At 64.1% G+C, this 113,723-nt stretch carries 108 protein-coding genes, 3 tRNA genes and 1 pseudogene (2 of these 112 only partly in view); 74 read left to right on the forward strand and 38 right to left on the reverse strand.

The genetic code is table 11. From position 1 onward, the window contains the following. The 3 genes from gcvPB to gcvH form a co-directional block, all read right to left on the reverse strand. Positions 1–392: the start of an aminomethyl-transferring glycine dehydrogenase subunit GcvPB gene (gene gcvPB, locus V8V93_RS09545; protein WP_338670110.1), read on the reverse strand. 1,051 nt of this gene lie to the left of the window's left edge; only the first 392 of its 1,443 coding nucleotides appear in the window; the start codon lies at positions 390–392; the stop codon falls past the left edge of the window. After that, on the reverse strand, positions 389–1,723 hold the full coding sequence (gene gcvPA / locus V8V93_RS09550) for an aminomethyl-transferring glycine dehydrogenase subunit GcvPA (RefSeq protein WP_338670111.1): 1,335 nt from the start codon (positions 1,721–1,723) through the stop codon (positions 389–391). Before gcvPA ends, gcvPB begins: the two co-directional genes overlap by 4 nt. A gap of 72 nt (positions 1,724–1,795) precedes the next feature. Next, positions 1,796–2,176, reverse strand: coding sequence for a glycine cleavage system protein GcvH (gcvH, locus tag V8V93_RS09555; protein ID WP_338670112.1), 381 nt, complete (start codon positions 2,174–2,176; stop codon positions 1,796–1,798). Between the two features lie 313 nt (positions 2,177–2,489). On the opposite strand from gcvH, the gene V8V93_RS09560 reads away from it, so the two are divergent. The 9 genes from V8V93_RS09560 (at position 2,490) to amrB (ending at position 12,494) form a co-directional block, all read left to right on the forward strand. After that, on the forward strand, positions 2,490–3,185 hold the full coding sequence (locus V8V93_RS09560; RefSeq protein WP_338670113.1) for a class I SAM-dependent methyltransferase: 696 nt from the start codon (positions 2,490–2,492) through the stop codon (positions 3,183–3,185). Positions 3,186–3,199: 14 nt separating this feature from the next. Beyond that, complete coding sequence (gene nikR / locus V8V93_RS09565; RefSeq protein WP_319583866.1) at positions 3,200–3,619, forward strand: nickel-responsive transcriptional regulator NikR; 420 nt, start codon at positions 3,200–3,202, stop codon at positions 3,617–3,619. Positions 3,620–3,798: 179 nt separating this feature from the next. Further along, entirely contained in the window at positions 3,799–4,569 is a 771-nt protein-coding gene (gene folE2, locus V8V93_RS09570; RefSeq protein WP_338670114.1) for a GTP cyclohydrolase FolE2, read from the forward strand. Positions 4,570–4,657: 88 nt separating this feature from the next. Next, the gene (locus V8V93_RS09575; RefSeq protein WP_338670115.1) at positions 4,658–4,984 is read left to right on the forward strand and encodes a flagellar basal body rod protein FlgC; all 327 of its coding nucleotides are present in this window, start codon (positions 4,658–4,660) and stop codon (positions 4,982–4,984) included. Positions 4,985–5,136: 152 nt separating this feature from the next. Further along, entirely contained in the window at positions 5,137–6,531 is a 1,395-nt protein-coding gene (locus tag V8V93_RS09580; protein WP_338670116.1) for an NAD(P)/FAD-dependent oxidoreductase, read from the forward strand. A 492-nt stretch (positions 6,532–7,023) separates the two neighbouring features. Beyond that, positions 7,024–8,040, forward strand: a complete 1,017-nt coding sequence (locus V8V93_RS09585; RefSeq protein ID WP_338670117.1) for a sigma-54 interaction domain-containing protein — start codon at positions 7,024–7,026, stop codon at positions 8,038–8,040. Between the two features lie 64 nt (positions 8,041–8,104). After that, the gene (locus tag V8V93_RS09590) at positions 8,105–9,565 is read left to right on the forward strand and encodes a hypothetical protein (RefSeq protein WP_338670118.1); all 1,461 of its coding nucleotides are present in this window, start codon (positions 8,105–8,107) and stop codon (positions 9,563–9,565) included. 248 nt (positions 9,566–9,813) lie between these two features. Further along, on the forward strand, positions 9,814–11,559 hold the full coding sequence (locus tag V8V93_RS09595) for a tetratricopeptide repeat protein (RefSeq protein ID WP_338670179.1): 1,746 nt from the start codon (positions 9,814–9,816) through the stop codon (positions 11,557–11,559). A 125-nt stretch (positions 11,560–11,684) separates the two neighbouring features. Beyond that, positions 11,685–12,494 (forward strand): AmmeMemoRadiSam system protein B, encoded by an 810-nt coding sequence (amrB, locus tag V8V93_RS09600; RefSeq protein WP_338670119.1) that lies wholly within the window; start codon positions 11,685–11,687, stop codon positions 12,492–12,494. A 96-nt stretch (positions 12,495–12,590) separates the two neighbouring features. Here the strand turns inward: amrB and uxx1 are convergent, their stop codons facing one another. The 12 genes and pseudogenes from uxx1 to V8V93_RS09660 all read right to left on the reverse strand — a co-directional run bounded on the left by uxx1 (position 12,591) and on the right by V8V93_RS09660 (position 23,698). Further along, entirely contained in the window at positions 12,591–12,794 is a 204-nt protein-coding gene (uxx1, locus tag V8V93_RS09605; RefSeq protein WP_338670180.1) for a UXX-star selenoprotein family 1, read from the reverse strand. A gap of 178 nt (positions 12,795–12,972) precedes the next feature. Continuing rightward, positions 12,973–15,204, reverse strand: a pseudogene (gene pnp / locus V8V93_RS09610) (polyribonucleotide nucleotidyltransferase); the annotation flags it as partial. A 254-nt stretch (positions 15,205–15,458) separates the two neighbouring features. After that, the gene (gene rpsO / locus V8V93_RS09615; protein ID WP_338670120.1) at positions 15,459–15,728 is read right to left on the reverse strand and encodes a 30S ribosomal protein S15; all 270 of its coding nucleotides are present in this window, start codon (positions 15,726–15,728) and stop codon (positions 15,459–15,461) included. A 65-nt stretch (positions 15,729–15,793) separates the two neighbouring features. Next, positions 15,794–16,735 carry a tRNA pseudouridine(55) synthase TruB gene (gene truB, locus V8V93_RS09620; RefSeq protein ID WP_338670121.1) on the reverse strand — a complete coding sequence of 314 codons (942 nt, stop codon included), beginning with the start codon at positions 16,733–16,735 and terminating at the stop codon, positions 15,794–15,796. Then, on the reverse strand, positions 16,736–17,704 hold the full coding sequence (locus V8V93_RS09625) for a DHH family phosphoesterase (protein ID WP_338670122.1): 969 nt from the start codon (positions 17,702–17,704) through the stop codon (positions 16,736–16,738). Beyond that, complete coding sequence (gene rbfA, locus V8V93_RS09630; RefSeq protein ID WP_338670123.1) at positions 17,679–18,020, reverse strand: 30S ribosome-binding factor RbfA; 342 nt, start codon at positions 18,018–18,020, stop codon at positions 17,679–17,681. The genes V8V93_RS09625 and rbfA overlap by 26 nt, the downstream gene beginning before the upstream one ends. An 11-nt stretch (positions 18,021–18,031) precedes the next feature. Continuing rightward, entirely contained in the window at positions 18,032–18,325 is a 294-nt protein-coding gene (locus V8V93_RS09635) for a DUF503 domain-containing protein (protein ID WP_071546836.1), read from the reverse strand. Between the two features lie 70 nt (positions 18,326–18,395). Then, positions 18,396–21,305 (reverse strand): translation initiation factor IF-2, encoded by a 2,910-nt coding sequence (gene infB, locus V8V93_RS09640; RefSeq protein ID WP_338670124.1) that lies wholly within the window; start codon positions 21,303–21,305, stop codon positions 18,396–18,398. Between the two features lie 4 nt (positions 21,306–21,309). Continuing rightward, the gene (locus tag V8V93_RS09645) at positions 21,310–21,546 is read right to left on the reverse strand and encodes a YlxR family protein (protein WP_338670125.1); all 237 of its coding nucleotides are present in this window, start codon (positions 21,544–21,546) and stop codon (positions 21,310–21,312) included. 20 nt (positions 21,547–21,566) lie between these two features. Further along, on the reverse strand, positions 21,567–22,997 hold the full coding sequence (gene nusA, locus V8V93_RS09650) for a transcription termination factor NusA (RefSeq protein ID WP_338670126.1): 1,431 nt from the start codon (positions 22,995–22,997) through the stop codon (positions 21,567–21,569). A gap of 54 nt (positions 22,998–23,051) precedes the next feature. After that, positions 23,052–23,510 (reverse strand): ribosome maturation factor RimP, encoded by a 459-nt coding sequence (rimP, locus tag V8V93_RS09655; protein ID WP_338670127.1) that lies wholly within the window; start codon positions 23,508–23,510, stop codon positions 23,052–23,054. Positions 23,511–23,622: 112 nt separating this feature from the next. Further along, positions 23,623–23,698 (reverse strand) — tRNA-Gly (locus V8V93_RS09660). A gap of 190 nt (positions 23,699–23,888) precedes the next feature. Between V8V93_RS09660 and V8V93_RS09665 the strand changes: the two genes are divergently transcribed. From V8V93_RS09665 to fliW, 11 genes are all read left to right on the forward strand, one after another. Continuing rightward, positions 23,889–24,611 carry a flagellar hook-basal body protein gene (locus V8V93_RS09665; RefSeq protein WP_338670128.1) on the forward strand — a complete coding sequence of 241 codons (723 nt, stop codon included), beginning with the start codon at positions 23,889–23,891 and terminating at the stop codon, positions 24,609–24,611. A gap of 17 nt (positions 24,612–24,628) precedes the next feature. Continuing rightward, positions 24,629–25,411, forward strand: coding sequence for a flagellar basal-body rod protein FlgG (gene flgG, locus V8V93_RS09670; protein WP_338670129.1), 783 nt, complete (start codon positions 24,629–24,631; stop codon positions 25,409–25,411). A gap of 36 nt (positions 25,412–25,447) precedes the next feature. Then, positions 25,448–26,461, forward strand: a complete 1,014-nt coding sequence (gene flgA, locus V8V93_RS09675) for a flagellar basal body P-ring formation chaperone FlgA (RefSeq protein WP_338670130.1) — start codon at positions 25,448–25,450, stop codon at positions 26,459–26,461. A 15-nt stretch (positions 26,462–26,476) separates the two neighbouring features. After that, positions 26,477–27,172, forward strand: a complete 696-nt coding sequence (locus V8V93_RS09680) for a flagellar basal body L-ring protein FlgH (RefSeq protein ID WP_338670131.1) — start codon at positions 26,477–26,479, stop codon at positions 27,170–27,172. 58 nt (positions 27,173–27,230) lie between these two features. Beyond that, positions 27,231–28,388 carry a flagellar basal body P-ring protein FlgI gene (locus V8V93_RS09685; RefSeq protein ID WP_338670132.1) on the forward strand — a complete coding sequence of 386 codons (1,158 nt, stop codon included), beginning with the start codon at positions 27,231–27,233 and terminating at the stop codon, positions 28,386–28,388. A 1-nt stretch (position 28,389) separates the two neighbouring features. After that, a complete protein-coding gene (locus V8V93_RS09690; RefSeq protein WP_338670133.1) occupies positions 28,390–29,133 on the forward strand; it encodes a rod-binding protein in 744 nt (247 codons plus the stop codon). A gap of 77 nt (positions 29,134–29,210) precedes the next feature. Next, complete coding sequence (gene flgN, locus V8V93_RS09695) at positions 29,211–29,690, forward strand: flagellar export chaperone FlgN (RefSeq protein ID WP_338670134.1); 480 nt, start codon at positions 29,211–29,213, stop codon at positions 29,688–29,690. Next, a complete protein-coding gene (flgK, locus tag V8V93_RS09700; RefSeq protein WP_338670135.1) occupies positions 29,690–31,825 on the forward strand; it encodes a flagellar hook-associated protein FlgK in 2,136 nt (711 codons plus the stop codon). The genes flgN and flgK overlap by 1 nt, the downstream gene beginning before the upstream one ends. Before the next feature lie 15 nt (positions 31,826–31,840). Further along, positions 31,841–33,508: a flagellar hook-associated protein FlgL gene (gene flgL / locus V8V93_RS09705; protein WP_338670136.1), complete on the forward strand. Its 1,668-nt coding sequence runs from the start codon at positions 31,841–31,843 to the stop codon at positions 33,506–33,508. 104 nt (positions 33,509–33,612) lie between these two features. Then, entirely contained in the window at positions 33,613–33,855 is a 243-nt protein-coding gene (gene csrA / locus V8V93_RS09710) for a carbon storage regulator CsrA (protein ID WP_071546860.1), read from the forward strand. After that, on the forward strand, positions 33,855–34,274 hold the full coding sequence (gene fliW / locus V8V93_RS09715) for a flagellar assembly protein FliW (RefSeq protein ID WP_338670181.1): 420 nt from the start codon (positions 33,855–33,857) through the stop codon (positions 34,272–34,274). Before csrA ends, fliW begins: the two co-directional genes overlap by 1 nt. Positions 34,275–34,297: 23 nt before the next feature. On the opposite strand, the gene flgM is transcribed toward fliW, so the two are convergent. Next, positions 34,298–34,606, reverse strand: coding sequence for a flagellar biosynthesis anti-sigma factor FlgM (gene flgM, locus V8V93_RS09720; protein ID WP_338670137.1), 309 nt, complete (start codon positions 34,604–34,606; stop codon positions 34,298–34,300). Positions 34,607–34,634: 28 nt separating this feature from the next. Beyond that, a complete protein-coding gene (locus tag V8V93_RS09725) occupies positions 34,635–35,045 on the reverse strand; it encodes a DVU0524 family FlgM-associated protein (protein ID WP_338670138.1) in 411 nt (136 codons plus the stop codon). Positions 35,046–35,210: 165 nt separating this feature from the next. Here V8V93_RS09725 and V8V93_RS09730 point away from each other — a divergent pair, with 165 nt between their 5' ends. The 10 genes from V8V93_RS09730 to V8V93_RS09775 all read left to right on the forward strand — a co-directional run bounded on the left by V8V93_RS09730 (position 35,211) and on the right by V8V93_RS09775 (position 47,550). Beyond that, the gene (locus V8V93_RS09730; RefSeq protein ID WP_338670139.1) at positions 35,211–36,074 is read left to right on the forward strand and encodes an NAD(+)/NADH kinase; all 864 of its coding nucleotides are present in this window, start codon (positions 35,211–35,213) and stop codon (positions 36,072–36,074) included. Positions 36,075–36,076: 2 nt separating this feature from the next. Beyond that, positions 36,077–37,840: an ARMT1-like domain-containing protein gene (locus V8V93_RS09735; protein ID WP_338670140.1), complete on the forward strand. Its 1,764-nt coding sequence runs from the start codon at positions 36,077–36,079 to the stop codon at positions 37,838–37,840. Positions 37,841–37,864: 24 nt separating this feature from the next. Next, positions 37,865–39,334: an MltA domain-containing protein gene (locus V8V93_RS09740; protein WP_338670141.1), complete on the forward strand. Its 1,470-nt coding sequence runs from the start codon at positions 37,865–37,867 to the stop codon at positions 39,332–39,334. Continuing rightward, a complete protein-coding gene (locus V8V93_RS09745) occupies positions 39,327–39,971 on the forward strand; it encodes a DUF4254 domain-containing protein (protein WP_338670142.1) in 645 nt (214 codons plus the stop codon). Before V8V93_RS09740 ends, V8V93_RS09745 begins: the two co-directional genes overlap by 8 nt. Before the next feature lie 10 nt (positions 39,972–39,981). Then, positions 39,982–41,415: an Asp-tRNA(Asn)/Glu-tRNA(Gln) amidotransferase subunit GatB gene (gatB, locus tag V8V93_RS09750; protein WP_338670143.1), complete on the forward strand. Its 1,434-nt coding sequence runs from the start codon at positions 39,982–39,984 to the stop codon at positions 41,413–41,415. 295 nt (positions 41,416–41,710) lie between these two features. After that, positions 41,711–42,748 carry an S-methyl-5-thioribose-1-phosphate isomerase gene (gene mtnA / locus V8V93_RS09755; RefSeq protein WP_338670144.1) on the forward strand — a complete coding sequence of 346 codons (1,038 nt, stop codon included), beginning with the start codon at positions 41,711–41,713 and terminating at the stop codon, positions 42,746–42,748. Between the two features lie 155 nt (positions 42,749–42,903). After that, positions 42,904–45,228 carry a methyl-accepting chemotaxis protein gene (locus V8V93_RS09760; protein ID WP_338670145.1) on the forward strand — a complete coding sequence of 775 codons (2,325 nt, stop codon included), beginning with the start codon at positions 42,904–42,906 and terminating at the stop codon, positions 45,226–45,228. Between the two features lie 120 nt (positions 45,229–45,348). After that, positions 45,349–46,869, forward strand: coding sequence for a ribosome biogenesis GTPase Der (der, locus tag V8V93_RS09765; protein WP_338670146.1), 1,521 nt, complete (start codon positions 45,349–45,351; stop codon positions 46,867–46,869). An 87-nt stretch (positions 46,870–46,956) separates the two neighbouring features. Then, positions 46,957–47,050, forward strand: a tRNA-Ser gene (locus V8V93_RS09770). A gap of 158 nt (positions 47,051–47,208) precedes the next feature. Then, positions 47,209–47,550, forward strand: coding sequence for a DsrE family protein (locus V8V93_RS09775; protein WP_338670147.1), 342 nt, complete (start codon positions 47,209–47,211; stop codon positions 47,548–47,550). 41 nt (positions 47,551–47,591) lie between these two features. On the opposite strand, the gene V8V93_RS09780 is transcribed toward V8V93_RS09775, so the two are convergent. Beyond that, positions 47,592–48,752, reverse strand: a complete 1,161-nt coding sequence (locus tag V8V93_RS09780) for an alpha-D-ribose 1-methylphosphonate 5-triphosphate diphosphatase (protein ID WP_338670148.1) — start codon at positions 48,750–48,752, stop codon at positions 47,592–47,594. Positions 48,753–49,056: 304 nt separating this feature from the next. Between V8V93_RS09780 and V8V93_RS09785 the strand changes: the two genes are divergently transcribed. From V8V93_RS09785 to phnE, 3 genes are read left to right on the forward strand one after another with little or no spacing between them, the layout of a single operon-like run. Then, on the forward strand, positions 49,057–49,938 hold the full coding sequence (locus V8V93_RS09785) for a phosphate/phosphite/phosphonate ABC transporter substrate-binding protein (RefSeq protein ID WP_338670149.1): 882 nt from the start codon (positions 49,057–49,059) through the stop codon (positions 49,936–49,938). Continuing rightward, positions 49,938–50,732, forward strand: coding sequence for a phosphonate ABC transporter ATP-binding protein (locus tag V8V93_RS09790; protein WP_338670150.1), 795 nt, complete (start codon positions 49,938–49,940; stop codon positions 50,730–50,732). Before V8V93_RS09785 ends, V8V93_RS09790 begins: the two co-directional genes overlap by 1 nt. Further along, entirely contained in the window at positions 50,725–51,564 is an 840-nt protein-coding gene (phnE, locus tag V8V93_RS09795) for a phosphonate ABC transporter, permease protein PhnE (protein ID WP_338670151.1), read from the forward strand. The genes V8V93_RS09790 and phnE overlap by 8 nt, the downstream gene beginning before the upstream one ends. On the opposite strand, the gene phnF is transcribed toward phnE, so the two are convergent. Continuing rightward, positions 51,565–52,338 carry a phosphonate metabolism transcriptional regulator PhnF gene (gene phnF / locus V8V93_RS09800; RefSeq protein ID WP_338670152.1) on the reverse strand — a complete coding sequence of 258 codons (774 nt, stop codon included), beginning with the start codon at positions 52,336–52,338 and terminating at the stop codon, positions 51,565–51,567. 868 nt (positions 52,339–53,206) lie between these two features. Between phnF and cysC the strand changes: the two genes are divergently transcribed. Both cysC and V8V93_RS09810 read left to right on the forward strand, forming a co-directional pair. Next, the gene (gene cysC / locus V8V93_RS09805; protein ID WP_338670153.1) at positions 53,207–54,892 is read left to right on the forward strand and encodes an adenylyl-sulfate kinase; all 1,686 of its coding nucleotides are present in this window, start codon (positions 53,207–53,209) and stop codon (positions 54,890–54,892) included. Positions 54,893–55,106: 214 nt separating this feature from the next. Continuing rightward, complete coding sequence (locus V8V93_RS09810) at positions 55,107–56,093, forward strand: hypothetical protein (RefSeq protein WP_338670154.1); 987 nt, start codon at positions 55,107–55,109, stop codon at positions 56,091–56,093. Here V8V93_RS09810 and V8V93_RS09815 read toward each other — a convergent pair whose 3' ends face one another. Then, on the reverse strand, positions 56,094–56,525 hold the full coding sequence (locus tag V8V93_RS09815) for a Fur family transcriptional regulator (protein ID WP_338670155.1): 432 nt from the start codon (positions 56,523–56,525) through the stop codon (positions 56,094–56,096). Between the two features lie 198 nt (positions 56,526–56,723). On the opposite strand from V8V93_RS09815, the gene V8V93_RS09820 reads away from it, so the two are divergent. After that, positions 56,724–56,815, forward strand: a tRNA-Ser gene (locus tag V8V93_RS09820). Between the two features lie 84 nt (positions 56,816–56,899). Here the strand turns inward: V8V93_RS09820 and V8V93_RS09825 are convergent. From V8V93_RS09825 to V8V93_RS09860, 8 genes are all read right to left on the reverse strand, one after another. After that, complete coding sequence (locus tag V8V93_RS09825; protein ID WP_338670156.1) at positions 56,900–57,121, reverse strand: hypothetical protein; 222 nt, start codon at positions 57,119–57,121, stop codon at positions 56,900–56,902. Positions 57,122–57,510: 389 nt separating this feature from the next. Further along, positions 57,511–57,687 (reverse strand): ATP-binding protein, encoded by a 177-nt coding sequence (locus V8V93_RS09830; protein ID WP_338670157.1) that lies wholly within the window; start codon positions 57,685–57,687, stop codon positions 57,511–57,513. A gap of 311 nt (positions 57,688–57,998) precedes the next feature. Further along, complete coding sequence (locus V8V93_RS09835) at positions 57,999–58,277, reverse strand: hypothetical protein (RefSeq protein WP_338670158.1); 279 nt, start codon at positions 58,275–58,277, stop codon at positions 57,999–58,001. Positions 58,278–58,375: 98 nt separating this feature from the next. Further along, positions 58,376–59,623, reverse strand: coding sequence for an alpha/beta hydrolase family protein (locus V8V93_RS09840; RefSeq protein ID WP_338670159.1), 1,248 nt, complete (start codon positions 59,621–59,623; stop codon positions 58,376–58,378). Positions 59,624–59,688: 65 nt separating this feature from the next. Continuing rightward, on the reverse strand, positions 59,689–60,387 hold the full coding sequence (locus V8V93_RS09845) for a molybdopterin-dependent oxidoreductase (RefSeq protein WP_338670160.1): 699 nt from the start codon (positions 60,385–60,387) through the stop codon (positions 59,689–59,691). A gap of 114 nt (positions 60,388–60,501) precedes the next feature. Next, positions 60,502–62,349, reverse strand: a complete 1,848-nt coding sequence (locus tag V8V93_RS09850) for an ATP-binding cassette domain-containing protein (protein ID WP_338670161.1) — start codon at positions 62,347–62,349, stop codon at positions 60,502–60,504. Between the two features lie 16 nt (positions 62,350–62,365). Then, positions 62,366–63,154: an ABC transporter permease gene (locus tag V8V93_RS09855; RefSeq protein ID WP_338670162.1), complete on the reverse strand. Its 789-nt coding sequence runs from the start codon at positions 63,152–63,154 to the stop codon at positions 62,366–62,368. Positions 63,155–63,166: 12 nt separating this feature from the next. Beyond that, a complete protein-coding gene (locus tag V8V93_RS09860) occupies positions 63,167–64,150 on the reverse strand; it encodes an ABC transporter substrate-binding protein (protein WP_338666507.1) in 984 nt (327 codons plus the stop codon). Positions 64,151–64,712: 562 nt separating this feature from the next. On the opposite strand from V8V93_RS09860, the gene V8V93_RS09865 reads away from it, so the two are divergent. Beyond that, the gene (locus V8V93_RS09865; protein WP_338666508.1) at positions 64,713–65,090 is read left to right on the forward strand and encodes a hypothetical protein; all 378 of its coding nucleotides are present in this window, start codon (positions 64,713–64,715) and stop codon (positions 65,088–65,090) included. A gap of 3 nt (positions 65,091–65,093) precedes the next feature. Next, complete coding sequence (locus tag V8V93_RS09870) at positions 65,094–67,775, forward strand: molybdopterin-dependent oxidoreductase (protein WP_338666509.1); 2,682 nt, start codon at positions 65,094–65,096, stop codon at positions 67,773–67,775. Between the two features lie 115 nt (positions 67,776–67,890). Here V8V93_RS09870 and V8V93_RS09875 read toward each other — a convergent pair whose 3' ends face one another. The 3 genes from V8V93_RS09875 to V8V93_RS09885 all read right to left on the reverse strand — a co-directional run bounded on the left by V8V93_RS09875 (position 67,891) and on the right by V8V93_RS09885 (position 70,260). Next, positions 67,891–68,709, reverse strand: a complete 819-nt coding sequence (locus V8V93_RS09875) for a DODA-type extradiol aromatic ring-opening family dioxygenase (RefSeq protein ID WP_338666510.1) — start codon at positions 68,707–68,709, stop codon at positions 67,891–67,893. A gap of 9 nt (positions 68,710–68,718) precedes the next feature. After that, positions 68,719–69,810: an ADP-ribosylglycohydrolase family protein gene (locus V8V93_RS09880; protein WP_338666511.1), complete on the reverse strand. Its 1,092-nt coding sequence runs from the start codon at positions 69,808–69,810 to the stop codon at positions 68,719–68,721. A 165-nt stretch (positions 69,811–69,975) separates the two neighbouring features. Continuing rightward, the gene (locus V8V93_RS09885) at positions 69,976–70,260 is read right to left on the reverse strand and encodes a hypothetical protein (protein ID WP_338666512.1); all 285 of its coding nucleotides are present in this window, start codon (positions 70,258–70,260) and stop codon (positions 69,976–69,978) included. A gap of 137 nt (positions 70,261–70,397) precedes the next feature. Between V8V93_RS09885 and V8V93_RS09890 the strand changes: the two genes are divergently transcribed. Then, a complete protein-coding gene (locus V8V93_RS09890) occupies positions 70,398–70,586 on the forward strand; it encodes a hypothetical protein (protein ID WP_338666513.1) in 189 nt (62 codons plus the stop codon). Between the two features lie 180 nt (positions 70,587–70,766). Here the strand turns inward: V8V93_RS09890 and mazG are convergent, their stop codons facing one another. Together mazG and V8V93_RS09900 are read right to left on the reverse strand one after the other, a co-directional pair. Further along, positions 70,767–71,573, reverse strand: coding sequence for a nucleoside triphosphate pyrophosphohydrolase (gene mazG, locus V8V93_RS09895; RefSeq protein ID WP_338666514.1), 807 nt, complete (start codon positions 71,571–71,573; stop codon positions 70,767–70,769). A gap of 46 nt (positions 71,574–71,619) precedes the next feature. Next, positions 71,620–72,141 (reverse strand): CvpA family protein, encoded by a 522-nt coding sequence (locus V8V93_RS09900; RefSeq protein WP_338666515.1) that lies wholly within the window; start codon positions 72,139–72,141, stop codon positions 71,620–71,622. 189 nt (positions 72,142–72,330) lie between these two features. On the opposite strand from V8V93_RS09900, the gene rfbC reads away from it, so the two are divergent. The 16 genes from rfbC (at position 72,331) to V8V93_RS09980 (ending at position 88,036) form a co-directional block, all read left to right on the forward strand. Continuing rightward, positions 72,331–72,900 (forward strand): dTDP-4-dehydrorhamnose 3,5-epimerase, encoded by a 570-nt coding sequence (rfbC, locus tag V8V93_RS09905; RefSeq protein ID WP_338666516.1) that lies wholly within the window; start codon positions 72,331–72,333, stop codon positions 72,898–72,900. 3 nt (positions 72,901–72,903) lie between these two features. Next, positions 72,904–74,334 carry a mannose-1-phosphate guanylyltransferase/mannose-6-phosphate isomerase gene (locus tag V8V93_RS09910; protein WP_338666517.1) on the forward strand — a complete coding sequence of 477 codons (1,431 nt, stop codon included), beginning with the start codon at positions 72,904–72,906 and terminating at the stop codon, positions 74,332–74,334. A gap of 170 nt (positions 74,335–74,504) precedes the next feature. After that, positions 74,505–75,254 carry a cytochrome c3 family protein gene (locus V8V93_RS09915; protein WP_338666518.1) on the forward strand — a complete coding sequence of 250 codons (750 nt, stop codon included), beginning with the start codon at positions 74,505–74,507 and terminating at the stop codon, positions 75,252–75,254. Between the two features lie 13 nt (positions 75,255–75,267). Beyond that, on the forward strand, positions 75,268–77,214 hold the full coding sequence (qrcB, locus tag V8V93_RS09920) for a menaquinone reductase molybdopterin-binding-like subunit QrcB (RefSeq protein WP_338666519.1): 1,947 nt from the start codon (positions 75,268–75,270) through the stop codon (positions 77,212–77,214). Between the two features lie 12 nt (positions 77,215–77,226). Next, positions 77,227–78,039 (forward strand): menaquinone reductase iron-sulfur cluster-binding subunit QrcC, encoded by an 813-nt coding sequence (qrcC, locus tag V8V93_RS09925; protein ID WP_338666520.1) that lies wholly within the window; start codon positions 77,227–77,229, stop codon positions 78,037–78,039. A gap of 11 nt (positions 78,040–78,050) precedes the next feature. Next, positions 78,051–79,277, forward strand: a complete 1,227-nt coding sequence (gene qrcD, locus V8V93_RS09930) for a menaquinone reductase integral membrane subunit QrcD (protein WP_338666521.1) — start codon at positions 78,051–78,053, stop codon at positions 79,275–79,277. Between the two features lie 322 nt (positions 79,278–79,599). Then, the gene (locus V8V93_RS09935) at positions 79,600–80,661 is read left to right on the forward strand and encodes a TAXI family TRAP transporter solute-binding subunit (protein ID WP_338666522.1); all 1,062 of its coding nucleotides are present in this window, start codon (positions 79,600–79,602) and stop codon (positions 80,659–80,661) included. A gap of 306 nt (positions 80,662–80,967) precedes the next feature. Beyond that, positions 80,968–81,696, forward strand: a complete 729-nt coding sequence (locus V8V93_RS09940) for an amino acid ABC transporter ATP-binding protein (protein WP_338666523.1) — start codon at positions 80,968–80,970, stop codon at positions 81,694–81,696. A gap of 38 nt (positions 81,697–81,734) precedes the next feature. Beyond that, positions 81,735–82,541 (forward strand): ABC transporter substrate-binding protein, encoded by an 807-nt coding sequence (locus V8V93_RS09945; protein WP_338666524.1) that lies wholly within the window; start codon positions 81,735–81,737, stop codon positions 82,539–82,541. A 78-nt stretch (positions 82,542–82,619) separates the two neighbouring features. After that, on the forward strand, positions 82,620–83,387 hold the full coding sequence (locus tag V8V93_RS09950) for an amino acid ABC transporter permease (protein WP_338666525.1): 768 nt from the start codon (positions 82,620–82,622) through the stop codon (positions 83,385–83,387). Between the two features lie 12 nt (positions 83,388–83,399). Next, complete coding sequence (locus tag V8V93_RS09955; protein WP_338666526.1) at positions 83,400–84,116, forward strand: amino acid ABC transporter permease; 717 nt, start codon at positions 83,400–83,402, stop codon at positions 84,114–84,116. 146 nt (positions 84,117–84,262) lie between these two features. Continuing rightward, a complete protein-coding gene (locus V8V93_RS09960; protein WP_338666527.1) occupies positions 84,263–84,901 on the forward strand; it encodes a precorrin-8X methylmutase in 639 nt (212 codons plus the stop codon). A 234-nt stretch (positions 84,902–85,135) separates the two neighbouring features. Then, positions 85,136–85,423, forward strand: a complete 288-nt coding sequence (locus V8V93_RS09965; RefSeq protein WP_338666528.1) for a 4Fe-4S dicluster domain-containing protein — start codon at positions 85,136–85,138, stop codon at positions 85,421–85,423. Positions 85,424–85,428: 5 nt separating this feature from the next. Next, a complete protein-coding gene (locus V8V93_RS09970) occupies positions 85,429–86,574 on the forward strand; it encodes a 2-oxoacid:acceptor oxidoreductase subunit alpha (protein WP_338666529.1) in 1,146 nt (381 codons plus the stop codon). A gap of 4 nt (positions 86,575–86,578) precedes the next feature. Further along, a complete protein-coding gene (locus V8V93_RS09975; protein WP_338666530.1) occupies positions 86,579–87,430 on the forward strand; it encodes a 2-oxoacid:ferredoxin oxidoreductase subunit beta in 852 nt (283 codons plus the stop codon). Further along, positions 87,431–88,036, forward strand: a complete 606-nt coding sequence (locus V8V93_RS09980) for a 2-oxoacid:acceptor oxidoreductase family protein (protein WP_338666531.1) — start codon at positions 87,431–87,433, stop codon at positions 88,034–88,036. It abuts the gene before it with no gap. Between the two features lie 328 nt (positions 88,037–88,364). Here V8V93_RS09980 and V8V93_RS09985 read toward each other — a convergent pair whose 3' ends face one another. Together V8V93_RS09985 and V8V93_RS09990 are read right to left on the reverse strand one after the other, a co-directional pair. After that, the gene (locus V8V93_RS09985) at positions 88,365–89,036 is read right to left on the reverse strand and encodes a FlgO family outer membrane protein (RefSeq protein WP_338666532.1); all 672 of its coding nucleotides are present in this window, start codon (positions 89,034–89,036) and stop codon (positions 88,365–88,367) included. A gap of 57 nt (positions 89,037–89,093) precedes the next feature. Further along, complete coding sequence (locus tag V8V93_RS09990) at positions 89,094–89,933, reverse strand: purine-nucleoside phosphorylase (protein WP_338666533.1); 840 nt, start codon at positions 89,931–89,933, stop codon at positions 89,094–89,096. Between the two features lie 91 nt (positions 89,934–90,024). Between V8V93_RS09990 and V8V93_RS09995 the strand changes: the two genes are divergently transcribed. The 8 genes from V8V93_RS09995 to V8V93_RS10030 all read left to right on the forward strand — a co-directional run bounded on the left by V8V93_RS09995 (position 90,025) and on the right by V8V93_RS10030 (position 97,312). Further along, positions 90,025–90,780, forward strand: a complete 756-nt coding sequence (locus V8V93_RS09995) for a motility protein A (protein ID WP_338666534.1) — start codon at positions 90,025–90,027, stop codon at positions 90,778–90,780. Next, on the forward strand, positions 90,777–91,523 hold the full coding sequence (locus V8V93_RS10000) for an OmpA/MotB family protein (RefSeq protein WP_338666535.1): 747 nt from the start codon (positions 90,777–90,779) through the stop codon (positions 91,521–91,523). The genes V8V93_RS09995 and V8V93_RS10000 overlap by 4 nt, the downstream gene beginning before the upstream one ends. A 36-nt stretch (positions 91,524–91,559) precedes the next feature. Then, positions 91,560–91,940 (forward strand): PilZ domain-containing protein, encoded by a 381-nt coding sequence (locus tag V8V93_RS10005; protein WP_338666536.1) that lies wholly within the window; start codon positions 91,560–91,562, stop codon positions 91,938–91,940. 62 nt (positions 91,941–92,002) lie between these two features. Further along, complete coding sequence (locus V8V93_RS10010; RefSeq protein WP_422394416.1) at positions 92,003–93,370, forward strand: biotin carboxylase N-terminal domain-containing protein; 1,368 nt, start codon at positions 92,003–92,005, stop codon at positions 93,368–93,370. Positions 93,371–93,372: 2 nt separating this feature from the next. Then, positions 93,373–95,640: an acetyl-CoA carboxylase carboxyl transferase subunit alpha/beta gene (locus V8V93_RS10015; RefSeq protein ID WP_338666538.1), complete on the forward strand. Its 2,268-nt coding sequence runs from the start codon at positions 93,373–93,375 to the stop codon at positions 95,638–95,640. Between the two features lie 73 nt (positions 95,641–95,713). Next, the gene (locus V8V93_RS10020; RefSeq protein ID WP_071546932.1) at positions 95,714–96,364 is read left to right on the forward strand and encodes a biotin/lipoyl-containing protein; all 651 of its coding nucleotides are present in this window, start codon (positions 95,714–95,716) and stop codon (positions 96,362–96,364) included. A 21-nt stretch (positions 96,365–96,385) separates the two neighbouring features. Next, positions 96,386–96,727, forward strand: a complete 342-nt coding sequence (locus tag V8V93_RS10025; protein WP_338666539.1) for a hypothetical protein — start codon at positions 96,386–96,388, stop codon at positions 96,725–96,727. Positions 96,728–96,772: 45 nt separating this feature from the next. Next, positions 96,773–97,312 (forward strand): single-stranded DNA-binding protein, encoded by a 540-nt coding sequence (locus tag V8V93_RS10030; RefSeq protein WP_338666540.1) that lies wholly within the window; start codon positions 96,773–96,775, stop codon positions 97,310–97,312. Between the two features lie 185 nt (positions 97,313–97,497). On the opposite strand, the gene V8V93_RS10035 is transcribed toward V8V93_RS10030, so the two are convergent. Then, positions 97,498–98,034: a helix-turn-helix domain-containing protein gene (locus V8V93_RS10035; protein ID WP_338666541.1), complete on the reverse strand. Its 537-nt coding sequence runs from the start codon at positions 98,032–98,034 to the stop codon at positions 97,498–97,500. 1,121 nt (positions 98,035–99,155) lie between these two features. Here V8V93_RS10035 and V8V93_RS10040 point away from each other — a divergent pair. The 11 genes from V8V93_RS10040 to V8V93_RS10090 all read left to right on the forward strand — a co-directional run bounded on the left by V8V93_RS10040 (position 99,156) and on the right by V8V93_RS10090 (position 111,974). Continuing rightward, entirely contained in the window at positions 99,156–100,172 is a 1,017-nt protein-coding gene (locus tag V8V93_RS10040; RefSeq protein WP_338666542.1) for a molybdopterin-binding protein, read from the forward strand. Positions 100,173–100,238: 66 nt separating this feature from the next. After that, positions 100,239–102,956, forward strand: coding sequence for a molybdopterin-dependent aldehyde oxidoreductase (locus V8V93_RS10045; RefSeq protein ID WP_338666543.1), 2,718 nt, complete (start codon positions 100,239–100,241; stop codon positions 102,954–102,956). Between the two features lie 68 nt (positions 102,957–103,024). Next, positions 103,025–105,271 carry a pyridine nucleotide-disulfide oxidoreductase/dicluster-binding protein gene (locus tag V8V93_RS10050; RefSeq protein ID WP_338666544.1) on the forward strand — a complete coding sequence of 749 codons (2,247 nt, stop codon included), beginning with the start codon at positions 103,025–103,027 and terminating at the stop codon, positions 105,269–105,271. Beyond that, the gene (locus V8V93_RS10055; RefSeq protein WP_338666545.1) at positions 105,268–105,486 is read left to right on the forward strand and encodes a DVU_1557 family redox protein; all 219 of its coding nucleotides are present in this window, start codon (positions 105,268–105,270) and stop codon (positions 105,484–105,486) included. Before V8V93_RS10050 ends, V8V93_RS10055 begins: the two co-directional genes overlap by 4 nt. A 2-nt stretch (positions 105,487–105,488) precedes the next feature. Continuing rightward, positions 105,489–106,139, forward strand: coding sequence for a DVU_1556 family methyltransferase (trsM, locus tag V8V93_RS10060; RefSeq protein ID WP_338666546.1), 651 nt, complete (start codon positions 105,489–105,491; stop codon positions 106,137–106,139). Positions 106,140–106,141: 2 nt separating this feature from the next. Beyond that, positions 106,142–106,597 (forward strand): DVU_1555 family C-GCAxxG-C-C protein, encoded by a 456-nt coding sequence (locus tag V8V93_RS10065; RefSeq protein WP_338666547.1) that lies wholly within the window; start codon positions 106,142–106,144, stop codon positions 106,595–106,597. Continuing rightward, positions 106,594–107,976 carry a radical SAM (seleno)protein TrsS gene (gene trsS, locus V8V93_RS10070; protein ID WP_338666548.1) on the forward strand — a complete coding sequence of 461 codons (1,383 nt, stop codon included), beginning with the start codon at positions 106,594–106,596 and terminating at the stop codon, positions 107,974–107,976. The genes V8V93_RS10065 and trsS overlap by 4 nt, the downstream gene beginning before the upstream one ends. Next, positions 107,957–109,246: a DVU_1553 family AMP-dependent CoA ligase gene (locus tag V8V93_RS10075; RefSeq protein WP_338666549.1), complete on the forward strand. Its 1,290-nt coding sequence runs from the start codon at positions 107,957–107,959 to the stop codon at positions 109,244–109,246. Before trsS ends, V8V93_RS10075 begins: the two co-directional genes overlap by 20 nt. A 3-nt stretch (positions 109,247–109,249) precedes the next feature. Beyond that, on the forward strand, positions 109,250–110,242 hold the full coding sequence (locus tag V8V93_RS10080) for an XdhC family protein (RefSeq protein WP_338666550.1): 993 nt from the start codon (positions 109,250–109,252) through the stop codon (positions 110,240–110,242). Then, positions 110,239–111,378: a DVU_1551 family NTP transferase gene (locus V8V93_RS10085; protein ID WP_338666551.1), complete on the forward strand. Its 1,140-nt coding sequence runs from the start codon at positions 110,239–110,241 to the stop codon at positions 111,376–111,378. The genes V8V93_RS10080 and V8V93_RS10085 overlap by 4 nt, the downstream gene beginning before the upstream one ends. Beyond that, positions 111,375–111,974, forward strand: coding sequence for a histidine phosphatase family protein (locus V8V93_RS10090; protein WP_338666552.1), 600 nt, complete (start codon positions 111,375–111,377; stop codon positions 111,972–111,974). The genes V8V93_RS10085 and V8V93_RS10090 overlap by 4 nt, the downstream gene beginning before the upstream one ends. Before the next feature lie 18 nt (positions 111,975–111,992). Here V8V93_RS10090 and V8V93_RS10095 read toward each other — a convergent pair whose 3' ends face one another. Further along, entirely contained in the window at positions 111,993–112,865 is an 873-nt protein-coding gene (locus V8V93_RS10095) for a hypothetical protein (RefSeq protein WP_338666553.1), read from the reverse strand. Between the two features lie 116 nt (positions 112,866–112,981). After that, positions 112,982–113,723, reverse strand: the end of a protein-coding gene (locus V8V93_RS10100) for an SNF2-related protein (protein WP_338666554.1). The gene runs 2,468 nt beyond the window's last position; only the last 742 of its 3,210 coding nucleotides appear in the window; its start codon lies off the right edge, out of view — the gene reads right to left on this strand; its stop codon occupies positions 112,982–112,984.

Genomic DNA, 113,723 nt, shown 5'->3' on the forward strand with positions numbered 1-113,723 from the left:
AGGGTGAAGGCGGCCATGCCGGTGATCTCGCTCAAAAGGGACTCGGTCTCGTACATGACCTCCAACGCGCCCTGGCACAGCCCGCCCGCGCCCCGAAGCTGGGGCAGAACCGGGTGCAGCCGGGTGAAGCCGGGCATGGCCGCGACCACTTCGGTGAACTTGGGGTTGTACTTCATGGTGCACGACCCCAGCGGGTAGAAGTTGCCGTCCACGCCGTAGTTGCGCTGGGAGAGTCTGGTGAAGTGGCGGACCACGTCGAGCTCGGAGGCCGAGGGCAGGCCGATCTCGCCGTCGCGCAGCAGTTCCTTGGGGATGTAGGCCTCTTCGGCCATGCCTTCGCAGGGCCAGCAGCCTTCGCGCCCGGCTACGGATTTTTCGAATATGGTCTTCATTTCAGCGCACCTCGCAGCATCTCGGCGAATATGCCGATCTGTTCTTCGCTGGTCTTTTCCGTGCAGGCCACCAGCAGGCCGTTTTCCAGTCCATCGAAGTACCGGCCCAGCGGGAAGCCCGGCACGTAGCCGCGCTCGCTCAGCTTGGCGATGGCCTCGAAGGCGTTCACCGGCAGGGTCACGGCGAACTCGTTGCCGAAGGCCCCCTTGGTCAGCATGGTCACGCCGGGGATGGCGGTCAGTTTCTCGGCGCAGATGTGGGCGCGTTCCACCGACACCCTGGCCGCGCGCTTGAGGCCGAGTTCGCCGAGCGCGCACATGTGGACCAAAGCGCGCAGGGCGCACAGGGACTGGTTGGAGCAGATGTTGGACGTGGCCTTCTGGCGGCGGATGTGCTGCTCTCTGGCCTGGAGGGTGAGCACGTAGCCGGTGCGGCCCTCGGTGTCCGTGGTCCGGCCCACGATGCGGCCGGGCATCTGGCGGATCATGCCCTTGGTGCAGGTCATGATGCCGAGATACGGGCCGCCGAAGGACAGGGGCAGGCCCAGGGACTGGCCCTCGGCCACGGCGATGTCCGCGCCCATGGCGCCCGGCGTCTTGAGCAGGGTCTGGAGCACGGGGTAGGCGGACACGATGGACACGGCCTTGACCGCCTTGGCCGCGGCGAACAGCTCTGTGAAGTCGTTGATGGAGCCGAAGAAGTTCGGATTCTGGACCAGCACGGCGGCGATGGAGTCGTCCAGCGCGGCCTTGAGGCCCTCGATGTCGGTCAGACCGTCCTTGTGGGGCACGGTGACGAATTCGAGGTCCAGGTTGGAAGTGTAGGAGCCGAGCATGACCCGGTAGATGGGGTTGAGGGCCTCGGAGACCACGATCTTGCGGCGCTTGGTCTTGCGCACGGCCATCATCAGGGCCTCGTACAGGGCGGTGCCGCCGTCGTAGACCGAGGCGTTGGCGCACTCCATGCCCAACAGCCGGGTCACGGCGGTCTGGTACTCGAAGATGGCCTGGAGGGTGCCCTGGGAGGCCTCGGGCTGGTACGGGGTGTAGGCGGTGTAGAACTCGCCGCGCATGGTCAGGGCGTCCACGGCGGCCGGGATGTAGTGGTCATAGAAGCCCGCGCCCAGGAAACTGACGCTGTTGGTCGCGTTCTTGGCGGCCAGCCCCTCGAGCCTGGACAGGACGTCCATCTCGCTCAGTCCCTCGGGGATGTCGAAACTTTTGGGGCGCATGTCCCGGGTGATCTCGGCAAAGAGATCCTCCACGGAGTCCACGCCGATGGTGGCGAGCATCTCGCGCACTTCGTCTTCGGTATGCGGTACAAACGGCATGATGAAACCTGCTGGTTTATGGGGAAAAGAAAAAGGGCCGAGACATGCGCCCCGGCCCCGTCAGCGTCGTTGCTAGTGGGCCTCGGAGTCGACCACCGCGGCGTAGGCTTCGGCGTCGAGCAGCCCTTCGGGGTCGCCCTTGATCCGGAACTTGAGCAGCCAGCCCGAGCCGTACGGCTCCTCGTTGACCTTTTCCGGCGCGTCCTCCAGCTCGGTGTTGACCTCGATGACCTCGCCGGTCACCGGGGCGTAGATCTCGCTGGCCGCCTTGACGGATTCGACGGAACCCATCTCCGCGCCGGCCTCGAAGGTGTCGCCTACCTCGGGCAGCTCCACAAAGGTCAGGTCGCCCAATTGCTCCTGGGCGAAGTGGGTGATGCCCACCGTGGCGACGTCGCCTTCGACCATGACCCATTCGTGGGTTTTCGCATACAACAGATCTTCGGGAATCATATCTCTCTCCTTGATTCGAAAAGGGTATTTCCGGGTGTGTGATCGTCAGACTATTAGCATGGGATTATTTTGTTGGAAACAGTAAAAATAATGACACTTTCAGGATTCCCCTCCGTATTTTCCGATGAATGCGCTAATCCGCCAAAAAGCTGACGAAGGATGCTCGGCGGCCGAAAGAATACCCTCATGTTTTCGGACAATTGGGCGAGAAGGTGTATTCCATATAGTCATACTTGTTTTATTAGTGTGGTGTAAAAGGTATTACGATGGTGGTTGACCATGGCACAGAGCAGGGGTAAACTGACCGATGCGTATGAGCGATGCACCGTCCAAATCCGGCCTGTCCGAGCCCTTTGCCGCACCCGATCCAGGCTCCCGCGTGGAGGTCGAGGTCGAAGGCCGCGTCTGGCTGCTCGACCGCGCCGCGGACATGGAGGCCCTGTGGGACGCCATGGACGGCGATGACCTGGACGAGGACGAGCGGCTGCCGTACTGGGCCGAGGTCTGGCCCGCCAGCGTGCTGCTTGGGCGGCACATCCTGCGCAACGCGGACCGGCTCAACGGCAAAACCTGCCTGGATATCGGCTGCGGGCTCGGCCTGACCGGCATGATCGCGGCCTCGGTGGGCGCGAACGTGGCCGCCTTCGACTACGAGTGGCCCGCCGTGCGCTTCGCCCGGCACAACGCCGCGCTGAACGACGTCCCCCAACCCCTGTGGCTGCTCATGGACTGGCGGAACCCCGCCGTCCGGGCCAGCGCGTTCGACTTCATCTGGGGCGGGGACGTGCTCTATGAAAAACGATTTTTCGACCCCCTGATCCGGCTCTTCCGCCACGCGCTCGCGCCAAACGGGCGCATCTGGATCGGCGAGCCCGTGCGCACCGTGTCCCGGCCCGTCTGGGAACGGCTTGGGGACGAGGGGTTCGAGACAAGGAAATTGACCGTGGAGAAGGTCGCCCTGTGCGGCCAGAACGCCACGGTAAACCTGTGGGAAATCACCATCCCCTGAGAGTGGAGGACATTATGGGCAAGACCATCCGATTCGGCGTGTCGCTGGATTCCGACCTGTTGGAGAAGTTCGACCAGCACTGCGAGGAGCGCAGCTACCAGACCCGCTCCGAGGCCATCCGCGATCTCATCCGCAACACCCTGGTCCAGCGCGAGTGGGAGCAGGCCGAGGGCGACCTGGCCGGGACCCTGACCCTGGTCTACGACCACCACAAGTCCGGGCTGTCCCAGCGGCTGACCGAGATCCAGCACGATTCCCACGAGGTCATCCAGTCCTCGCTGCACGTCCACCTCGACCATTTCAACTGCCTTGAGGTCATCATCCTCAAGGGCGACGCCGAGGTCATCAAGGAACTCGGCCAGAAGCTCATCTCGACCAAAGGCGTCAAACACGGCAACCTCGCCTTGACAACCACCGGCAAAGACTTGATTTAAGAGGGCCTCCGGCGGCCGGGGGAAGGGAGGGAAAAACCCTTTGAAAAGGGTCCTTTCCCTCCCTCCCCCCGGACCCCCATCCCTCCCTTTTCCTAAACTTTTTGTGCCGCTTTGCGGGGCAGGGGGGCGAGGGTGCGTGGCTTACGCACGGGGGGACGGAGAAAGGAAGGGATAGATTTATGGAAGACGTACAGAAGAGTCAGGCGTCCATCGCCATGCCCATCGACCGGGTGGGCGTCAAGGGGCTGCGGCTGCCGATCATCGTCCGGGACCGCGAGTCCGGGGTGCAGCACACCGTGGCCCAGGTGTCCATGTCCGTGGACCTGCCCGCCGAGTTCAAGGGTACGCACATGAGCCGCTTCGTCGAGGCCCTGGAGCACTGGGAGGGGACGCTGGACTACCACTCCTTCCTGACCCTGCTCGACGACATCGTGGACCGGCTCCAGGCCCGCAGCGCACACCTGCGCTTCGTGTTCCCCTATTTCCTGCGCCGCAAGTCGCCGGTCTCCAAGGCAGGCGGCATGATGGACTATACCTGCCGGGTGGACGGCTATCTCAAGGACGGCAAGCTGACCTTCACCCTGGGGGCGGACGTGCCGGTCATGACCGTCTGCCCGTGCTCCAAGGCCATCTCGGACGAGGGCGCGCACTCCCAGCGGGCCGAGGTCCGCATCCGGACCCGGTTCGACGGCTTCCTCTGGCTCGAGGACCTCATCGAGATCGGCGAGCGCGCCGGGTCCTGCCAGGTCTACTCCCTGCTCAAGCGGGAGGACGAGAAGTACGTCACCGAGACCGCCTTCGCCAACCCGACCTTTGTCGAGGACGTGGTCCGCGAGGCCGCCAAGGGGCTGGACGAGCACCCCAAGGTCACCTGGTATCAGGTCGAGGTCGAGTCCTTCGAGTCCATCCACAACCACTCGGCCTTCGCGGTCATCGAGAGCGACGGGTAGCCGCTTCCGGCCCGATTTGCGTCCCGCGCCCGGAGCGGCTATACTTGTTCCCGGCTGCTTCCCCAACCCCGCGAGGGAGTGATCACCCATGTCCGACGCCAACATCTCGGCCTTGTCCGCCCTGTCCACCGTACAGGAGGTCACGGCCAACAACATCGCCAACATGAACACCGACGGCTTCAAGGCCTCGGCGGTGTCGCTCGAATCCGGCCCCGGCGACCAGGGCGTGGACGTGGCCTCCATCACCGAGTCCACCACGCCCGGCTCCATGCTGCACGGCGTGGAGACCTCCAACACCGACATCGGCCGCGAGACGGTCGATATGATCACCACCAGCCGCGCCTTCGAGGCCAACACCACCTTCATCCGCGCGGATGAGGAGATGACCGGCCATATTCTGAACATGATCGCCTGATATCGCGGTCCGCCGTGCCCTCCCGGCCCGGCGGCCCCCGCCTTGACATCTCTTCGATTCATGTCATACGGTCTATCATGGCCCGTCTGCGCGCGTTCCCTTTTCGGGGAGCGGCTGGAACGGGCCATACTTGCGACAGACGAGGATACCACATGACCAAGACCGTGAAGACCGATTACGACGTCATCATCGTGGGCGGCGGCCCGGCCGGGCTGTTCGCCGCCTACTACCTGGGCGAGCATTCCGACCTGGACGTGCTGCTCATCGACAAGGGCAAACGCTCGCTCAAGCGCAACTGTCCCATCTCCGGGGACCAGGAGTGCATCAAATGCCGTCCGTGCAACATCCTGTGCGGCGTGGGCGGAGCCGGGCTGTTCTCCGACGGCAAGCTCAACTACATCCACAAGCTCGGCAAGACCGACCTGACCCAGTTCGTGGGCACGTCCGAGGCCATCAAGCTCATCGACGAGACCGAGGACATCTTCAACAAGTTCGGCATGGACGGCAAAGTCTTTCCGACCGACATGGATGAGGCCAAGCAGATCCGCAAAGAGGCCCGCAAGCACGGCATCGACCTGCTGGTCATCAAGCAGAAGCACCTGGGCAGCGACAACCTGCCCGGCCACATTGCGGCCATGGCCGACCATATTCAGGACTCGGGCGTTGTCTTCCACACCTCGGAGACCGTCACCGACGTGGTCGTGAACAAGGGCAAGGTCGCGGGCGTGGTCACCAACCGCCACGAGTATACCGCCAAGAACGTCATCCTCGCCCCGGGCCGCGTGGGCGCGGAATGGGTCGCCCACGAGGTGCGCAAGCACGGCATCCAGGTCTCCCAGCGGGGCATAGAGGTCGGCGTGCGCGTGGAGGTCCACAACGAGATCATGCAGGACCTCTGCTCGGTCATCTACGATCCGACCTTCTTCGTGCGCACCAACAAGTACGATGACCAGAACCGTACCTTCTGCACCAATTACGGCGGCTACGTGGCCCTTGAAAACTACCAGGATTTCGTCTGCGTCAACGGCCACGCGCTGATGAACAAGAAGTCCGACAACACCAACTTCGCCTTCCTGTCCAAGGTCATCCTGACCGACCCGGTGGAGGACAACCAGGCCTACGGCGAGTCCATCGGCCGGTTGGCCACCCTCATCGGCGGGGGCAAGCCCATCCTCCAGCGGTTCGGCGACCTGCGCCGGGGCCGCCGGTCCACCTGGGACCGCATCGGCAACGGCTACATCGAGCCCACGCTCAAGAACGTGGTCCCCGGCGACATCGCCATGGCCCTGCCCGAGCGTATCCTGACCAACCTTATGGACGGCCTGGAACAGCTCAACAACGTGGTCCCCGGCGTGGCCAACGACGAGACCCTGCTCTACGCCCCGGAGATCAAGTTCTTCGCCACCCAGGTGGACACCCGCAAGCACCTGGAAACCAGCGTGGACGGCCTGTTCGTGGCCGGAGACGGACCCGGCGTGGCTGGCAACATCGTCGGCGCCGCCGCCACCGCCCTCATCCCGGCCAAGGAAATCATCCGCCGCTCGTAGGCGGCGGGGGGGACCCGCAGCCGTTGGCGAGTCTTCGAGCCTTACGGATGAGGACAGCAACGATCCCCCTTCCCCCGGACCCTCATCCCCCTTTTCTTCCTAAACTTTTATTTGCGCTTCCGCGCGTGCGGAGAGGGCGGAAAAGCCAATTCCTTGGCCGACGTCCAGCCGAATGAGATAGATTGGTCGGGCAACAAGACGGATGATCGTAAACGCACGACCCCCGCGAAGCGGCACCAAAAAGTTCTGGAGATTCTTAAGAACCTCTTTCAAGAGGTTCTTGAGCGGGGTTCGGGGCGGCGCCCCGGCCGCCGGAGGCTTCCTTTCGGGCACGGCCGGGACAGGGGGGCGATTTTCCAGAATTTCTTTCTGTGAAGGAGTTATAGTCGTTGACATGCCGTCAGTAAATTGACAGAGAAGATGTATAGTAAAGATATGGCTGCGGGGCAGAGGGCCTTGTCGGCTGCGTATCCATGTGAATTCGGAGGGGAAATGTCGCTCAATCTGGACGGCATCATCGGGAACAGTCCGGCCTTGGCCAAGGTGTTCAAGGTGTTGGGCAAGGTCGCGCCCACGGACAGCACGGTGTTGGTCACGGGCGAGTCCGGGACCGGCAAGGAATTGCTGGTCCGGGCGCTGCACCGCAACAGCGCGCGCTGCGGCATGCCCTTCGTGCCCATCAACTGCGGAGCGATCCCGAGGGAGTTGCTCGAATCCGAGCTGTTCGGGCACGAGAAGGGCGCGTTCACCCACGCCATCCGCTCCCGGCCGGGCCGGTTCGAGCTGGCCGACGGCGGGACAATCTTCCTGGACGAGATCGGGGAGATGGACCTCTCGCTGCAGGTCAAGATCCTGCGCGCCCTCCAGGAGAAGGAGATCGAGCGGGGCGGCGGCACCTCCATCAAGAAGGTCGACGTACGCGTGGTGGCGGCCACCAACCGGGACCTGGAGGGCGAAGTGGCCTCGGGCCGGTTCCGCGAGGACCTCTTCTATCGTCTCAACGTCATCCCCCTGAAGCTGCCTCCTCTGCGCAGCCGGGGCATGGACATCCTGCTCCTGGCCGAGCATTTCCTGAACCGCCACTGTGGAAGCAAGGCCCGCAAGCCGCTGACCCTGTCCGAAAAGGCGCGGGAGATGCTCCTGACCTATTCCTGGCCCGGCAACGTGCGCGAGCTGGAGAATTTCATGGAGCGGCTGACCATCCTGTGCGATGAATGCGAAGTCCAGCCCGAGGACCTGCCGGAGAAGATCTTCACCGATATCGGGGAGAAGCCGCTCAGGCGGGAGGAAAAGGTCGTGCCCATGCGTCCGGCCGGATTCGCCTGGCCTTCGCTCAAGGACATGCAGGACAAGGATCTCAAGCTCAAGGAATTTCTGGAGGCCATCGAGGGCCGCTTGTTGGCCGAGGCCCTGGAACAGGCCGAGGGGGTCAAGAACAAGGCCGCCGAACTGGTCGGCATCAAGCGGACCACCCTCATCGAGAAGCTGAAAAAGAGAGATTTGCTGTAACCAGCGGGGTAGTGCAAGAGCTGCCCGTTTCACGGGTAGCACGACAATTGCATAACTGCTTGCCGTGACTGTGAAATATGTCAAAAGTATAGCCTGGCCCCTGGCGGCCGCCCTTGTTCTGGGGTTGATCCTGGTCGATCCCGCCCTGGCTCTGCGGGTGGGCTATTCCTCACAGGGCGGCTCGGAGCGAATGACTTTCGCTTTTGATTCCGATACATTGCCACAGTCGTCCGTAGCCCGCACCGGCAAGCGGACCCTGAAGGTCCTGCTGCCCGTGGGCATCTGGAACCGGGAGACCCGGCCCAACGCGCAGGACTTCCCCGGCAACCTGGTCAAATCCATCGCCACCACGGACAACGGGGTGGAGATCACCACCTCCACCGACGCCTTCGGCTATATTCGCGTTCCCGAGCAGGGCAAGCCCGAGTTCGTGCTCCAGGTCTACGCCGACCCCATCGGCGCGCGCTGGCAGTCGCCCTCCGCGCCTCCGGCCCCGGCCCGGCAGGCCGCCGCACCCGCCCCGGCACCAGCGGCTCCGGCCGCGCCCGCCCCGGCTGCCCAACCCGAGCCCAAGGCGCCCACGGCCGCCGACGTGGCCCGCAACCTTTCCACGGTCCGGCCCGACCAGCCCGCTCCGGCCGGGGGAGCGGACCTGCCGCCCGAGACTCCGTCGGCCGACCGCAAGCCCTTTTTCGCCGTGCCCTATTCGGTGCGGAACGAGGTCCAGGCCCCCGGCGGCCAGGCGGCCGTCCCGGATACACAGGCGCCCGCCGCGCCCGGCGAGACTGTGACCGGGGACTATCCGCCCGCCAGCGAGTTGCGCTTCAAGGCGGTGAACAAGTCGGCCGAGCAGGTGAAGTTCGCCGAGTTGGCCGGTGCCGCCGGAGGGAGCGCTCCGGTGGTCGCCCCGTCCGGGCAGACGGCCGCGCCCGTTGCCGAGCCTGTGGCCGAACCGGCCCTGCGCCAGGCGGTCACGCCCGCGCCGCAACCCGTGGCCGAGGCCCCGGCCCCGGTCCAGGTATCCCCGGCTTCCGGCGAAGTCGTCGGCAGCGTGAGCCCGCCTCCGGCAGCACAGGCCGGGCAGGGCGAGACGCGCGCAGCCGTGGCCCCGCCCCCGGCCGAAACGACCGTCCCGGCGGACGGCACGGCGGCGCAGCAATCTCCCGAAGTGACTGGCCAGGGCCAGGTGAGCGGTACGGTCGCGCCGCCTCCGCCGCCGGTGTTCGGCCAGGGCCAGGCGGGCGGCACGGTGTCGCCGCCACCCGCCGCGACCCCGCCCGTACCCCGGCCCGAGACGCAACCCGTGACGCCGCCCGCCGGCGAAACCGTTCAGGAAGCCGCTCCCGCCCCGAGGCGGCCCCAACCCCGGTGCAGCCCGCGCCGACCACCGAGGTCCCGTTGCCCGCGCCCGACGCCGCACAGCCCGACGCCGCACAGCCCGCCGCCGATCAGCCCGCCGCCGATCAGCCCGCCGCCAACCAGGGGGCCGCGCCCGGAGCCGATGGGCAGGCGGAGAAGAAGCTGACGCCCGAAGAGCAGGAAAAGGCGCGCCTGCAGGCCCTCCAGGACAAGCTCTACGAGGCGCAGTCCATGATGTTCAACGGGGCGCTGAGCGATGCGCTGCCGCTCTACGAGGACCTGCTCAAGCAGCCCAAGCTGCCGGACGACGTGCGCGAGGAGACCTTGTACGCCATCGCCGACATCAAGAAGCAGCTAGACTCGGGCGACCTGACGAACAAGTTCGACGAGGTGGCCCAGGCCTACATCCAGGCCATGAACGCGAACCTGCGTTCCAACAGGGTGCCGCGCGCCCTGCTCAACCTCGGCCTGCTCAACCTCCAGGTGGGCAACTTCCCCGAGGCCCGCGCCTATTTCAAGATTCTCCAGGACAAATACCCGGACAACGAGAACATCCCGGCCATCAGCTATTATTGGGGCGAATACTGGTACCGCAAGGGCGACTACAAGAAGGCCGCCGACCAGTTTCAGTATCTCATCCAGACCTATCCCGAGCACCAACTGGCCAAGCAGGCCGCCTACTACCTGGCCGACTCCCTGAAACGCATGGGCTATTTGGACCAGGCGTACCAGATTGTGGACTACATCGATAAACGCTGGCCCGACTACTACATGGAGAATATGGACTTCCTGCGCCTGGCGGGCGGCGTGGAGATGCAGCTCAAGAAGTGGGACCAGGCCAAGAACCACTATTTCACCTATTACAACCTCAACCCCGAGGCCGACGGCGCGGACGTGGTCCTGGCCCGCATCGGCGACATCTATCTGCGCAAGAACGAGAAGGACGCGGCCAAGCAGGTCTACGAGAAGGCGGTCAAGGACTACCCCGACAAGGAGGGCGGGCTGATCGCCAAGATGCGTCTGGCCGAGGAGGGCATCTACGACAATCCGGGCATGAGCGAGATGGTCGACGTCTTCAACCGCCCGTACAACCTCAATCCCCAGCGGGTCTACACCGAGATCGTCAGCCGGCATCCGGACAGCCCGCTTGCGCCCATCGCCCAGCTCAAGCTGGCCATGTGGTACGCCTTCAACAAGAAGTACCCCGAGGCCCTGACCGCGGCCCAGGACCTTATTGAGAAATATCCGGACAGCCCGTTGGTGGACAAGGCCCGCACTCTCGGAGATTCGGTCTTTGTCCGGGCCGTGCCCGGCATGCTCGACGAAGGGCGCTTTGGCCGCATCGTCCGCTACTGGGAGACTTACGATTTCATCGGCAAGAAGGGTTCCAAGGTCGACGACAACACCAAGCTCGCCATCGCCACCAGCTATTGGAAGATCGGTCAGCCCGACAAGGCGTTGGAGATGCTCAAGCCGTATCTGACAAAGAAACAGATTCCCGGCGTTTCGGACCAGGCCCTGGGACTGGCCGTGAACATCTACCTGGATCAGCTTGCCTGGCAGGACATCAACGACCTGGTCGACATGGCCACCAAGAATTGGAAGCTCAAGCCCGAGCAAAAGCGCCAGGTCGACTACGCCCGGGCCATGGCCCTGCAGAACCTGGGCGACGGCAAGCGGGCCGTGACCCTGTGGGCCGACCTGGCCAAGGACATGACCGTGGACCCGGCCTTCCGCGCCTACGCCATGTACTACATGGCCAAGGACGCCATGGAGCGCCAGGACCTGCGCCGCGTCTTCGTCTACGCCCAGGAGGCCCTATCCCTGCTGTTGCAGACCAACGGCGACCCCGAGAAGATCAAGGACGCCGTGCTCATGTCCATCTACGCGACCGAACGGTCCGGGCGCTACGAAGAGGCCCTCAAGTGGGCCAAGGAGTACGACAAGTACATCTCCCCGGACAATCCCGAGTGGGCCTCTACCCGGTTCAAGCTGGCCCGCATCTACCGCAAGGCCGGGGCCATGGACGAGTGGAAGCAGCTCCTCCAGGACATCATCGACAAGAAGCCCGACTCCCTCCAGGCTCAGCTTGCCAAGTCCGCACTCGATACCTACGACCTCGAACAGAAGGCCAGCCAGTACGCCCCCAATCCCGGCTAGGCCCGGTTCCCCCGCCTCTTTTGCCTCCCGAACGAAATATTTTCGTTTGTGGGTTTGGCTGCGCGCGATAATGTGGTAGGCAGTGTGTGAGGCTGATTGAAACGACTGTTTGTTGAGGTGGAGATATGGACAGACATCCCATTGTTGCCGGACGGTTTTATGATGCGCAGCCCGAGCAGTTGCACGCCACGGTGGACGGGTACCTCGCCCAGGCCGGGGAGAGGCAGGCGGACCGGACCCTGCTGGCCATGGTGCCCCATGCCGGATACGTCTACTCCGGGGCGGTTTGCGGCAAGACTCTGGGCGCGGCCAACCTCGCGCCCACCGTGCTCCTGCTCGGCCCCAACCACACCGGGCGGGGCGAGCGGTTCGCCCTGTGGCCCGACGGGGTCTGGATCATTCCGGGCGGCTCTCTGCCCGTCGACACAGGGCTGGCCCAGGCCCTGCTCGACGCGGACCCGGCCATCAAGGAAGACACCTCGGCCCACATGGGCGAGCATTCCCTCGAAGTGACCCTGCCGTTTCTGCACCGGCTGAATCCGGCGACGACCATCGTACCCATCTGCATCTCCGCGCCCACCCTGGAGTCCCTGGAGCGGGTGGGCAACGCCATTGGCCGGGCTCTGGTCGACTTCGGGGCGCCCGTGTCCATCGTGGTCAGTTCGGATATGAGCCACTATATCTCCAGCGAGGACGCCCGCAAGATGGACGGCATGGCGCTGGAGCCGATGATGACCCTGAACCCGGCCGTGCTCTACGATACCGTGCGTTCCCGGCACATCTCCATGTGCGGGGTGCTGCCCATGACCACCGGGCTGTTCGCGGCCAAGGTCATGGGCGCGACCCACGCCGAGCTCGTGGCCTACGCCTCCTCGGGCGAGGTCTCCGGCGACTTCGAACAGGTGGTGGGCTACGCGGGCGTACTGGTCGGCTAGCCCGGGCCGCCCGTTCCGTCCTGCGCGGTAAAGAAAAAAGGCCATCGTTCGGATGGCCTTTTTCATGCCCCGGCAGCCCGCCGGGGATCAGACGTGTCAGGACCCCCGCCTGAAGCCGACGCAGGCCTTTCCGTCCTCGACGATGACCGGGATGCGCCGCTGCCCGTCCGAGAGCCTGAGCATCTCCTCCAGGTTGGTCTCCGAGGCCAGGATGTCCACGAAGCGCGCCCCGGGGTAGGCGGCCAGAGCCCGCTTGGTGTGCGGGCAGGTGGGTTTGCCGTAAATCACGATCTCGCTCATGGGGCTCTCCTGTTCGCCGATGAGGATACCACCCAACCTCGTCCCGGCACAACCCCCGCGAGGTGGCGGACCGTGCCGGGAAGGAAGACCGGAAGGACCGGAGGCGACAAAAAAAGCCCTGCCCGGCGTGAGCCGGGCAGGGCGCTTCAGTATCGTTGACGGATCGGGCCTGGCGGCGGTCGCGGCCGCGGCCGCCCCGGCTGTCGCGGCGTCCGCCGCGGTCGTTCCGGCCGCCCCGATCGTCCCGGTCGCCGCCGCGCGGCGCGGGACGCTTGAAGTCGTCCAGGTTGACTTCCTGGCCGGCCTCTTCCATGAGCCAGGCCTTGCGGGACAGGCGGATGCGTCCGCCGGGCTCCAGCGAGATGCACTTGACCATGACTTCCTGGCCGAGCTGGACCACGTCCTCCACGCGCTCGACGCGGTCGAAGTCCAACTGGGAGATGTGCAGCATGCCTTCCTGGCCGGGCAGGATCTCGACCAGCGCGCCGACCTCGAGGATCTTGCGCACCACGCCCTTGTAGTTCTTGCCGGGCTCGGGCTTCTGGTCGTAGTACAGGACCATTTCCTTGGCCTTTTCCATGGACGCCAGGGTCGGGGCGAAGATCGAGATCTTGCCGGAATCCTCGATGTCGATGTCGGCTTCGGTCTCGGCGGTGATGGCCTTGATATTCTTGCCGCCGGGTCCGATGACCGAGCGGATCTTTTCGGGATCGATGTACACCACGGCCATCTGCGGGGCCAGGTCGGACAGTTCGGCGCGCGGCTTTTCCAGCACCTCGGCCATGTGGTCGAGGATGTGGGTGCGGGCTTCCTTGGCCTGGTACAGGGCCTTCTTGAGGACCTCCTGCGGGATGCCGGCGATCTTGATGTCCATCTGGATGGCGGTGATGCCGTCACGGGTGCCCGCGACCTTGAAGTCCATGTCGCCGAGCGCGTCCTCGTCGCCGAGGATGTCGGTCAGGACGAAGTATTCGTCGCCTTCTTTGCACAGGCCCATGGCGATACCGGCCACCGGCTCGGAGATGGGCACGCCCGCGTCCATCAGGGACAGGGTTGCGCCGCACACGCTCGCCATGGACGAGGAGCCGTTGGACTCCATGATCTCGGAGACCACGCGGATGGTGAACGGGAACTCGTCGGGGCTGGGCAGCACCGGGGAGATGGCGCGTTCGGCCAGGGCGCCGTGGCCCACTTCGCGGCGGGAGGTGCCGCGCAGCATGCGGGCTTCACCGACGCAGTAGGGCGGGAAGTTGTAGTGCAGCATGAACCGCTTGGTGGCGTCGCCGAGCAGGGAGTCGTAGCGCTGCTCGTCGCGGGTGGAGCCCAGGGTGGCAACGGCCAGGGAGCAGGTCTCGCCGCGGCGGAACAGGACCGAGCCGTGGGTCTGCTGGAGCAGGCCGACCTCGATGGACAGCGGGCGCACCGTGGTGGTGTCGCGGCCGTCGATGCGCAGCCCTTCCTTGACGATGCGCTCGCGCACGATCTTTTTGGTCATGTCGCCGACGATGTCGCCGACGGCGGCCAGCTTGGCCTCGTCGTCCGGGAACTTCTCGGCCACGGCCTCCTTGGCCTTCTGCTTGGCCGCGTCCTTGGCGGCGTAGCGGACCATCTTCTCGGGGGTGGTCAGGGCCTTTTCGAGATCGGCGGTGATGACCTCGCCGAGGTACTCGGCCACTTCCTCGTCGCGCTCGGGGGCGGAAACCTCGATCTTGGGCACGCCGACCCGTTTGCGCAGCTCGTCCTGGATGTCGAAGAGCGGGCGGACCTGCTCGTGGCCCCAGGCCAGGGCGTCGGCGACCAGGTCTTCGGAGACGAAGTTGCCGCCGCCTTCGACCATGACCATGGCCTCGCGGGTGGCCGCGAAGACGAGGTTCAGGGAGGAGCGCTCCTCGATGCCCCGGTAGGAGGGGTAGAGGACGAACTCGCCGTCCACGTAACCCACGCGGGCGCCCACGATGGGGCCGAGGAAGGGCATCTTGGAGATGTGGCAGGCGGCGGAGGCGCCGGTCAGGGCCAGGACGTCCGGGTTGACGCGCTTGTCGGCGGACAGGACCGTGGCGATGATCTGGACTTCGTCGGCGAAGCCCTTGGCGAACAGGGGCCGGATGGGGCGGTCAATGAGCCGCGAGACCAGGGTCTCGTGCTCGGAGGGACGGCCCTCGCGGCGGAAATAGTTGCCCGGCACGCGGCCGGCGGCGTAGGCCATTTCCTGGTAGTTGCAGGTCAGCGGGAAGAAGCCCCGGTCGATTTCCAGGGGCTGGGTCACGGCCGTGACCAGAACCGTGGTCGCGCCGGAGGAAATGGTCACCGCGCCGGAGGCTTGGCGAGCAAATTTCCCGGTTTCGATGGAGATGTCGATGTCGCCGACGGTCGCGGTGACCTTGGTGGCATCGAAAGGAATCATCGTCATAGAGATTCTCCTGCCTTGGTTTAAGGCAATAAAGGTGAATCACTTTCTGCGATACTCCCTCTGGTGGGGTTAGCCGGCTTGGGGAGGAGCTTTTGGGGCAATCGGGAAGGGTATTCCCAAAAACGCCTTCCGCAGCCAACTAAACAGGGCGTGGGGATTGCGGAGCGGTGTCCGGAAAGACGGCTCCGACGCAGAAAGTGACGTACGTAACGGGGGAGGTTTGACCCTCCCCCGAACATCAATTCTTCAAAGAACTACTTGCGCAGGCCAAGGCGGCCGATGAGCTCGCGGTAGCGCGTGATGTCCTTGTTTTGCAGATACTTGAGAAGTTTCCTGCGCTGCCCGACCAGTTTCAACAGGCCGGTGCGGGAGTGGTGATCCTTCTTGTGGGTCTTGAAGTGTTCGGCCAGGTAGGTGATGCGCGCGGTCAGCAGCGCGACCTGGACCTCGGGGGACCCGGTGTCGCCTTCGCAGGTCTTGTACTCGTCAATAATCTTCTGTTTGTCTTCAGCAGTCATCACCACAGCGATATCCTCCTAAGTTGGATGTTGCTTGTTATATTGTGCCGGACCGTGCGCTCTTGAGCGGATCAGTCCCGGTTCCAGAGTCCCCGGAGAATGGCCCATCTGGGCTTGCCGTCCTGGAGTTTGGCCTCCACCAGGGCCAGCGGTTCGTCGTCGGGACCGAGCAGCATGGCCTGGTCGCCGACTTCGCCCGCGAGCAGGGTGCCCGGCTGATCGGCAACCGGCAGCCAGGACCCGTTCATGACGAGCCCGGCCAGCGGTTCGGTCAACCGGAACCTGGGCCAGTGGGGCAGGGTGTCCCGCAGGGGAATCACCCGTTCCGGAAACAGTTCCGGATTCTCCAGGACGTCCTCCAGGGTATATGCCTGTTCGAGCCGGAAAGGCTCGCTGGCTTCCCTGACCAGGCTGGTCAGCGCCGCACCGCACCCCATTCGAGTCCCCAAGCTGTGGACCAGGGATCGTATGTAGGTGCCCGCGGAACAACTGACCCTGAATGCCGCTTCGGGCAAATTCACGTCCAGCGCTTCCACATGAGAAATAACAATGGGCTTGGTCTTGACCGGTGTTTCCCGGCCCTCGCGGGCCAGGGCGTACAACGGCGTGCCCTTGTATTTGGCAGCCGAATAGGCAGGAACCTCCTGCTCTGTCAACTCTTTCCAATACAAAATTTCACGTTCGACATCGCCGGGCGCCGCCTCCACCGGGCTTTCCTTGACCACTTCTCCTTGAATATCAAGAGTGTCGGTGGTTATTCCGAGCCGAAACGTGCCGGAATAGGTTTTGGTCCCGCCGGTCAGGTACGGCGCGAGCTTGGTGGCGTTCCCGAGCAGAACCAGGAGCACGCCCCGGGCCATGGGGTCCAGGGTCCCGCCGTGGCCGATCTTGTACTGCTTGAGGCGGTGCTTGATGTCGTTCAGGCAGGCGGCCGAGGTGGGGCCGGACGGCTTGTTCAGGATGAGCAGGCCGTCGAGCTGTTCGGCGCTACGCTTGTTGCGTCTGCGTCCCATCTAGGCGATCCCCAATTGGTCGGCCACGGCCTGCACCAGCCGAGCCTTGGCCTCGGCCAGGGGGGCCTTGATGGACCCGCCCGCTGCGTTCCTGTGCCCGCCGCCGCCGAATTTCGCGGCCACCTTCTGCACATTGTCCTCGCCGAAGGAGCGCAGGCTGAACTTGTAGAAATCCGGCCCCTCCTCGCGCAGGACGGCGGCCACGCGCACGGTCTTCAGGCGGCGCAGGAAATTGATCAGGTTCTCGGTGTCCGCGTTGGTGGTCCCGGTGCGGGCGAACATCTCCCTGGTGATCACCGTGGCGCTGACCCGTTTGTCCAGGAAGAGCTCCATGGCCCCCATGGCTTCGGTCCACAGCTTCATGCGGTTCTCGGACCACTGCTTGGTGATGCGCTCGTTCATCAGCGCGATGTCGAGCCCGTCGCGAAGCATGCGCGCGGCCAGCTCCAGGGACTCCGGGGTGGTGTTGCCGTAGGTGAAGAAGCCGGTGTCCGTGGCCACGGCCAGGTAGACGCACTCGGCCAGGGGGCCGGTCAGGGGGACGCCGAGGGCTTCGGCGAGCAGGGCGACCATTCCGCCCACGGCGGGCTGGGTGGCGTCCACCCAGTTGATCTCGCCGAACTCGTCGTTGCCCAGGTGGTGGTCGATGTTGACGAACCGGGTCTCGTCCGAGCGGGCGGCCAGGGTCTCGCCCATGCGCTCGCCGCTGCCGCAGTCCAGAACCAGGGTCCAGGCGGGCAGGGTTTCGGGCAGCTCGCGCTCGATGGGCGCGGGCATGTCGATGAAGGCGTATCGCGAGGGCAGGCCGGACGGATTGTACAGGCGGACCTTCTTGCCCATGGCGGCCAGGACGTGGCCCAGGGCGCAGATGGACCCGATGGCGTCGCCGTCGGGGCTGTAGTGCGAGGCGACCAGAAACTCGTCGTGGCCGCGGATGATCTCGCTAATCCGTCGGATGGGATTTTCCATAGACCACGTCCTCAAGGAATTCGTCGAACTGGAACCGCAGTTCCGGAGTGTATTGCAGCTTCAGGATGCGTCCGAGCCGGGAGCGGAGAAAGCCGGTGGCCCGCTCCAGGCCCTCCTGGACCTCCTTGCGGTGTTCGGCGTCGCCGGACACGGTGTAGAAAATTTCGGCGATGCGCAGGTTGGCGTTCATGCGCACGCCGGACAGGGTGACGAGGTTCAGGCGCGGGTCGGCCGCCTCCTCCACGAGCAGGGTGCCGATCTCACGCATGATCTGGTCGCCCATGCGGACGGCTCGTCTCGAACCGGATGCTTTCATTGCCTTGTCCTCTACTCGGTATCCGAGAAAATTTCCGTGTTGCAGCGGGTCAGTTCCGCCGGGGAGATGGCTTCCACCATGGCCAGGGCCTTGGACAGGGTGCTCTCCACCCGGGCCGATTCATTGGCCGTGGTGACCACGGCCAGGACCAGCTTGTCATGGACGTCGAGCGCGTCCACCTCGGCCACGGAAACGTTGAACTTGTTCCTGAGCTTCTGTTTCAGGCTCAGGGACACCTTGCGCTTGCCCTTGAGGGAGCGGTTGCCGTGGAGCCTGAACTCGAGGTGGAGAACGCCGATGATCATGCCGGTCTCCTAAAATAAACACGGGCGGCCCATTGTGCAATGAGCCGCCCGCAATTTTTCGTCCGTTATGCTAGTCGATGGTGCGGGCGACTTCCTTGGTCTCGAAGACCTCGATGGTGTCGCCGACCTTGACGTCGTTGAACTTCTCCAGGCCGATGCCGCACTCGTAGCCCTTGGCCACTTCGCGGACGTCGTCCTTCTCACGGCGCAGGGACGCGACCTCGCCGGTGTAGATGACCACGCCGCCGCGCAGCAGCCGGGCCTTGCCTCCCCTGGTGATTTTGCCGTCGGCCACGAAGCAGCCGGCGATCATGCCGACCTTGGGCACGCTGAAGGTGGCGCGCACCTCGGCCTGGCCCAGGTAGACCTCCTCGATGTCCGGGGTGAGCATGCCGCTCATGGCGTCCTTCACTTCCTGCACCAGCTTGTAGATGATGTCGTAGAAGCGGATTTCCACGCCTTCCTGTTCGGCGATCTGCTTGACCTTCAGGTTCGGGCGCACGTTGAAGCCGATGATGATGGCCTCGGAGGCACCCGCCAGAAGGATGTCGGACTCGGTGATGGCGCCTGCGCCGCCGTGGACGACGCTGATCTTGACCTCGTCCGTGGACAGCTTGTTCAGGGCCTCGGTCACGGCCTCCAGCGAACCCTGCACGTCGGCCTTGAGCACCAGGTTCAGGGTCTGGGCCTCGTCGTTGGGCTTGGAGGCCAGGAAGGACTCCAGGGTGACCTTGGTCTTGGCGGACAGGATCTTCTCGCGCTGCTTCATGGCGCGGGACTGCGCGATGCGGCGGGCGACCTTTTCGTCGTCCACCACGAAGAGCTCGTCACCGGCCTCGGGCAGGCCGTCGAAGCCCTGGATTTCCACGGGCATGGCCGGTCCGGCGGATTTGATTTTCTTGCCCTGGTCGTTGAACATGGCCCGGACCTTGCCGAAGTGGATGCCGGACACGAAGCTGTCGCCCTGGTTCAGGGTGCCTTCGCTGATGAGCATGGTGCCCACCGGGCCGCGACCCTTGTCCAGGCGCGCTTCGACGATGTGGCCACTGGCGTGCTTGTCCGGGTTGGCCTTGAGCTCCATGACCTCGGCCTGGAGCAGGACCATCTCGAGCAGCTCGTCGATGCCTTCCTTCTTTTTGGCCGAGACGTGGGCGAAGATGGTGTCGCCGCCCCATTCCTCGGGCGCCAGGCCGAGTTCGGCCAACTCGCGCTTGACGTTGTCCGGGTTGGCCCCTTCCTTGTCCATCTTGTTCACGGCCACCACGATGGGCACGCCGGCCGCCTTGGAGTGGGAAATGGCCTCGCGGGTCTGGTCCATGACGCCGTCATCGGCGGCGACCACCAGGATGACGATGTCGGTCACCTGGGCACCGCGCATGCGCATGGTCGTGAAGGCCTCGTGGCCGGGGGTGTCCAGAAAGACGATCTCGCCCCGGTTGGTCTGGACGTGGTAGGCGCCGATGTGCTGGGTGATGCCGCCCGCCTCGCCGTCCGTCACGTTGGACATGCGGATGGCGTCGAGCAGGGAGGTCTTGCCGTGGTCGACGTGGCCCATGATGGTCACCACGGGCGGACGCGGCTTGAGATCTTCATCCTTGTCCGCCTCGGTGGGGGCCAGGAATTCCTGCTCGTCGAAGGAGACGTTCTCCACCTCGTAGCCGAACTCGCCGGCCAGCAGGGAGGCGGTATCCAGATCGAGCGACTGGTTGATGGTCGCCATGACGCCCATGCCGAACAGGGCCTTGATCAGGTCCTGGGCCTTGGTGCCCATCTGGTGAGCCATGTCGGCCAGGCGGATGGCCTCGTCGAACTTGATCTTGCGCTTGGCGGCCTTCATGGGCTGCGCCTGGCTCTGCTCCGGCTGCATAACCTGTTGTCCGCGACGGCCCTTTTTCTTGCGGCCCTTGCGGCCCTGCGGGAAATTGGTGTCGTTGTACAGCTTGTTGGTATGATCCTGGCCGCCGTCGGTGGCGAATTCCACCACGCGACGGTCCTTCTTGCCTTTTTTCTTCTTGCTGCGGCCGTCGGACACGGCCGGATCCGGGACCGGACTCGGTGCGCCGCCGGGACCGGGGCGTCCACCGGGACGGGCACCGGCGGGGCGGCCGGCGCCGGGACCGGGACGTCCGCCGGGACGTCCGCCGGGACGTCCGCCGGGACGGCGTTCGGGCTGGGTCATCTTGGCCGCCTCGCGGGCCTGCACCTCGGCCTCGGTGGGCATGGAGATGATCTTGACCTTGGGGGCTTCGGGTTCCCGTTTCTTCTTTTTCTTCTTCTTGGGTTCGCCCTTTTCCGCCTTCTGCTCCTCGGGAGCGGCTTCGGCGTCCTGGGGAGTGGCCTTCTCGGGGGCCGCCTCTTCGGAGACCGGCGCTTCGGGTTCGGCAACGGCCTCCGGCTCGGGAGCGGCTTCGGGCTCAGGCTGGGCTTCGGCAGGCGCGGGTTCGGGAGCGGCCTCCGCTACCACAGCTTCACCGGCCGGGGCCTGTGCGGCCTCGGCGGCTTCCGTTTCGGGGGCCTCTTCGGGCTCCTCCACGGCGGGCTTGATGATCTTGACCTGGGGGGCTGCCTTGCGCGGGGCCTTCTTGGGGGCGGGCTCCTGCGCGGGTTCCGCGACGGTCTCCTCGGTCACCTTTTCGGCGGGTGCGGCCTCGACGGCTTCGGGCGCAACTGTCTCCGGGACGGACTCCTCCGGCTCCTCGGGCGATTCCTCGACCTCGGGCACGGCTTCCTCCCCCCTGGGAGCTTTCGCTTTTTTGCGCCTGCGCCGGATGATGACGCCGGACTCGCCCACACGGCGGACTTCCTTCTTGCCGGAGCCGCCTTTCTTCAATTCCGCCTTGAGGCGGTCCACATCTTCGTCTTCCACGACGGTCTTCTGGCTTTTCGCCTGAACGCCGATCTCACGAAGCTGCTGAATGATCTCCTTGTTGCTGAGACCAAGCTCAGCAGCCAAGTCTTCTACCCGAACCTTCGCCGTCATCTAATCACCTCGCACGTTTCTTCATCAGACCCAGGAGCATCTTGGGAAATCGCTCCCTGCACCGGGCCTGGCCGCATACGTAATATCCACGTCCCGGCCTGTTCATGGCCGGGTCCGGCACCGGGCTTGCGTCCGGTACGCTCAAGTCCTCCGGGCGTACGTACCGCGTCAGTTCCGCTTTCGGGAACCGTTTGCGGCAGACGACGCACATGCGCTCGGGACTGTGCCCCTTGTTGGCCATGCGCCGTCCCCGTCCGGAGTCTATTGTTTCTCCGCGCCTTCGGCGGGAGTCTCGGTTTCCGTTTCCTCGGTCTCGTCCTCGGTCTCGTCCTCGGTCTCGTCCTCGGTCTCTTCTTCGGCCGTTTCCTCGGTCTCGTCCTCGGTCTCTTCTTCGGCCGTTTCCTCGGTCTCGACCACCTCTTCCTCGACGGTTTCCGTCTCGGGCTCGTCCGCCTCGGCTTCAAGGCCGGGGGCAAGCATGTTGATGGCCAGGCGTATGTCGCCGATCTTGGACTCGGTCATGCCGCGGATGTCCAGGAGCTCTTCGTCCGTGGCCTGGACGATGGAGTCTATGGACTCGAAGCCCGCATTGAAGAAGTTCTCCATGGAGACCTCGGCCACGCTGGCGATCTGGTCCATGCCCTTTCGGGCGGCGTTGAGCTCGCCGTACCGGGATTCCGTGAAAATGTCTATTTTCCAGCCGAGGAGCTTGGCGGCCAGCTTGACGTTTTGTCCCTTGCGGCCGATGGCCAGGGTCAGCTGATCGTCGGGGCAGACCACTTCCAATGCCTCTTCCTCGTCGTCCACGGTGATCCGGGAGATCATGGCCGGGGACAGGGCGTGCTGGGCGTACATGGCGATGTCCGGAGACCAGACCACGATGTCGATGCGTTCGCCCTTGAGCTCCTGGACCACGTTCTGGATGCGGGAGCCGCGGATGCCGACGCAGGCGCCCACCGGGTCCACGTCGCGGTCGCGGGACATGACGGCCACTTTGGCGCGCAGGCCCGGATCGCGGGCCACACCCATTATTTTGACCGTGCCGTCGGCCACTTCGGGAACCTCGCGCTTGAACAGCTCGATCATGTAGTCCGGGTGGGACCGGGACACGACGACCTGCGGTCCGCGCGACTCCTTCAATACATCTATGATATAAGCCTGCACCCGGTCGCCGCGCTTGTAGCGCTCCCTGGGGATCTGCTCCTCCTTGGGCAGGAGCGCCTCGGTCCGGCCGAGGTTGATGATCCAGCCGGTGCGGTCGCGGCGCTGGATGATGCCGCTGGCGATCTCGGACACGCGGTCCTTGTACTCTTCGTAAATGATTTCCTGCTCGGCATCGCGCATGCGCTGGATGATGACCTGCTTGGCCGACTGCGCGGCGATGCGGCCGAGATCCTCGACCTTGACCGGGAAGCCCATCTCGTCGTCCAGCTGGGCGTTGGGGTCGTGGGCCACGGCGTCCTCGAGCGAAATTTCGCTGACGGGGTCGTGCACCTCGTCCACGACCACCTTGAACTCGAAGACCTCGATCTCGCCGAGCTCTTCGTTGAAGGCCACCTCGATGTCCATGGTTTCGCCGTACTTCCGGGCCACGGCCGACCGGACGGCCTCCTCAAGGGTGTCGATCAGCAGGTCGCGGTCGATACCCCTGTCCTTGCTAATCTGGTCGATGGCTCTTTTCAGCTCCGACATGATAAACCTCCGCTTGTGCCGGTCGGGGCCTGTCCCCTCCGGCAGTGATATCTGCTAAAATTCGTGGACCAGGGTGATCTTCTTGATGGCGGTCCAGTCGAAGTTCATGGTCCGGTCGTCGACGTTCACGGTGACAGTGTCGCCCGCGACCCCGGCCAACTCGCCCTTGAATTTGCGCCGGTCGTCCATGGGCTCGAAGAGCAGGACGTCGACCTTGCGGCCGACATAGTCGGCCAGTTGGGCCGGGGCGAAGAAGATACGCTCCAGTCCGGGCGAGGAGACCTCGAGCACGAAGGCACCGGGAATGACGTCCTCGACCTCGAGCATGAGCCCCACCTGGCGGCTGACTTCGGCGCATTGGTCGATGTTCACCCCGCCGGGGGCGTCGATGTATATGCGAACGACGCGCTTCTTGCCCGAAGACGGGGAACTCAGTCCCCAAAAGACATAGCCGAGGTTTTCCACCTCGGGCCGGATCATGTCCGACAACATTTCTTCGAACGTCTGACGCATCGCTCCGATTCTCCCGCCGGACCGGGACCCGGTCCGGCAAATAAAAAAGGTGAGCCCGAGCTCACCTACGCGAACCCCGCAGGGTTCTTTTATTGAACCCTGCGAAAGGCTTTGGAGCGGGTGACGGGGGTCGAACCCGCGACACCAAGCTTGGGAAGCTTGTACTCTACCAACTGAGCTACACCCGCTTGGAAACGAGCCTATTTATACATATATACCCAGGTTGTCAACAACCATCGTGAAGGTTCTCGCCGGGCCCCGAAAATGGTCTCCGCCCGTTGGCATGCATAGTGCAATTCCTCCGTCGAACAGGAGGATCGCCCTATGCGGGACAGTACACAAAGCGCCATTTTCGGGGCTTTATCCAATGAATTGAGGATGTCATCCATCGCCAATAATTTGGCGAACGTGAACACGTCGGCCTTCAAGAAAGACAAGCTGGCCTTCCACGACACCTTTATTCGCTTTGCCCATGATTATCTGGTGGATGAGAAAACCTACATCCGTGGCGAGAAGCTGTTCCCCGAGGGGCACATCATGGCCAAGGCGCGCCTTTCCGCCCAGCAGGTCGACCTGTCCCAGGGCAGCCTGGAGCGTACGGGCAACCAGCTCGATTTCGCCCTGTCCGGACCGGGGTTCTTCACCATCCAGGGCGACGGGGAGATGCTCTACACCAGGGCCGGGAATTTCATCACCGACGCGGACGGGATGCTTCGGACCATGGACGGGAATCCGGTCATGGTCGGCGGCGGACCTCTGCTTGTTCCGCAGGGCGGCGACGTCCAGGTGGACTCCAGCGGCAACATCACCGTCAACGGTGCGCCGGCCGGGGCCTTCGACCTGGTGGATTTACCCGACCCGGCCCAACTCGAGCGGGTGGGCTCCAACAGCTACCGTGCGCTCGACGGGGGGGGCGGAGTGCCGCCCGAGGACGTGACCGTGGCCCAGGGCTTCATCGAGAAATCCAATGTGGAGGTGGTCACGGAGATGGTCTCCATGATCGAAACACAGCGGGCTTTCACCATGTATACCAAGATGATCCAGGCAGACAACGAGCTGGATACCAAACTGATCACCCAGGTGGGACGCCCCACCGTCTAGCATAGGAGGCTTGTACCATGATGCGTTCCCTGTGGACTTCCGCCACCGGCATGATCGCCATGCAGACCCAAATCGACACCCTGTCGAACAACCTGGCCAACGTCTCCACCACCGGCTTCAAGAAGAGCCGGGCGGAGTTCGAGGACCTCATGTACCAGACGCTGAAGGTGGCCGGCACCCAGAATCCGGACGGCACCCGGACCCCCGTGGGCATGCAGGTCGGCATGGGCGTGCGCCCCGTGTCCGTGCACAAGTTCTTTACCCAGGGCGATTTTCAGAACACCGGCAACCCGCTGGACATGGCCATCGAGGGCAAGGGCTTCTTTCAGGTCATGATCAACGGCGATCCGGTCTACACCCGCGACGGTTCCTTCGAGTTGGACGACCAGGGCCGCGTGGTCACGGCCGGGGGGTATCCGTTGCAGCCGGAGTTCACCGTCCCCCCCGAGACGTCCAGCGTGTCCATTTCCGAGACCGGAACTATCTCCGCTCTGGACAAGGACGGCACCGTGCTGGCCACTGCGGACATCGACCTCTACCGGTTCCAGAACCCGGCCGGGCTCATCTCCACCGGGCGGAATTTCTACCGCGAGAGCGAGGCCTCGGGCGTGGCCGTGGCCGGAACGCCGGGCGACGAGAACTACGGGACCATCGCCCAGGGATTCCTGGAGGGGTCCAACGTGGAGATGGTCGACGAGATGGTCGGCCTGATCGTGGGCCAGCGCGCCTTCGAGATCAACTCCAAGGCCATCACCACCTCGGACGGCATGTTGCAGACGGCCATCAACATCAAGCGATAGCGGCGGGTCGGGGAGATCACGCCGCAAGGCAGGTTCATGTCTATGTGGAGCAAGCAGAATCAGCGCAGCAACCAACCCGGTGCGGTCCGGTACGTCCTCGCGGCGTGCCTGGCCCTCCTCCTGTTGTCCGTGCCCGCCCTGACCGGCGCGGCCAAGGGGAACCGGTGGAAGGGGCTGGTCCGGAACGTGGCCTGCGTCAAGGGACCGGACGTCCTGCTGGGCGAGATCGCGGACCCGGTGGACGACGCGGCCCGACGCCAGTGGCCGACCCTCTCGGCCATCAAGCTCTGGAAAGCCTCGGACCGGAAAGGCCACGTGGTCACCGTACCCAGGGACAAGCTCGCGAAGGTCCTCAAGTACTACATGGGCGACGTGGCGGACAACCTGGCCCTGCCGAGCCAGTTGACCGTGCAGACCGGCGGCCGGGTGATCGACGAGGCCGAGTTGAAGGCGCGGATAGTCGCCTTTTTGACGCCGCGGTCCAAGGACCTGGGCGGCGATGTGAAATTCAAGATGCTCCAGATGCCACACTACGTTTTTTTCCCCAATGATTACGACAAGCTGGTCGTCAGTATGCGCGACGATATCGCGCCCGGACGCAACGAGATCGCCCTCAGCGGGATGACCCCGGACGGCAAGGTGGTTTCGCGGCGTTCCGCCGTGGTCTTCGCCGACGTATGGAAGGCCGTGCCCGTGGCCGCCCGGCCCATGAACCGCATGGAGCGGGTGACCCGGGACAAGGTCACCTTCCGGCGCATGAACATGGCCTACAACCGCGACGTCTGGGACGGCACGGGCGGGCCGTGGCGCATGGCCCGGACCCTGGGGCGGGGTCAGGTCTTCACCATGTCCAACCTGGAGCCGGTGCCGCTCATCGAACGGGGCGAAATGGTCAACCTGGTCTACAACGGGCGCAAGGTCCGGCTGTCGGTCAAGGCCGAGGCCTTGGCCGAGGCCGGGGTGGGGCAGCAGGTGGAAGTCCGCAACACGCAGAGCAACAAGATCATCCTGGCGACCGTCGTGGACGGCGAGACCGTGGTCGTCAGGTAGACAAGGAGCATCGTCATGAGACGCTATTTTCTGATAGTCATGGCCGCCATCCTGCTGGCTTCGGGCTGCGCCCGGAAGTATGAGAACGAGCCCATGCCCGTGCTCACGCCGCCCGTCTACGAGGAGCAGGACCCGGCGTCCAATCCCGGTTCCTTGTATGACTCGAACCGCTCCGAGTTCCTGTACGACGACAACCGCGCCAGCCGCGTGGGCGACATCGTCCTGGTCCAGGTGGCCGAGACCGCGACCACCAAGATCAAGTCCGAGACCACGGCCGACAAGTCCAACGACATCAACACCTCGGTCTCGGCCATGCCGTCCACCGGGCTGATCGGGAACGTGCCCCTGGCCGGGACCCTGGGGGCCAAGGCGGGCGTCGGCATCGTGGCCAACCAGTCCTCGAAGCTGTCGGGCACCGGCGAGACCAAGCAGGAGTCCAATTTCGAGGCCACGGTGGCCACGCGCATCGTGCGCAGGCTGCCGGGCAACATCCTGCAGGTGGAGGGCGCGCGCCGCATCCGGGTCAACAACGAGACCCAGTTCCTGGTGGTCCGCGGCCTGATCCGCCAACGCGACATCTCGTCAGGCAACACCATCCCGTCCACCAGCCTGGCCGAGGCCCAGATCGAGATCTACGGCCAGGGCGTGCTGGCGGACAAGCAAAAGCCCGGTTGGCTGTCGCGCATCCTGGACAACGTGTTTCCGTTCTAGCCTGACGGCCCGAACGCGCATCGAAGTAATTGAAGAAGAGGTTCGAGGAGTGAACGCCATGACCCTGAATGAACGCATCAACCCCGTAGACTCCGGCGAAGCGGCCAGGACGCTGGTTCTGGCGGCGCTGTTCGTGGCGCTGGTCCTGTACCTGGCCTTCGTGTTCGCCCCGGCCGAGGCCCGGGCGGCCCGGCTCAAGGATATCGCCAGCTTCAGCGGGGTGCGCAACAACGAACTGGTGGGCTACGGCCTGGTGGTCGGCCTGGCCGGCACGGGCGACGGCACGTCGAGCACGTTCACCATGCGCTCCATGGCCAACATGCTGGAGAAGATGGGCGTGGAAACCAATCCCAACGACCTCAAGCCCAAGAACGTGGCCGCGGTCATGGTCACGGCCAAGATGCCGGTCTCGGCCAAGCCGGGTTCCAACCTGGACGTCACGGTCTCGTCGCTCGGCGACGCCAAGTCCCTGCTCGGCGGGGTCCTGCTGGTCACGCCCCTCAAGGGACTGGACGGACAGGTCTACGCCGTGGGCCAGGGTGCCCTGACCATCGGCGGCTTCAACGTGGCCGGCGCGGCTGCCAACGCCCAGCAGAACATCCCCACCGTGGGCCGTATCCCCAACGGCGCGGTGGTGGAGCGCGGCGTGCCCTTCAAGTTCAACAACCAGGATCACATGACCGTGAACCTGGACGTGCGCGATTTCGGCACGACCATGCAGGTGGTCAACAAGATCAACGCCAGTATGGGCGGTCAGTTCGCCAAGGCCAAAGACATCGCCACCATCGACCTGGAGCTGCCCGACCGGTTCCGCGGCAACATGGTCCCGCTGATGGCCTCCCTCGAGGACCTGGATATTTCGCCGGACGGCAAGGCCAAGGTGGTGGTGGACGAGAAGACCGGCACCGTGGTGCTCGGCCAGGACGTCCGTCTGAGCCGCGTGGCCGTGGCCCACGGCAACCTGCAGATCGTGGTCTCCGAGACCCAGCAGGTCAGCCAGCCCGGCCCGTTCTCGGACGGCACCACCGTGGTCACGCCCCAGACCGACATCCAGGTCCAGCAGCAGAACAAGCAGTTGATGCTCATGGAGGGCGCCACCCTGCAGGAGCTGGTCGACGGCCTGAATTCCATCGGCGCGACCCCGCGCGACCTGATTTCCATCATCCGCACCCTCAAGGCGGCGGGCTCCCTGCATGCCGAAGTGGAGGTTATCTAGCATGATCAACGCCACCCTCGACCCCCGACTGGCCGCGAGCACGGCCGAGACCAAGGACCTTGCCCGGTTCAAGTCCGAAATGGACGGGCTCAGGAAGAACCTGTCCGGCGGGGACCCGGACAAGCTGGCCAAGCTCAAGAAGGCCTGCCAGAACTTCGAGGCGGTCTTCATCGGCAAGCTCTGGGACCAGATGAAGCAGACCGTGCCCAAGGAGGGCTACCTGCACTCCAAGCAGGAGGACTCCTACATGTCCATGTTCAACCGCGAGTTTTCGGAAAAGATGGCCCAGGCGGGCGGCATCGGACTGGCGGACATGATTTACGCCCAGCTCAGCCAAAAGCTCAAGCAGGCCAGCCGGGAGACCCTGGCCGGCGGGGTGGAGATCAACCCGGTCAAGGAAGAGGGCATCGCCCTGAAGCGGGGCACGCAGCCCATCCCCCTGGACCGCTCCCAGGGCATGACCCTGGAGGACTGGGGCGGCAACTCGGTGGCGGACGATTCCAAAGGCACGGCCCCCATGGAGGCGCCCGCCGAGGATGGGCGCAAGAGCGGCGTGCCCGGCGTGTTGAGCGACGTGGAGGTCAAGGCCCGGCTTGAGACCCTGACCCGCAAGCTTGAGGCCCGGCGCATTCGCGACGGGCTAGCCGGGGCAACGCCGGTGGGCAGGCACAGCGGCGGCTACGCGGCCGAAGGCGCCGGGGAAGACGATGGCAAGGTTGGCCGGAAACTTGCAGAAATTGGATGAGCTCCTGGGAGCGATTATTGGTAAAGATTAATTTTTGTTAAGAAAGTATAACAAGTTAGACATGACGAGGTAGCAGGATGATCCGTCTGATAGAGGAAAATTTGGTCCGCCAGAACAAGGCCATGCTGCTCATGTATTTCCTGCTTGAGGAAGAATTTTCCCGCCTTACTCAACTCAAGCCCCAATCCGTTTCCCAGGTGGAGCTGTCCATCCAGGAACTGATGCGCCAGGTGGCGGGCGAGCGGGCCTCCCTGCGCCGTCTGGTCGCCCGCGTGCAGCCCTCGGCCCAGCGGGTTCGGGAGATCATGCCCGGCCTGAGCGAGGAAGAGGCCGGTTCCATCACCGAGCTCCTGGCGCGCCTCGACGAGACCGAGCAGAAGTGCGGGGTCCAGGCCGCCAAGAACCAGCAGATGGCCATGGCCCTCTTTGATCAGTCCAAGGGACTGCTCAATTTCATGCACAACCAGATCAAGCCCAAGTCCACCACGGCCTACGCACGGACCGGCCGGTTCGCCAAGGGCATCAATGATGCGCGCCTGTTGAGCGGGAGACTGTAATGTCCTTCGGCGCCAACTCCATCCTGGACATGGGCCGGTGGGCCCTGTTCGCCTCGCAGGTCCAACTGCAGGTCACGGGCGAGAACATCTCGAACGTGAACACCGACGGCTATTCGCGCCGTTCGGTGAATCTGGAGGAGGGGCCCTACATTGATTACTCGCCCGGCCAGCTCGGCACGGGCGTCAAGGCCACGGAGGTGGCCCGGCATTTCGACGAGATGGTCGAGGCCATGTACCTGGGGCAGTCCTCCCTGAGCAACATGTGGGGCAATCTCTTCGAGCAGCTCAAGGGCGTGGAGAACCTGCTCAACGAGTCCAGCGGCAGCGGCGTGAGCGACGCCCTGTCCCAGTATTTCAATTCCTGGAACGAGGTCTCCCAGCGGCCCGACAACTACGGGGCGCGGCAGACCGTGGTCAACGACGCGGCCACCCTGATCACCACCCTCAAGGCCGTGGACACCAACCTCTCGCTCATGCAGGAGCGGATCAACGGCGAGGTCTCGGCCCAGGTGGCCAAGGCCAACGGCCTGATGCAGGATATCGCGGACCTCAACCGGGAGATCCAGGTCCACGACGTGCCCGGCCAGAACAACGCCAACGCCCAGTACGACGAGCGCGCGCGCAAGGTCCGCGCCCTGGCCGAACTGGTGGACATCAAGACCATCGACAACGGCGGCGGCAACTACACGGTCCTGACCCAGTCCGGGCAGACCCTGGTGGACGCGGAGAGCGCCTTTTCCCTGGATTTCCGGGCCCCGGCCAAGGTCAAGGATCTGCGTCCCGACTCTACCTTCGACGGCAACGTCTATTTCGACGGCAACGACGACTACGAGTACACCATCGAGTTCCTCTCCTCCAACGCGGGGGACCCGGTGGGGCAGGTCGGCTCGGGCGCCGGCGCGGCGCAGTTCCGCGTCTCCTTGGACGGCGGCGTGACCTGGCTGGCCAACGAGGACGGCTCCGAACGGCGTTTTTACGCCCGTGAATACGATGACCGGGTCAACGTCGAGGGCTTGCAGCTCTGGTTCGGCTCCAACGCCGGGGCCCAGGGCTCGCCCTCGGGCACCTTCGTGGACGGCGACCGGTTCGTCATCAGTCCGCACCAGGGGCTGTACTGGGTGCAGAACACCTCCCACGCCGAGGAGATCACCCCACAACTGCACTTCAACGGTGAGGAGAACACCCAGCGGCTCACCGGCGGGTCCATCGCCGCGCTGCTCTCCTTCCGCGACAACTATGTGGGCAAGTACCGGTCCAAGCTGGACGAGCTGGCCGGGGCGGTCATCTGGGAGACCAACCGCAGGCACAGCCAGGGCGCGGGGCTCCAGGCCTTCACCGTGGTCGACGGCACCTACCAGGTGGACTACACCGACAAGGCGCTGGGCAGCGATTCCACCGGCTTGGCCTTCGGCGACAAGCTCCAGTCCGGCAGCTCCTTCATGTACGTGTACAACGAGTCCACCGGGCTGCTGGCGTCGAGCGCGGCGCTGGACTTCGACGGCAGCGGCGGGACCTTCAACCCGGAAATCCACTCCCTGGAGGACGTGCGCGACGCCTTCAACCGGACCTATGCGGGCGCCATCAACGCCACCATCGTCAACAACAAGCTGCGCCTGGAGGCCGAGGACGGCTACACCTTCGCCTTCGGCACGGATTCGGCCGGAATCTATGCGGCCTTGGGGCTGAACACCTTTTTCAAGGGGAAGGACGCCAACACCATGGCCGTCAACGAGAAGATTTCGGGCGACCTGGACTATCTGGCCACGGGCCACGTGAACGGGGCGGGCGAGATGAACGCCGGCGACAACACCACGGCCCTGTCCATGTACGCCATGCGCGAGGCCAACGTGACAACCACCACGGCCTTCGAGGGGACCACGTCGCAGACCATCCTCGATTATTACAACGGCATCGTGGGCAACGTGGGCACGGACACCAACCGGGCCAAGTTCAACCAGAATTTCTACCAGACCCTGGCCAACGACCTGAATGACCGCCAGCAGGAGATCTCGGGCGTGAACCTGGACGAGGAAATGAGCGACCTGATCAAGTACCAGGCGTCCTACACGGCGGCGGCCAAGCTCATCACAACGGCCGACCAGATGCTCCAGACCATCCTGTCGCTCAAACCGTAGGCGGGAGACAAGGCTATGCGCGTAACGCAACAGATGCTCTTCGACCGATACGTGTTCAACCTGAACACGTCCCTGACTTCGCTCATGGACCTGAACGTCAAGGCCCAGACGCAGAAGGACATCAACAAGCCCAGCGACGATCCCACGGGCATGACCCGCATCCTGGACCACCGCGACACCCTGCGTTCGTTGGACCAGTACGGGGAGAACATCTCCACGGCCAAGGGCTGGCTGGGCAGCGCGGACGAGGCCCTCATGCAGGTCTCGACCATCCTGACCCGGGCCAAGGAATTGGCCACCCAAGTGGCCACCGGCACCGTGGACGCGGACAACCGCGAGCAGGTCAGCTACGAGATGCGCTCTCTGTTCGAGCAGCTCATCAGCCTGTCCAACTCCGACTTCGAGGACAAGTCCATCTTCGCCGGGCACAAGACCGATGGCTCGGCCTTCAAGCAGATCATGTGGCTGACCACCAACGACGAGGACTTCGGCCGCAACGCCGAGTTCACGGTCAACGGCTCCTCGGACACCACGGTCCTGGTCCAGTATTACGATACCACCGGGGCCACGCCCGTGGGCGGCAACATGAACCTGGCCGATCCCAACTTGGGTGTGCGCTACTCCATCGACGGCGGGCGCACCTGGAAGACGGACGCGACCATGAATTTCACGGGCAGCGAAGGGATCCTGAATCTGCCCCAGAGCGGCACCAGCGTGAGCTTCCACGGGGATACCGCCATCAAGGTCAACGACCGCAACGATGTGTCCGTTTCCGACGGTACCTGGATGTGGATCCGGCCATCGGCCCAGTACATCGGCGACGACGAGGACGCGCCGCCCCTGGTGGACTCCCTGGGGCCGGGCGTGGATTTGGTTTCGGCCGCAGCCTCGGGCTCCTTCCTGGACTCCAACGTGACCATCCGCATCGACAACCAGTCGAGTGTGCGCATGGACGAGGCTATCCAGTATTCCTACAGCCTGGACGGCGGCATCAACTGGGTGACCGGCAACGTGGCCCAGGCCGACACCTCGGCCAACGAGGCCGTGCTTTCCGTGGCCAACGGCGGCATCCTGACCCTGACCTCCAACGGCTCCAACCAGTTGCAGCCGGGCCAGCAATTCGTCATCCGCCCGCACGTGGCGGCCATCAACCTGGACGTCTCGGCCAGCGAGCAGATCCAGGTCAACAACGTGGGCAAGGACGTCTTCGGCGGCATCTACATGGACCCGGATACCATCCTGTCGTCCAACGGCTCCATCCTGACGCTCGGCAGCCTGAACGCCGGCCGGGTGTTCCAATCCAACGGCGCGCCGAATATGGCCCTGTCCATCCAGGGCCAGGACGAGGACTCCATGAACCTGTTCGAGGTCATGGGAAACCTGGTGGCCTTTGCCGAGACCAACAACCAGACAGGCTGCCAGCAGTCTCTGTCCAACCTGGTCAAGGTCCAGGCGCATATCGTGAACTCCATCGCCGTGGTGGGCGGGAGGCAGAACAGGTTGGCCATCAGCGAGAACATCGTGGACGGGCTCACGCTCAACGAGAAGACCCTGCTCAGTTCCATTGAGGACGCGGACGTGTCCGAGCTGATGACCGAGCTGGCCCAGCAGCAGATCGTCTACGAGTCCGTGCTGCGCTCGACCTCCATGATCATGCAGCTCAATCTTGCAAAATTTATATAACTTAAAGAAAATAATGCACTTTACTTGCGCGTGAACCTCATGTAGTCGGCAAGGCGTATTCCGCGAGCAAAGCGGACAAGCCGAAGGAAAGACTTGGTAACGACATGTTGATTTTAACCCGGAGACCGGGAGAAAGCCTCTACCTGGGCGACAATATCAAGCTGAAGATCCTGAGCGTTCAGGGGAAGCAGATAAAGATCGGCCTGGATGTGCCCGAAGACATGACCGTCTATCGGGAGGAGGTCTATTTGAAGATCAAGGAACAGAACCGGCAGGCGCTGGAAGTCAACCAGCAGGACCTGCTCGCGGCGGCGGCGCTATGGCAAAAGAAAGAACGCAAAAAATAATGACCCGGCTGGGCGAGCGGGAGATCAATCCCGACGCCATCCTCTATTTTCCGCGCGGACTGGTGGGGCTCGAGGACAAGCGCGAGTTCACGCTGCTTCCGGTCAGGGAAGGGGACTCGCCGTTTTTGCTGTTGCAGTGCATCACCGACCCGGGCCTCGGGCTCCTGGTGGCCGATCCCTACAGCTTTATCGACGACTATGACGTGAAGATCGAGAATCCGGACCGCAAGGCCCTGAAAGTGGAGAACATCCGGCAACTGGCCATCCTGGTGACCGTGACCATTCCACCGGACAAACCCGAAGACACCACCCTCAATCTCCAGGGGCCGATTGTCATCAACACGGAGACGAAGATAGGTCTTCAGATTCCACAGACGGAAGCGGGCTATCCCACGCACTTCCGGCCGATAGGGTCCTGATCGCCCGGTCGTTCCCTCTCAGGCTAAACCAGAAGATCGAGGTCGTCGCGAATCAGGTTCGCGGCGGCCTTCTTGATGTTGGGCTGGTAGGTCCCGTCCTTGACCTTGCGCTTGAGTTCGTCCACCTTTTCGCGGCGGACGTCGGGCGCCTCCTTGGCGGTCTGCAGGGCGGCGCCCCGCAGCCGGGCCTCGGAAGAGAGAACCACGCGATCGGCGGCCTCTCCGGAAGTCTTTACGCTTTCCTGCGCGTTGCGGACATCCTTGGCCTCCGGCCGTTCGATCTTCTTGTTTGCGTAAGGATTTTGATCCCCTACAATGTTTCGAATAACCATGTTGTACCTCCCGTTGGGGACGGGGCTATCAAAGCATGGTGCCATCCACCTTTGACAATGCTATTTCCCACAATCTCCGCAAGACCTTGTTCCTCTCGGAACCCTCGACGTCCTGCGGACCCTGTGGCGTCTCCCTGATTATCTGAACGTCGCCTCCGTCGAGCGGGTACTCGAACACGTACCGGCTGCCGAACTCGTTCTCCAGTTGGTCCAGAACCGCCTGGACCACCGGCGAACGATCGGAATTGACGATCAGGTTTTCAATGACCTCGTGGGCGATGCGCTGCACCAGTTCCCGGCGCTTGGCCTGCCGGGCGATGTCGTCCTGGGGCTCCGCACCGCCCATCGCCTGCCGGAAGCGTGCAAGTCGCTTCGCGCTCGTAAGCTGCTTTCCATAGGTGCGCAGCATGTTGCGAACATTGGCGGACGATGTATTCACGGTATTAACCCTTTCCTTGAATGATACGATCGTCCGCCTGTTGAAAAACTTTAGGGGTAAAACGAAAAAAAATCCAGAAAAGCCGGTCGGCAAAAGGGCGCACCGGCACTCTTGAAATGGAAAAAGGTTGAATGTTTCTCAAAATTTAAATAAAAAATATCCACTATGAAACGGACCGTTGGAAAAATGCTCATCGTGACCAAGCCGGGCGACAAGGCCGCCGAGGCCGTACGCACGGCCATGACCGGGTTCCTGACGGAACGGGGGGTGCCCTTCGAGACCTGTGAACACCACGCGGACTCCCGTCCGGAGTCCTGCAGGAACGAGGAGCGCATCCGCGGCCCCTTCGACCTGGCCGTGGTCCTGGGCGGCGACGGCACCTTCATCGGCGCGGCCCGGCGGCTGCTGCACTTCGGGGCTCCGCTCATGGGCGTCAACCTCGGCCGGGTGGGCTTCCTGACCCAGCTTGAGCGCGACCATTGGCGCCCGTGGCTGGCGAAGGTCCTGGACGAGGGGTTCCGGGCGGCCCACCGGCTGGTCCTCAAGTATGCCGTGGTGCGCGGCGGCGAAGCGGTCGCCAAGGGGCTGGTGATCAACGAACTGGTCGTCAGCCGGGGGGAACTGGCCCGGCTCGTCCGCCTGTCCGTGGCCTTTGATGACATCGACATTTCCAGCCTGCGGGCGGACGGACTCATCATCTCCACACCCACCGGGTCCTCGGCCTATGGGGCGTCGGCGGGCGGCCCCCTGGTTCACGCCGGGCTGGCGGCCTGCTGCGTGACCCCGGTCTGCCCCTTTCTGAACGGCTTCAAGCCCATGGTCTTTCCGGCGGACGGGGTGCTCACCGTGCGCGTGGAGGAGCAGGCGGGCGAGGTCAACCTGACCGAGGACGGCCAGGCCGGAGTGCGCCTCGAACCGGGCGACGAGGTGGTCGTGGAGAAGTCTCCCGCCGACCTGCTGGTGGTGGACCTGGGGCCGGGCGCCTATTTCGAGAAATTGAAGAAACACGGTTTTCTGAGCGAGAGGTGAACATGGGATTGGCCAAAGAGTATGATTCGGTCCTGGACATCAAATACGGGCTGGACCCTTCCTTGGACGCGTTGCTGCTCCACTTCATGTCGGAAAATCACCTGGAATACACCATCGATCCCCTGAAGAACGCCTCGGGCGAGCAGATGCGCTTCATGATCGCGCTCAAGGAGGGGGAGTTCTACGCCCCGTGCTCGGACTGGATGTTCCTCATGCTCCTGGACCAGCGGCTGCCGGACCGGCTGCTCGAAAAATACCTGGAGCAATGGAAGCTGTTCCTCCACCTGTCCCGTGATTTCTGCACGGACCGTCGGATGGCCCGGCGGTTCATCCAACTGGCCCGGCACAAGTTCCGCATGGTCCTGGCCTCGCCCATCCTCATGCCCTCGCGGCTGATGAAGTGGTTCATCACCATTTTCATGACCCAGTCCGGCATCGACGACCCCTACCTGCACATCCGCCGGGGGCTCAACCGGCGGGCCGCCGAGATGGTCGAAAGCCCGGATTTCGACGAGATGGTCCACGCCAGCCCCGCCCGCATCGATGCGGGCGGTCGGACCGACGACCTGCGCTTCATGCTCGACCGGCTTGAGATCGAGCGGCTCATGCGCATCGCCACCTTCACGGATCACTGGAACCCGGAGATGTTCTCCCTGGACGGCTTGCGCGCCTCGGGGCTGGCCGAGGAGGTGCGCGAGGGCACGGACCTTCTGAACCCCATGTTCGAGCGCCTGGGCAAGGACGGGGAGCAGCGCCGCCGCATCCTGTACCTGCCCAACCGGGCGGGCGGCATCCTGTTCGACCTCAAGGTGATCAAGGCCCTGCTTCGCCTGGGGCACCGTGTGGTCATCGCCCTGAAGGAGGGCTTCTTTTTCGATCACGTGACCTTCTGGGATCGGGACACGGACCTGGAGTTGGCCAAGGCCTTCGAAGGGGCGCACTTCGTCAGCGAGGACAAATTGTCCAAGAACGATCTGCTGGCCGTCATGGCCCGCCATCCTTTCCTGGTCATCTCCGACGGCACGCGCGAGAAGTTCAACCCCTACCGGACCTCGGTGACCTTCGCCCGGGCCTGGAAGGAGTGCGACCTGATCCTGGCCAAGGGCGAGGACACGTACGACCGGCTGATCCTCAACTCCCACGAGTTCACCCGCGACATCCTCAATTTCCGCCGGGACGAACAGGGCGCGTTCCACGTCCATTTCCGGCCAAAGCCCGAACGGGTGCTGATCTTCTCCGAACAGTACATCACCGCCAAGGCAGAGGAGATCATCCGGGAGATGCGCCGGGCTCGCTCCCAGGGCAAGACGGTCATGTTCTACTCCGGGATCATCGGCTCGGTGCCGGGCCAGACCAAGGAGGCCATCGAGGTCATCTCGACCTACGTCGAGCACCTGCGCGGCCAGTTGGACGACGTGTACATCATCAATCCCGGCGAGCACTTCGAGGAGGGCATGGACGCCGACGACCTGATGTTCATGTGGGAAAAGGTCCAGCGCAGCGGGTACATCAATGTCTGGCGTTTCCAGACGTATTTCGATATTGAAAAGAGCTTCGAGTTGATGGGGCGCAAGGTGCCCCCGGTCTGGGCCGGCAAGGACTCCACCTATTCCACGGGCTGCACCAAGGAAATGCACATCGCCCTGGACGTGCAGCGGGCCCATCCCGAGTTGCAGATTATCGGCCCGAACCCCGAGAAATTCTTCCGCAGGCGGGAGTACGGGGTGGGCAAGTTCTGCGACGTGGCCATCGACTCGTGCGGATAGGAACATCGAACGGCGCGGTACCCCATGCGGCATGATTTCAACGACATACGGCCCACCCTGTGGCGGGCGTTTAAGCTCCTGCTGGCCGTGGCCTGCCTGGCCGCGCTGTTGTCGTGCGTGCGCTCCGGGCCGCTCTTCCGGTCCGGAAAGACTGCACCGACCGTCCCGAAGGCCGCCGAAGCCGACACGGCGGAAGCCCGCGAAGCCGGGGGCGCAAGGGATGCGGAGGCCGCGGACATCCCTGAGATGGCGGATATCGCCGAGATGGCGGGAAACGCGGAGGAGGGCGCCGGTCTGTCGGCCGCGCTGTCCGTCGGCGAGGGTTGCCTGTACCGTGACGAGGCGGTCAGGCGGCTGACCCTGCGGCCCGTGCGCGAGCCCTTGTCCATCCCGGCCTGCGACATGTTCTTCCCCCTGTCCAACGTGGAGGGCGCGCGGAACATGGCCCGGCTGGACATCAGGAGCCAGGGGCTCGACTCCTGGCGCGCCCTGGAGAGCCCGGTGCAGCGCAGCCTGGAATACGCCCTGAACATGCCCGCGGACGAGCCCGCCCTGGCCCGGCCCGGCATGTCCCTGACCTGGGGCCAGGTGGTCCGCTCGCTCACGGAATTTCTCGACCTGCTGCCGCACCTGGACGCGGACCCGGACCTGCTGGCCCAGCGGTTCGTCTGGTACGGCATGCGCCAGAAGCCGCTCATGACCGGCTACTACACCCCGGAGATCGAGGCCAGCCTGACCCGGCGGCCCGGCTACGAGTACCCCATCTACGGCGTGCCCGAGGACCTGCGCTACGGTCCGGTGCGCGGGCGCTACCGGTTCTACCGCGTGGACAAGGGGCGGGTGCTGTCGTACTACAAGCGCGGGGACGTGGACCTGCGCAAGGTCCTGTCCGGGCGCGGGCTCGAGATCGCCTGGGCCAAGGACCCGGTAGACGTCTTCTACATGCAGGTGGAAGGCTGCGGCCGGCTTCGGCTGCCCGACGGGACCACCCGCAACGTGCTTTACGGGGCCAAGAACGGCCACGGCTTCCGCTCGCTGGGCCGCATCCTCCACGCCAAGGGGTTGCTCCCGGACGGGCATCTGGCCAAGGAGGACGTGAAACGATATTTCGCCAAGCATCCCGAACGGATGTTTCAGCTCATGGCCGAAAATCGAAGCTACGTGTTCTTCCGTCTGGAGAACTCGCCGCCCGAGGGAACCATCGGAAAGCCGTTGACGCCGATGGTTTCACTGGCTACAGACCGAAAGCTCCTGCCGCTCGGCAGCCTGCTGGCCTTTGAGGCTGAGATTCCGGAGGCCCGCGACGGCCGCCCGGCGGGAAAGCGCAAGGTCGCGGGTATCGGCCTGGCCCAGGACACGGGCACGGCCATCCGGGGCCCCCATGTCGATTATTACATAGGCGAGGGCAACGCGGTGGCGCCCATCGCCAGCAACATCAAGACCGAGGCCACCGTGTACCTCCTCATAAGCAAAGAAGCATTGATCAATGGCTGACATCACACAAGATTCCATCAAGAGTACCATTCGTGACGCCGTGGCCCACCAGATCCGGTCCGTCATGGACTGGCATTACGGCGAGCCCGTGTACGAGGGCGACCCCGCCGACGACCTGAGCGGATTGCAGGGGCTGCGCGAACTGGTGGCCCGCCAGCACTGGGCCAATTTCCAGCTCTGGCACGTCGAGGACCGCGCTCGGCGCAAGGACGTGGATGCCCGCGTCATCGCGGACTGCAAGTACGCCATCGACAAGCTCAACCAGAAGCGCAACGACCTCATCGAGCGGGTGGACGAGTGCCTCATTTCCATGATGGAGCCGCTCCTGCCCAGTGAGGCCCCGGAGCGGTACAACACCGAGACCGCGGGCGCGGCCCTGGACCGGCTGTCTATCCAGGCGCTCAAGATATATCATATGAAAGAGCAGTGTTCGCGCAAGGATGTGGATGAAGACCACATCCGGCAGTGCGACAACAAGGTCGGCGTGCTCAAACGCCAGCACAACGATCTGGAACGGGCCATCCTGGAGCTGATCGACGAGTATTTCGCCGGGACCAAGAAGCCCAAGGTCTATTTCCAATTCAAGATGTACAACGACCCCAAGCTCAACCCGGAACTCTACGGAAACAAGAAATAGGGGAGCCCCCATGTCCCGGTACGAAACCGTCATCGGTCTGGAAGTCCATGCCCAACTGAAAACCGAGAGCAAGATCTTCTGCTCCTGCTCCACCAAGTTCGGAAACGAGCCCAACGAGAACGTCTGTGCAGTCTGCTCCGGCATGCCCGGCGTGCTGCCCGTGCTCAACGAAAAGGTCGCCGAATACGCGACCAAGGCCGGCCTGGCCACGGACTGCGAGATCAACCTCAAGTCCGTGTTCGCGCGCAAGAACTACTTCTATCCCGACCTGCCCAAGGGGTACCAGATTTCCCAGTTCGAGCTGCCCATCTGCGAGCACGGCCACGTCGACATCGAGGTGGACGGCGAGAAGAAGCGCGTGGGCCTGACCCGCATCCACATGGAAGAGGACGCGGGCAAGAACATCCACTCCGCGGCCGACAACGCCAGCTTCGTGGACCTGAACCGGACCGGCGTGCCGCTCATCGAGATCGTGTCCGAGCCGGACATGCGCTCGGCCGAGGAGGCCGTGGCCTACCTCAAGGAGCTGCGTTCGGTGCTGCTGTATCTCGGTATCTGCGACGGCAACATGGAGGAGGGCTCTTTCCGCTGCGACGCCAACGTGTCCATCCGGCCCTACGGGCAGGAGGAGTTCGGCACCCGCGCGGAGCTGAAGAACCTCAACTCCTTCAAGCACATCCAAAAGGCCATCGAGTACGAGGTGGAGCGCCAGATCGACCTGGTCGAGGACGGCGACAAGGTCATCCAGGAGACCCGGCTGTACAACGTGGACAAGGGTACGACCCACTCCATGCGCGGCAAGGAGGAGGCCCACGATTACCGCTATTTCCCGGACCCCGACCTGGTGCCGCTGGTCCTGGACCAGGCCTGGGTGGACAAGTGGAAGTCCGAGCTGCCCGAGCTGCCCGCGGCCAAGCGCGAGCGGTTCATGGCCGAATACACCCTGGCCGACTACGACGCTGCCCTGATCACCAACGACCTCGCCGTGGCCGACTATTTCGAGGCCGCGGTCAAGGCCTATGCGGGCGACCCCAAGAAGGTCACCAACTGGGTGGTCGGCGAACTGCTGCCGTTCTGCCACGAGAGCGGGGCCGAGGCGTGCGGGGTCAAGCTGACCCCGGAGAAACTGGCCGGGCTGCTCGCCCTGGTGGACGACGGGACCATCTCGGTCAAGATCGGCAAGGACATCTTCCGCGACCTGTGCGCGTCCGGCGACGACCCGGCCGAATACGTCAAGGCCAAGGGACTGGTCCAGGTGTCCGACACCTCCGAGCTCGAAGCCATGGTCGACCAGGTCATCGCCGACAACCCGTCCGAGGTCGAGGCCTTCAAGGGCGGCAAGAAAAAGCTCATGGGCTTCTTCATGGGCCAGGTCATGCGTCTGTCCAAAGGCCAGGCCAACCCCGGCGTGGTCACGCAGTTGTTCAACAAGAAACTTTCGTAAGGAAGACCGGGGGGGAACTTTTGAAAAAGTTTCCCCCCGGCCCCCCCTTTCAAAACTTTTTGTCGCCACGCCGCCAGGGAGTTTACAGGGGAAAGTCCATTCCTCTAGGCGGCGTGGGGGTGCGTTCTCCGTACTCTGTATATTGGACGGAAGGGTGGTGCCCGCACCGCCCGGCGCATACGAGGAGTTTCGTTGACCCCGATACTACCTGCGCCGCGATAAAAAGTTTTGAAGGGGAGTCCAGAGGGGAAACTTTTCCAAAAGTTTCCCCTCTGGCCGCCGGAGGCAACCAAAAATGACCGAACACATTCAGTATTCTCCCGAGAAAGACGCCCTGATCCTGCTTGACCAGCGGTACCTGCCCAACCGGGAGGACTGGTTCGAGTGCAAGACCACGGACGACATCTGCTACGCCCTGGTGGTCATGGTCGTGCGCGGCGCGCCTGCCATCGGCGTGACCGCCGCCTACGGCTGCTACCTGGCCGGGCGCGAGGTGCAGGGCATGGACGGCGACTGGAAGGCGAACCTGTCGGCCAAGCTGGACCAGATCCACGAAGCCCGGCCCACGGCGGTGAACCTGCGCTGGGCCGTGCGCGAGATGCGCCGTATCTGGGAAGAGGCGGGCGACGTCTCCCTGGATGCATTGCTGGACATCTGGCTCGATCGGGCCAAGGAGATCCACGCGGGCGACATCGAAATGTGCGAGTTGATCGGCAAGTTCGGCGGCGAGCTCATCGACGACGGGGACACCGTGATGACCCACTGCAACGCGGGTGCGCTGGCCACGGCCGGATACGGCACGGCGCTGGGCGTGATCCGGGGGGCCATCGACCAGGGCAAGAAGGTTTCGGTCATCGCCAACGAGACCCGGCCGTTTCTGCAGGGCGCGCGGCTGACCGCATACGAGCTGCACAAGGACGGCATCCCGGTCAAGGTGGCCTGCGACAATGCCTGCGCCCTGCTGATGAAGCGCGGCCTGGTGGACAAGGTCGTGGTCGGCGCGGACCGGATCACGGCCAACGGCGACGCGGTCAACAAAATCGGGACGTTCGGGGTAGCCATCATCGCGAAACGGTTCAACATCCCGTTCTACGTGGCCGCGCCGGTATACACCATCGACCCGGAGACGCCGACCGGCGACGACGTGCCCATAGAGGACCGCGATCCGCGCGAAGTGACGCACATAGGCGACCACCGCATCCCGCCCGAGGGGGTGGAGGTCTACAACCTGGCTTTCGACCCCACGCCCAACGAACTCATCGCGGGCATCATCACCGAAAAGGGGGTGCTGTATCCCCCCTATGACCTTGCCATCAAGAAATTGTTCATGTAACAGACCAATTCAAGGTATGGGTTAACATCGGGGCAGAACTGCATTGCGGTTTTGCCCTTTTTTGTTTCCGGGGGAGCCGTGTTCTAATGGACACTCCCGCCCGTGGCCTTGTAGTACTATGGGGCACAACCTACAGCTTCAAGGATGGGTCCATCATGAAGATGAAGAGCGTCAATACTGCCATAGCCCTGCTGATCGCGACCAGCATGGCCGTTTCGATCCTGGTCGCCGTGCTCTGGGTCAGCTACGACACGCGGCAGACCGTGTTCGACGAGGGCAAGGTGGCCATGAACAACATGGTCGCCCAGACCATGGCCGCATTGGACAACTATATCGCTCAGACCGACGAGATGGTGCGCATGCTCGCCTCGCAGCAGGCCGTGGCCGACGCCCTGGCCGGGCGGGACGCTCTGCCCGCGTCCTGGCTGTTCAAGGACCTTCTGTCCACATCCAACGGCTACTGGGCGGCGTTCGCCTTCGACAGGAACGGCAAGGTGGTGGCCGGATACAACGCCAAGGAGCAGAACCTGGCCGGAGCGGACCGCAGTTCGCGCGAGTACGTCAAGGCCATCCTGTCCGGCAAGTCGGACCATTATCTGTCCAACGACATCCTTATTTCCAAGAGTGGCGGCGGGATTCTCATCTTTGCCGCGGCCGCAGTGGTCCGCGACCACACGGGCGAGATCGTCGGCGGGGTCGGGCTGTTTCCCAAGTGGGACAATTTTACCTCCAAGTTCATCGACCCCTTCCGCGTGGCGGGCAGCGGGTATGCCTACATGCTCGACGACAAGGGGCGGATAATCGCCCATGCAGTGAACAAGGATCTGTACCTCAAGGACATGTCTGATCAGGAGTTCGCCAAGGTCGCCATGAGCGCGAAAAAGGGCGAGACCACCTACATGTGGGAGGGCCGTGAGAAGTACATGGTCTTCGACACCGCGTCCAAGACCGGCTGGAAGGTGGTCATGAGTGCCTATGAGGACGACCTGGCCGCGGCGGCCCACAACCAGCGCGACGAGCTGGCCACGGGCGGGGCGATCCTGGGCATCCTCCTGGTGGGGGTGCTGATCTTCGCCGTGCGGCGGACCATCACCAACCCGGTGAAGAACATTCTGGGGTTCGCCTCCGAGGTGGCCGCCGGCGACCTGCAGGCCCGCCTGGAGGGAAAATACAAATTCGAGTTCAAGACTCTGGCCGCGCAGATCGAGACCATGGTGCACGAGCTCAAGGTCAAGCTCGGTTTTTCCGAGGGCGTGCTCCAGGGCATCGCCCTGCCGTGCGCCCTGGTGGGGGAGGACCATACGCTGCTGTGGGTCAATCCGCAGATGTGCGACCTGCTTCAGCGGTCCGATCCGCCCGAGAGCTACGTGGGGCTGGCGCCCGGCGAGTTCTTCTACGGTGAGCCGGACCGGAAGACCCTGTCCGACCGCGCCGTGGAACAGCAGCAGCGGCTGGACAACGAGACCGCGTACACCCGCGTGGACGGCTCGGTCATTAACGTCCAGGTAACCTCCACGCCGTTTTACGACATGGACGGCCAACTGCTCGGCTCCCTGACCATATGGGTCGACGTGACCGAGATCCGCGGGCAGCAGAAGCTCATCGAAGAGCAGAACGAACGCATCTCCGTGGCCGCCGGACAGGCGCGGGAGATTTCCCTGTCCCTGTCCAGTGCGGCCGAGGAACTGTCCGCGCAGATGGAGGAGGGCAAGCGCGGGTCCGAGGACCAGCGGGCCAGGGCGGCCGAGACCGCCTCGGCCATGGAGCAGATGAACGCTTCGGTGCTCGACGTGGCCCGCAACGCCAGCCAGGCTTCCGAGGACGCGGACCAGGCCAAAAGCCACGCCCAGCGCGGTGAGGAGATGGTCAACCAGGTCATCGAATCCGTGGGCGAGGTCCAGGCGCAGACCGAGGAACTCAGGCTGTCCATGGAGGCCCTCGGTTCCGAGGCCAAGGACATCGGCAACGTGCTCGAAGTGATCACGGACATAGCGGACCAGACCAACCTGCTGGCCCTGAACGCGGCCATCGAGGCGGCCCGCGCCGGAGACGCCGGGCGAGGTTTCGCGGTGGTGGCCGACGAGGTGCGCAAGCTGGCCGAGAAGACCATGGCCGCCACCAGCGAAGTGGGCGAGGCCATCCGCCACATCCAGGAGATGACCGGGCGCAACGTCGGGGCGACCGAACAGGCGGCCCAGGCCGTGGAGCGCAGCACCGATCTGGCCCGCGAGTCGGGCAAGGCGCTGCTTGAGATCGTCGGCCGGGTGGAGACCGCCTCGGACCAGGTGCGGATCATCGCAGCGGCCGCCGAGGAGCAGTCCGCCACCAGCGACGAGATCAACCAGGCCACGGACGACATCAACCACATCTCCATGGACACCTACCAGGTCATGCAGAGCGCCAACGAGGCCATCCAGGAGGTGGCCGCCATGGCCACGCGGCTGAACGAGGTCATCGAGGACATGGCAGGCCAGGGGTGATCCCGCCGTCAACAATGGACTCGACTTTCAAATGCGGATAGGGTAACCCCGCGCTTCCCGCTCAAGGAAAGCGCGGGGTTCACGCATTATCGCGCCATCAAACACCATCCGGAGCCAAACATGCTGCCGATCGTCGCCCTGGTGGGCCGCCCCAACGTGGGCAAATCCACCCTCTTCAACCGACTTCTGAGGAAGTCGCGGTCCATCACCCACGACCTGCCCGGGGTGACGCGCGACCGCATCTATGGCGAGTGCATCATGGGCGAGACCCGGTTCGACCTCATCGATACCGGGGGCATGGTCCTCGAATCCGAAGCAACGCCCGAACTGTCCAAGGACTTCGAGGATGAGATCTTCGAGCAGGCCCGGGAGGCCATCAACGAGGCCAACGCCATCCTCTTCGTGGTCGACGGCAAGGAGGGGCTGACCCCGTTGGATCAGCAGGCGGCCGAGTACGTGCGCCGCTCCGGCAAGCCGGTGCTCATGCTGGTCAACAAGGTGGACGGTTCCGAGTTCGAGGCGCACATGACCGCCGAGTTCCACTCTTTGGGCATCGAGTTCCTGCCCGTGTCCGCGGCCCACGGCTACAACCTGCACGGGGTGCGCGACCGGGTCCGCAAATTCGTCAAGGGGTTGGGGCTGCCCGAGGATGTGGACGACGGCGTGGAAAAGGGGCTCAGGCTGACCCTGCTCGGCCGTCCCAACGCGGGCAAGTCCTCGATCATCAACGCGCTCATCGGCAAGGACCGGCTGATCGTCTCGGACGTGGCCGGGACCACCCGCGACTCCATCGACGTGACCTTCGAGAAGCAGGGCAAGCGGTACACCTTCGTGGACACGGCGGGCGTGCGCAAGCGGGCCAACATCCAGGACCACCTGGAGAAGATCAGCGTCATCCGGGCGCTCAAGAACTCCAAGCGGTCCGACGTGACCATCCTGGCCATCGACATCACCCTGGGCGTGGGGCGGCAGGACAAGCGGCTGATCGAATTTTTGGCCAAGGAGAAGACCCCGTTCATCGTGGTCGTCAACAAGGCCGACCTCATTCCCCGTAGCGAGACCAACCGGGCGCTTGAGGCGTTCCGGGAGGAGTTGCGACTGGTCCCGCACGTGCCCGTGGTCATGACCAGCGCGGTCAAGGGGCTGGGCATCGGCAAGCTCCTGCCCATGGCCGAGGCCATGCGCCGGGAGTGCGAAATCCGCGTGGGCACCGGCGAGTTGAACCGGGCCATGCAGGCCGTGGTGGAGAAATTGCAGCCCCCGGTGGTCAAGCGCAGGCGGCCCAAGTTCTACTACGTCACCCAGGCGGACGAGCCCATCCCGACTTTCGTCTTTTTCTGCAACGACCACACCATCGTCAAGACGTCCTACGTGCGTTATCTGGAGAATCAGTTCCGCAAGCTGCTCGGCATCAAGTCCGCGCCGGTGAACATCGTGTTCCGCTCCAGCCACGATAAGAAGGAATGGGAAAAGGCGCGCGGCATCTCGGCGCTGGGCAAGCGCGGCCCGGGCCGCGAGCGCATCGGCGGGGCCAAGACGCGCCGACACGAGGAGAAGTACAAGGCGCTCAAGAGCAAGCGCCGCCGCGAGGAGCGAGAGGCCCAGGACGCGAAGGGCGGCAAGGGGAAAAAAGGCAAATAGGGGTCATCTTTATTGACAATCCGCGCGGGAAAAGTGTAGACGGACTTTCCTCAATGCGAACAGCGTCTTTTCGCGCGCAAAGAGTTTGGAGAAGTGGCCGAGCTGGCTGAAGGCGCACGCCTGCTAAGCGTGTTATGGGTGTAAAGCTCATACGAGGGTTCAAATCCCTCCTTCTCCGCCAGACAGTAAAGGGGTTACGTGAAATTCACGTAACCCCCTTTTTGTGTCCTGCAAACGGCGGTGCGTCTTTGCAAGGGCATCCCTTTGGGATAGAATAGACGCACGATCGGCATTTCCCCATCAAACATTGCGGCCGACAGGCGGCAAGAGGCAACAGATATGAATTACGACGTATTGTTCCATTTCGACCATGATCCACAGGCCCTGGATATCGCCATCAGCAACATCAAGAATTACCGGAACGCTTTTTCCGAAGACCGGCCCGCCGTGGTGCTGGTGGTCAACGGGCCGGGGGTGCGCTTCCTGGACCGGGACGGCGAACACGCGGCGCAGCTAAACGAGGTGCTCGCCCTCGGCGTGGCGGTCAAGGTGTGCAACAATGCCCTGACGCACTTCAACATCGACCCCGCGCGGCTTTGCGCCGGCTGTGAGGTGGTCCCCGCCGGGGTGGTGGAGATCGTGGAATTGCAGCGCCGGGGCTTCGCCTACGTGAAGCCCTAGGGGGCGCGGGATTCTCCGCGTCGTGCATTCGGGCTGCCGGGCTACATGCCCAGGCCGCACGCGCTGAAGACCGGGGTGCCCTGGCGCAGGGTCAGGACCGCGAAGGGCAGGGACGGGTCCGAGTCGTCCACGACCACCAGGTCGGCCCGCTTGCCCGGCTCGATCTCGCCGCGGTCGGCAAGTCCGGCGGCGCGGGCCGGACCGGCCGAGACCAGCCGCCAGGCGTCCGGGAAGGGGCAGACCTTGTCCCTGGCCAGGGCGAAGGCGGCCTGGAGCAGGGAGGGGTAGAAATAGTCCGAAGTCAGGGCGTCGCACAGGTCCATGCGGATGGCGTCGCGGGCCATGAGCCGGTCGATGTGGCTCTTGCCCCTGAGCGCGTTGGGCGCGCCCAGGACGACCGCGTCGCCGAGCTCGCGCGCGGTGCGGGCCGTGGCCTCGTCCAGGGGAAATTCACAGATGGCGCAACGCAGTCCGTCGTACCAGGTCCGCGTGGCCGGGTCCGGGTCGTCGTGGGAGGCCATGGGGATGCCCCGTTCGGCCGCCGCCCCGGCCAACCGACGGATGCCCTCGGGCACGGCCGCGGCGCGTTCCTTGATCTCGGTGATCAACTGGATGAACCGGTCGCGGTTCAGACCGGTGCGGTCCAGATAGCCGGACATTTTGGAATAGCGGTCCAGATTGGCGAACATGGCGTCGATGTGGTCGTTGAAGGCGAGCATGTCCACATATCCATCGCGTATCCAGGACTCGACCTCATCCAAGGCCGGGAGGTTGTAGGTCTCGAAGCGCAGGTGCAGGCGGGTGTCGCAGCCGAGCCTGCCGCGCACGGCCTGGAAGTCGGCCAGGAAGGCGTGGGCGGCCTCGCGGCTCCGCAGTCCTGGCTCCCAGGAGCAGGTCAGCCCGTGGAAGGCGGTGGTGATGCCGTTGGCCGTCATGGTTCGGTCCGTGTCCAGGAGCCCCAGGGCCCGGCTGAAGGAGACGCCCGCGCGCGGCATGATGTGCCGCTCGAAGCCGTCGCCGTGCAGGTCCACGATGCCGGGCAGGACGAGCTTGCCCCGTGCGTCGATGGTCCGGGTCCCGTTGCGGCTCCCGTGTCCGGGGCCACGGACCTCCTGAACGGCCCCCTCGGCCACGATGATGTCCGTCTGCCGCACGTCCCCGTCCGGGAGCAGCGCGCGTCCGTTTCGTATGAGCATATCCATGTATCGCTACCTCTCTGTCGGCTTGACTGCATGAAGGTTGCGCGGCCGTTTGGTGACGGGCGCGCGGCGGTTCCCGCTTGATGCGCTATCCTGCCGAAATGGCGCACCAAGTCTTTCCGATCCGGGGCCATGTTCGGCGAGGTGGGAGGGAAAAGTAAAGCAGTAGACAGGTCGCTGATTTGTCTATGGGAAGTTCGTCTTATGTAGGTTCAACCGCAATCTGCGCGTAACCGAATGGCCATACTCTGTGACCCAATCGATCGTCGGCGCGGGCCGGCGCAACCGGAAATCATGGAGAGAAGCAATGAAACGTTCGATCGTCACCCTGATGGCGGCCCTGCTCATGGTCTGCGCCATGGGCGCCTGGGCCCTGGCCGCCGACACCGTTCGGCTGGCCGTTACGGATTTGGAAGGCATGGAGGAACTCCAGCGGGAGTTCGGCGTGTTCAAGGAGAAGCTGGGCAGCCTGACCGGCTATGATTTCGAATTCTTCCCCGTCAACAACCGCACCGCCGCCGTGGAGGCGCTCAAGTCCAAGCGGGTGGACTTCGTCCTGACCGGCCCGGCCGAGTATGTGGTCTTCAAGAAGCGGGTCAACGCCGAGCCGGTGGTCGGCTTCTCCCGGCCCGACTACTTCGGCTCGATCATCGTCCTGGCCTCCAGCGGAATCAACTCCGTGCCTGAGCTCAAGGGCGGGAAGGTGGCCATGGGCGACGTCGGCTCCACCTCCAAGCACCTGGCCCCCATGCAGATCATCAAGGACAACGGGCTCGATCCCCTCAAGGACGTCAAGACCCTGCATGTGGACTACAAGGTCGGCTTCGAGGCCCTCAAGCGCGGCGACGTGGCCGCCTTCGCCACCACCAACGACAAGTTCCTGAAGATGCGCGACAGGGACAAGCAGCTTTCGGCCGGGGCCTTCAAGGTCATCGCACGCGGCCCGGACCTGCCCAACGACGTGCTCTTGGTGGGCCCCCACGTGGACAAGGACGTGGTCGCCAAGGTGCGCGCCGCCTTTGCCGATCACGCCGACGAGATGGTCGCCGCCATTCTGACCGGCGAGGACAACAAGAAGTACAAGGGCATGGTCTTTCTGCCGAAGGTCAAGGACGCGGACTACAACTACGTGCGCTCCATGTACGCGACCATCGGCTATCCCCAGTACTCGGGCTTCGTGGGTGACTGATGCTGAAATTCAATACGTCCGCCGGGGAGATCTCCCCGGCGGTGTTCCCCGGTGACCAAAGGGAGATCCGCGTCGAGGGGCTGGCCAAGTCCTTCGGCCGGACCACCATCCTGAACGGCGTGGACCTGACGGTCGACAGGGGCGAGGCCGTGGCACTGGTCGGGTCCAACGGCGCGGGCAAATCCACCTTCCTGCGCTGCCTCCTCCGGCTCATCGAGCCGAGCGGCGGGGCCGTGGAGATGGGCGGGGCGGACGTCATGTCCCTGAACCGACAAGGCCTGCGCCGGTTGCGCAGCCAGGTCGGCTTCGTCTTCCAGAAGCACAACCTGGTGCCGCGCCTGACCGCCCTGACCAACGTCCTGCACGGGGCCCAGAGCCGCAAGCGCGGCCCGCGGGTCTGGTGGCACATGCTGGCCAGTTCCGGCGAGCGCCAGGAGGCAATGCGCTGCCTGCAACTGGTCGGCCTGTCCCACGTGGCCGAGCAGCGGGTGGACCAGCTATCGGGCGGCCAGTCCCAGCGGGTGGCCATCGCCCGCGCACTGATGCAGCGGCCCCGGATCATGTTCGCGGACGAGCCCGTGGCCAGCCTCGACCCCAACGCGGGCGAGGAGGTCATGCGCCTCTTCGTGGAGCTCATCCGCAGCCGGGGGCTGACCCTGGTGTACACCTCCCATTCGGTGCGCCACGCTCTGGAATACTCGGACCGGGTCATCGGCCTGCGGGACGGGCGCATCGAGATGGACAGGGCCTCCACGGGCCTGAACGAGGAAACCCTGCGGAGGATTTATGGCTGACCGAACCCGGCAAGGAACCCAATTCGTTTTCGACGGCCAGGCCACGGACCCGGCGCTGCTGCCCATCCGCTTTCCCCGGCCGAGCGCGCTGTCGTTCGCTCTCTACGCGGCGGGGCTGGCCTTCTTCATTGTCTCCATGCGGAGCATCAATTTCTCCTTGAGTGAGTTCGTGCGCGGCTTCCCGTACATCGTGGACCTGGTCTCCGAGATGTTTCCGCCGTCCCTGCGGCGAGTGGACGCTGTGGCCCTGTCCCTGCTCGAGACGTTGCAGATGGCCCTGGTGGGCACGGTCTTCGGGGTGGTCTTCAGCCTGGTGCTGGGCATCCTGGCGTGCAAGAGCCAGACGCCGAACAGGGGCCTGTACTATCTGTCCAGGAACCTCATCGCCCTGTTTCGGACCGTGCCCGACCTGATCTGGGCCCTGTTCTTCGTGGTCATGGTCGGGCTGGGGCCGTTCGCGGGCACCCTGGCGATCATGGTCGACACCATGGGGTTCTGCGGCCGGTTCTTCGCCGAGGCCATGGAAGAGGTGGACAAGGGGCCGCAGGAGGCGCTGGAGGCGTTGGGGGCAAGCCGGTTGGGCACCGTCGTCTGCGCCGTGATTCCGGCCGCGTTGCCGTCGTTCGTGAACACGGCCCTGTTCAGTCTGGAAAAGGCCACGCGCTCCTCGGTGGTGCTCGGCTTGGTCGGCGCCGGGGGCATCGGTATCGAGCTCAAGGTCTCCATGGACATGTTCATGTATTCCGAGGCCTCGACCATCATCCTGCTGATCTTCTGCCTGGTCCTGCTGGTGGAGCAGCTCTCGTCCCGCCTGCGCAAGCGGATCCTCTGATCAGTTCAGGAAGGTCTTGATGACCAGCTCGATCTTGTCGCCGCCGTAGCGGGTGATGCCGTAGTCCACGGGCACGCCGAGCTCGTCCACGTTGACCGAGCGGGTCTCCAGGACCGGCCGGTAGCGGGGCAGGCCGAGGAAACGGGCCTCTTCCGTGGTCGGCTGCCGGGTTAGGATGCGGGTCTCTTCGCGGAAGTAGTCGGCCACCCCGTGGCTGATGAGGCACTGGGTGATGGAGCCGGTCTTGCGAAAGGTCTCGTGCAGCCCGGCGAACCGCGGCCGGGGAAAGTAGTGGGTGGTCAGGGACAGGGGACGACCTTCGGCCTTGCGCAGGATGTCGAGCATGGAGACCTGCGCGGTGGGCTGGATCTGGAGCGCCCGGGACACCGCGTCGCCCGCCTCAACCACCTTGTGGTCGATGAGCACCCCGTCGTGGGAGCGGTTCTGCCGGTTCAGGTTGTCGCTGAAGCGGGTGCGCCGCGAGACCATGTATTCCACCACGTGTTCGCTGACGAAGGTCCCCCGGCCCTTTTCCGAGCGGACCAGGGCCCGCTCCTGGAGATGGGACAGGGCGCGGCGCACGGTGTGCCGGTTGACGCTGTACCACTTGGCCAGCGTGCTCTCGGCGGGCAGCCTCTCACCCTGGGCGAAGTGCCCCCGGACGATCTCGTCCTCCAGGGCCGATGCGATCTGCCGCCAGAGCGGGGAGCGGTGGCTCCTGTCCAGCAGGAACCGCCTGTCCGAGTCGTCGGCATGGGGGTTCAATCCACTCATGGGGTGGCAATGCCACCAAACGCCGGACTTGTCTGTATCGGGGAGGTTAAGATTTTCCTCGCGGCGGATGCAGGCGTTTTCCCTGCCGCCGGTCCGCTGCCGCCGTAGCGGCCCGGAACCCATGCGGACGCGCTCGCCGTCCTGTCGGAATGATGTACCCCAACTCCCTTCCCATTTCCCGGTTCCCGTCACGTGTACGTATAGGCCGTAATTTTGTAATTTTGGGCAATTCTTGCGCCGGGTATGGTGGTATGGATACTTATTGTTTCTTGTGTGCAGGGCCGGTCTCACCGGAGGCGGTGCCGATGTCGCGCTGCCCGCAACCGTGATTCAGGCAGGGAAGATCCCCCCCGCATGGAGAGAGCGTCGTGTGCGAATTGTGCAAGGATAAAAAACAGATTGCGCAAGAAAATGTTTCCGGTCCCGAGGACCCGAGTCGTCGGGAATTCATCGCAACCGGTGCCAGAATCGCCGCAGGCCTGACCCTGCCCCCCCGCCTTTGGGGCGGGATTGGCATTCGGCGCAACCAAGGCCCAAGCAAAGGAGAACGCCATGAAGGAATCAATCGTTCACGCCTAGATCGGACGACAGTCTCTCTCGGCCCCGCGCCCGCTTGCCGGGCCGGGGCCGTTTTGCGTGAAGACGGGCCGGGAGCAGGGGCGTTGAGCGGCGTGCCCGCTCCGGCTCTCCATCCGGACACTCGCCGGGATCTCCCGCTCGCGCTTGCGAATGAAGATAAACGATAGTAAGCGGTTGATCGGGTACGTTTGTTCAGGCTGGCTTCCGCCGCCGGGATGTGGCCCCTGCCCCGCGGCCGTTCGAAACGGCGTCGAGCGGGGCATCGAACAACATGCGAGGCACCAAGACGATGCAATATTCCGATTCCCTTCCCGCACACAATGCGGAGAGCCTACTGGTCCATTTTCGCCGGGCGGAGCTGCTCAAGGAGCGGGCCGTAGAGTTCAAGTCCGTGAACCTGAACCCCAGCCAGCTCTGCAATCTGGAGATGCTCCTCAATCGCGCCTTTTATCCTCTTGAGGGCTACCTGGGGCGCGAGGATTACAAGTCCGTGCTCTCCGACATGCGCCTGCGCGATGGGACCCTGTGGCCCCTACCCATCTGCCTGGCCGTGAGCGAGGAGTTCGCCGCCGGCCTGTCCGAGGGCGAATGCGTGGCCGTGCGCGACGCCGAAGGGTTCATGTTGGCCGTGCTGACCGTGTCCGACATCTGGAAGCCGGACCTCAAGGCCGAGGCCCGGGCCATCCGCGATCCCTTCCCCGAAGGTGCGGACGGCTGCCACGGGGGTCTCGTTGAGCCGTGGTACCTCGGCGGCCGGGTGGAAGGCGTGTCCTATCCCCAGCGGTACGATTTCACCGACTTCCGTCTCACCCCGGCCGAGGTCCAGCGGTTTTTCGTCCAGAAGGGGTGGCGCAAAATCGTGGCCGTACAGGCGGGCAGGCCGCTGCACAAGGCGGACCGGGCCATGCTCGAGGAGATCGCCCACGACCAGGGGGCCAGCCTGCTCCTATCGCCCCAACTCAAGCCATCCATGTATTTCAGCGTGGACCATTTCAGCCTGGTTCGCAGCTTCCAGCAATTCGTCGAGACTTTTCCCCGGAGCATGGCCAAGCTGAACCTGACCCCGTGGTTCGAGCGGCGCATGGGCCCGCGCGGCGCGCTGCTGCGGGCCATCGTGAACAAAAATTACGGCTGTACCCACATGCTCGTCTGGGACGGGGCCAAGGCCGAGCCGAGGCAAAACGCTTTTTCCGAGGAGTATGAAGCTCACATCCGTTGGCTGGCGGACCGCCAGGAAGAGACTGGCATTATTCCGGTGGCAGAGCACTGCATGGCTCTGGACCAGGCATCGTGCAGGTACGTGCGCTCTGACGGGGGCGGCCGGTGCGTCAACGACCACAACGCCGTGGTGAAACGGCTCACGCTCGGCGAGCCCGTGCCCGAGTGGATGTCCTTCCCCGGCGTGCTCAAGGAGTTGTCGCGTACCTACAAGCCGCGCTGGAAGCAGGGGATCACCCTGTTTTTTACAGGCCTGTCCGGGGCGGGCAAGTCCACCCTGGCCAAGATCTTGTTCGTCAAGCTTCTGGAATTGAACAGCCGTCCGGTAACCCTGCTCGACGGCGACATCGTACGCACCAACCTGTCGAGCGAGCTGTCCTTCAGCAAGGAGCACCGCAACCTGAACGTGATCCGCATCGGGTTCGTGGCCAGCGAGATCGTCAAGAACGGCGGGGTGGCCATCTGCGCGCCCATCGCGCCCTATGCGGAGTCCCGGCGCCACGCCCGTGGGGCCGTGGAGCACTACGGCGGCTTCGTCGAAATCCACGTCTGCACGCCGCTGTCCGTCTGCGAGCAGCGCGACCGCAAGGGCATCTACGCCAAGGCGCGAGCGGGCATCATCAAGGGGCTGACCGGCGTGGACGATCCGTACATCGAACCGGAGAATCCGGAGTTGCGCATCGACACCTCTGAGTTGAGCCCCAACGAGGCGGCCCACGAGATCCTGCTCTACCTGAGCGAGCACAGGTTCATCTGACCACGGCCAGGGCAGCCGGGGATAATTTCGCTTAAGTCCGGGATATATTTTATATTCATGGGTGTTATTGGGCACATTTCTTGGCCTGGAGCGGTTGCACGATTGCGCGGCGCGTCCGCCTCGAATTCTGGTTGTGCCTGAAGGTATTGAAATTGCAATGGGTTCGGAATAGAAGCAACGAGCGTCAACCTCTTGAACCGCAACCGGTGGGAAGATGGTCCGATTCCTTGCCCAGTCCAATTATCTGCGCGAGGTGCAGCGCACCTTCGGCGGCAGCGGCCATCTCAACGTCATGGAACTGTTGTCCCGGACGCTGTCCGTGGCCGTTCCCATGGTCGTGGTCTACGTGCTGTGGCGCTACCGGCTGCTCATCCTGCACGTGGCCGGACGCTGGGCGTCACGTCTGTTGCGTCGGCGCAAGCGCCGCGCCGTGGAGAACTACCTGGTCTCCAGGGGCGTGGTCATCGAGGTCTGCCTGTACTCCGGGGGCGTGGTCGGGCGGAAGCTCTGCGACGCGCGCGTGGTCAGCGTGGCCGGAGGGAAAATGCAGCTCCAGTTGCTCAACGCCAACTCCACGTTCACCCATCTCAAGCACCAGCAGGTCATCTGTTTTACCCGGCCGTTCGCCTATTCCGGCAAGCGCATCAACGCCTTCACCACCCTGGTGGCCCACGTGCGCAAGCGGGGCGTTGTCCTCAAGGAGCTAAGCCTGCTTACGCCGGTGCGCTATCGGTTCATCCTGCGGCGGCGGCACTCCCGACAGCGCGTCGCCCGCGAGGGAGCGGTCCGGGTCAAGGCGTGGAGCGGCCGCAAGGCGCGGACCTTCTGGATGTTCCGGCCGGAGTTGCAGACCGTGAACAACCCGGCCCGCTACGACGCCCGCACCCGTCTGGCCGTGGAGAATATCTCGGCGGGAGGTCTGCGCCTGTTCGTCGTCAACCCCAGGGTGGCCATGCCCCCGCTGGACCCCGGCAGCCAACTGGTCCTGCGGGTCAGCATCTGGAACCCCAAGACGCGCAAGTACTCGTTCTTCACGGCGCTGGGCGTCGTCCGCAGCCGTTTTTCGGGCCGCGGCGGGGCCATAGGGCTGGGCATCCAGTTCATGGCCGAAGGCGAAAAGGTGAAAAACCGGTACACGTGGCATTCCGTGCACGGCGAGATTCCGGCTCTGGCGCAGTTCCTGGCCGGTATCGAGGAGTAGCTACTTCTTGCGGCACTCCGGGCACAGGCCGTAGAGATACATCTTGTGGCGGATGAGGGTGAAGCCGTGCTCCCTGGCCAGTTGCTCCTGGCGGCGCTCGATGACTTCGTCCACGATCTCGATGTTCTTGCCGCACTTCTCGCAGATGAGGTGGTCGTGATGGTCCTTGCCGTAGCAGGGCTCGTAGCGGGTCACCCCGTCCGCGAAGTCCAGGGGCTCGATCAGCCCGGAGTCGCTGAGAAGCTTGAGGGTTCTGTAGACCGTGGCCTGGCCGATGGAGGCATCCCGCTTCTTGACCAGCGCGTAGAGCTCCTCGGAGGAGAGGTGGTCGTTTTTCTTGAGCAGCGTATCGAGGATGATCCGCCGTTGGGGGGTCATCTTCAGGTTCTCGTTGGCCAGATATTCGGCAAAGACTTCTTGCGGGGCTTTCATAGGATATCCCGTCGTTTTGTTTGAATTTCAGTCAATTCTTCTCATACGGGAAGCAAAAGAAGGTGTCAAATAGGAATGAAAATGGCGGGGAATACGCGCCGTCCCCGCCGATCCCCTTTTGTTTCTTGACATTCCGGGGTACGGTTCCTACAAACGTTTTCCTGCAAATCGGCGCCGGAATCCACGCCGAACCCCACAGGAGAGGTGGCAGAGCTCGGTTTAATGCGCTGGTCTTGAAAACCAGAGACGGGGCAACTCGTCCGGGGGTTCGAATCCCTCCCTCTCCGCCAGAAGACAGTCCGGAGGCGTCAGGCCTCGTTGAAATGGCCCTTGTGTAGCAAGGGCTTTTTCATGTTTGCGTCTTGTCCAGCCGTCTAGGGATTGTTTTTCATCGGGCCGAGCAAATCCACGATCTTGTCCGCATCTATGCTTTCAAATTTCTGATTGAATTCTTCCTGTTCCCGGCAGAACAGCCTTTCGCTTTTGACCGGACGATAGAGGACCATCTCCTGATCGTCCTGGGCGTTGGTCGCGTTGGTCACGGTGCTAAGGACGAAATATAGATTGCCGTTCTTCCTGTTCCTGAAAAGAGCCATACCAAGCCTCCGATTATTGCTGACGGTTTGACGAGAGTGTTTTGAATCGTGACTCTCCGTGGTCCGTGGTCCGTGGTCCGTGGTCCGTGGTCCGTGGTCCGTGGTCCGTGGATGTAATTCATTGTCCGGGAATGTCCAGCACGAGTGGGCAACACGGTGCATCCGCCACCGAGCAAGGGGCGGGAAGCGTATCGCCGACGAGGCGTCCCGTTAACCCCAACCTGTTTCGGGTATCCCCAACGGAAGGGGAAGAGTGCATTTTGCCAATGTACACAACTGCAATATACTGTAGGAGCGAATCCTTTATGTAAAACGGCACCTGAAAGGATACAGGTGCCGTTGTCAATCCGACCGGCCATCTTAAAAATTGCCGGATCGGTCAATTAAATCTATTCGTCGGAGCTGATCGCATTAAAGCCGCATTCATCTTCACATGCGCCGCAATCAATGCAGTTTTCATTTATTTCGTAGTAATTTTCCCCGGCGGGGTGGACTATTGCGTCATTGGGACAGGCGCTTTGGCATGCACCGCAAAACTGACATTCCTCAGGGTCGATCTTATGCATTTTCTCTCCTTTGAGTAACGATACTAACCGTATGTATTTATAAGAAAAAAAGATATTAATCGTTGCAATGGGATGTCAATGAAAAGTTGCGCAGCAACTGTTGTCTGCGGCAATGTGGCAAGGAGTACAAAAGGAGGCGATTCGGTTTGGATTTGATGGAAAATATCCGGTCTCCCGCCTGTTGAGAGGGGGCATGCGGATTTTGAGCGGGTATTTCTTTCGAAAATTCGGATCATGGTCCGGAACGGCAACGGCGTGTTTCGATCGGGATAGGCCGTTTTTTGGGTCCCGTCGGTTCCGGCGGGAAGCGTTTATTTTTGTGTGTACACGAATAAAACGGTCGGTTGCGCGCCGTATTCGTCGTCGGCCTGGAGGCCCAGGTCGAGCAGCAGGGACATGGCGGACTTGGCTTCGTCCTCGGAGAGCAGTTCATAGTGCACGGGATGGCGGTTGCTCCGGGCGTCGCGGTCCGAACCTTTTTCTTCGATGCCGACATACCAGGCATCGAGCCTGCCGCCATGGTGGTTGATGTGGCGGACCGCCTGCTCGACCACGGCTTCCTTGGATTTTGTCTCATGTAGGTGGGTCATGGGAACGCTTCTATAATGTTATCCCGGCGGAGGCAATCGGCGGATCGGACTTCCCGCCGGGCGGCAGGCCAAATACGCGGAGCGGGGGTACGGCCGGATCAGAAGATCCCGTCCAGCCAGTCGAACACGACCTGGCCGACCAGGCTGCGGTTCTCCATGATGCAGTGGTTGGTCGCGCCCTCGTCCGCCGGGGTGACCACCAGCCTGCTGCGCTTGTCCGGGAAACCGGAGAGGGCAGCCTGCTGCTGGGCCTGGACCTCCGCGCTGTGGTATTCGCCCTCGCCCACGACGATCAGGGCGGGAGCCGCTATCCTGGCCGCATCGAAGGTGTTGCCCCGGTTGGCCTCGATGAGGCCCTCGGGTTTTTCCACGCCGTAGCGCTCGCAGATGGACTTGACGATCCCGGCGTGGAAGGAGGTCCAGGCGGCCTCCTCCTCTCTGGAAGCCACGGCAGCCGGCATGGTTGCGAACAGCCGGTGAGCGTCGGTCACGGCGGCGCTCATGGCGATGGCTTTGATGCGCGGATCGTGCATGGCGGCCTGGGGAACGAACAGCCCGCCGCCGCTGATGCCGAAGGCCGCGAGCTTGTCCGGGGCCACGTCAGGGCGGCTCAATGCGTAGTCGACCACCTTTTTCATGGGCACGAAGGTGTCCGTGCGGAACACGTGGCCCGAAGCCGGGAGCATGCCCTGGCCGGGCAGATCCACGGTCATGAAGTTGTAGCCGCGCGTATGGGCCTGGGGTTCGAGGTAGAAGAACAGGTCCTCGATGAAAGTCTCGCCGCCGCCGATCATCAGCAGGGTCTTGGTCGGCTTGCCGGAATTGTCGGCCTTGCGGAAATACCCGGGCAGCACGGTGTCCTCGAAGGGGATTTCGACATATTCGAGAGGCGGGTCGAACAGCGGCCCGGCCTTGCGCATGAGCGCGCGGCTCTTCTCCCCCCGCACCGTGAACTCCGGGTCCGACGGCAGCATGGCCAGCAGGGAGAGGCGGTAGTAATAGGCCGCCCGCAGCAACTGGTCGCGCGCGCTGACAGTGTGCCCCGCCGCAAGTGACTTCAGGCCCCGCGTCTCCACGCGCCCGGCCAGTTCGAACCATTCCTTCTGCCAGTCGGCCGCGTCGCCGTCCTTGATCCGCGAGGCCGCGTAGAACGCCTCGCCGATCTCCGCGCCGCCGTTGTGGGTGGCGCCGAGGACCAGGTTCCCGAAGTGGAAATCCATGTCCGTGTCCTTGAAGAAATAGCTGAACGAGGTGGCGTGGGCGTCGAACGCCTTTTCCTGTTCGGCAGGGGCGCTGGTTGCCGCCGTCAACACGATGAACGCCAGACAGAATATGTATTTTTTCATTCCAACACGCTAACGGCGGTACCGTCATCCCGTCAAGCCGCTTCCGGCGCGGTCCGGTTGACCGTCTAGCGCGAGTACCGCTCCTCCTTCCAGGGGTCGGCGGAGTTGCTGTAGCCGCGCGTCTCCCAGAAGCCCAACTCGTCCTTGGAGACGATCTTCAGGCCCTTCACCCATTTGGCGCTCTTGTAGAAGTAGCGGTCCGGGACCACCGCGCGCACCGGGCCGCCGTTGGGGCCGGGCAGAGGGCTGCCGAACAGGGTGTGGGCCAGGAACACGTCCGGCTTCCGGGCCTCGTCGAGCGGGATGCTCGTGGTGTAGCCGTGGGCGGCCTCGATGACGACGAATTTCGCGTGCTTGGTGGGCTTGGCACGGTCCAGGAGGGCGGCCATGGGGACGCCGCGCCAGGTTGAATCCAGCAGGGTCCATCCCGTGACGCAGTGGACGTCGCAGGTAAAGTTCTGCTGCTTGAAGGCCATGAGCGCCTCGAAGTCGAGAGCAAGCGGGTTCTCCACCTCGCCGTGGACGCGCAGCCGGAAGTCCTCGGGCCGGGGCGAGCCGGGCCTGCCGCCCATGTCCTCAATCTGTTCGATGGCGGTCTGGCCCGGAGGGACGCGAGGCCGCCCGTCGGGCCGCAGGGCCTTGGCCAGCTCCTCCTGCCGCGCCTCGCCGACCGTGGCGAACAGGCCGGGCAGGCCGATGCTGACCACGGTACCGGCCGCGACGGCCAGAAAGACACGTCTGGACAACTGGTTCTCTTCCCTCATGACGGCTCCTTGCGGTTGATGTCGCATGGCCGGGCCGGACCCGAGCGGGCCCGGCACTTCGCCACTTCTACATGGTCGCAAAGAGCGGCGCAAAGGACAAGGGGAAATCGGAGACTAGTTGGCCAGCCCCCTCAGGCTCGGGCCGAGCAGGGTCTCCACCTGCTTGGGGCCGAGGTCCATGCGGTAGAACAGTCTGTAGAACTCGCGGGTCTCCCGGATCAGGTCCCAGCCGAACCACTCGGGGTAGAGCAGGTTGGTCAGCCATATCAGCCCCATGAGCCGGTTCACGGACGGTGGCCGGTCGAACCAGTTGTACATGGCCGCAGGGGGTTCGAACACGGCGTTGCCGCGGACCGCCTTGAGCCTGGACCAGAACGGGTCGGTCCGCAGTCGGTTGTACAGCCGCTGTGGGGACTTGCCCTCGTCCGAGAGCATGATGACCACGTCCGGGTCCCAGCAAGCCAGGTCCGCGGCGCAGACCGGCGTGCGGCCGCAGCCGCGCTGTTCGAAGACCTCGGCCGCGTTCACCCCGCCCGCGTATTCGATGATCTCGCCGTGGCGGGACCGCCGGGGCTCGGTGAGCAGGCCGGTGGGCGACTGGGCGTAGTAGACCGTGCGCCGCTCGCCCGGCGGGATTGCGGCAGCCGTCTTGGCGATGTGGTGGAATTTTTCGTCGAAGTAATCGGCCAGGAGGTTGCCCCTGTCCGGCACGCCGACGAGCGCGCCCACGCGCCGCAGGACCTCGCCGGTGCGGTCCAGGCCGCCGTCGTAGACGAGCACCGGGATGCCCAGCTCCTGTTGCAGCCGGTCGGCCGCGCCCGCTTCGACCTCGTCCAGGGCGAACAGGGTCAGGGAGAGGATCAGGTCCACGCCGCGCTGCCGGACCGCGTCCTTGTCGAAGGTGGCCTTGCCGCCGCCGAAATTGCCGCCCATGACCCCGAGGACCGGCAGGGAGAGGTACGCCGGGTCCGCCAGCATGCGTTCGGGCGGCATGGGCGGCATGCCCAGCCCCGCGATCTTGCCGGGGGCCAGGGCGAAGAGCAGGGACGTGACCATGGGATTGTAGCCGAAGACCCGCTCGACCTGGGTCTTGACCAGGACCTTGCGGCCGGCCATGTCCGTGGCCAGGGTCGTCTCGGGAAGGTGCACGGGCTTGAATTCCACCATATTCACCTCGTTGGTTGCGGCGTGTGTGCCGGTTGGTCCCGTCGGAATGCTGGATCCGGCCGGGGTGGCCACGGTCGGGCCGAACGCCGCCCGAACGGCAGGGGCGGCCAGGAGTCCGTCCGTGGTCCGCCGGACAAAGTCCGCGTCGCGGGCCGCAAAGGGCTCGATGATGCGCTGCTCGTGGACCACGCGGCCGGGGGCCGGGGCCAGGATGACGATGCGGTCGCTCAACCGGACCGCCTCTGCCGGGTCGTGGGTCACGAAGACGGCGGCCAGGCCGCGCTCGTCGATGAGGGACCGGACCAGGTCCTGGAGTTCGCGCTTGAGGCCCACGTCCAGGGCGCTGAACGGCTCGTCCAGGAGGAGCAGGTCCGGCTCCACGGCCAGGGCCCGGGCCAGGGAGGCCCGCTGACGCATGCCGCCGCTCAATGCGCCGGGATATTTCTCCAGGTCGCCGGGGGCGAGGCCCATGCGTTCGGCCAGGCGGCGCGCCGCGGCCAGCCGTTCCGCCTCGGGCATACCCATGGCCTTGAGCCCGAAGGCGATGTTCTCCCCGGTGCGCCGCCAGGGGAGCAGGCGGGGGTCCTGGAACACGCAGGCGGTGTGCGAAAAGGTGTTGGTCACCCGGCCGGTTGTCGGCGCGAGCAGCCCGGCGGCCATGTTCAGCAGGGAGGTCTTGCCGCAGCCGGAACGGCCCGCCAGGGCGAGAACCTCGCCGGGCGGCACGCGCAGTCCGACGTCGGCCAGCACCGGGCCGGTCCCGTAGTCGTGCGCGATGGTTTCCCAGGTCAGCATGGTTTACCGGAGGCCGTCATGCGGACGCGGCGCCGTTGCGCCACGGTTCCATGCGCCGTTGCAGCGGTTCGAGCACGAGCAGTTCCACGGCCAGGAGCATGATGAGCAGGACGATGATCCAGGCCAGGGCGTCGGCGGTGTCCAGGTTGACCCGGGCCAGGGCCATGTTCGCGCCGATACCGTCGGCGGAGGCAAGCAGTTCGGCCATGACCGCGACTTTCCAGGACAGGGCCAGGGCCGTCACCCAGCCGGGGAAAAGATAGGACAGCAGGTGCGGCAGGCGCACATCCAGGAAGAGCATCAAGGGCGGGGTGGCAAAGGCGCGGGCCATGTCCTCCAGCCCCCTGTCTCTGGTGCGCGCACCCTCAACCGCCACGGCAAAGACGATGGGCAGGGCGGTGACCACCACGGTGAAGACCGGGGTCAGCCCGGTGGTGCCGAACCAGAGCATGGCCAGGACGATCCAGGCGATGGGCGGGATGCCCAGGAGCATGGCGGTCACCGGCTTCAGGGTCTGGGCCAGGGCGGGACGCAGCCCGGCCAGGATGCCGATTCCGCTGCCGAGCAGGGCCGCTACCGCGAACCCGCCAAGGGCGCGCCCGGCCGTGATCAGCGCCGCCTTGCCCACCGCGCCCGTGAGGATCAGCCTCCACAGGGCCGCACAGGTCTCCCGTGGGGAGGGCAGGATGAAGGCGCCGTAGCGCAGGCTCCCCGCCCACCACAGGGCGAGGAAGAGCCCCACGCCCACGGCGGGGTAGCGGAAGCCCCACAGTCTGGGCCAGATCGCACCGGCTACGCGCTCCATCCTTCCTCCGGCCTAGGCCAGGTAGAAACCCGAGTCGGGCAGCTTGCCGCCCACCAGTTTGGGCGACATCCCCATGAGGGCCGAATAGTAGAATTCCAGGTCCTCCCTGGCCGTGGCCGCCGGGGTGCGGCGGATGGGAAAGGCCTCCAGGGATTTTTGCAGGACCATCGGCTTGAGCCCGAAGAAGTCGGCGCATTGCCGGGCGGCGTCGGCCGGGTGTGCGTTGATCCAGTCCACGGCCTCGCCGATACCGGTCTGCAAGGCGGCCACGGTCTCGGGGGAGTCCGCCGCCAGGGAGGCCTGGCACATGATCCCGCCGAGCGGCATGAGCGACGTGTTGCCGGTCACCGCTTCCCAGACGTCCTGGAGGACGATGCGTCGGAACTCCACCCCGGCTCCCTTGCCCTTGAGGATCGCCGCGGTCGCGGCGGGCTCGGGCAGCAGGGCCGTGTCGGTCCGTTTGGAGAGCAGCATCTGCAAGGCCTCGAAGGGCGAGTCCACATAGGAGGCGGTCAGGTCCGCATCCGGGTTGATGCCGGTTTTCGAGGCCAGGTAGCGGACGATGATGTCCGGGGTGTCCCCGCGGAAGAACAGGAGCAGGCGCTTGCCCTTGATGTCCGTGAATTGCTTGATGTCCGGGTTGCTGGTGACGATGCTCAGGCTTCCGCCGTTGTTGGTGTCCAGAAGCCGGACCGGGAGCCCCTTGTTGTAGAGAATGGCCGCCGCGTTGGCCGGAGCGGCCGAGACCTGGACCTCGCCCGAGACCATCCAGGCGCGCATGATGTCCGGGTTGCGCCACTGCTTCATTTCCATGGGGGGCAACGCGGCAGACGGTTCCCTCTGGGCCAGGCGGACAAGGGGGAGGCTGAGCGGTGCGGGCGGGCCCGCCAGCGCGAGTGCGGCCGGGGGGGCGGCCAGGGCCCGCGAAGCGGTCATAAAGGGAAACAGGGCCAGGGCCCGGGCGCTCATGGTCAGAAAGTTTCGGCGTGTGATCATCGGTGGATTTCCTTGTGGGGCGGCATGCGACCCCCTCAAGACGGAGGGCGTGGAGCGCCTGCGCCGGGGGCCGCCGTTGGGTGACGCGGCGCCCGATGGCGTCGTGCACGGGGTGGATACGGAACGGGAACACCGGGCGGTATGCGCCGGTGAACAAATTTCAGTATGTAGTTCCGGGTGCGGAAACCGGCAATGTCGTCACGGAAATATGAATATGCGTGACATAGGACCCGTGCGGCCGGGAGGGGCTTGGCCCGGCCTTGTCCGGGAGGAGATGCGGATGTGACTGGGCTGGTGCTTGGTGTGAGTGACCGGCTCCCGTCCCGCGTTGATAACCGCGGCCTCCATGACGTTGTCCGGTTCGCGACCCTTGGCGGCCCCGAGGTGCATGTCCGGGAGCGGGTCAGGTGGCCTTCGCCGAGCTGCCCGGCATGCCGGACGAGCTCGACGTCGGCGTGCGCGAGTCGGGGGCTCGGCGGGCAACGACCACTTCACCAACGACGACATCCGGCGGATCATCTCGCACATCGTCCATTTCGTGAAAGCCTGCGAGGAGCGGGGCGTGCGCACAGGACTTGATTGCATCGTCCGATTGTGCGACCTCAGGATCGAGGATCGGAACTACCTCGAAGGGGTGTCCATGAACTTTTCCGGGGTCCGCCATCCGTCCATCGACGTGCATCCTGACCTGTCCGCGTTCCATTGCCTGTCCATGCGGGACATCTCGGTGCCGGACGTGACGGTCTTTCCCAACCAGGACACCGTCATGTGGCATTTCGCCGAACGGGTGCGCTCCATCCGCAAGGCCAACGTGTCCACGGATTGCCTGACATGCAGGGGCTTCATGCGCCGCTGCCAGGGGGGATGCATGGCCCTGCGCCGTGCCGCGGGCCCGGCCTGCCATGAACCGGACTCCGGCGACGGAGCCAAGGAAGCGTAAAGAATGAGCCAACGGAAGATCGTCACCACCTGTACGCGCGACTGCCCCAACTCCTGCGGGCTCATCGCCACCGTGGAGGACGGGCGGCTGGTCAAGCTTTCGGGCGACCCGGACCACCCCCTGACCGGCGGCGTGGCCTGCCACAAGACCGCCAAATACATCAAGCGCGTGTACAGCGCCGAGCGGATCACCCACCCCCTGCGCAAGGTGGACGGGCAGTGGCAACGGGCCACCTGGGACGAGGTCCTGGATCTGGTGGCCGACAAGCTCAAGTCGGTGGTGGCCGAATCCGGCCCCGAGGCGGTCCTCTATTACCAGGGGTACGGCGAGCGCACGGCCCTCAAGCTCCTGAACAAGTATTTCTTCAACCTGCTCGGCGGGGCCACGACCATGCGCGGCTCCCTGTGCGGCGGCGCGGGGCAGGGGGCCCAGAACCTCGATTTCGGCGAGCGCGTGTCCCACGACCCGCTGGACCACTTCAACTCCGAATCGATGATCCTGTGGGCGCGCAACCCGGTGTCCACCAACATCTCCCTGGTCAAGATCGTCAAGGACATCAAGAAGCGCGGCGGCCGCGTGGTGGTCGTTGACCCGGCGCGCAGCCTGTCCGTGAACATCGCCACCCACCACGTGCGGCCCAAACCGGGGCGCGATGGGTGTCTGGCCATGGCAGCGGCCAAGCTCATCCTCGAGGCCGGGGCCGAGGACCGCGATTTCCTCGAGAACCGGGCCGAGGGCTGGGCCGAATACAAGGCCATCCTGGATTCCCTTTCCGTGCCCGAACTCTGCTCCCTCGCCGGGGTTCCGGTCACGGACGCCGAACTGCTGGCCGACACGCTCATGAACCAGTTCCCGACCTCCATCCTGCTCGGCTGGGGGCTGCACCGCCACGAGTACGCCCACTATGCCATCCGGCCCATCGACGCGCTCGGCGGCATCGCGGGCATCCTCGGTGTGCCCGGCGGCGGGGTCAGCCAGGGGTTCGAGGAGTACGGCCCCTACGACCAGGCATACTGGGGCGACCACCTGCACCCCGACCACCGGACCCTGCTCATCCCCAAAGTGGGCGAGGAGATTCTGAACGCCCGCGCCCCGGAGATCCGCATGATCGTGGTCACGGCGGGCAACCCGGTGTGTATGGCCCCCAACGCGGACAAGATCGTCAGGGCGTTCAAAAAGGCCGAGATGGTCGTCTATTCCGGCCATTTCCTGGACGATACCGCCGAACTGGCCGACGTTTTCTGGCCCGCCACGACCTTTCTCGAAGAGGATGACCTCATGGCCAGCTACGGCCACAATTTCGTGGGCCCGGTCAACCCGGCCATCGAGCCGGTGGGCGAGACCAAGTCCGAATTCCGGATGTTCCAGGAACTGGCCTCGCGCTTTCCGTTCGCCGTTCAATACCAACGGCCCGTGGACGACTGGCTGAAGGCCATCTGCACCCCGCTCTGGCAGCAGGGCACGGACCTCGAGAGCATGCGCAAGGGCCCGTTCCGCCTGGAGGCGCCCATGGTCCCCTATGTGGACGGCGTGTTCCCCACCGAGTCCGGCAGGTTCCGCTTCATGACCGAGTTCGATCCGGCCGTGCTCCAGGACGAGGACCCGGAATATCCCTACAAGCTACTGACCATCGCGCCCCACGGCTACATCTGCTCCGAGCGCACCTTGGCCGAGCACGACGCCTTGCCGGAGGTCGTCCTGAACACGTCCGAGGCCCGCAAGCGGGGGGTGGCGGACGGCGGCCACGTGGTCGTGCGCAGCCCGCACGGCAGGCTCATGGCCCTGCTCAAGGTGGACGAAGCCATGCGCAGCGACGTGCTCATCACCGAGCGCGGGGGCTGGAACAAGGCGGGCCACGGGGTCAATTTCCTGACCAGGGACATCCCGTCCGTCGTGGGCCAGGGCACACCGTTCTACGAGACCCGGGTCACGGTGGAGCCGTGCCCGAAGGACAGGGTCGTCGGTTCCACGGTGCTGGTGGTCCAGCATTCGGACGAATCGCCCGGCGGCAACTTCACCAAGGAACTGGCGCGGCAGGGCTGCATCCTGACCACGGTCATGCCCGCGCAGGGGGACCCGCTCCCGGATACGCCCGGCGGCTTCGACCGGCTGGTGGTCCTGGGCGGCCCGCAGCACGCCTCCGACGACGGGAAGACGCCGCACTTCCCGGCGCTGATGCGCTTGATGCGCGATTTCGACGCGGCCGGAAAGCCCGTGGCGGGCATCTGCCTGGGCTGCCAGCTTCTGGCCCGCGCCCACGGCGCCGAGACCTGGACCATGCCCGCGCTGGAGTTCGGCTACGTGCCGCTCTCCCTGACCGAGGCGGGTCGGGCCGATCCCGTTCTGGGCCAGGCCGGGCCGGTGCCGCCGCTCATGGAATTCCACGAGGACTCCTTTGACCTGCCCGAGGGGGCCGAACTGCTGGTCACGGGCGCGGCCTGCGCCAACCAGTGCTTCCGGATCGGCAAGGCGTCCTACGGCTTCCAGTTCCACCTGGAGCTGGACTCCATCGGCGCAGAGGCCTGGTTCGACGAGTTCGAGCGCGGCGACATCGACACCTACGCCAAATACCGCACCCAGTTCAGCGGGGAGTTTTTCGCCGAGATGCGCAGCCGCTTCCCGCTGCTCGTTCCGCAGTCCGGGGATTTCTGCCGGAACGTGGCCAGGAACTGGCTCAAGCTCTAGGCCCCGTACCCGAAAGGGAAAGGGGAGTCTCCTCCGGGAGGCTCCCCCTTTTTTTGTCGCTTTGTCGGCATCCCCCCCCCCGGAGGGGTTGGAGGCCCGTTTTTCCTTACCTCGTTCAGGCCGGTTGCCAGAGGTGGGTGCTCGCCGCCTTGCCGATGATGATCAGCCGGAAGTGTTCGTCGCACGGGCGGCCCGCCGCGCCGCAGCAGACGTGCAGGGGCAGCAGGTGCTCCTCGCGCGGGTGGCAGTAGCGGGCGTGCGGGGCGTCCTCCCAATGGACCAGCCGCGTCGCCCGTTCCTCCGGGGTCAGGGCCGGGTCGGCGCAGGTCCCGACGAGCCATTGCTGGAACTCGCCGTTGGCCAGGGCTGTCTCCGCCGTGTCCTGCGCGAAAAAGGCGCGCATGTTGTGGAAGGAGAACCCCGAGCCGAGGATGAGCAGGTTCTCGCGGTCGAGCCCGGCCAGGGCTTCGCCCAGAGCCAGGTGCGCGGCCGGGTCCAATCCCTTGATCAGCGATAGCTGGACGCAGGGGATGTCCGCCTCGGGGTACATGATCTTCAGCGGGACGAACAGGCCGTGGTCGAAGCCGCGCGCCTCCTCCGTGCCGCAGGGCAGACCGTGCGCCGCGAGGGTCCCGCGCACGGCCTCGGACAGCGCATTGTCGCCGGGGGCGGGGTAGGCGATCTCGTAGGACTCCGGCGGGAAGCCGTAGTAGTCGTAATAGAGCGGCGGCTGGTTGCCGGCGGTCACGGTCGGCACGGTCTCCTCCCAGTGGGCGCTGACCACCAGGATGGCGGACGGCCTTTCAATGCGCGTGGCGAGGACCTTGAGGTTTTCGATCATCTCCGCATGGCCTGCGTCGCCCAGCAGGGGCAGCGGCCCCGCCCCGTGGGAGAGGTAGATGACGGCCGGGGAGCCTTGCTTGATTTCATTCATGGACGTTCCTTATAGTTCGGTCGGCTCGGCCGCCTGTGCGGCCAGTTCGAGGGCCAGGGTGCGTAGCTCCCCGCCCCGCTCCAGGCCGTCGATGAAGCGTTGGGGGATGCCGGACAGCCCCACCTGGGCGCCCACGAGGGTTCCGGCCAGGATGGCCCGGACCTGGTTCTGGCCGCCGCCGTTGAGCGCGTGCAGCACGGCCGACTCGAAGTCGTCGCGGAAGCGGGCCGCCAGGTAGTAGGCCGCCGGGAGCATGTGATATATGGCGCAGGGCATGCCGTAGACCAGGGAGACTTTCCAGGCGGGCTCGATGCGGATGTCCGGATCGGCCGCCGCCCGGGCTATGTAGCTCGGCGAGAGCAGGGCGTCGGGCGAGGCGAAGCGGCCCGCGCGCGGTGGGTCCGGGTCGCCGGGGCGCGGGGGCTTGAGCCCGTCGCGGGTCACGGCGTGGAAGGGCAGGACGTTTTTTTTGACGAGGTCCATGAGCGTGTCGGACAGGTGCGCGTCGAGCGCGCTTCCCCGAACGAGCTGGGCGAGCACCGCGCAGTAGGCCACGGTCAGGGACAGGACCAGGTCGTCGGACTGGGTCAGGGCCGCGTTGCGGCTGACCGTCTCGGCCAGGCGGCCCGGATCGAGGGCGTAGCGCACGGCGATGGCCAGGGTGCGCTCGATGGCCTCGGTGGTGTCGGCGTGCCCGGCGGTCTCGCCCCAAGGGCGCTTTTGCTCCACCCGCCTGCGCCAGGCCTCGCGGATGGACTGGCTGGTGTAGCCGCCCGGCCCGTTGGCAGGCTGGCCGTTGAGCAGGGGAAAGAGCTCCTCGTCCATGCGGCGGCAGAAGTCCGCTTCGTCGTAGTCGCCGCGTTCCGCCAGGGAGCGGGCGGTCAGTTCGAGGATGAACCCGGACTGCGACGACTGCCCGGCCTTCATGCCGTCGTGGTAGCGCCCCGGACGGGGGGCGGTGTAGCCGGTTATCCACGGGCCGTAGTCGCGGCGTAGCTCGTCCAGATCGTAATACCAGTGCGGTCCCAGGCCCAGTGCGTCGCCTATCCAGGCGCCCATCAACGCGCCCGCGGCGCGGTCCCGTATGCCTTCGTTCGTCATGTCGCCTCCTATGCTGCCGGTCGGCGAGGGCGGTTCGCTGCCCCATGCACAGCCTACGGCGGATGGATGTCTTTCGGAAGGTTTTTTCCGCGATGCGGCAAAGAGTAGCCCCGCCCCTCCATCGAGGAAGGGCGGGGGTCCTTTCGGGGCGTTATCTCCGGGCCGTCAGATGATGGTGTTGATGACCGCGCCCTTGGCGTAGGAGCCGAGGACATCGGTCTGGAAGTTGTAGCTTTGGGCCAGGCCGGCCTTGTCCGCCGTCGAGGTCCCGGGGTTCATGTAATCCAGGGTTTTCGAAACAAGCGACGCCTCGGAGGAGACTTTGTCCACCGGAGCGGGGCTCGGGCCGCTGTCGTTCATGTAGTCCAGGGTCTCGGAAACCACGGCAGCGCCGAACGTTTGTTGGTCGAACGGCGAGTAGCTTCCGAGTCCGCCGATTGCCATGGTCATACGCACCCTCCTGCCTTCAGGGCGGAAATAACGCCTATCCGCCTTTTCGGCATTCCTCCGTATATCTTTAGGGCAAGGTTGGAAAAAATATAGCCAATGAATACAAATGAGTGTATGGAGATGATTGGGAGAGGCCCATGAACATCGATTATATCTGGCTCATCGTCGCCTTTGCGATCACCGCCGTGGTCGGCGTGGTGCTGCACCGCTGGCAGCGGCCCGTGCTGCCCAGACTCTACGTCTGGATCACCCTGGCCGGGACGCTGTTCTCCACGTATTACATTCTAAACGTGTTCTTCGGGACCGGCCGCACGGGGTGGCCGTGATGCCGTTGGGGAGGAACCGATGGACAAGACATTGGTGTTGATTGCCGCCGTGGCGGCGGGAGCGGGCGTGGCGGCCCTGGCCATCTGGAGGCTCAGGTCGCGCTGCGTGCCGTGAGTGCTGATGTACGCAGCCGTCGGCGCGGGTATCGTCGTATTCTATGTTCTCGAGTATCTGTTCGGCTAGGCCTGTTCCCAGTCCTTGACCTCGTCCCACAGGGTGTTCATCTCGTCCAGGCCCAGGTCGGCCAGGGCGAGGCCGCGCATTTCGGCCAACTCCTCCATCTTGGCGAACCGGGTCAGGAACTTCTGGTTGGCGAAATCGAGCGCCGCGTTGGCCTTGATGCCCTTGCGCCTGCCCAGCTCCACCAGGGTGAAGAGGTAGTCGCCGAACTCACGCTCCGAGTCCTCGGCGTGGCCTGAGGTCATGGCTTCCTGCCACTCGGCCCATTCTTCCTTCAATTGGGCCTCCACGTCCCGGTCGGACTCCCAGGTGAACCCGTTGCGGGCGGCCTTGGAGTTGATACGGTACGCCTTGAGCATGGGCGGCAGGCCGGAGGGCAGGGAGTCGAAGACCCGCTTGCGGTTGGTGCCCTTGTTCTCCTCGCGCTTGGTCTTTTCCCAGTTGTCCCACAGCTCGTCGATGTTGTCGAAGTGCTTGTCGCCGAACACGTGCGGGTGGCGCCGGATCATCTTGGCCGCGCTGTAGTTGAGGGAATCGGCCAGGGTGTGGGAGCCGTTGCGCTCGTACAGGGTGGCCATGAACAGGAGGATGAACATGACGTCGCCCAGTTCCTCCATGGCTTCGCGGGCGTCCCCGGAGCGGATGCCCTCGATCAGCTCGAAGGCCTCCTCGGCCAGGTAGTCGCACAGGGTCAACGGGGTCTGTTCCTTGTCCCAGGGGCAGCCGTCGGGCGCGATCAGGGCCTCGATGACCCCGAGCAACTCACGCATGGCCAGAGCCGGGGCGTCATGTCTTGTTTCGCTCATGGCGAATCTCCTTCGGAAATGGGAAAATCGGGTTGTGCAAACGGGGCTACTCGGCGTCGTCGTCGTGCCTGATGCCCAAGGCGCTCTTGGCCGAGTCCAGGGCCTGGGGCAGGTCGACGTATTCGCCCATCTTGTCCACCATGTGCCGCGCCCTGGGCGCGAGGTAGGACTCGTTGAGAATGTCGGACCGGGGGGCGAAGGTCTGGAGGAACATCAGGCCGACCAGGCAGATGAGCACGCCTTCGAGCAGGCCGAAGACACCGCCCAGAGTGCGGTCGATCCAGCCGAGCAGGGATATCTCCAGCACGCTGCGGATCAGCTTGGTCACCAGCCAGACCACCACCAGGGTGCCGATGAAGATCAGCGAGTAGGACAGGGCGCTGACCGTGATGTCGCTCGAGATGTAGAGTTTCAGATGCGGGGCGAGGACATCGTCGAAGCGCGACGCCAGGAAAATGGCCAGGACCACGGCGATCAGCGACAGGACTTCCTGCACCAGGCCGCGGAAGAAACCGCGCAGGACGAAGAGGGCGACAATGCAGATGAGAATGATATCCAGAAAATTCATATAAATGCACCCATGGTCGGCTGAAGTGAACTTCCTCACAGAGCCCTAGCAAACTGAGACCGAAATGTGAACCGCATTCGAAAGATATTTTGTGATGGGCCCTGCCGGGAAATCCGGGGCAGGGTTGTGTCCCTGGCTGAACTCGGCTACATGAACACCAATCGCCTGTCTTTTTGCAAGGAGTCGTGAATGCAGGTCCATGAGACGGAATTTCCCGGTCTGCTCGTCCTGGTTCCCAAGGTATTTCAGGATGAGCGGGGCTTTTTTCTGGAAAGCTACAACGCCGATCACTTCCGGGAGATCGGCATAGACTGCGGGTTCGTCCAGGACAATCACGCCTACTCCAAGGACGTCGGCGTGTTGCGCGGTTTCCATTTCCAGGTGCCGCCCGCGGCTCAGGCCAAGCTGGTCTGGGTGACGCGGGGCGCGGTCCTGGACGTGGTCGTGGACCTGCGACGGGGGTCTCCCACCTATGGCCGGGTGGAGCACGTGATCCTGAGCGCCGCCAACTTCAAGCGCATTTTCATTCCCAAGGGGTTCGGCCACGCCTATGTGACCATCATGCCGGACACGGAGTTCCAGTACAAGGTGGACGCGCCGTATTCGCCGGGGCACGAAAGCGGCCTGGCCTGGGACGACCCGGCCATCGGCATGGACTGGGAACCGGCCCTCCGGGGCAGGGAGCCCATTCTCTCTGAAAAGGACCGGCGTCTGCCCGGACTGGCCTCTTTCGAATCTCCCTTTACCTTCGAGGATTGAACCATGACTCGAAACGATCCGGTTGCAACGCCGTTCGCCGAGGACTGCCACGCCATCATCCTGGCGGGCGGGTCCGGTACCCGGCTCTGGCCGCTCTCCCGGAACCTGCTGCCCAAGCAGTTGCTGGTCCTGGGGGGCACGTCCACCCTGTTGCAGCAGACCGTGGCCCGCGTCCTTGAGGTCTTCCCCCCGGACCACGTCTGGGTGGTGACCAACGAGGAGCACGTCTTTGAAGTACGCAAGCAGGTGGCGGGCCTGGACCAGACCCTGGAAGGGCAGGTCCTGGCCGAGCCGATGGGCCGCAACACCCTGCCGGCCATCATGCTCGGCCTGGACAAGGTGGTGGAGGCCAATCCCAAGGCCCTGGCCGCCGTGTTCCCGTCCGACCACCTCATCAGCGACGGCGGGGCGTGGGCCCATGACCTGGCGCGCGCCTCGGAACTGGCCGTGCGAAAACGGTTCGTGACCTTCGGGGTGCAGCCGGACAAGCCCGAGACCGGCTACGGGTACATCGCGCTGGGCGAGGACCTCGGGGGCAACGCCTTTGCCGTGGAAGGGTTCGTGGAGAAGCCGGACTTCCTGACCGCGGACCGGTTTCTGCGCGAGGGCACCCACCTGTGGAACAGCGGCATGTTCCTGTTCTCGGCCAAGCATTTCCTGACCCAGGTGGCCCGTTGCGAGCCGGTCCTGTGGGCCTGGTGGATGGGCCGCGACGAGGCCCCGCTGGTTCAGGGATACCGAGATATCCCCGATATTTCGGTGGACTACGGCGTGGTCGAGAAGATCGACAACATCGTTGTGGTCAAGGCCGGGTTCGAATGGGACGACCTGGGCAGTTGGGAGGCCATGTACCGGCTGGGCGACAAGGATGCTGACGGCAACGTGGTCCGGGGCGACGTCCTGGCCATGAACTGCACGGACTGCCTGCTCATCAGCGAGGGCGGAAAGCTGGCCGTGTCCGGGCTCGCCCATATGATTATGGTCCAGACGCGGGACGCCACCCTGGCCTGTCCCATGGACCGCGTGCAGACCGTGCGCGACGTGGTCGGCGCCCTCAAGGCCCAGGGCAGCCGGCTGGTGGAGAGCCACACCACCGTGTACCGCCCGTGGGGCAACTACACGGTGCTGGAGGAGGGGCCGCAGTACAAGATCAAGCGCATCCAGGTCACGCCCGGCGCGCGCTTGAGCTCGCAGATGCACCATCACCGCAGCGAGCACTGGGTGGTGGTGGACGGAACGGCCGAGGTGGAGGTGGACAACGAGCCGCGCATCCTGGTGGAGAACCAGTCCGTGGACATTCCCAAGGCCTCCCAGCACCGGCTGGCCAACCCGGGCAAGGTCCCGCTGAACATCATCGAGATACAGAGCGGGCCGTATCTGGAGGAAGACGACATCGTCCGGTTCGACGATGTCTACGGCCGGGCGCAGAAATAGGTTCCCGGTCTATCGTTGTGGTTTACCAGTTGGAATAGCTACGTTTCTACCCATTCTAGAGTTCGTGAAAATTTTCATATTCTCTTGACACCAAAACGATTGGTGCCTTATGGAAACGTAGTTCAATTGGTGTGATTTTCACATTAACTTTAGAGTGATGGGGCGAGGTTATGGAGGAAAGAAAAGCATCAAAACGGTGTGGAGGGGTGTTCCCCTTTATCATCGGCTTCCTGGCTACCTGCGTCTTGGGGTGGGCTGTTATCCCCGGTCTGTTCTTCCAAAAGGAGGAACAACCCGTCTGGTTCAGCCACGCCGTGCACGTGGACGGTCAGGGAATGGATTGCGAAAGCTGTCACTATTTCCGGGATGACGGCACCTACGCCGGTTTCCCGACCAACGAAGTCTGCGCCGAATGTCACGCGGTCGATCCCGAAGAGGCCCAGGCGGCCATTGCGGAGGAAGGCATCGACCCGAACGACTACGACGCCATCATGAAGGCCGGCATCGGCGCCATCGAGGACAATCTGGCTTCCTCGGACGAGGACAAGATGCAGGCCGAACGCGAGTACGTGGTCAAGTATCTGATCCAGGGCAAGGAAGTTCCCTGGCTGAATTACCAGTACCAGCCGGACAACGTCTATTTTTCGCATGCCTCGCACAAGAGCCTCTCCATCGAGGACCTGGCGAGTCTGAAGAAGGAATTGTCCGATGTGGTCGATCCCTCGGTCTTCGAGGGCGAGGCCCCCGAGCAGAACTGCAACCTCTGCCATCTGAAGGATATTCAGACGAACGATGTGCCGCCGGCCCTCGAGCGCAATGTCCTGTCCGGGTACAGCAAGACGACTATGAAGATGTGGAAGTGCGAACGGTGCCACGCCCTCAAGGGCCAGCCCAACGCCTGCTACACCTGTCACAAGTAAAGGGGTACTGAGAATGAGCGTAGCACGCAGAACTTTTATTCAGTTGGGTGCGGGCGCCACCGTCGGTATTCTTTTTACCCCGACGGTGTGGAAAGCCCTTGATGATGTTTCCATCTGGACACAGAACTGGCCCTGGATCCCCAAGTTGAAATACGGGGCGGTCGAGAACAAGCCCACCGTGTCCAAGATGTGCGAGTCCGGTTGCGCCGTGAAAGTCCGGACCGTTGCCGGTGAACCCTTCGGGACCATGGGCAACGAAGACAACCCGATCTCGGGCGGCGGCATCTGCCCCCTGTGCGCCAACGGCGTCCAGGTCAAGAACAGCCCCAACCGGATCAAGGCCCCCATGCTGAACGGCGAGGAGATCACCTGGGAGAAAGCCCAGGAGGTCGTGGCCGAAAAGCTGGCCGCCGCCGGTTCCAAGGTCGCGGTCATCTCCGGCGATCAGACGGGCACGGCCAATGAGGTCTTCTCCGCGCTGCTGGCCGACAAGGGCAGCGACGCCTTTTATGTCATGCCCTGCGACATGCAGGCGGCCGACAAGGCCTGGACCGGCCTGATGGGCGGTTCCGGCCAGATCGGCTACGACCTGGAAGGAGCCGACCTGGTCCTCCTGGCCGGAGCCGACGCCCTGGAATCCTGGGGCCCGACGGTCGCCAACCTCAAGTCGTTCGCGGCCAACGAGTCCGGCAAGTTCATCTTCGCCGGTCCCATGCAGACCAAGACCGCTTCCGTGACCTCCGAGTGGGTCCCGGTTCCGGCCGAGGGCATGGCTGCCTTCACCCTGGGCATCGCCTACTATGTCCTGCAGGCCGGAAAGTCCGTCGACACGGGCGACTTCGGACAGTTCAAGGCCATGGTCATGAGCGAGTACACCCCGGCCAAGGTCGAGGCCGCCACCGGCGTCAAGGCCGACCGCATGGCCGCCGTGGCCAAGCAGTTGCTGACCGCCTCCAACCCGGTGGTCGTTCCCGCGGGTCCGGTTGCGGCCCACGGCGCGGCGTTCGCGCTGAACCTGCTGCTCGGCGGCGCCATGAAGGCTCTGCCCGAGTTCGCCAAGGCCATCCCCACCGCCATGAGCCGCTCCGAGATGCTCAAGGCGGACATCCTGGATGGCGTGGATACCGACCTGTTGTTCGTCTACGAGGCCAACCCCGCTTACGCCCTGCCCGAAAAGGTCAAGGCCGGCTTCACCGTTGCCTTCGACATGGTCCAGACGGAAACCACGGCCACGGCCAACCTGGTTCTGCCGAGCCTGCATCCCTACGAGCGGTTCGACGACCTGGCCAGCCCCTACGGCCTGGCCGCCGCCACCTATTCCCTGGGTGCGCCGGTCTGCAAACCGGCCGTGGACGCCTCTTCCGCCGCCACCTTCATCCTCGGACTGGCCGATCTCGGCTTCGCGTCCTTTGAAGAGGTCCTCGGCGCCAAGGTGGAAGCCATCGGCGCGGACATGGACGCCCTCCAGGGCGGCGAAGCCTACGTGGTCGAGGGCGAAGCCCCGATGGCCGCCTCGCTTGCCGCCAACGTGCTGGGCAAGGCCGCGGTTCCCGTCAAGGGCACCGGTGCAGTGGGGCTGGTTCCCTACACCCTGCTCAACGTCGGCACCGCCAATCAGGCCACCACGCCCAACGCGCCGTGCACCATCAGCAACAACCAGTTGCTCGGCGACTACATGGTCGTGATGATGGGATCGGCCACCGCCAAACAACTCGGCGTGTCCGTCGGGTCCAAGGTCAAGCTCTCCGGTGGGAAGGGCGAATGCGAAGCCCTGGTGCAGATCTTCGAAGGCGTCATGCCCGGCGTCGTGGCCGCTCCCCTGGGGCTGGGCCACACCGTGGGCGACGAGTTCTCGAAGGGCAAGGGCGATAATGTCTACAAGATCCTCACGGTGAGCTCGGAGGCTGCCGCCGGCGCCTCCACATGGGCCGGTTCCACTGTGAACGTCGCCAAAATCTAGGGGGAACCGTCAATGCATTATAAAGAATTCAAAATCAAATGGGGCATGGTCATTGATATTGACAAGTGCACCGGCTGCGGGGCCTGCATGGTCGGCTGCCAGGTGGAGAACAATATCGCTCCTATGACCAAAAGCGACCCCTATAACTATGTTCAGGCTCTGACCAAGCCGCGCGACGACGCGTCGAACAAGCTCAGGACCCTGACCTGGATGAACGTCTACGAGCTGTCCAACGGCAAGGCCTTCCCGGAACACGAGACCGCCTACCTGCCGCGTCCCTGCATGCAGTGCGGCAACCCGGCCTGCGTGCCCGTTTGCCCGGTCGTGGCCACGGAAAAGAACGAGGAGGGCGGCATCGTCTCCCAGATCTACCCCCGTTGCATCGGGTGTAGGTACTGCATGGCCGCCTGCCCTTACCATGCCCGGTACTTCAACTGGTGGGATCCGCTCTGGCCCGAAGGTATGGACAAGGGGCTGAGCCCTGCCACCTCCGTGCGTCCCCGCGGCGTGGTCGAGAAGTGCAACTTCTGCCATTCCCGCTACCTGCAGGCCAAGGACAAGGCCCGCTTGGACGGCGAAGATCCGATGAACCTGCCCGAGGGTGCGTACACCACCGCCTGCGCCGACATCTGTCCGACCAAGGCGATCACCTTCGGCGACCTGAACAATCCGGAGCACAAGGTGCACGAGCTCGCCAAGAGCCCGCACGCGTTCCGTCTGCTCGAGAAGCTGGGGCTGCATCCGCAGGTCTACTACATGTCCGAGCGCGAATGGGTCCGCAAGCAGGGCGACAACTACAACGCCGAAGCCGGCGGACACCACTAGGAGGCTGAACAATGGATAGCAAACTCTTCCCGGAAGGGGTGCAGCGCTGCTCTTTCGGCAAGTTCCTGATTTGGACAGCCGTCATTCTGGCCTTCTTCCTGTGGGGCCTCTACGCCGCCGTGCTCGTCCTCTACAACGGCATCGGCACCACCGGCCTGGACAACTACTTCGGGTTCGGTGCCTGGATCACCTTCGACCTGGCCGTGATCGCCCTGGGCGCCGGTGCGTTCTTCACCGGACTGCTCAAGTACATCCTCAAGATCAAACAGCTTGAGAAGATCATCAACCTGACCGTGGTCGTGGGCTTTATCTGCTACTCCGGCGCCATGCTGGTCCTGACGCTCGACATCGGGCAGCCCGGCCGCGCGTGGTTCGGCTACTGGCATCCTAACGTCCACTCCATGCTGACTGAAGTTATCTTCTGCATCACCTGCTACTGCACCGTCTTGATCATCGAGTTCGTCCCGCTGGTCCTGGAGCAGAAGCAGCTGAACAAGATTCCCTTCATCCACGCCCTGGCCCATAACATGCATGTGAACATGGCGCTGTTTGCCGGTATCGGCGCGTTCCTGTCCACCTTCCACCAGGGTTCCCTGGGCGGCATGTACGGCGTCCTGATCGGCCGTCCCTTCGCCTTCCGCGAAGGCTTCTTCATCTGGCCGTGGACCTTCTTCCTGTTCGTCCTCTCCGCCGTCGGCTCCGGGCCGGTCTTCACCGTCCTGGTCTGTACCTTCATGGAGAAGCTGACCGGCAAGAAACTCGTGGACTTCAAGACCAAGGCCCTCATGGGCAAGATCGCCGGCACCATGCTGACCGTCTACATGTTCTTCAAGATCCTCGATACCTGGGCGTGGGCCACCGGCTACCTGCCCTCCGTGGGCCTGACCTTTGACCAGATGTTCTACGGCATGGTCTACGGCAAGTGGCTGCTCTACACCGAGATCGTCCTGTGCGGCGTGGTTCCGGCCATCATGCTGATCACCCCGTCCATCCGCAATCGTCCGGCCCTGCTGTACACCGCGGCCATCCTGGACTGCGCGGGCGTGTCCCTGAACCGGTACATCTTCACCGTCCAGACCATCGCTTTCCCGGCCATGCCCTTCGACAAGTGGCAGGTTTACGCCCCCAACTGGGTGGAGTACGCCTCCTCGATCATGATCGTGGCCTACGGCTTCCTGGTCCTGACCCTGGTGTACCGCTATCTGCCGCTGTTCCCGCAGGAACGCGAATTGAACTAGGTCCGTCACTCCCATCACCAACAAAAGACCGCTCCTCGGAGCGGTCTTTTTTTTTGGGCAAGGGCGGAACGGCTGTTGGCCTCGCTTTTCTCTCCCTGCGAAGGGTGTTCGGTCCCTGTCTTTCCTTTTTCGAGACGCGAAAGGGGGAATTTCCGTTGCCCTGGCGCGGCGAGCAGTTTCCTGGCCGGAGCGGAGTGTCAGACGATGAACTGTACCCGGTTTGCCTGATGGCCGAAAAGGGCGTATTCATTGTGCAATAGCCCGCGTGTGCCCCGTAGGGCAGGGGACGCGGCGGCATATCTTGCAGCGGAGGAGGGGGACCATGGCGTTGAGTGTCAGGACGATTGTGGCGGTTGCAGTGTTGTTGGCTTCGGCTGTCTGGCTCTCTGCCTGCGGGGATGCGCCGAAAGAGGAGCGGACGGAATCGGGCTCGGGGACAGCGACGACAGCCCCGGATGAGGCCGCCTCCGAGGTCTACAAGGCCGGGGAGCCCACTTTCGTGACCATCGGCACCGGGGGCATCACCGGGGTCTATTATCCCACGGGCGGTGCCATTGCCAACATGGTCAACCTCAAGCGGGACAAGTACAACATCCGGGCAACGGTGGAGGCCACGGGCGGGTCCGTGTTCAACATCAACGCGGTCATCGCCGGGGACCTCCAGTTCGGCATCGCCCAGGCGGACCGTCAGTTCCAGGCTGTGCACGGCATGGCCGAGTGGCAGGAGCGGGGCCCGCAGAAAAAGCTGCGCGCCGTGTTCTCGCTGCACCCGGAGACCGTGACCCTGGTGGCCGGGGACGACACCGGCATCCGGGACATCCGCGACCTCAAGGGGAAGCGGGTCAACATCGGCAATCCCGGCTCGGGCCAGCACCAGAACTCCCTGGACGCCCTGAACGCCGCCGGGCTTGGTATTGGCGACATCCAGGCCGTGGAGGTCAAGGCCGTGGAGGCCATCGAAATGCTTGAGTCGGGCACCCTGGACGCTTTCTTCTACACGGTGGGTCACCCCTCGGCGGCCATCCTGAAGATCACCCGCGGCAAGCGCAAGGTGCGCATTGTTCCCATCCTCGGGGTGGACACCCTGTTCGTCCTGCATCCCTACTATGTGCCGTCGAGCATCAACATGCAGTATTACCCCGGGGCGGCCGACGCGGGCAAGACCGTGGAGAGCTTCGGGGTCAAGGCCACGCTGGTCACGTCGAGCGACGTTCCGACCCCCATCGTCTACGCTCTGACCCGTGAGGTTTTCGTGAATTTCGAGGCCTTCAAGGCACAGCAGCCCGCCTTTGCCGGGTTGACAAAAATGGGCATGCTCCAGGGGTTATCCGCGCCCATCCACCAGGGGGCGTTGCGCTACTACCGCGAAGCCGGGCTGCAATAAGCGCCGGTTACGGCCCACCTGTCCGCGCCCGGGCTATCCGGCTGGAACCGGAAGGGATCTGAATTCCCGGTCGAAAGGCGATGGAATCGGCTTTTCAGGAGGTGGATTGTGCCCCGGAAAACGACAAGGAATCGGGACGGGCCGGGTGTTGACAAAGTTGTATTTTCCCCCGGACGTCTTGACTTTATTTCAATTTCGGACAATATTTATTGTCTGTGACTGGAGCCCTGCCGGTCGGTCCTGGCACCTGGCGGATTGGAGGGGCTTTTTCTTTATTTTCACATTCATGTCCGGAGACAGCTGCAAATGGCAATGATTGAAGTGCAGAAACTGCACAAGTGGTATGGCGATTTTCACGTTCTGCAGGGGATCACCGAATCCGTGAACAAGGGCGAGGTGCTGGTCATCTGCGGCCCGTCCGGGTCCGGCAAGTCGACCTTCATTCGCTGTATCAACCGGCTCGAGGAATACCAGAAGGGGCAGATCCTGTTCGACGGAAAGAACATCCTGGACAAGGACGTCAATATCAACGATCTGCGGGCCGAGATCGGCATCGTATTCCAGCAGTTCAACCTCTATCCACACCTGTCCGTGCTCCGGAACGTCACCCTGGCACCCACCAAGGTAAAGAACATGCCCAAGGACGAGGCCGAGGAGATCGCCCTGAGCCTGCTCGAGCGGGTGGGCATCCACGATCAGGCCCACAAGTATCCCGCAGAACTCTCCGGCGGCCAGCAGCAGCGCGTGGCCATCGCCCGCTCCCTGGCCATGAAGCCCAAGGTCATGCTCTTCGACGAGCCGACCTCGGCGCTCGATCCGGAGATGATCAACGAGGTCCTCAACGTCATGAAGGACCTGGCGCGGGAGGGCATGACCATGCTCTGCGTGACCCACGAGATGGGTTTTGCCCGCGAAGTGGCCGACCGGGTCCTGTTCATGGACGGCGGCGTGGTGGTCGAGCAGGCCGCCCCGGACGAATTCTTCCGCAATCCCCAACACGAGCGCGCAAAGAACTTCCTGAAGGAAATTCTTTAATTGGCATAAAACTGGAATCTCTAGAGAGAGGAGGATTCATGAAACGTTTGGTACTGATTCTGGCACTGGTCCTGTCCTTCGCGTTTGCGGCCAACGTCGCGTTCGCCGGTAAAATCGAGGATATCAAGGCCAAAGGCGTGCTGGTTTGCGGCGTCAAGGACTCCGTCAACCTGTTCGGTTTCGTCGATCCCAATACCAAGGAATTGGTCGGCTTCGACGTGGATATCTGCAAGTACATCGCCAACAAGCTCGGCGTGAAGCCCGAGTTCAAGGTTGTTACCTCCAAGAACCGTATTCCCATGCTGGCCCAGGGTTCCGTGGACCTGCTGGCCGCCACCATGACCCACAAGTTCTCCCGTGACGAGCAGATCGACTTTTCCATCACCTATTTCATGGACGGCCAGAAGCTGCTGGTGAAAAAGGGCTCCGGCATCAAGTCCACCGCCGATCTGGCCAACAAGAAGGTCGGCACCGTGAAGGGCTCCACATCCGAGAAGAACATCAAGGCCGCCCAGCCCAAGGCTCAGGTCATCTCCTTTGACGAGTACCCGCAGGCCTTCATGGCCCTGAAGCAGGGCAAGGTCAAGGCCGTGACCACCGACTCCGGCATCCTGGCCGGTCTCAAGGCCGGTGACGACCATCCCGAGAAGTGGGAGATCGTCGGCGCCTTCTTCTCCTCCGAGCCCTACGGCCTCGGCGTCCCGCAGAACGACTCCGCGTTCCGCGACTTCGTCAACAAGTCCCTGAACGAGATGTGGCTCGACGGCACTTACCAGAAGCTCTTCAAGAAGTGGATGGGTTACGACCTGCCCTCCGGCTGGGAGATGGAACTCTGGCCCATGTAAGGCTGAATTAGCCCGATTCACCGGGAGCGCCTTGAGCGCTCCCGGTTTTTGCAGCAACTTCAACCTACGGATTGCATTTTGGATTATACTTTTCATTGGGCCAGGATGTTCACGGGCGAGCCCGCCCAGTGGATGTGGGAAGGGTTCTGTACCACCATGCAGATCTCGACGATCTCCCTGGTCGGCGCCATGATGCTCGGCGTCGTCATCTGCGTCATGCGCATGACGCCGTTCAAGCCCTTTCAGTGGTTCAGCTTCGCCTTCACCGAATTTTTCCGCAACACGCCGCTGCTGGTGCAGATATTCTTTTGGTACAATGCGTCGTCATTCGTCATCCCCAAGGCCATCAACGACTGGATGAACGACCTCTATTATTGGTTCCCCGGCCCGTTCACTCTGTTCGGCCATCATTTCGTCGGCGAGTGGATGCTCTTCAACGTCGAGCTGTTCATGGGCATCATCGCCCTGACCGTGTACACCTCGGCCTTCATCGCCGAGGAGATCCGGGCGGGCATCTTCTCCATCCCCAAGAACCAGCTTGAGGCGTCCCGCGCCGTGGGCCTCTCCTTCCTGCAGGGGTACCGCTACGTGATTCTGCCCCAGGCCCTGCGCATCGTCATTCCGCCGCTCATTTCCCAGGCCCTGAACCTGATCAAGAACTCGTCCCTGGTCATGGTCCTGGGCGTCACCGACCTCATGTACCAGGCCACCCAGATCGAGTCCTACCACGCCATGCCGTTCGAGGCCTTCACCGTTGCCCTGTTGATCTACCTGGCGATCTCCCTGGTCGTCTCGTTCTGCATCACCATGTACAACAAGCACTTCATGATCCAGGTCATGTATTAGGGAGGGCTTGTCATGCATTGGGATATCGCGTTCGACAACCTGGATTATTTTCTCTACGGGACAACGACACTCGACTGGCACTTCCCCTTCGTCCACAACCCCGAAGGGATGGTGGCCAGCGTCATCCTGGCCTTCTTCGGCATTTTCGGCGCCTTCTGGATAGGCCTGGCCGCTGGACTCATGCGCATGTCCCGGCGGTGGTGGGTCAAGCTTCCCGCGGTCTGCTACATCGAAGTCATCCGCGGCATGCCGTTGCTCCTGCTCATCTTTTGGTTCTATTACCTGGCCCCGGTCATCACCGGCGAGACCATGCCCGCCTTTTCCACGACCATGTTCTGCTTCATGGTTTTCACCGGAGCGTACGTGGGCGAGATTGTCCGCGCGGGCGTCAAGGCGCTGCCCAAGGGCCAGATGGAGGCCGCCCGGTCCACCGGGCTGTCCCACGTCCAGGCCATGCAGTTGGTCATCCTGCCCCAGGCTCTGCGCAACATGATTCCGTCCTTCGTCAACCAGTTCGTCTCCCTGACCAAGGACACCTCGCTCGCCGCCATTCTCGGCGTCATCGAGTTGACCCGAACCGGCATCCAGGTGGACAACCGCGAGATGGTTGCCTCCTTTGAAATCTGGATCACCATCGCCTGCCTGTACTTCATGATCTGCTACATTCTGACCTCCTACAGCCGCCGTCTGGAGGCCCAGCTGTCGCGCTACCAGGCGCGGGACCGCTAGGAAACTGGGGCGGGCAGTCCCGCGAACATCGATTGCAATCAGCCGAAACGGTCCGGAAAACGAGTGAAAACTGTTCCGGACCGTTTCGATTTTGCGGAAGAAACGAATGAGAAAACGCTGAAAAAGTGTACCAGGGGTGAACCGCTTTGACCGACATTACCTTCCAGAGCTTCCAGAAACCCGAGGACATAGAGGCCGAATCCTTCCGGATCATCGACTCCGAAGTGCCTGAACCGCGTCCGTTTCAGGGCGCGCAGTGGGCCATCGTCCGCCGCATGATCCACACCACGGCGGATTTCGAGATGCTCACGCTTGCCCGTTTTCACGAAAAGGCCGTGGAAAACGGCCTGGAGGCCCTGAAAAACGGGGCCGTGATCGTCACGGACACCGAGATGGCCAGGCGCGGCATGCCCGTGCGCAGGCTCGACCCGCTGCATTGCACCGTGCACTGTCTGATGAACGACCCGCGCGTTATCGACCGCGCCAAGGCTGAGGGAATAACCCGTGCCAAGGCGGCCGTGGACGTGGCCGTGGCCGAGCTCAAGCCCGATATCTGGGTGGTCGGCAACGCGCCCACTGCGCTCATCCGGCTGGTGGAGCACGTGGATAACGGCGCGGCATGCCCGCGACTTGTGGTCGGCATGCCCGTCGGATTCGTGAACGCGGCCGAGTCCAAGGCGTTGCTCATGAGCCGGGACATACCGTACATTTCGGTCGAAGGACGCAAGGGCGGCAGCGCGTTGGCCGCCTCGGTGATCAATGCTCTGGCCGTGCTCGCCGCCTGATTTCCGATTTTATCCGGTTGAAAAATGCGCTCGAAGGGGAATCCTTCGGGCGCATTTTGCTTTTTTTCGCCATCGGGTTTTGAAAGGTGAAAATCAATTTTTTGAAATCATTGGACACGACGAAATTTCCTGTTAGAAAATCAGCTGGGTACCATCAGGAAGAGGTGCTCTGGGAGATTTTTTTCGTTTCATTCAGGCCCGGCCTGAGGAATTTTAGCAGCCCTGGAAGGAGCCATGTCCCGTAAGAACAAAGGCAAGAACAAGGTGACCATCTACCCGGACTGGTGCAAAGGCTGCGGCATTTGCGTCGAGTTCTGTCCGGGCAAGGTCCTGGGCCTGAGCCTGGAAGGCAAGGCCGTGGTCGAGCGCGAAGAAGACTGTATCCGGTGCGGGTTCTGCGAACTGCACTGTCCGGATTTCGCCATTGTGGTCAGTGACAAGGAACCCATGGAAAACGGGCTGTCCGAAAAGGACGCCGAAACAGCGCCGCCCAAGAAGAAAACGGCCGGGAAGGGGGCTTAGCAGACATGCCCAGACCAAAGAAACGCACCGAGATTTTCGCGCTCGGCAACGAGGCCGTCGTCGAAGGCGCGCTGTTGGCCGGATGCACCTTTTTCGGCGGCTATCCCATCACCCCGTCCTCGGAGATCATGGAGATCATGGCCACCCGCCTGCCCAGGATGGAAGACGGCGTATTCATGCAGATGGAGGACGAGATCGCCAGCATGGGCGCGGTCATCGGCGCGTCCCTGACCGGGCGCAAGGCCATGACCGCCACCTCCGGCCCCGGCTTCTCGCTGATGCAGGAGAACCTGGGCTACGCCGTCATGGCCGAGACCCCCATGGTCCTGGTCAACGTCATGCGCGGGGGGCCGTCCACCGGCCTGCCCACCAGCCCGGCCCAGGGCGACGTGCAGCAGGCCCGCTGGGGCACCCACGGCGACCATCCGATCATCGTCCTGTCCGCCTCCAACGTGCAGGAGTGCCTGGACATGACCATCACGGCCTTCAATATGGCCGAGAAATACCGTACCCCGGTCATTCTGCTTCTGGACGAGGTCACCTCCCACACCCGCGAGAAGATCGAGCTGCCCAACGAGGGCGAGTATGAGGTCTTTTCGCGCACCGTGCCCAGCATGCCGCCCGAGTGGTACAAGCCCTACGAGGAGACCGTGCGCGGCGTGCCGCCCATGCCGCCCATCGGCTCGGGCTACCGCTTCCACGTCACCGGCCTGACCCACGACCGCAACGGGTTTCCCACCCAGCGGCCCGAGGAGGTGGTCGAGCTCATGGACCGCATCCATCGTAAGATCGACCAGTTCTTCTACGATATCCAGCTTGTCGAGGAGATCATGACCGAGGACTGCGACGTTTGCGTCATCGCCTACGGCTCCGTGGCCCGATCGGCCGAGCTAGCCGTGCAGCAGGCCCGCAGCAACGGCGTCAAGGCAGGGCTGCTCAAGCTCATGACCCTGTTCCCGTACCCCCGCAGGCAGACGGAGAAAATCCTGTCCCACGCCAAGACCCTGGTGGTCCCGGAGATGAACATGGGCCAGATGTCCCGCGAGGTGAAGCGCGTCAACATGGGCCACGCCGCGGTCAGGACCATCAACCGCGTGGACGGCCAGATCGTCACTCCCTCGGAAATCCTCAAGGTCATCATGCAGGGGTAGTCACATGAGCAATATCACCGGAAACGAAATCATCCATCAATACCTGAGGCACAACAAGAAGTTCCCGCACGTGCTCTGCGCCGGCTGCGGCCACGGGATCGTGCTCGGCACCCTTATCCGTTCCATCCATGCTCTGGGCATCCCCAAGGACGACGTTGTCGTGGTCGCGGGCATCGGCTGCTCCGGGCGGCTGGCCGTGTACGTGGACTTCAACACCGTGCACACCACCCACGGGCGGGCGCTCAGCTTCGCCACGGGCATCAAGATGTCCAACCCCAAGCTCCACGTCATCGCGCTGATGGGCGACGGCGACGCGCTGTCCATCGGCGGCAACCACCTGATCCACGCCGCCCGGCGCAACATCGGGGTCACGGCCATGATCCTGAACAACAACATCTACGGCATGACCGGCGGACAAAGCTCCCCGGCCACGCCCGAGGGCTCCACCACCATGACCAACCCCTACGGCCAGTTGGACCACAGTTTCGACACCGTGGAGCTGGCCCGGGGCGCGGGCGCCAACTACGTGGCGCGCGGCACGGTCTTCCATGTCAACCGGCTCGAGAAGATCATGATGGAGGCCCTGGAACGGCCCGGCTTCTCCCTGGTAGAGGCCATCACCCCGTGCCACACCCAGTTCGGGCGCAAGAACAAGTACAAGTCCCCGGTGGACATGTACAAGTGGCTCAAGTCCACGGCCATTCCCGTGGAGCGCTACAATGAGCTGCCCGAGAACAAGCGCGCGGACCGCATGCCCATCGGCGTGTTCGTGGACCGGGGCAAGCCCGGCTACGAGGAGTTGTACTACGCCCGCCAGGAGAACTTCCTCAAGCAGGCCGCAAAGGGGGGCAAGTAGATGAAGGCGCAACAGGAACTCGACCGCTTTGAAATCCGTTTCTCCGGCCTCGGCGGCCAGGGCATCATCACGCTCGGCAAGATCATGGGCCAGGGGCTGGCCTTGGGCCACGGCTACAACGTCACCCAGACCCAGAGCTACGGCCCCGAGGCGCGCGGCGGGTCCAGCAAGTGCGACCTGGTCATCAGCTCCGGGCGCATCAGCTACCCCAAGGCTGAATCCCTGGACCTGCTCGTGGCCCTGTCCCAGGAGGCGTGCAACGCCTACTATCCGTACCTCAAGAAGGGCGGCATCTTGGTCATCGAATCCGATCTGGTCAAGCAGCCGCCCACCAATCAGTACCTCGGCCTTCCGTTCACCGCGCTCGCCAAGGACAAGATCGGCATTGTCCAGGCCATGAACACCGTGGTCCTGGGCGCGCTCTCCTGCCTCCTGCCGTTCGTCAACCAGGCGACCATGCGCAAAAGCCTGGAAGCCGTGCTCCCGCCCAAGATCCGGGCCGTCAACACCAAGGCCTTCAACCTCGGCCACCGGCTGGCCAAGAAGGAATGGGGCGAGGACGCGGGCGAAGTCTGGCGCGTCGAGGAATACGAGGAAATCGACTGACCCCGGAGTGGGGTGCGTTCTGAAAAAAGGGTGGGCCGCCGACGCGGCCCGCTTTTTTTTTGCCTCCGGCCCCCCATCCCCCTTTCCTTCCTAAACTTTTTGTATGCGTATGCGCGCGTGCGGCGGGTAGAGAGAAAGGGTGCTCCTTCTCTTCAAAGTGAGCGGGGCGGTAGGGCGGTATGTGAAGAATCTCGGCCTGTTGCGTCAGCACGGTTCCCGCGAAGCGGCATAAAAAGTTCTGGAGATTCTTAAGAACCTCTTTCAAGAGGTTCTTAAGCCGTCGGAGACGCCCGGCCGGCGAGGCCGCGCCGGAGGCGTCCCCGGTCCGCTAGTCGTTGAACGAGGTCTTGACCGTGGGGACCATGCCTTCGTCCCGGGCCTTGAGCTGGGGGAGCATCTGGCGGACGCTGTCGGTGATGGGCAGGGTCCAGTTGTGGGCCGCGACCACGGTGGAGTCGACCAGGCGGATGACGCGGGCGGTCATGTACACGTACTGATCGGCGATGACGTAGGAGCCGACCAGTTTGGCGGAGCGGGGCGGCAGCTCGCGGGACGAGCCCGCCAGCCCGACGGCCTTTTTGTAGTCCTCGGCGCCGAGGCCCGTGGCGTAGGTGAAGTCCGTGACGTTGGGGTCGCCCTCGGTGATGCGCACGCCGTGCTGGACGAGGCGGTCGGCGATCTGCCTGGTCATGGTCTGGCCGAAGACCGATTTGTCGCCGGGGTCGTTCTGGTTGGTGAAGGGCGAGACGAACACGGCGGAGTTGGCGGTCAGTTCGTGGGAGGCCACGTTGGAGTAGAGGACGTCGGCGGCCCGGTAGTTGAGCTCGATGATCGGCACGGACGCGGTTTCGTGGAAGGTGTGGGCCGTGGGCGTGGTATCGAACACGTAGTTGAACGTGTCGGTGGTGGCCTCCTTGGTGTCTTCCCACAGGCGGTTGCCGCATCCCTGCAGGAAGAGCAGGAGGATTGCCGTCAGTATGCTCAAGGCCGCTTTGTTCATGTCGTTGCCGTCCCGGTCGCTGTTTAGCCGTGTCGATGCCTGGGGGTACCCCGAAGGCTATTCGGCGGTTTTCCGTATTTCCTTTAGGATGGCGCGCAGGAGTTTGACCATGGCCGTGGAGGATTTCTCGGCCTGGGCGATGACCTGTTCCAAGGAGGCCTCCTGCATGCAGTCCGGCAGGTTCTTGTTGGTCAGGCAGGACAGGCCGAGGATGCGGATGCCCATATGGTGGGCGGCGATGGCCTCCATGCAGGTGGACATGCCGATGGCGTCCGCGCCCATTATCCGGTACATGCGGGTCTCGGCCGGGGTCTCCATGTTCGGGCCCATGACCTGCATGAACACGCCGCGCTCCAGGCGGATGCCCAGCTCCAGCGCCTTTTGGACGGCGAGGCTGCGCAGGGCCGGGTCGTAGACCGCACACATGTCCGGGAAACGGTCGCCCCAGGCGTCGATGTTTTCGCCGCGCAGGGGGGTTGCGCCGGTCAGGTTGATGTGGTCCTCGATGAGCATGGGGCAGCCCACTTCGAAGGAAGGATTGAGCGCGCCCACCGCGTTGGTCAGGACCAGAGTCTTGATGCCCAGTTCGCCGAGGACGCGGATATTGTGGGTGGCCTCCTGCGGCGTGAACCCCTCGTAGAGGTGGAAGCGGCCGTCCAGGGCGAGGACCGGGGCGCCCTCGATGGAACCGGAAATGAGACGGCCCGCATGGCTCTTGACCGAGGAAGCCGGGAACCGGGGGATGTCGCTGTAGGGGATGATCACCGGGTTTTCGATGGCCGCGGTCAGCGGGCCCAGGCCCGTACCCGTTATAAATGCCACGGTACCGGCTTGAATTTTGTCTAGCTTTTCATGTATGTATGCGGCAGACTGTTGTATCTTCCTATGGTATTCCATGTGGACTCCTTGTGGCTTGGATGCGATGCCGGGCAGGGGAGAGGGATTTCGCAAACGGACCGATCAGACTCGTGAAGGATAGGCACGCTTTATGGATATCGTGACACTACTTGGTCTTGCCGTGGGGCTTTCGCTCATCACCGGGGCCATTATCCTTGGTGGAGCTGTTGATGTTTTTATCAATGTCCCCGGCATGATGATCGTTATCGGCGGCACGCTCGCCTCCATCCTGGTGGCCTTTCCGTTCGAGGAGATCATACAGTCCTTCAAGGCCGCGTTCAAGATGTTCGTCGGCCGCAAGAGCCGCACCCGCGACGTGGTCAACATCATGGTCAAGGTGGCCGAGATCAGCCGCCGCGAGGGGCTCATCGCCCTGGAGAACGTCCAGACCGAGAACATGGTCCTCAAGAAATCCTGCCAGCTTATCGCGGATAACGCGGACCCGGGACTCATCCGCTCCACCCTGTCCATCGAGATCAACTCCATGCGACGCCGCCACCAGGTGGCCCAGGACGTGTTCAAACGGCTGGCTGCCCTGGCCCCGGCCTTCGGGATGATGGGTACGCTTATCGGTCTGGTCCAGATGCTCTCCCGGCTGGATGATCCCAAGTCCATCGGCCCGGCCATGGCCGTGGCCATCCTGACGACCTTCTACGGGTCGGCCATGTCCACGCTCTTTTTCATCCCCATCGCGGCCAAGCTCAAGGCCCGTACCCTGCAGGAGCAGTTGCACCTGGAAGTCATCTTCGAGGGGGCCAAGTCCATCCTTGAAAACAACAACCCCCGGTTGGTCTATGAGAAGCTTTCGTCCTTCCTGGCCCCGGTCGAGCGGGAGACCCAGCGATGAGCGACGAATATGACGACGACCTGTTGCTCGACTTTAGTGACGACGATGGCGATGTCAACGAGTGGTTGACCACCTTCGCCGACCTGTCCATGCTGCTGCTGGTCTTTTTCATACTCCTCTATTCCATGTCCACCATCGACACGCAGAAGTTTTCAGACACCTTCACGTCGGTGACCCAGGCCCTGCAGGGCAAGATGGACAAGATTTCCACCAGCCGCATTAGCCGGGAAGAGGCCGGGGTGCTCATCGACCAGGCCATGATGCGCCGCCAGATCATCGAGTCCCAGCGCAAAGTCTTCGCCGAGGTCAAGACTTTGCAGACCAAGAAGGGCGTGGAGGGGTTGGTCAGCGCCAATTTCGAGGACGGGATCATCACCCTGCGGGTGCCCGGCGACGTCATGTTTCAGTCCGGGAAGGTAACCCTCACGCCCAAGGGCGTGCAGTTGGTGGCCGATCTCAAGGACTTTTTCATCAAGCACAAGGACCAGAACATCAAAATCGTCGGCTACACCGACAACGTACGGCCGAGCGGCAACTCGCGGTTCAAGGACAACTGGGAGATTTCGGCCATGCGAGCGGTCAACGTCCTGCGCGAGCTGCTCAAGATGGGGCTGGAATCCACCCGGCTGACGGCCACGGGGCTGGCCTATCTCAACCCGCTGTACCCGAATACCTCCGAGGAGTACCGGGCCAAGAACCGGCGGGTGGAGTTCATCCTGGAGAAGCGCGTCTCCGGCAAATAGCCTTCGGGCGGACACAAGAGTTCCTTTGGGGGATATATGGATTTCAACATACAGTTGCCCGACGACGAGGAACGGCTGCGCAAGGCCTTCCGGACCAAGGTGCCGGGGTTGACCGCGCGGTTCCCCGGCCTGGATGTCGTTCACGACGTGGCCGACCTCAGCGCCACCGGCTTGGCGATCCTCGACAAGAGCGGGCGGTTCACCGAAAAGGAGGCCTACGACGTGGAGCTGCTGATCAAGAACAAGCTGTTCCTCAGCGGCGCCAGGGCCTCGTGCATGCGTGTGCACGACAACGGCATCGTGGGGCTGAATTTCGTGGACCTGGACCGGCAGAAGCAGATCAAGCTCGACAAGCTGGTCCTCGAGGTGCAGAAGAGACTCATCGCCCTGCGCAAGAAAAAGCGCGAGCAAGGTTGACAGTGCAAACCGGAAACATCGACCGCCACAAGGTCCTCATAGCCAACCGAGGCGAGATCGCCATGCGGGTCATGGGCGCGTGCAGGCGTCTGGGGCTCGACTTCGTCTGCGTGTGCACGGCCGCGGACCGGGAGTCCGGGCACGTCCGGCTGGCCCGCGAGATGGCCGGGGACGGCGCGGTCCACACCATTTCCTCCTACCTGGACGCCAACGAGATATTCTCCGTGGCCGACGCGAGCGGGGCCACGGCCGTGCATCCCGGCTACGGTTTTTTTGCCGAGGACTTCCGCTTCGCCCGCCGCGTGGTCCGGCGGGACCGCCCCATGGAGTTCATCGGCCCGAGTTGGTGGGTCATCCGCGACCTGGGCGACAAGATCAACACCAAGCGTATCGCGCGCTCCCTGGGCGTGCCCACCGTGCCCGGTTCGGACCGGCCCGTGTACAGCGAGATCGAGGCCGACGAAATCGCCTCATCCCTGTTCGAGTTCCAGGCCAGCCAGGGCATCGTGGACGGGGTGATCATGGTCAAGGCCTCGGCCGGCGGCGGGGGCATGGGCATCGAGGAGGTCGGGGACTTCAACGAGTTCCGTTCGGTATTCCGGCGCATCCGCAACTACGCCAAGCGAAATTTCGGGGACGAGGGCGTACTTATCGAGCAGCGCATCTTCGACTTCAACCACCTGGAGGTCCAGGTGGTCTCCGGACGGGGCGGGGGGCAGCACGTCCATTTCGGCACGCGCAACTGCTCGGTCCAGTCCACGGGCAAGCAGAAGCGCATCGAGGTCGCGCCGGGCTTCGCGCCGGGCGTGGTCTCCTACACCTTCGACGCAGGCAGGGTGCTGTCCGAGATCACCGACCACTCTCTGGCCATGGCCCGCGAGACCCGCTACGACAACGTGGGCACCTGGGAGTGGATCATCACCCCGCGCGGGGAGCCCTTCCTGATGGAGGTCAACACCCGCATCCAGGTGGAGAACGGCGTGTCCGCGGTCATCTCCAGGGTGGGCGGCCGGCCGGTGGACATCATCACCGAGCAGATCCGCCTGGCCCTGGGCGAGCCCCTGCGCTACACCCAGGAGGACATCACCTTCGAGGGCGTTGGCATCGAGTACCGGCTGGTGGCCGAGAACACGGCCAACCGGTTCACGCCCTGCGCCGGGACCATCACCCGACTGGGCTGGCCCGAGCGCGACTGGCTCCAGGTCCATACCCACGTGCCCACGGACCGGCCCTACGAAATTCCCATGGAATACGATCCGAACCTGGCCCTGGCCATCGTCTGGGGCAACGACCTGGCCGAGGCCAAGGCGCGCGGACTGGAGTTCCTGGACGGGTTGGTGCTGGAGGGGCAGTGCGGCGGGTCCTCCGATGAATTCTACAGCAACGTCGAATACCTGAAGGCCAAGACCGGCAAACTCCTGGAGTTCTGAGCATGGACAGGGAACGAAGAATTCAGGGGCTCAGGGATCGGCTGGCCTACATCCGCGACATCTTCGCCGACCGCGACGACGAATCCATCCGTCTGCTGGCGGCCAAGTTCGGCGAACTTCTGGAACGCCATCAGGCCAAGCCTGGCGGGGTCAAGCGCGAGGAGCTGGCGCGCATTGCGGACCTGTTCGATTTTTCCGAGCGAAAGCTCGACACCACCCTGACGCCCATGGACAGGGTGCGCATCGTCCGCCATCCCCAGCGCATCTGCCTCAAGGACATCTTGGAGAACGTCTACGACAACTACACCGAGATCGGCGGCCGGGGCGAGTACAACATCGACCCGAGCATGCTCATCGCCCGGGCCGTGTTCTCCCGCCGGGTGGGCGATAAGGTCACCAACCAGATGGTCATGGTCATCGGCCAGGAAAAGGGCCACGGCGAGGCCTTCCGCAACGGCGGCTCGGTCAAACCGTGGGGCAACGCCAAGGCGCTGCACTACATGAAGGTCGCCGAGACCGAGAACATCCCGGTCCACACCTTCGTGTTCACCCCCGGTGCCTATCCGGTCGAGGACTGGCCGGGCGCGGCGCAGCAGATCGCCCGCAACCTGTACGATATGGCCGGGTTGCGCGTGCCGGTGGTGGCCGTGTTCTCCGAGGGCGGTTCGGGTGGGGCCGAGGCCATCGGTCTGGCCGACCGAAGGATCATGCTCTCCCACGGCTACTATTCGGTCATCTCGCCCGAGGGTGCGGCGGCCATCGAGGCCGGGCTGCGCAGCGGGGAACGGGCCACGCCCGAGCTCATCGAGAAGTGCGCCCGCCAATTGTGCATCACCGCCGGGGACAACCTGCAAAACGGCTATGTGGACCGCGTGCTTCAGGAGCCGCCGCTGGGGGCAAGGCCGTCCCATTACGATTTTTTCCGTGAGCTGCGGCGCGAGTTGATCCAGACCACCAACGAGGTGGTCAGCTCGGTCAAGTCCATGAAGCTCTACCGGGCCATGGCCGTGCGCACCTCCAAGACCGACGATGCCGAGTCCATCTACATGCGCTGGACCTTGTCCCAGTCCGCCCTGGACCGGCTGGTGGAGCAGCGCCAGCGCAAGTTCCGGTCCATGAGCCGCCACGCGCGCCTGGACGGCACCGGCGTGGTCACCCGCGCCGTGGCCGCCACCAAGGGGACCATCTGGGCCGCCCATTCCTTTTTACGCTACGACCTGCTCGGGCGCCAGAAGAAGCGCCTCAACGCCATGTTCGAGGACCTCGGGGCCGAGGCGCACCTGGTCCGGCACAAGGTGCTCATGCCGCTCAAGAAGACCCTGGACAAGATCCTGCCCGGCAACGGCACTGCCCAGCCCAAGGTGGGCGAGGCCGTGAAGGAGCGGCTGACCCGGCTCTCCTGCCCGGAGGACGGGGCTTGCCTGGTGGGTAGCGAATGGGCCTGGACCAGCCCGCGCAGCCAGGAGGACCGGACCATTTCCTGCCCCAACGTGCGCACCCACCACTGCCCGGACCTGTGGGTGCCGGATCTGTTCGGCGATTTCGCCGGGGTCTGCCCGTCCTGCGGCCACCATTTCCCCATGGAGTACCGCTGGTACCTGCAAAACGTCTTCGACTACAGCGAATCCAAGGAGTTCAACCAGCAGTTGGAGTCCATCAACCCCCTGGGCTACGAGAAGTTCGACACCAAGCTGGACAAGGCCAAGGAGCGGACCGGGCTCAAGTCCGCGTGCATCACCTTCGAGACCTCCATCGAGGAGGTGGACGCCGTGGTGGCCGTGCTCTGCGCGCCGTTCCGGGGCGGCTCGGTGGGCGCGGCCGAGGGCGAGAAGTTCATCCGCGCGGCCGAACGGGCCACGCGCAAGCGCCAGCCGTTCATCGCCTATGTGCACGGAACGGCGGGCATCCGCATCCAGGAGGGCGTCAACGGGGTCATCCAGATGCCGCGCTGCACCATCGCCGTGCGCCGCTACATCGACGCGGGCGGCCTGTACCTGGTGCTCTACGACACCAACTCCTACGCCGGGCCCGTGGCCAGCTTCCTGGGCTGCTCGCCGTACCAGTTCGCGGTGCAGTCCTCGAACATCGGCTTTGCCGGGCCGGGGGTCATTTCCGAGACCACGGGCATTGCCGTGCCGCCCAACTATCACAAGGCGTACCACGCCCTGTCGCGCGGCCACATCCACGGCATCTGGGATCGCCGGGAGGTCAAGAAGAACCTCCACCAGTCCCTCCTGACCATGGGCGGGCGCAACCTTTACTATCGCTGATTTTTATGAGACACACCCGAGCGCGTCCCGTGTTTCAAACAAACACGAATCAGACCGTAATAGAGGATAAATAGTGCTGAATATCAAAGAGTTGCTCGATAAAGTCAAGGCGTCCCCGTACCGCGAGATCGTGGTCCGCGCCCCGCATACCGGCGTGGTCTCGTTCGCTGCCGTCAAGCCCGGCGAGAAGGTCCACGGCCCGCGCGGCGAGTTCCTGGAAAAGCCCGGCACCCTGCTGGCCCACCTGACCCGCGAGAAGAACGAGAAGCCCATCCCTGCACCGGAGAAGGGCGTCATCGAGGCCGTGCACACGCAGCACGAGGGGCAGTTCGTGGAGGCGGGCGAGCCGCTGGTGACCATCAAGCATTATCTGACCCGCAAGGAAGTCATCGAGCTGATCCTGCAGGAGGCCCTGTACCTGTTTCGCGCCCCGGAGCGGGCCAAATACTACTTCGTCCCCGAGGTGGACCAGAAGCTCAAGGTCTCGGGCAAGCGCTCGGTCAAGGTCCAGGACGGCATGGAATTTCTTATCGTGTCCCGCATGAAGCGGGAGACTCCCCTGGCCTATTCCGGGCCCGAGGGCATCATCTACTCCGTCTACTTCGGCCGCGGCGACAACGTGGACGAGGGCGAACCCCTCATCGGCGTCTGTCCCGAGGACCAGCTCACGGTCATCCAGGACGTGGTGGCCCGCATTCAGAGCGAGTGGGAAGAAGAGGCGTAGGTACAACATCGGAGGCGCGCCATGGGCAGATTGCTTCAGGTTCGGGTGTCGGCGTGGACGTATAGCGAGGACGAGGTGCGCACGGCGTGGCCATCCCTGTGGAAACTGGCTTGGCCGGACAGCAACGCCATACCCAAAAAGGGCGTCATGGAGCTGGCCGACGCGGTCTTCGACGCGGTTCGGGCAGGGCTCATCCCCGACAACCAGGCCAAGGCCCTCAAGGAGCATGCCGACAAGGCCGACGAGCTGCGCCAGTCCATTGAGAAGGCGCTCGGCGACTGGCAGCCCGGCGAGGCGGACAAGCTCACCTATGCCCTCGAAGATACCATGGACGCGCTGGAAGACATTGCCGCCGATTTTTGATATTGCATTTCTATGAGACGAACCATTGTGAGGTAAGGAGTTGAAATGGCTGGCAGTTTGAATAAAGTGATCATTGTGGGCCGAGTCGGCCAGGATCCGAAGGTTTCCTATACCGGCTCCGGCCAGGCCGTGGCGAACTTTTCCGTGGCTACGGACGAAGGGTACCGCGACCGGCAGACCGGCCAGCGCGTGGAGCGCACCGAATGGCACCGCGTGGTGGCCTGGCGTCAACAGGCCGAGTTCGTGGGCAACTACATCGGCAAGGGCCGCCTGGTCATGGTCGAAGGCAAGCTCCAGACCCGCAAGTGGCAGGGCCAGGACGGCCAGGATCGCTACACCACGGAGATCGTGGCCGACAGCATCCAGGGACTGGACCGCGCCCCCGACGGCCAGCAGCCCGCCCAGCAGGGCGGCTACCAGCAGCAGGGCGGGTACCAACAACAGGGCGGCTATCAGCAGAACCGTCCGCAGCAGAACCGTCCGCAGCAAAACGGCTATCCGCAGAATCAGCCCCAGCAGGAGGAAGAGGACCTCGGTCCCGCCTTCCCGTCCGAGGCCAGCGGCATGGACGACGTGCCGTTCTGATCTGTCGTTTTCATCCGGCTGGCTCCGTGGATCTGGTCCAGGTCCGGCAAGCAGGAATATTCGGAGGGTGGCTTTGGCCGCCCTCCTTTTTTTGCGTCTGCGGGCAGCCTGATACGGGCATGGAATCCGCAACGGTCAGGGCCGGGCCGTTCGGCGTACTCCGGCCTCGGCACGAGCGGCGCGGCTCAGGTGTAGCAGATGATGGCCTGAAACACGACGGTGTCCGAGGCCGCCCGGTACTGGTGAGCCACGTCGGCGTGGAAGCGGTGGGCCAGTCCCGGCTTGAGGCGGTGCACCCGGCCCTCGTGGATCAGGTCCAGAACGCCGCTGACGGCCACCACATGTTCCACCACCCCGAACCGGTGGGCGGGTGACCGCTGATGGTACCGGTTGCTCAGGGTGACCTCAAACATCTCCATGTGCGTGGCCGCGTCAAAAGGGAAGACCACCCGGATGGCCATGTCCGCGTCGTAGGGGAAGGGGACCTGGCGGAAGTCGGATCCGGCCTTGCCCGCGAAGAACGACGAGAAGGAGAGGTTCAATCCGCCGGCGATCTTCCACAAGGTGGCGATGGTCGGTGCGGACTCGCCACGCTCGATCTGCCCGAGCATGGCCTTGGACACGCCCGTGAGCAGGGCCGCCTTGTCCAGGCTCATCTCCCGTTCCTTCCTGCATGCCTTCAGCCGTTCGGCAATGGCCCTCCGGATGTCGTTCGCGGACACGGATTCTCCTTGTACGTTGGATGCGGAACGATATTTTTTAGCCTCGTGCGTTATAACGCACAACATGGATTCCTAGCAGAGGTTTGGACGCCGGGCAAGGATGAACGGTCCGGGCGGTCCATGCGGGGCGACATTCCGAATTGGAAAGTGTGAGGCGCACGAAGAGGGTGACGATTTCCTCCAATGGAAGGGGAAGCTAGAACTCAAGGAGCGTGTCGCAACGCATCGGATTACGGCGTAATTCTATCAATTTATATAGTGTTGTGCCATGAAATTATGACCCACTTGGCCATCTTTTGTGTGTCAAAAAGATACATACGATAACATGTTGAAATTATATATATTATATGCATGATCGCCCTTTGAATGGCCAATGTGACCCAGAGACGGGGGATGAAAGGGGGCAAAGGTGTTCAGACCGATAGCGGCGTAATGCCTTACTATGCCAGGATAAACATAATGGACCGATTCTTGCTTAAGGAAAGGACGCGGTTGCCGTGCCGCAGACGTTTGTTCCAAGTTCGGCCTGTTCAGCAAAGGCGCCATCCTGGCAGCGAACGAACACGTTGAGGGTGGTTTCATTTCCGGTCCGGCCCCTTGTCGGCGTCTGGGCCGACAAAGAGACTTCGGCCGAAATGAACGTTTCGGGCAGCAAGAGAGCAGGTGGCCGGCAACGGGACGGAGCCGTCAGGCCGAGGACGGTTTTCAGCCGGTTGAACGATTTGCGGGAAGAAAAGTGACCGCATGACCGGATTCGGATTCTCTCCTTTTTCAGAATGTTGCTGGAAAGGGGGAAGTGGCCGGACAGGTATTTTGTCTTGTTTTCGGCTTTGTGGGGAATGGTGTTGTGTTCGAAATGTGTACACCTAACATCATGAAAAATTTAAGCTAAATTAAAAAGAGACAGTTGACCTCACCCATCCATCGGAATATGTTAGGTTCAACTCGGCATAATTGACTACATGCCGCAGTGTTGGTTGAAAACGGGCACCCAGGGGGTTCTATACCCAAATATTATGCCTATTTAGGCATAAAACTTGCCCGGTTGGAGATGGATGGGCGATTGTCGTCCCAGCGGCATGGGACGGCGGACCATATTCGGAGTCTTTAGTGGAGGAGCAATGAAGACCGTTCCCGTACAGGATGCCGTCGGCATGGTACTTTGCCACGACATGACCAAGATCGTCCCCGGGGAAACCAAGGGGCCGGTGTTCCGCAAGGGGCACATCATAATGGAAGAGGATGTCCAGACGCTGCTTGAAATAGGCAAGGAGCACATTTACGTCCTGGACATGGAAAAGGGCTGTATACACGAAAACGAGGCCGCCCACCGTATCGCCAATGCGGCCGTGGGCCCCAACATCACCCTGTCGGACGTGTCCGAGGGGCGCATCAATTTCATCGCCGATCCCGGCCTGCTCGACGTCAACGTCGAGGCCCTCCACCGCATCAATTCCATCGAAGAGGTCGTCCTGGCCACTCTGCATACCGGTCAGCAGGTCACCGAGACCCGGCCCGTGGCCGGAACCCGCGTGGTCCCGCTGGTCATCAACGAGGAGAAGATCCGGCGGGTGGAGGCCATCTGCGCCGAGTACGACTACGTGGTCGGCATACGGCCGTTCCGGCGGCTGTCCGTCGGCCTGGTGACCACCGGCAGTGAGGTCTACCATGGCCGCATCAAGGACAAGTTCGGGCCGGTTATCCGAAAGAAATTCTCCACGCTTGGATCCGAGGTCATGGGCCAGACCCTGACCTCCGACGATCCGGCCATGACCCGTGACGCCATTATGGCCTTCATCGCCCAAGGCGCGGAGATGGTCGTGGTCACCGGCGGCATGTCCGTGGACCCCGACGACCAGACGCCCACGGCCATCCGCCTGACCGGCGCGGACGTCGTCACCTACGGTTCACCCACGTTTCCCGGCGTCATGTTCATGGTCGCCGAACTGAACGGCGTACCCATTCTTGGGCTGCCCGGCTGCGTCATGTACTACCGGGCGTCCGTGTTCGACCTGATTGTCCCGCGCCTGCTGGCCGGGGAGAAGGTCACTCGAGAAGATATCGTATCCTTGGGGCATGGCGGTTTCTGTGCGACCTGCGAGGTCTGCCGCTATCCCATCTGCCCCTTCGGTAAATAGATCACGGTTCCTTGGGAACCCAACCTATCTGCGAGACAGTGAGAACAAATTAGGAGGAAAACTGTCATGATCAAACGGACGCTCCAAGTAAACGGAGTCTCCAGGAACGTCGTGTGCGAACCTGAAGAGTCCCTGGCCAACGTGTTGCGCCAGAACCTGGGACTGACCAGCGTGAAGATCGGCTGTGGTACAGGCCAGTGCGGCAGCTGTACCATCCTGCGTGACGGCAAACTGGTCCGTTCCTGCACCGTCAGGATGAAACGGGTCAAGAACAACACCCAAATCATGACCCTCGAGGGTCTTGGCACCCCCGGCAACCTGCATCCCATCCAGATGGCCTGGATCGCCTTCGGCGGCGCGCAGTGCGGCTTCTGCTCGCCGGGCTTCCTGGTTTCCACGTACGCGCTGCTGACCGAGAACCCCAGCCCGACCCGCGAAGAGGTCCGTGACTGGTTCCAACAGCACAAGAACGTCTGCCGCTGCACCGGCTACAAGCCCCTGGTGGACGCCGTCATGGCCGCCGCCGAGGTTATGCGCGGCGACAAGTCCATGGACGATCTGATCTTCAAGATCCCCGAGGACGGCCGCATCTGGAACACCCATTATCCGCGTCCCTCCGCTGTGGCCAAGGTCACCGGCACCTGGGACTTCGGCGCCGACATGGGCCTGCGCCTGCCTCCGGGAACCCTGCACTGCGAATTGGTCCAGGCCGAGGTTTCCCATGCCAACGTCCTGTCCATCGACGTGACCGAGGCCGAGGCCGTGCCCGGCGTCTACAAGGTCGTGACCCACAAGGACGTAAAGGGGAAGAACCGCATCACCGGCCTGATCACCTTCCCGACCAACCTCGGCGACGGCTGGGATCGTCCCATCCTGTGCGACGAGAAGGTCTTCCAGTACGGCGACGCCATCGCCATAGTCTGCGCCGACACTCCGGAGGCGGCCAAAGAAGGCGCCAAGAAGGTCAAGGTCGAGCTCGAACAGCTGCCCGAATACATGTCCGCCCCGGCGGCCATGGCCGAGGACGCCATCGAGATCCACCCCGGCACCCCCAACGTCTACTACATCCAGAAAGAGGCCAAGGGACCGGACACCAAGCCCATCTTCGAGAGCGCCGACGTGGTCGTCGAAGGCGACTACTACACGCAGCGCCAGCCGCACATGCCCATCGAGCCGGACGTCGGGTTCGCCTACATCGGGGACGAGGGCAAGCTGGTCATCCATTCCAAGTCCATCGGCATCCATCTGCACCTGCTCATGATCGCTCCCGGTCTGGGCGTGGAGCCCGAGAACATGGTCCTGGTCCAGAACCCCACGGGCGGCACCTTCGGCTACAAGTTCTCCCCGACTATGGAAGCACTCGTCGGCGCGGCCGCCCTGGCCACCGGCCGTCCGGTCTTCCTGAACTACACCTGGAAACAGCAGCAGCAGTACACCGGCAAGCGTTCGCCGCAGTTCACCACCGTGCGCCTGGCCTCCAGCAAGGACGGCAAACTGCTCGGCATGGAGACCGACTGGACCGTGGACCACGGCCCGTACTCCGAGTTCGGCGACCTGCTGACCCTGCGCGGCGCGCAGTACATCGGCGCGGGTTACGACATCCCGGCCATCCGCGGCGAAGGCCGCACCGTGTGCACCAACCACTGCTGGGGCGCGGCCTTCCGCGGCTACGGCGCTCCCGAGGCGGAGTTCCCTTCCGAGGTGTGCATGGACGAACTGGCCGAGAAGCTGGGCATGGATCCGCTGGAATTGCGTTACAAGAACGTCTACCGCGAGGGTTCCACCACCCCCACCGGCCAGGACCCCGAGGTCTATTCCCTGCCTGAGATGATCGACAAGGTCCGTCCCAAGTACGAGGAATTCAAGAAGTACGCGGCCGAGAACTCCACCGATGCCAAGAAGCTCGGCGTTGGCGTCTCCGTAGGCGTGTACGGTTCCGGCCTGGACGGCCCGGACACCGCCGAGGTCGACATCGCCCTGAACGAGGACGGCACCGTGACCGTGTACTCCGCGTGGGGCGACCACGGCCAGGGTGCTGACATGGGTACCCTGGGTACCGCCCACGAGGCCCTGCGTCCTCTGAACCTGACCCCGGATCAGATCCATCTGATGATGGGCGACACGAGCTTCGCTCCCGCGGCCGGTCCGGCCGGCGGCAGCCGCTCCCAGGTCGTCGTGGGCCAGGCCACCAAGAACGCCTGCGACCAGCTCGTGGCCGCCATGCAGAAGCCCGACGGCACCTTCCGCACCTATGAGGAAATGGTCGCCGACGGACTCGAGCTGCTGTACCACGGCAAGTGGAGCGCTCCGGCCAACGACTGCGACGAAAACGGCCAGGGCAACCCGTTCTGCTGCTACATGTACGGCGTGTTCCTGTCCCTGGTTTCCGTGGACACCGCCACCGGCAAGACCACGGTCGAGAAGATGGTCACCGTGGCCGACATCGGCGTGGTCAACAACTACCTCTTGGTGGACGGCCAGATCCACGGCGGCGTCGCCCAGGGCATCGGCCTGGCGCTGACCGAGGACTACGAGGACATCAAGAAGCACGCCAACATGGCCGGCGCCGGTATCCCGTACTGCAAGGACATCCCGGACGACATGGAGATCATCTACGTGGAGACCCCGCGTCCCGACGGTCCCTTCGGCGCTTCCGGCGTCGGCGAGATGCCGTTGACCGCCCCCCATGCGGCGATCATCAACGCCATCTACAACGCCTGCGGTGCTCGTATCCGGCACCTGCCCGCCTACCCCGAGAAGGTGCTCGCCGCTCTCAAGGGCTAGTGGGTTAAACTGTAATAATTGCGGCCCATGCCTTGGCATGGGCCGCTTTTTTCCGTAAGTGGTGATCTATGGAACAAGCGGAATTGAGACGGTGGGAAAATCGGTGCATACAGGAAGAGTCGCCCCGGTGTGCGGCGGCCTGCCCCCTGCATGTCGACGCGCGCGAGTGCTGCTCCCTGCTGGCGGCAAGGCGCGTTGACAAGGCCTGGGCTGTGCTGGCCAAGACCATGCCTTTGCCCGGCGTCCTGGCCCGGATCTGCGACGCACCGTGCAAGGCGGCCTGCCTGCGCGGCGAAAAAGGCGGCCCCATAGAGATGGGCGCCCTGGAGCGGTTTCTGGCAGGCGCGGCCCAAGCGGCCAAGCCGCCCCGGCCCCTGCCGCGCAACGGCAAGAGCGTGGCCGTGATCGGCGGCGGGATGACCGGCCTGTGCGCGGCCTGGGAGATCGCCCGCAAGGGGTTCGCCGTGACCGTGTACTGCACCGCACCCGATGTCGGCGTCGAGCTGCCCGAGGGGGTCCTCGACGGAGAGCTTGCGGCCATGGATCGCATGGGCGTGACCATCGAGCGGGGCGCAACCCTCACCCCGGAGCTGGTCGAGGCCCAGTTGGAGGAGCGCGACGCGGTCTTCGTGGACAGCGACGCCGTGCCCGAAACACTTCGCTATTTCGGTGAGCCTGACGAGGTCACGCTGGGCACCAACCGACTGGGGCTGTTCGCCGTCCGCGCGGGCGAAACCTCGCCGGTCTTCCAGGCGGCCGCCGGGCGCCGGGCGGCCAATTCCATCATGCGTTTTTCCCAGGGCGTGTCCATGGTCAAGAGCCGCGAGCTCGAAGGGCCGTACGACACGCGCCTGTACACCAACCTGGCCAAGGTGGAACCGGTCGGGCCGGTGGCCGTGGGCGAAGGTTACGACGAGGTCCGCGCCGTGGAGGAAGCGGCCCGCTGCCTCAAGTGCGAGTGCATGGAGTGCGTCAAGGCGTGCGTCTACCTCAAGCACTACAAGCAGTACCCCAAGGTCTACGTCCGACAGGTATACAACAACGAGGCCATTGTCCGGGGCACGCGCCAGGCCAACAAGCTGATCAACTCGTGCATGCTCTGTGGCCTGTGCGACACGGTCTGTCCTGAGGATTTCGCCATGGGCGACGTCTGCCTCGAAGCGCGGCGGAACATGATCGCCAAGGGGACCATGCCGCCCTCGGCCCACGAGTTCGCCCTGCGCGACATGGCCTTTGCCGACGGCGACAAATGCGCTCTGGCCAGGCATGCGCCGGGCACGACCGAGAGCGAATACGTCTTCTTCCCCGGCTGCCAGTTGACCGCCACCGACCCCGGTGGGGCTGAGCGCGCCTACGCGGACCTCCGCGAGCGGCTGGGCAAGGTCGGGCTGATCCTGCGCTGCTGCGGCGCTCCGGCCGCCTGGTCCGGGCGCGATGCGCTGTTTCAGGAATCCCTGGCCGAGTTGCAGAGCGCCTGGCAGGGGCTCGGCTCGCCGCGCATCATCGCGGCCTGTCCTTCCTGCATCAAGATTCTGCGTCAGGCCCTGCCCGAGGCGGAGATCGTTTCCCACTGGTCCATCCTGAGCGCGCTCGGCCTGCCCGAAACCGCGCTGAAGGCGGGCGGGACTCTGGCTGTGAACGACCCCTGCGCGGCCCGTGAGGACGGGGCGCTGCGCGCCGACGTGCGCGGCCTGCTAGATACCCTCGGGGTGTCCATTGTCGAGCCGGAGTACAGCGGCGAGCTGACCCAGTGCTGCGGCTACGGCGGGCTGCTGAACGAGGTGGACCCGGAGCTCGGGCGGATCGCGGCCCAGGCGCGCGCCGACGCCGTGGACGAGGACTACGTTACCTACTGCGCCATGTGCCGGGAGATGATCGCCCGGACCGGCAAAACGGCCATGCACCTCTATGATCTGCTCTATCCCGGCGAAGGCGGGGCGGGCGCGCGGCCCACGCCGGGCCATTCCGAGCGGCGCGAAAATCGCGTCCATCTGCGCGAGAAGCTCCTGCGCGAGCTGTGGAGCGAGGCGGACGGCGTCGCAGCCGAGGACTTTGAGAATGTCGATGTGGCCTTCACCGAGGCGGGCGCCGCGGCCATGGAGGAACGGCGCATCCTTGTGAGCGACGTGCAGAAGGTCCTGCTCCAGGAGGAGCGGTCCGGCAGGCATCTGGTCCACGACGAGACCGGCCGTTTTCTGGCCTCGTTCCGTCCGGCCGTGGTGACTTACTGGGTGGAATTCGAAAAAACGGACGACGGGTACCTGGTGCACAATGCCTGGTGCCACCGCATGAAGATAAAGGGAGGGCAGCCATGAGCAGCGCGATCACGGTGCCGGGAACCGGAGCTGGCGGCTGGCGATGCGGGCCCTGCGACGAGGACATGGTCATGAAACCGGTGGAGCTGACCTATCTCAACTCCCAGTTCAACGTGGAGCTGCCCACCTGCCCGAACTGCGGCTACGTGCTCATCCCGGAGGCGTTGGCCCTGGGCAAGATGCATCAGGTGGAGCAGTTGCTGGAGGACAAGTAGCCGTGGCCCTCGCGCCGGGGCCGCTGTGGGAGCGCGAGGAACTGCGTGCCGTGGCCGGGGAGACGCTCCGGCCGGGCGGCTTCGAGTTGACCGACCGGGCGGCGGACTACATCGGTCTGGTACCGGGGCGGCGGGTGCTGGACATCGGCGCGGGCCTCGGGGCCACCGTGACCCGGCTGCGTTCGCGCTACGGCGCGATGGCCTGGGGCGTGGAGCCTTCGGCCGCCCAGCTTGAGCGGGCAGACGGCCCGCAGGGGCTCATCCGGGCGCGCGGAGACCGGTTGCCCTTTCGGGCCGGGACCTTCGACGCGCTGTTCTGCGAATGCGTTCTCTCCCTGTTCGAGGACCGGCCCGGCGGGCTGGCCGAATTTTACCGGGTGCTCAAGCCCGGCGGTTTCCTGGTTCTGTCCGACCTGTGCGCAACCGGCCCTTCCCTGGGCGGCGGCGCGTCCTGCGCGGACCGGGCCGCGCCCTTGGATCGGACGGTCCGTCTGGTCCGTAACGGCGGTTTCGCCATCGAACTTCTGGAAGACCACTCGGCCCACCTGCGTGACCTGGCGGCCCGCCTCGCCTGGACTGCCGAGGGAGTCTCCTGCGGCTGCGGGCGCGGGTTGAGCTATTTTCTGATGATCGCGCAAAAGCAAGGAGCATAGCGATGCTGGACGATGCCGGACTCCGGGTCATGGAATTGGCCGGAAAGGGATATTGCTGCAGTCAGATGATGGTCGTCATGGCCCTGGACGAGATGGGCCGCGAGGACCCCGACCTGGTGCGGGCCGCGGGCGGCCTGTGCAACGGCCTGGGCGACTGCTCCGGGCCGTGCGGCGTGCTCACGGGTTCGGTCCTGGCCCTGGGGCTGTACGCGGGCAAGGGCATGGACATGGAAGAGCCGGTGGATACGCTGCCGGTCATGCTCGAGACCCTGCGCGACTGGTTTGAGGGGCGGACCATGGAATACGGCGGGACCACCTGCGCGGCCATCCTGGACGGCGGCTGCGGGCAGCCCCATCCCACCCGTTGCGGCGGGCTGGTCGCCGAGGCCAACGCCAAGATCCGCGAGGTCCTGGTGGACAACGGGCTGGACCCGGCCGAGGGACGCGAATTGCCGTGACTTCAAGCCCGAGGAGCGTCTGCCCGGTCTGCCTGAAGCCGATTCCGGCGGCTCACGAGACCGTGGGCGACGAGACCTTTCTGGTCAAGACCTGTCCGGACCATGGGGACTTCCGTTCCGTTATCTGGCGGGGTGAGCCGTCCTTCGGCTCTTGGGCGCGGCCCAAGGTCCCGTCCGGCCCGAAGACGCCGTTTACCAGCGTGGAGCGGGGCTGTCCGCTGGACTGCGGGCTGTGCGACGCCCACCGCCAGCACACTTGCACCGCGCTCATCGAGGTCACCTGGCGCTGCGACCTGGGCTGCCCGGTCTGTTTCGCCTCGTCCGGGAAAACGGCCCCGCCCGATCCGTCCCCGGAGGAATTGGGCCGGCTGTTCGACCGGGTGGAGCTGGCTTCGGGCCACTGCAATATCCAGCTTTCGGGCGGCGAACCCACGGTGCGCGAAGACCTTCCCGAGATCATCCGGTTGGGCAAGGCAAAGGGATTTCCGTTCGTCCAACTGAACACAAACGGGCTCCGGCTCGGGCGTGAACCGGGCTATGCGGCCCGGCTGGCCGAGGCCGGACTGGACTCGGTTTTCCTTCAGTTCGACGGCACCGAAGACCGTATTTTCCAGGCCCTGCGGGGCCGTCCCCTGCTCGAAACCAAATTCGCGGCCATGGACGCCCTGGCCGATGCCGGAGTGGGCATCATCCTGGTGCCCACGCTGGTACCGGGCGTCAACGACCGGGACCTGGGCAACATCCTCCGGCTGGCCGTAGACCGCTCCCCGGCCGTGCGCGGGGTGCATTTCCAGCCGGTCAGCTATTTCGGGCGCTATCCGCGGCAGCCGGGCGATGACGAGCGCATCACCCTGCCCGAGATCATGCGCGGGCTGGAGGCCCAGACGGGCGGGATGCTCAAGGCCGTTGATTTCCGGCCGCCGGGCTGTGAGCACGCCTTTTGCTCCTTCCATGCCAACTACGTGGTCACCGAGGACGGCGGGCTGACCCGGCTGTCCTCGGGCGGAGACTGCGGCTGCACGCCGCGCCCGGCCTCCGAGGGGGCGGACGCGGCCAAGGCGTTTGTCAAGCGCCAGTGGTGTTCGCCGGACCGGCAACTGCCCATGGCCTTCGAGGCCGCGCCGGACAGCGGGGCCGCGCAGGGCGGGGCGGAAGACGTCCTGGGCGCCTTCATCCGGCGGGCGGCCACCCACACTCTGGCCGTGTCGGCCATGGCCTTCCAGGACTGCTGGACCCTGGACCTGGAGCGGCTCAAGGGGTGCTGCATCCACGAGGTCTCGCCGGACGGGCGGCTCATCCCCTTCTGCGCCTACAATTTGACGTCCATGGGCGGCGAAACCCTGTACCGGGGGAAATGTCATGGGCCGATCCAATCTTGATTCCTGGCTGGCCGGGCGCATGGACCGGGACACGGTCCCGACCGTCGCCGAACTGCGCGCCTGGCAGCTCGACCGGCTGAAGGCGTTGGTGGACCACGCGCGGCAAGGCAGCCCGTTCTATTACCGCCACTTTTCGGACGTGCGCGGCGCGGACCTTGATTCCCTGGAAGCCTTTTCCCGGCTCCCGGTGATCACCCCGGAGCAACTGCGGACCAATCCGGATGCGCTGCTCAGCGTGTCCCGCGACGACATAGAACGGGTGGTCACCCTGTCCAGCTCCGGGACCACGGGGGAGCCCAAGCGCATTTTCCATACCGCGGATGACCTCGAGGCCACGGTGGACTTCTTCAGTTGGGGCATGGCCAACATGGTCGAGCCGGGCGGGACCGCGCTGGTGCTTCTGCCCGGAGCGCGTCCCGGCGGGGTGGGGCAGTTGCTCGACGAGGCCTTGTCGCGGCACGGCTCCAGGGCCGTGGCCTTCGGCGAACTGACGGACGCCGAGGCCGCCGTGGACCGCTGCCTGACCGAGAAGGCCGCCTGCCTGGTCGGCTCTCCGGCCCACGTCAATCTTCTGGCCCACGCCTGGGCGGCGCGCGGCCTGCCCAAAGGGGTGATCCGCTCCGCGCTGCTGTGCTGGGACGTGATCCCGGACGCGGTCCGCACGAGCGTGGCCGAGCGTCTCGGCTGCCGGGTCTTCCGCCATTGGGGCATGATCGAGACCGGCCTGGGCGGGGCCGTGGAGTGCGCGCCCGGTTCGGGCATGCACTTGCGCGAGACCGACGTGTACGTCGAGATCGTGGACCCGGACACCGGGGCCCTGCTCCCGGACGGCGAGTTCGGCGAGATGGTCGTGACCACTCCGCTCAAGCTGGGCATGCCGCTTATCCGTTACCGCACCGGGGACGTGGGGCGCATCCTGGCCGGGGAGTGCCGTTGCGGCAGCCCCTTGCGCAGGCTGGACCCGCTGGTCCGGCGTAGGCATGACGGCATACCGTTGCCGTCCGGTTCCCTGACCCTGCGGGAATTGAATGAAATTTTGTACGGCGTGCCGGGCGTGGCGGATTTTGCGGCCCGGCTGGCGGGCGACACCCTGCACCTCACGGTGTGCGGGAACGCCTCCGCCGCAACGATCCTGGCGGCACTGAGGAACCTGCCCGTGGTGGCCGAAGGGCTTGCGGACAAGACCCTCCAGGTGGATATCGAGAACAGGCATGACGCCGCACCGGCCGTTCCGGGCCTGAACAAGCGGCGTATAGCCATAGGGAGTTGATTCATGAAAGCGTTTGTGCGTGACGTGGCCGGGCTGGTCGAGGCGGCAGAGCCCTTTGTCCTGGTCACTGTGGTGGAGAGTTCCGGGTCCACGCCGAGGTCCTCGGGCGCGAAGATGGCCGTGCGCGGGGACGGGTCCATTATCGGCACCGTGGGCGGCGGCCTGGGCGAGGCCCGCGCTTGCAAGGCGGCCGGGGAGATGCTCGCCGATGATGCGGCCGACGGTGAGGCCCGGTTGATGTTCGTGGACATGACCGAGGAATTGGCTGCGGAATCGGACATGATCTGCGGCGGCGGATTGTCCATGCTCCTGGAGATGGCCGCGCCGGGCGGGGAATGCGCCCGCGCATACGCCGAACTCGACGGGATGCTGCGCAAGGGCGTTCCCGCCACGCTGGAGACCCGCATCCAGGATGGAGACGGGCCGCGCGTTGTCGGGCACGAGCTCGTGGCGGGCAGTCCGGAGGGCGACGTGCCGGTCTTTATGCGGGACCGAGATCCCATGGTCTTGGCCGAGCCGTTCATCCCGCCCGCGTCGCTGTATATCTTCGGGGCCGGGCACGTGTCCCGGTTTACCGCACGGGTTGCGGCCATGGTCGGGTTCCGCACCGTGGTCCTGGATGACCGCGAGGAGTACGCCAACCGCGAGCGGTTTCCCGAGGCGGACGAAGTGGTGGTCCTGCCGTCCTTTGCCGGGTGCTGCGACGCCTTCAAGGACGACGGCGAGGCGTTCGTGGTCATCGTTACGCGCGGCCACCTGCACGACCGCAACGTCCTGGCCGAGGCCCTGCGCACCAGGGCGCGGTACGTGGGCATGATCGGCAGCTCCACCAAGCGCAACAAGATTTACGATTCCCTGCTGTCCGACGGCTTCACCCAGGCGGATATCGACCGTTGCTACAGCCCCATCGGCCTGCCCCTGGGCGGGCGGACTCCGGAGGAGATCGCGGTCAGCATCGTGGGCGAGCTGATCCAGGTCCGGGCGGGCAAGGCATGACGGCAGTGTATTCTGCGGTCATCCTCGCGGCCGGGCTGTGCTCGCGCATGGGCCGGTTCAAGCCCCTGTTGCCGCTTGACGGCGGCACGGTCCTGTCGCGTTGCGTGGCGTTGTTCCGGACCTGCGGGGTGGAACGGATAGTGGTGGTTACGGGCAAGCGCGCGGACGAAGTGGCCGCCTGCGCCATGGAGGCCGGGGCCATGGCCGTGTACAACCCGACCTTTGAACAGGGCATGTACTCTTCGGTTCTGACCGGGGTGCGGGCGGTCGGATCGGACGTGGACGGGGTCTTTATGCTTCCGGTGGACCTCCCTTTGGTACGGCCCGAGACCGTGCGCGGGCTCATGGACGAATTCCGGCGGACCCGGCCGACCGTGCTCTACCCTCGGTTCGGCGGGGAGCGCGGCCACCCGCCGCTGATCGGCGTGGAGGCGGTCCCGGCCATTCTGAATCACGATGGGGACGGCGGGCTGCGGGCCGTGCTGGGCGGCTTCGAGGCCGACGCCCGCGATCTGGACGTGCCCGATTTCGGGACCGTGCACGACCTGGATTACCCCGAGGACTACGAGCTGGCCCTGGCCGTGGCCGGGATCGGCTATCCCCTTGAGGACGAGTGTGCGGAGTTGTTCCGGCTGCACGGGGTCTCGGACCACATCCTCGGCCATTGCCGGGCCGTCGCCGCCGTGGCTGTGGCTCTGTGCGGGCGGCTAAACGATCGATTGGCGGACCGGCCCGGCGCGGTCCGTCTGGACCCCGGCCTGGTGCTCGGCGCGGCCCTGACCCACGACATCGGCAAGGGGACCAAGCGGCACGAGGCCGCCGGGGCGGAATTGCTTCGCGAACACGGGTTCCCCGCGGCCGCCGACATCGTGGCCGCCCATTTCGACCTGACCCTGGCCGAGGATGCGCCTATCACCGAGAAGGAGGTCGTTTTCCTGGCCGACAAGCTGGTCCGTTGCCACGGGCCGGTTCCGCTGGAGGCGCGCTACCTGGAAAAGGTGTCGATGTACAGGCACGAGGAGGGTGCGGAGGAGGCCATCCTGGGGCGGCTTAGCCGCGCCAAGACAGTCATGGCCCGGTTCGACCGCGAGATGCACGACTCGTCCGAGCACATTGCCCGCGAGGCCCTGGCGTGATCGTGCTCCTGCGCCACTGCCGGACCGAAGGTGGCAGGGGGCGGTGCGTGGGCCGGACGGCCCTGCGGCTCTCACCCGAGGGGCTGGACCAGGCCCTTGGTCTGGCCGATGACCTCGGCGCGGTCCCGTTCGCCCGGCTGTGTTCGAGCCCGGCGATCCGGGCGCAGGCCACCATCGCCCCGCTGGCCGGGCGACTGGGGCTCGGCGTGGAGGCTTTGCCCGCGCTGGACGAGATCGACATGGGCGCGTGGGACGGACTGGCATTTGACGATATCAGCGCACGTTTCTCCGAGGAGTATACGGCTCGCGGACAGCGGCTCGGCCGGTACCGCGCCCCGGGCGGCGAGAGCTTCGAGGACGTGGCCGAACGGGCCATGGCGGCGCTCGTCGAACTGGCCGGGGGCCCGCTTCCGGTGCTGGCGGCGACTCACGCGGGCGTGATCCGGTCCGTGCTCTGCCGGGTGACCGGCCATCCTCTGGACGACCTGTTTCATTTCACGCCGGGGTACGCCCGGTGCACGATCCTGCGGCCGGGCGGGACGCTCGGACTCGTCGCGGCCGACGCGGACGCCCGGACCGTGCGCGAATTGCTCTGACCGGCCGTCCGGCCGTTCCTATGTCCGTCTCTGGACGTATTTCGAATTGTTCGAATAGAAGATGTTGTAGACCAGGGTGAGCAGGCAGGCGAAGGCCGCCGAGCCGATGCCGATGGCCACGTTGTAGAAGGGCGGCGCGGTCAGGGCCAGCCGGATGAGCAGGGTGGCCAGGGCGAACCCGGAGTTGCGGAAGACCGCCCGGAACTCGGGCAGGAAGCGCTGGGCGATGAGCACCAGCATGATGTCGCTGAAGATCAGCACCGTATAGAAATTCTTGAAGAAATGGAAAGGATGCTCGCCGCGGAGCACGTGCAGGCCGTTCTGGATGCCCATGCCCACGAAGATGGCCAGCATGACCAGGGCGACCAGCTTCTTGGCGGCCACGAACTTGAACAGCGGGGTGCCTCCCTTGAGGGTCTCGTCCAGGTTGCGCCGCAGCAGGGCGTAGACGCCCAGCAGGCAGAAGATGACCACGGCCCCGCAGCCGTCCGAGATGAGCATCCACAGCTCCGTCTCGTGGCCGGTGATGGCGATGGGTTCCGGGAAGTCCGCCAGGGTTTTGAAGGCGTCCCGGAGCAGAATCAGGGCCAGGATCTCGAACTGCTTGCCCACGGACTTGGAAATGGAGCAGGGCAGGGTGAAGATCAGGCCGACGACCTCGAGGACCAGGACCAGGGTGAAGGCCAGGTTGATGGCCATGAAGTGGCTGACGGGAATCAGCGACGCGAGATGCCCGGTGATCCATCCCTGGCGTTTCATCTCGATGACGATGAGCGCGAGGACGAAGACCACCACCAGGAAACCTGCCACGGTCCGCTGGGTGGAGTCCTTTTCCCAGAAGTGGTGCACGGGGTCGAAGGTGAAGGTGACCAGGTCGTATATCTTGTGCATGGGATGTATCATGATGCCTCTACAAGTAAATCCATCGGTTGGGCGCCGTCAACAGGCGTGAGCCAGGAACTAACAGGAGAGGACGGGGAAGTAAATAGGAATATTTCCTATTTAACCTAAATTTCGAAAAGCATCTCGAGATCGTCGCGGGTCAGGCTCTTCAGGGCCGACTGGCCGGGGATGATCGCCTCGGCCACGTCCTTCTTCTGTTCCTGGAGCTTGAGGATGCGCTCTTCCACAGTGTTCTGGCAGATCATCTTGTAGGCGAAGACCTGGCGCTTCTGCCCGATGCGGTGGGTGCGGTCGGTGGCCTGGTTCTCCACGGCCGGGTTCCACCACGGGTCGTAGTGGATGACGTAGTCCGCGCTGGTCAGGTTCAGGCCGGTGCCGCCCGCCTTGAGCGAGATGAGGAAGATGGGGATGTCCGGATTGTCGTTGAACCGGTCCACCTGCTCGAAGCGGTCCTTGGAGGAGCCGTCCAGGTAGGCGAACGGAATCTCGCGGATCTGCAGCCAGTTGCGGATGACGTGGAGCATCTGCACGAACTGCGAGAAGACGAGCACCTTGTGCCCGCCGTCGATGATGTCCACGACCAGGTCCTTGAAGGCGTCGAACTTGCCGGACGGCAGGTTGGTGGACACGCCGGGCATGTCGAGCTTGAGCAGGCGCGGGTGGCAGCAGATCTGCCTGAGCTTGAGCAGGGCGTCCAGGATGGACATTTGGCTCTTGGCCATGCCCTTCTCGTCCACGTCGCGGAGGACCTGGTCCTTGAGCTTCTTGGCCAGGGCGTTGTAAAGCTCGCGCTGCTCGTCCACCAGTTCACAATAGTGGGTGGTCTCGATCTTGGGCGGCAGGTCC

This window comes from Pseudodesulfovibrio sp. 5S69 (genome assembly GCF_037094465.1).
Classification (GTDB): Bacteria; Desulfobacterota; Desulfovibrionia; order Desulfovibrionales; family Desulfovibrionaceae; genus Pseudodesulfovibrio; species Pseudodesulfovibrio methanolicus.

Bases quoted from the DNA above. Each gene is read 5' to 3' on its own strand.
- V8V93_RS09885 (WP_338666512.1), bottom strand. From the start codon at position 70,260: ATGACCATGGCAATCGGCGGACTCGGAAGCTACTCGCCGTTCGACCAA.
- V8V93_RS10075 (WP_338666549.1), top strand. From the start codon at position 107,957: ATGGGCCGATCCAATCTTGATTCCTGGCTGGCCGGGCGCATGGACCGG.
- flgK (WP_338670135.1), top strand. From the start codon at position 29,690: ATGTCCTTCGGCGCCAACTCCATCCTGGACATGGGCCGGTGGGCCCTG.
- V8V93_RS09825 (WP_338670156.1), bottom strand. From the start codon at position 57,121: ATGGCTCTTTTCAGGAACAGGAAGAACGGCAATCTATATTTCGTCCTT.
- qrcD (WP_338666521.1), top strand. From the start codon at position 78,051: ATGGATAGCAAACTCTTCCCGGAAGGGGTGCAGCGCTGCTCTTTCGGC.
- amrB (WP_338670119.1), top strand. From the start codon at position 11,685: ATGGACAGACATCCCATTGTTGCCGGACGGTTTTATGATGCGCAGCCC.
- V8V93_RS09580 (WP_338670116.1), top strand. From the start codon at position 5,137: ATGACCAAGACCGTGAAGACCGATTACGACGTCATCATCGTGGGCGGC.
- V8V93_RS09890 (WP_338666513.1), top strand. From the start codon at position 70,398: ATGAACATCGATTATATCTGGCTCATCGTCGCCTTTGCGATCACCGCC.
- gcvH (WP_338670112.1), bottom strand. From the start codon at position 2,176: ATGATTCCCGAAGATCTGTTGTATGCGAAAACCCACGAATGGGTCATG.
- V8V93_RS10055 (WP_338666545.1), top strand. From the start codon at position 105,268: ATGAGCAGCGCGATCACGGTGCCGGGAACCGGAGCTGGCGGCTGGCGA.
- V8V93_RS09915 (WP_338666518.1), top strand. From the start codon at position 74,505: ATGGAGGAAAGAAAAGCATCAAAACGGTGTGGAGGGGTGTTCCCCTTT.
- V8V93_RS10000 (WP_338666535.1), top strand. From the start codon at position 90,777: ATGAGCGACGAATATGACGACGACCTGTTGCTCGACTTTAGTGACGAC.
- flgA (WP_338670130.1), top strand. From the start codon at position 25,448: ATGTCTATGTGGAGCAAGCAGAATCAGCGCAGCAACCAACCCGGTGCG.
- V8V93_RS09740 (WP_338670141.1), top strand. From the start codon at position 37,865: ATGCGGCATGATTTCAACGACATACGGCCCACCCTGTGGCGGGCGTTT.
- flgL (WP_338670136.1), top strand. From the start codon at position 31,841: ATGCGCGTAACGCAACAGATGCTCTTCGACCGATACGTGTTCAACCTG.
- V8V93_RS09990 (WP_338666533.1), bottom strand. From the start codon at position 89,933: ATGGAATACCATAGGAAGATACAACAGTCTGCCGCATACATACATGAA.
- gcvPA (WP_338670111.1), bottom strand. From the start codon at position 1,723: ATGCCGTTTGTACCGCATACCGAAGACGAAGTGCGCGAGATGCTCGCC.
- V8V93_RS09560 (WP_338670113.1), top strand. From the start codon at position 2,490: ATGAGCGATGCACCGTCCAAATCCGGCCTGTCCGAGCCCTTTGCCGCA.
- V8V93_RS09815 (WP_338670155.1), bottom strand. From the start codon at position 56,525: ATGAAAGCCCCGCAAGAAGTCTTTGCCGAATATCTGGCCAACGAGAAC.
- V8V93_RS10045 (WP_338666543.1), top strand. From the start codon at position 100,239: ATGATCAAACGGACGCTCCAAGTAAACGGAGTCTCCAGGAACGTCGTG.
- qrcC (WP_338666520.1), top strand. From the start codon at position 77,227: ATGCATTATAAAGAATTCAAAATCAAATGGGGCATGGTCATTGATATT.
- V8V93_RS09585 (WP_338670117.1), top strand. From the start codon at position 7,024: ATGTCGCTCAATCTGGACGGCATCATCGGGAACAGTCCGGCCTTGGCC.
- rimP (WP_338670127.1), bottom strand. From the start codon at position 23,510: ATGCGTCAGACGTTCGAAGAAATGTTGTCGGACATGATCCGGCCCGAG.
- flgG (WP_338670129.1), top strand. From the start codon at position 24,629: ATGATGCGTTCCCTGTGGACTTCCGCCACCGGCATGATCGCCATGCAG.
- V8V93_RS09575 (WP_338670115.1), top strand. From the start codon at position 4,658: ATGTCCGACGCCAACATCTCGGCCTTGTCCGCCCTGTCCACCGTACAG.
- rfbC (WP_338666516.1), top strand. From the start codon at position 72,331: ATGCAGGTCCATGAGACGGAATTTCCCGGTCTGCTCGTCCTGGTTCCC.
- nusA (WP_338670126.1), bottom strand. From the start codon at position 22,997: ATGTCGGAGCTGAAAAGAGCCATCGACCAGATTAGCAAGGACAGGGGT.
- V8V93_RS10080 (WP_338666550.1), top strand. From the start codon at position 109,250: ATGAAAGCGTTTGTGCGTGACGTGGCCGGGCTGGTCGAGGCGGCAGAG.
- fliW (WP_338670181.1), top strand. From the start codon at position 33,855: ATGACCCGGCTGGGCGAGCGGGAGATCAATCCCGACGCCATCCTCTAT.
- infB (WP_338670124.1), bottom strand. From the start codon at position 21,305: ATGACGGCGAAGGTTCGGGTAGAAGACTTGGCTGCTGAGCTTGGTCTC.
- V8V93_RS09635 (WP_071546836.1), bottom strand. From the start codon at position 18,325: ATGATCATCGGCGTTCTCCACCTCGAGTTCAGGCTCCACGGCAACCGC.
- V8V93_RS09850 (WP_338670161.1), bottom strand. From the start codon at position 62,349: ATGCTGACCTGGGAAACCATCGCGCACGACTACGGGACCGGCCCGGTG.
- V8V93_RS09940 (WP_338666523.1), top strand. From the start codon at position 80,968: ATGGCAATGATTGAAGTGCAGAAACTGCACAAGTGGTATGGCGATTTT.
- V8V93_RS10025 (WP_338666539.1), top strand. From the start codon at position 96,386: ATGGGCAGATTGCTTCAGGTTCGGGTGTCGGCGTGGACGTATAGCGAG.
- V8V93_RS09690 (WP_338670133.1), top strand. From the start codon at position 28,390: ATGATCAACGCCACCCTCGACCCCCGACTGGCCGCGAGCACGGCCGAG.
- uxx1 (WP_338670180.1), bottom strand. From the start codon at position 12,794: ATGAGCGAGATCGTGATTTACGGCAAACCCACCTGCCCGCACACCAAG.
- V8V93_RS10040 (WP_338666542.1), top strand. From the start codon at position 99,156: ATGAAGACCGTTCCCGTACAGGATGCCGTCGGCATGGTACTTTGCCAC.
- V8V93_RS09785 (WP_338670149.1), top strand. From the start codon at position 49,057: ATGAAACGTTCGATCGTCACCCTGATGGCGGCCCTGCTCATGGTCTGC.
- V8V93_RS09840 (WP_338670159.1), bottom strand. From the start codon at position 59,623: ATGAAAAAATACATATTCTGTCTGGCGTTCATCGTGTTGACGGCGGCA.
- phnF (WP_338670152.1), bottom strand. From the start codon at position 52,338: ATGAGTGGATTGAACCCCCATGCCGACGACTCGGACAGGCGGTTCCTG.
- V8V93_RS10085 (WP_338666551.1), top strand. From the start codon at position 110,239: ATGACGGCAGTGTATTCTGCGGTCATCCTCGCGGCCGGGCTGTGCTCG.
- nikR (WP_319583866.1), top strand. From the start codon at position 3,200: ATGGGCAAGACCATCCGATTCGGCGTGTCGCTGGATTCCGACCTGTTG.
- csrA (WP_071546860.1), top strand. From the start codon at position 33,613: ATGTTGATTTTAACCCGGAGACCGGGAGAAAGCCTCTACCTGGGCGAC.
- V8V93_RS09985 (WP_338666532.1), bottom strand. From the start codon at position 89,036: ATGAACAAAGCGGCCTTGAGCATACTGACGGCAATCCTCCTGCTCTTC.
- folE2 (WP_338670114.1), top strand. From the start codon at position 3,799: ATGGAAGACGTACAGAAGAGTCAGGCGTCCATCGCCATGCCCATCGAC.
- mtnA (WP_338670144.1), top strand. From the start codon at position 41,711: ATGACCGAACACATTCAGTATTCTCCCGAGAAAGACGCCCTGATCCTG.
- V8V93_RS10050 (WP_338666544.1), top strand. From the start codon at position 103,025: ATGGAACAAGCGGAATTGAGACGGTGGGAAAATCGGTGCATACAGGAA.
- V8V93_RS09625 (WP_338670122.1), bottom strand. From the start codon at position 17,704: ATGGAAAATCCCATCCGACGGATTAGCGAGATCATCCGCGGCCACGAC.
- V8V93_RS09910 (WP_338666517.1), top strand. From the start codon at position 72,904: ATGACTCGAAACGATCCGGTTGCAACGCCGTTCGCCGAGGACTGCCAC.
- V8V93_RS09685 (WP_338670132.1), top strand. From the start codon at position 27,231: ATGACCCTGAATGAACGCATCAACCCCGTAGACTCCGGCGAAGCGGCC.
- V8V93_RS09730 (WP_338670139.1), top strand. From the start codon at position 35,211: ATGAAACGGACCGTTGGAAAAATGCTCATCGTGACCAAGCCGGGCGAC.
- gatB (WP_338670143.1), top strand. From the start codon at position 39,982: ATGTCCCGGTACGAAACCGTCATCGGTCTGGAAGTCCATGCCCAACTG.
- cysC (WP_338670153.1), top strand. From the start codon at position 53,207: ATGCAATATTCCGATTCCCTTCCCGCACACAATGCGGAGAGCCTACTG.
- V8V93_RS09790 (WP_338670150.1), top strand. From the start codon at position 49,938: ATGCTGAAATTCAATACGTCCGCCGGGGAGATCTCCCCGGCGGTGTTC.
- flgN (WP_338670134.1), top strand. From the start codon at position 29,211: ATGATCCGTCTGATAGAGGAAAATTTGGTCCGCCAGAACAAGGCCATG.
- V8V93_RS09665 (WP_338670128.1), top strand. From the start codon at position 23,889: ATGTCATCCATCGCCAATAATTTGGCGAACGTGAACACGTCGGCCTTC.
- V8V93_RS09970 (WP_338666529.1), top strand. From the start codon at position 85,429: ATGCCCAGACCAAAGAAACGCACCGAGATTTTCGCGCTCGGCAACGAG.
- V8V93_RS09775 (WP_338670147.1), top strand. From the start codon at position 47,209: ATGAATTACGACGTATTGTTCCATTTCGACCATGATCCACAGGCCCTG.
- V8V93_RS09845 (WP_338670160.1), bottom strand. From the start codon at position 60,387: ATGAGGGAAGAGAACCAGTTGTCCAGACGTGTCTTTCTGGCCGTCGCG.
- V8V93_RS10010 (WP_422394416.1), top strand. From the start codon at position 92,003: ATGCGGGTCATGGGCGCGTGCAGGCGTCTGGGGCTCGACTTCGTCTGC.
- V8V93_RS09965 (WP_338666528.1), top strand. From the start codon at position 85,136: ATGTCCCGTAAGAACAAAGGCAAGAACAAGGTGACCATCTACCCGGAC.
- qrcB (WP_338666519.1), top strand. From the start codon at position 75,268: ATGAGCGTAGCACGCAGAACTTTTATTCAGTTGGGTGCGGGCGCCACC.
- V8V93_RS09980 (WP_338666531.1), top strand. From the start codon at position 87,431: ATGAAGGCGCAACAGGAACTCGACCGCTTTGAAATCCGTTTCTCCGGC.
- flgM (WP_338670137.1), bottom strand. From the start codon at position 34,606: ATGGTTATTCGAAACATTGTAGGGGATCAAAATCCTTACGCAAACAAG.
- V8V93_RS09760 (WP_338670145.1), top strand. From the start codon at position 42,904: ATGAAGATGAAGAGCGTCAATACTGCCATAGCCCTGCTGATCGCGACC.
- mazG (WP_338666514.1), bottom strand. From the start codon at position 71,573: ATGAGCGAAACAAGACATGACGCCCCGGCTCTGGCCATGCGTGAGTTG.
- V8V93_RS09645 (WP_338670125.1), bottom strand. From the start codon at position 21,546: ATGGCCAACAAGGGGCACAGTCCCGAGCGCATGTGCGTCGTCTGCCGC.
- V8V93_RS09680 (WP_338670131.1), top strand. From the start codon at position 26,477: ATGAGACGCTATTTTCTGATAGTCATGGCCGCCATCCTGCTGGCTTCG.
- V8V93_RS10005 (WP_338666536.1), top strand. From the start codon at position 91,560: ATGGATTTCAACATACAGTTGCCCGACGACGAGGAACGGCTGCGCAAG.
- truB (WP_338670121.1), bottom strand. From the start codon at position 16,735: ATGGGACGCAGACGCAACAAGCGTAGCGCCGAACAGCTCGACGGCCTG.
- V8V93_RS09745 (WP_338670142.1), top strand. From the start codon at position 39,327: ATGGCTGACATCACACAAGATTCCATCAAGAGTACCATTCGTGACGCC.
- V8V93_RS09900 (WP_338666515.1), bottom strand. From the start codon at position 72,141: ATGAATTTTCTGGATATCATTCTCATCTGCATTGTCGCCCTCTTCGTC.
- V8V93_RS10030 (WP_338666540.1), top strand. From the start codon at position 96,773: ATGGCTGGCAGTTTGAATAAAGTGATCATTGTGGGCCGAGTCGGCCAG.
- rbfA (WP_338670123.1), bottom strand. From the start codon at position 18,020: ATGAAAGCATCCGGTTCGAGACGAGCCGTCCGCATGGGCGACCAGATC.
- V8V93_RS09975 (WP_338666530.1), top strand. From the start codon at position 86,579: ATGAGCAATATCACCGGAAACGAAATCATCCATCAATACCTGAGGCAC.
- V8V93_RS09955 (WP_338666526.1), top strand. From the start codon at position 83,400: ATGCATTGGGATATCGCGTTCGACAACCTGGATTATTTTCTCTACGGG.
- V8V93_RS10095 (WP_338666553.1), bottom strand. From the start codon at position 112,865: ATGCACAAGATATACGACCTGGTCACCTTCACCTTCGACCCCGTGCAC.
- V8V93_RS09860 (WP_338666507.1), bottom strand. From the start codon at position 64,150: ATGATCACACGCCGAAACTTTCTGACCATGAGCGCCCGGGCCCTGGCC.
- V8V93_RS10065 (WP_338666547.1), top strand. From the start codon at position 106,142: ATGCTGGACGATGCCGGACTCCGGGTCATGGAATTGGCCGGAAAGGGA.
- V8V93_RS09780 (WP_338670148.1), bottom strand. From the start codon at position 48,752: ATGGATATGCTCATACGAAACGGACGCGCGCTGCTCCCGGACGGGGAC.
- phnE (WP_338670151.1), top strand. From the start codon at position 50,725: ATGGCTGACCGAACCCGGCAAGGAACCCAATTCGTTTTCGACGGCCAG.
- V8V93_RS09995 (WP_338666534.1), top strand. From the start codon at position 90,025: ATGGATATCGTGACACTACTTGGTCTTGCCGTGGGGCTTTCGCTCATC.
- V8V93_RS10015 (WP_338666538.1), top strand. From the start codon at position 93,373: ATGGACAGGGAACGAAGAATTCAGGGGCTCAGGGATCGGCTGGCCTAC.
- V8V93_RS09595 (WP_338670179.1), top strand. From the start codon at position 9,814: ATGAACGCGAACCTGCGTTCCAACAGGGTGCCGCGCGCCCTGCTCAAC.
- V8V93_RS09735 (WP_338670140.1), top strand. From the start codon at position 36,077: ATGGGATTGGCCAAAGAGTATGATTCGGTCCTGGACATCAAATACGGG.
- der (WP_338670146.1), top strand. From the start codon at position 45,349: ATGCTGCCGATCGTCGCCCTGGTGGGCCGCCCCAACGTGGGCAAATCC.
- V8V93_RS09880 (WP_338666511.1), bottom strand. From the start codon at position 69,810: ATGACGAACGAAGGCATACGGGACCGCGCCGCGGGCGCGTTGATGGGC.
- V8V93_RS09835 (WP_338670158.1), bottom strand. From the start codon at position 58,277: ATGACCCACCTACATGAGACAAAATCCAAGGAAGCCGTGGTCGAGCAG.
- V8V93_RS09935 (WP_338666522.1), top strand. From the start codon at position 79,600: ATGGCGTTGAGTGTCAGGACGATTGTGGCGGTTGCAGTGTTGTTGGCT.
- V8V93_RS09810 (WP_338670154.1), top strand. From the start codon at position 55,107: ATGGTCCGATTCCTTGCCCAGTCCAATTATCTGCGCGAGGTGCAGCGC.
- V8V93_RS09830 (WP_338670157.1), bottom strand. From the start codon at position 57,687: ATGCATAAGATCGACCCTGAGGAATGTCAGTTTTGCGGTGCATGCCAA.
- V8V93_RS09875 (WP_338666510.1), bottom strand. From the start codon at position 68,709: ATGAATGAAATCAAGCAAGGCTCCCCGGCCGTCATCTACCTCTCCCAC.
- V8V93_RS09870 (WP_338666509.1), top strand. From the start codon at position 65,094: ATGAGCCAACGGAAGATCGTCACCACCTGTACGCGCGACTGCCCCAAC.
- V8V93_RS09945 (WP_338666524.1), top strand. From the start codon at position 81,735: ATGAAACGTTTGGTACTGATTCTGGCACTGGTCCTGTCCTTCGCGTTT.
- V8V93_RS09855 (WP_338670162.1), bottom strand. From the start codon at position 63,154: ATGGAGCGCGTAGCCGGTGCGATCTGGCCCAGACTGTGGGGCTTCCGC.